The organism is Marivirga sp., from assembly GCF_024636815.1.
Classification (GTDB): domain Bacteria; phylum Bacteroidota; class Bacteroidia; order Cytophagales; family Cyclobacteriaceae; genus Marivirga.
Map to the genome: position 1 here is coordinate 1 of NZ_JAGXGF010000230.1, position 87,072 is coordinate 87,072.

76 protein-coding genes are annotated in these 87,072 nt (G+C 34.2%); 45 read left to right on the forward strand and 31 right to left on the reverse strand.

Annotated features, from left to right (window positions below; genetic code table 11):
* Window positions 1-221: 221 nt before the first annotated feature.
* The 5 genes from paaD to Q0L29_RS16400 form a co-directional block, all read right to left on the reverse strand.
* Window positions 222-707 carry a 1,2-phenylacetyl-CoA epoxidase subunit PaaD gene (gene paaD, locus Q0L29_RS16380; RefSeq protein WP_296623406.1) on the reverse strand — a complete coding sequence of 162 codons (486 nt, stop codon included), beginning with the start codon at window positions 705-707 and terminating at the stop codon, window positions 222-224.
* 50 nt (window positions 708-757) lie between these two features.
* Window positions 758-1,513, reverse strand: coding sequence for a 1,2-phenylacetyl-CoA epoxidase subunit PaaC (paaC, locus tag Q0L29_RS16385; RefSeq protein WP_296623407.1), 756 nt, complete (start codon window positions 1,511-1,513; stop codon window positions 758-760).
* 3 nt (window positions 1,514-1,516) lie between these two features.
* The gene (locus Q0L29_RS16390) at window positions 1,517-2,158 is read right to left on the reverse strand and encodes a phenylacetic acid degradation b (RefSeq protein ID WP_296623409.1); all 642 of its coding nucleotides are present in this window, start codon (window positions 2,156-2,158) and stop codon (window positions 1,517-1,519) included.
* Window positions 2,159-2,247: 89 nt separating this feature from the next.
* Window positions 2,248-3,246 (reverse strand): 1,2-phenylacetyl-CoA epoxidase subunit PaaA, encoded by a 999-nt coding sequence (gene paaA, locus Q0L29_RS16395; protein ID WP_296623411.1) that lies wholly within the window; start codon window positions 3,244-3,246, stop codon window positions 2,248-2,250.
* 84 nt (window positions 3,247-3,330) lie between these two features.
* Window positions 3,331-3,918 carry a TetR/AcrR family transcriptional regulator gene (locus Q0L29_RS16400; RefSeq protein WP_296623413.1) on the reverse strand — a complete coding sequence of 196 codons (588 nt, stop codon included), beginning with the start codon at window positions 3,916-3,918 and terminating at the stop codon, window positions 3,331-3,333.
* A 271-nt stretch (window positions 3,919-4,189) separates the two neighbouring features.
* Between Q0L29_RS16400 and Q0L29_RS16405 the strand changes: the two genes are divergently transcribed.
* Window positions 4,190-6,139 carry a M1 family metallopeptidase gene (locus Q0L29_RS16405; RefSeq protein WP_296623414.1) on the forward strand — a complete coding sequence of 650 codons (1,950 nt, stop codon included), beginning with the start codon at window positions 4,190-4,192 and terminating at the stop codon, window positions 6,137-6,139.
* 52 nt (window positions 6,140-6,191) lie between these two features.
* Here Q0L29_RS16405 and Q0L29_RS16410 read toward each other — a convergent pair whose 3' ends face one another.
* Window positions 6,192-6,761, reverse strand: coding sequence for a hypothetical protein (locus Q0L29_RS16410; protein WP_296623416.1), 570 nt, complete (start codon window positions 6,759-6,761; stop codon window positions 6,192-6,194).
* Window positions 6,762-6,899: 138 nt separating this feature from the next.
* Here Q0L29_RS16410 and Q0L29_RS16415 point away from each other — a divergent pair, with 138 nt between their 5' ends.
* Window positions 6,900-9,737: a pitrilysin family protein gene (locus Q0L29_RS16415; RefSeq protein ID WP_296623419.1), complete on the forward strand. Its 2,838-nt coding sequence runs from the start codon at window positions 6,900-6,902 to the stop codon at window positions 9,735-9,737.
* Between the two features lie 235 nt (window positions 9,738-9,972).
* On the opposite strand, the gene pth is transcribed toward Q0L29_RS16415, so the two are convergent.
* The 4 genes from pth to rluF form a co-directional block, all read right to left on the reverse strand.
* Entirely contained in the window at window positions 9,973-10,533 is a 561-nt protein-coding gene (pth, locus tag Q0L29_RS16420; protein WP_296623420.1) for an aminoacyl-tRNA hydrolase, read from the reverse strand.
* Between the two features lie 60 nt (window positions 10,534-10,593).
* Window positions 10,594-10,899, reverse strand: a complete 306-nt coding sequence (locus Q0L29_RS16425; RefSeq protein ID WP_296623422.1) for a hypothetical protein — start codon at window positions 10,897-10,899, stop codon at window positions 10,594-10,596.
* Between the two features lie 95 nt (window positions 10,900-10,994).
* Entirely contained in the window at window positions 10,995-11,315 is a 321-nt protein-coding gene (locus Q0L29_RS16430) for a hypothetical protein (RefSeq protein ID WP_296623423.1), read from the reverse strand.
* On the reverse strand, window positions 11,305-12,036 hold the full coding sequence (gene rluF, locus Q0L29_RS16435; RefSeq protein ID WP_296623425.1) for a 23S rRNA pseudouridine(2604) synthase RluF: 732 nt from the start codon (window positions 12,034-12,036) through the stop codon (window positions 11,305-11,307). Before rluF ends, Q0L29_RS16430 begins: the two co-directional genes overlap by 11 nt.
* Before the next feature lie 369 nt (window positions 12,037-12,405).
* Between rluF and Q0L29_RS16440 the strand changes: the two genes are divergently transcribed.
* Window positions 12,406-12,939: a hypothetical protein gene (locus Q0L29_RS16440; protein ID WP_296623427.1), complete on the forward strand. Its 534-nt coding sequence runs from the start codon at window positions 12,406-12,408 to the stop codon at window positions 12,937-12,939.
* A gap of 14 nt (window positions 12,940-12,953) precedes the next feature.
* Here Q0L29_RS16440 and Q0L29_RS16445 read toward each other — a convergent pair whose 3' ends face one another.
* The 7 genes from Q0L29_RS16445 to Q0L29_RS16475 all read right to left on the reverse strand — a co-directional run bounded on the left by Q0L29_RS16445 (window position 12,954) and on the right by Q0L29_RS16475 (window position 17,560).
* Window positions 12,954-13,859, reverse strand: a complete 906-nt coding sequence (locus Q0L29_RS16445; protein WP_296623429.1) for a biotin-dependent carboxyltransferase family protein — start codon at window positions 13,857-13,859, stop codon at window positions 12,954-12,956.
* Window positions 13,819-14,493 carry a 5-oxoprolinase subunit PxpB gene (gene pxpB, locus Q0L29_RS16450; RefSeq protein ID WP_296623431.1) on the reverse strand — a complete coding sequence of 225 codons (675 nt, stop codon included), beginning with the start codon at window positions 14,491-14,493 and terminating at the stop codon, window positions 13,819-13,821. Before pxpB ends, Q0L29_RS16445 begins: the two co-directional genes overlap by 41 nt.
* A complete protein-coding gene (locus tag Q0L29_RS16455) occupies window positions 14,490-15,245 on the reverse strand; it encodes a 5-oxoprolinase subunit PxpA (RefSeq protein ID WP_296623433.1) in 756 nt (251 codons plus the stop codon). The genes pxpB and Q0L29_RS16455 overlap by 4 nt, the downstream gene beginning before the upstream one ends.
* Before the next feature lie 8 nt (window positions 15,246-15,253).
* Window positions 15,254-16,465, reverse strand: coding sequence for an Nramp family divalent metal transporter (locus Q0L29_RS16460; RefSeq protein WP_296623435.1), 1,212 nt, complete (start codon window positions 16,463-16,465; stop codon window positions 15,254-15,256).
* Window positions 16,466-16,541: 76 nt separating this feature from the next.
* Window positions 16,542-16,817: a CopG family transcriptional regulator gene (locus Q0L29_RS16465; RefSeq protein ID WP_296623436.1), complete on the reverse strand. Its 276-nt coding sequence runs from the start codon at window positions 16,815-16,817 to the stop codon at window positions 16,542-16,544.
* A complete protein-coding gene (locus tag Q0L29_RS16470) occupies window positions 16,756-17,019 on the reverse strand; it encodes a BrnT family toxin (RefSeq protein ID WP_367275804.1) in 264 nt (87 codons plus the stop codon). Before Q0L29_RS16470 ends, Q0L29_RS16465 begins: the two co-directional genes overlap by 62 nt.
* Window positions 16,988-17,560: a peroxiredoxin-like family protein gene (locus Q0L29_RS16475; protein WP_296623437.1), complete on the reverse strand. Its 573-nt coding sequence runs from the start codon at window positions 17,558-17,560 to the stop codon at window positions 16,988-16,990. Before Q0L29_RS16475 ends, Q0L29_RS16470 begins: the two co-directional genes overlap by 32 nt.
* Before the next feature lie 639 nt (window positions 17,561-18,199).
* Between Q0L29_RS16475 and Q0L29_RS16480 the strand changes: the two genes are divergently transcribed.
* From Q0L29_RS16480 to Q0L29_RS16490, 3 genes are all read left to right on the forward strand, one after another.
* Window positions 18,200-18,589 (forward strand): DUF4136 domain-containing protein, encoded by a 390-nt coding sequence (locus tag Q0L29_RS16480; RefSeq protein ID WP_296623438.1) that lies wholly within the window; start codon window positions 18,200-18,202, stop codon window positions 18,587-18,589.
* Between the two features lie 191 nt (window positions 18,590-18,780).
* Window positions 18,781-19,917 (forward strand): tRNA 2-thiouridine(34) synthase MnmA, encoded by a 1,137-nt coding sequence (gene mnmA / locus Q0L29_RS16485; protein ID WP_296623439.1) that lies wholly within the window; start codon window positions 18,781-18,783, stop codon window positions 19,915-19,917.
* Entirely contained in the window at window positions 19,892-20,566 is a 675-nt protein-coding gene (locus Q0L29_RS16490; RefSeq protein WP_296623440.1) for a hypothetical protein, read from the forward strand. The genes mnmA and Q0L29_RS16490 overlap by 26 nt, the downstream gene beginning before the upstream one ends.
* Before the next feature lie 23 nt (window positions 20,567-20,589).
* Here Q0L29_RS16490 and Q0L29_RS16495 read toward each other — a convergent pair whose 3' ends face one another.
* Entirely contained in the window at window positions 20,590-21,819 is a 1,230-nt protein-coding gene (locus Q0L29_RS16495) for a serpin family protein (protein ID WP_296623441.1), read from the reverse strand.
* A 151-nt stretch (window positions 21,820-21,970) separates the two neighbouring features.
* Here Q0L29_RS16495 and Q0L29_RS16500 point away from each other — a divergent pair, with 151 nt between their 5' ends.
* The 16 genes from Q0L29_RS16500 (at window position 21,971) to Q0L29_RS16575 (ending at window position 38,077) form a co-directional block, all read left to right on the forward strand.
* Window positions 21,971-22,786: a S1-like domain-containing RNA-binding protein gene (locus Q0L29_RS16500; protein ID WP_296623442.1), complete on the forward strand. Its 816-nt coding sequence runs from the start codon at window positions 21,971-21,973 to the stop codon at window positions 22,784-22,786.
* A gap of 14 nt (window positions 22,787-22,800) precedes the next feature.
* Window positions 22,801-23,283 (forward strand): YkgJ family cysteine cluster protein, encoded by a 483-nt coding sequence (locus Q0L29_RS16505; protein WP_296623443.1) that lies wholly within the window; start codon window positions 22,801-22,803, stop codon window positions 23,281-23,283.
* A gap of 147 nt (window positions 23,284-23,430) precedes the next feature.
* On the forward strand, window positions 23,431-24,453 hold the full coding sequence (gene holA, locus Q0L29_RS16510; RefSeq protein ID WP_296623444.1) for a DNA polymerase III subunit delta: 1,023 nt from the start codon (window positions 23,431-23,433) through the stop codon (window positions 24,451-24,453).
* A 183-nt stretch (window positions 24,454-24,636) separates the two neighbouring features.
* The gene (locus tag Q0L29_RS16515) at window positions 24,637-27,705 is read left to right on the forward strand and encodes a tetratricopeptide repeat protein (RefSeq protein WP_296623445.1); all 3,069 of its coding nucleotides are present in this window, start codon (window positions 24,637-24,639) and stop codon (window positions 27,703-27,705) included.
* A 1-nt stretch (window position 27,706) separates the two neighbouring features.
* Window positions 27,707-29,395 carry a hypothetical protein gene (locus tag Q0L29_RS16520; protein WP_296623446.1) on the forward strand — a complete coding sequence of 563 codons (1,689 nt, stop codon included), beginning with the start codon at window positions 27,707-27,709 and terminating at the stop codon, window positions 29,393-29,395.
* A gap of 155 nt (window positions 29,396-29,550) precedes the next feature.
* On the forward strand, window positions 29,551-30,306 hold the full coding sequence (locus Q0L29_RS16525) for a hypothetical protein (protein WP_296623447.1): 756 nt from the start codon (window positions 29,551-29,553) through the stop codon (window positions 30,304-30,306).
* A gap of 10 nt (window positions 30,307-30,316) precedes the next feature.
* Window positions 30,317-30,994 carry a MotA/TolQ/ExbB proton channel family protein gene (locus Q0L29_RS16530; RefSeq protein WP_296623449.1) on the forward strand — a complete coding sequence of 226 codons (678 nt, stop codon included), beginning with the start codon at window positions 30,317-30,319 and terminating at the stop codon, window positions 30,992-30,994.
* A 6-nt stretch (window positions 30,995-31,000) separates the two neighbouring features.
* On the forward strand, window positions 31,001-31,396 hold the full coding sequence (locus Q0L29_RS16535; RefSeq protein WP_296623450.1) for a biopolymer transporter ExbD: 396 nt from the start codon (window positions 31,001-31,003) through the stop codon (window positions 31,394-31,396).
* Window positions 31,389-32,237, forward strand: a complete 849-nt coding sequence (locus Q0L29_RS16540; protein ID WP_296623451.1) for a hypothetical protein — start codon at window positions 31,389-31,391, stop codon at window positions 32,235-32,237. Before Q0L29_RS16535 ends, Q0L29_RS16540 begins: the two co-directional genes overlap by 8 nt.
* Window positions 32,238-32,255: 18 nt before the next feature.
* Window positions 32,256-33,557: a folylpolyglutamate synthase/dihydrofolate synthase family protein gene (locus tag Q0L29_RS16545; protein ID WP_296623452.1), complete on the forward strand. Its 1,302-nt coding sequence runs from the start codon at window positions 32,256-32,258 to the stop codon at window positions 33,555-33,557.
* 3 nt (window positions 33,558-33,560) lie between these two features.
* The gene (gene trmB / locus Q0L29_RS16550; RefSeq protein ID WP_296623453.1) at window positions 33,561-34,226 is read left to right on the forward strand and encodes a tRNA (guanosine(46)-N7)-methyltransferase TrmB; all 666 of its coding nucleotides are present in this window, start codon (window positions 33,561-33,563) and stop codon (window positions 34,224-34,226) included.
* Window positions 34,214-34,876: a phosphatase PAP2 family protein gene (locus tag Q0L29_RS16555; protein WP_296623454.1), complete on the forward strand. Its 663-nt coding sequence runs from the start codon at window positions 34,214-34,216 to the stop codon at window positions 34,874-34,876. The genes trmB and Q0L29_RS16555 overlap by 13 nt, the downstream gene beginning before the upstream one ends.
* A complete protein-coding gene (locus tag Q0L29_RS16560; RefSeq protein WP_296623455.1) occupies window positions 34,873-35,808 on the forward strand; it encodes a succinylglutamate desuccinylase/aspartoacylase family protein in 936 nt (311 codons plus the stop codon). The genes Q0L29_RS16555 and Q0L29_RS16560 overlap by 4 nt, the downstream gene beginning before the upstream one ends.
* A 1-nt stretch (window position 35,809) precedes the next feature.
* The gene (locus Q0L29_RS16565) at window positions 35,810-36,418 is read left to right on the forward strand and encodes a sugar transferase (protein ID WP_296623456.1); all 609 of its coding nucleotides are present in this window, start codon (window positions 35,810-35,812) and stop codon (window positions 36,416-36,418) included.
* Between the two features lie 166 nt (window positions 36,419-36,584).
* On the forward strand, window positions 36,585-37,286 hold the full coding sequence (locus tag Q0L29_RS16570) for a response regulator transcription factor (RefSeq protein ID WP_296623457.1): 702 nt from the start codon (window positions 36,585-36,587) through the stop codon (window positions 37,284-37,286).
* A 71-nt stretch (window positions 37,287-37,357) separates the two neighbouring features.
* Window positions 37,358-38,077 (forward strand): SDR family oxidoreductase, encoded by a 720-nt coding sequence (locus tag Q0L29_RS16575; protein ID WP_296623458.1) that lies wholly within the window; start codon window positions 37,358-37,360, stop codon window positions 38,075-38,077.
* A 77-nt stretch (window positions 38,078-38,154) separates the two neighbouring features.
* Here the strand turns inward: Q0L29_RS16575 and Q0L29_RS16580 are convergent, their stop codons facing one another.
* Window positions 38,155-39,009, reverse strand: coding sequence for a M57 family metalloprotease (locus Q0L29_RS16580; protein WP_296623459.1), 855 nt, complete (start codon window positions 39,007-39,009; stop codon window positions 38,155-38,157).
* Between the two features lie 124 nt (window positions 39,010-39,133).
* On the opposite strand from Q0L29_RS16580, the gene Q0L29_RS16585 reads away from it, so the two are divergent.
* From Q0L29_RS16585 to Q0L29_RS16630, 10 genes are all read left to right on the forward strand, one after another.
* Window positions 39,134-42,049 (forward strand): S8 family peptidase, encoded by a 2,916-nt coding sequence (locus tag Q0L29_RS16585; protein ID WP_296623460.1) that lies wholly within the window; start codon window positions 39,134-39,136, stop codon window positions 42,047-42,049.
* 120 nt (window positions 42,050-42,169) lie between these two features.
* Complete coding sequence (locus Q0L29_RS16590) at window positions 42,170-42,787, forward strand: DUF4159 domain-containing protein (protein ID WP_296623461.1); 618 nt, start codon at window positions 42,170-42,172, stop codon at window positions 42,785-42,787.
* Window positions 42,788-43,204: 417 nt separating this feature from the next.
* Window positions 43,205-44,173: a MoxR family ATPase gene (locus tag Q0L29_RS16595; RefSeq protein WP_296623462.1), complete on the forward strand. Its 969-nt coding sequence runs from the start codon at window positions 43,205-43,207 to the stop codon at window positions 44,171-44,173.
* 33 nt (window positions 44,174-44,206) lie between these two features.
* A complete protein-coding gene (locus Q0L29_RS16600; protein ID WP_296623463.1) occupies window positions 44,207-45,043 on the forward strand; it encodes a DUF58 domain-containing protein in 837 nt (278 codons plus the stop codon).
* Window positions 45,040-46,053, forward strand: a complete 1,014-nt coding sequence (locus Q0L29_RS16605; protein WP_296623464.1) for a BatA domain-containing protein — start codon at window positions 45,040-45,042, stop codon at window positions 46,051-46,053. Before Q0L29_RS16600 ends, Q0L29_RS16605 begins: the two co-directional genes overlap by 4 nt.
* Window positions 46,046-48,223, forward strand: a complete 2,178-nt coding sequence (locus tag Q0L29_RS16610; RefSeq protein ID WP_296623465.1) for a hypothetical protein — start codon at window positions 46,046-46,048, stop codon at window positions 48,221-48,223. The genes Q0L29_RS16605 and Q0L29_RS16610 overlap by 8 nt, the downstream gene beginning before the upstream one ends.
* Window positions 48,216-49,925 (forward strand): hypothetical protein, encoded by a 1,710-nt coding sequence (locus tag Q0L29_RS16615; RefSeq protein WP_296623466.1) that lies wholly within the window; start codon window positions 48,216-48,218, stop codon window positions 49,923-49,925. Before Q0L29_RS16610 ends, Q0L29_RS16615 begins: the two co-directional genes overlap by 8 nt.
* Window position 49,926: 1 nt before the next feature.
* A complete protein-coding gene (locus Q0L29_RS16620; protein ID WP_296623467.1) occupies window positions 49,927-51,396 on the forward strand; it encodes a M20/M25/M40 family metallo-hydrolase in 1,470 nt (489 codons plus the stop codon).
* Window positions 51,393-51,575 carry a hypothetical protein gene (locus Q0L29_RS16625; RefSeq protein WP_296623468.1) on the forward strand — a complete coding sequence of 61 codons (183 nt, stop codon included), beginning with the start codon at window positions 51,393-51,395 and terminating at the stop codon, window positions 51,573-51,575. Before Q0L29_RS16620 ends, Q0L29_RS16625 begins: the two co-directional genes overlap by 4 nt.
* Before the next feature lie 7 nt (window positions 51,576-51,582).
* Window positions 51,583-52,047, forward strand: coding sequence for a DUF2452 domain-containing protein (locus tag Q0L29_RS16630; protein ID WP_296623469.1), 465 nt, complete (start codon window positions 51,583-51,585; stop codon window positions 52,045-52,047).
* Window positions 52,048-52,220: 173 nt separating this feature from the next.
* Here the strand turns inward: Q0L29_RS16630 and Q0L29_RS16635 are convergent, their stop codons facing one another.
* Genes Q0L29_RS16635 through Q0L29_RS16650 form a run of 4 tightly spaced genes read right to left on the reverse strand, consistent with a single transcriptional unit; the run spans window position 52,221 to window position 54,877 of the window.
* Entirely contained in the window at window positions 52,221-52,838 is a 618-nt protein-coding gene (locus Q0L29_RS16635; RefSeq protein ID WP_296623470.1) for a response regulator, read from the reverse strand.
* Window positions 52,831-53,631 carry a sensor histidine kinase gene (locus Q0L29_RS16640; protein WP_296623471.1) on the reverse strand — a complete coding sequence of 267 codons (801 nt, stop codon included), beginning with the start codon at window positions 53,629-53,631 and terminating at the stop codon, window positions 52,831-52,833. The genes Q0L29_RS16635 and Q0L29_RS16640 overlap by 8 nt, the downstream gene beginning before the upstream one ends.
* Window positions 53,610-54,239 carry a hypothetical protein gene (locus Q0L29_RS16645; protein WP_296623473.1) on the reverse strand — a complete coding sequence of 210 codons (630 nt, stop codon included), beginning with the start codon at window positions 54,237-54,239 and terminating at the stop codon, window positions 53,610-53,612. The genes Q0L29_RS16640 and Q0L29_RS16645 overlap by 22 nt, the downstream gene beginning before the upstream one ends.
* A gap of 53 nt (window positions 54,240-54,292) precedes the next feature.
* Complete coding sequence (locus Q0L29_RS16650; protein WP_296623474.1) at window positions 54,293-54,877, reverse strand: hypothetical protein; 585 nt, start codon at window positions 54,875-54,877, stop codon at window positions 54,293-54,295.
* A 485-nt stretch (window positions 54,878-55,362) separates the two neighbouring features.
* Here Q0L29_RS16650 and Q0L29_RS16655 point away from each other — a divergent pair, with 485 nt between their 5' ends.
* The gene (locus tag Q0L29_RS16655; RefSeq protein ID WP_296623475.1) at window positions 55,363-55,959 is read left to right on the forward strand and encodes an aspartate/glutamate racemase family protein; all 597 of its coding nucleotides are present in this window, start codon (window positions 55,363-55,365) and stop codon (window positions 55,957-55,959) included.
* Window positions 55,919-56,038, forward strand: coding sequence for a hypothetical protein (locus Q0L29_RS16660; protein ID WP_367275805.1), 120 nt, complete (start codon window positions 55,919-55,921; stop codon window positions 56,036-56,038). Before Q0L29_RS16655 ends, Q0L29_RS16660 begins: the two co-directional genes overlap by 41 nt.
* A 153-nt stretch (window positions 56,039-56,191) precedes the next feature.
* Here Q0L29_RS16660 and Q0L29_RS16665 read toward each other — a convergent pair whose 3' ends face one another.
* The gene (locus Q0L29_RS16665) at window positions 56,192-56,824 is read right to left on the reverse strand and encodes a phosphoribosylanthranilate isomerase (protein WP_296623478.1); all 633 of its coding nucleotides are present in this window, start codon (window positions 56,822-56,824) and stop codon (window positions 56,192-56,194) included.
* A gap of 295 nt (window positions 56,825-57,119) precedes the next feature.
* On the opposite strand from Q0L29_RS16665, the gene Q0L29_RS16670 reads away from it, so the two are divergent.
* Window positions 57,120-57,827, forward strand: coding sequence for a hypothetical protein (locus tag Q0L29_RS16670; RefSeq protein ID WP_296623479.1), 708 nt, complete (start codon window positions 57,120-57,122; stop codon window positions 57,825-57,827).
* Between the two features lie 78 nt (window positions 57,828-57,905).
* Here Q0L29_RS16670 and Q0L29_RS16675 read toward each other — a convergent pair whose 3' ends face one another.
* On the reverse strand, window positions 57,906-60,359 hold the full coding sequence (locus Q0L29_RS16675) for a zinc-dependent metalloprotease (protein ID WP_296623480.1): 2,454 nt from the start codon (window positions 60,357-60,359) through the stop codon (window positions 57,906-57,908).
* Between the two features lie 178 nt (window positions 60,360-60,537).
* Between Q0L29_RS16675 and Q0L29_RS16680 the strand changes: the two genes are divergently transcribed.
* Complete coding sequence (locus tag Q0L29_RS16680; protein ID WP_296623481.1) at window positions 60,538-61,839, forward strand: HAMP domain-containing sensor histidine kinase; 1,302 nt, start codon at window positions 60,538-60,540, stop codon at window positions 61,837-61,839.
* A gap of 36 nt (window positions 61,840-61,875) precedes the next feature.
* Here Q0L29_RS16680 and Q0L29_RS16685 read toward each other — a convergent pair whose 3' ends face one another.
* Window positions 61,876-62,571: a 16S rRNA (uracil(1498)-N(3))-methyltransferase gene (locus Q0L29_RS16685; RefSeq protein ID WP_296623482.1), complete on the reverse strand. Its 696-nt coding sequence runs from the start codon at window positions 62,569-62,571 to the stop codon at window positions 61,876-61,878.
* 232 nt (window positions 62,572-62,803) lie between these two features.
* Between Q0L29_RS16685 and Q0L29_RS16690 the strand changes: the two genes are divergently transcribed.
* From Q0L29_RS16690 to Q0L29_RS16700, 3 genes are all read left to right on the forward strand, one after another.
* Entirely contained in the window at window positions 62,804-64,090 is a 1,287-nt protein-coding gene (locus Q0L29_RS16690) for a nucleoside transporter C-terminal domain-containing protein (RefSeq protein ID WP_296623484.1), read from the forward strand.
* 49 nt (window positions 64,091-64,139) lie between these two features.
* Window positions 64,140-65,540 carry a S9 family peptidase gene (locus Q0L29_RS16695; RefSeq protein ID WP_296623485.1) on the forward strand — a complete coding sequence of 467 codons (1,401 nt, stop codon included), beginning with the start codon at window positions 64,140-64,142 and terminating at the stop codon, window positions 65,538-65,540.
* A gap of 121 nt (window positions 65,541-65,661) precedes the next feature.
* A complete protein-coding gene (locus tag Q0L29_RS16700; RefSeq protein WP_296623487.1) occupies window positions 65,662-66,663 on the forward strand; it encodes an NADP-dependent oxidoreductase in 1,002 nt (333 codons plus the stop codon).
* Window positions 66,664-66,707: 44 nt separating this feature from the next.
* Here Q0L29_RS16700 and Q0L29_RS16705 read toward each other — a convergent pair whose 3' ends face one another.
* Together Q0L29_RS16705 and pckA are read right to left on the reverse strand one after the other, a co-directional pair.
* A complete protein-coding gene (locus Q0L29_RS16705) occupies window positions 66,708-67,367 on the reverse strand; it encodes a peptidoglycan DD-metalloendopeptidase family protein (protein WP_296623489.1) in 660 nt (219 codons plus the stop codon).
* 79 nt (window positions 67,368-67,446) lie between these two features.
* Window positions 67,447-69,069: a phosphoenolpyruvate carboxykinase (ATP) gene (gene pckA, locus Q0L29_RS16710; protein WP_296623490.1), complete on the reverse strand. Its 1,623-nt coding sequence runs from the start codon at window positions 69,067-69,069 to the stop codon at window positions 67,447-67,449.
* A gap of 223 nt (window positions 69,070-69,292) precedes the next feature.
* Here pckA and Q0L29_RS16715 point away from each other — a divergent pair, with 223 nt between their 5' ends.
* The 4 genes from Q0L29_RS16715 (at window position 69,293) to Q0L29_RS16730 (ending at window position 72,370) form a co-directional block, all read left to right on the forward strand.
* Window positions 69,293-70,795 (forward strand): peptide MFS transporter, encoded by a 1,503-nt coding sequence (locus Q0L29_RS16715; protein WP_296623493.1) that lies wholly within the window; start codon window positions 69,293-69,295, stop codon window positions 70,793-70,795.
* A gap of 100 nt (window positions 70,796-70,895) precedes the next feature.
* Window positions 70,896-71,438 carry a SiaB family protein kinase gene (locus Q0L29_RS16720; RefSeq protein ID WP_296623495.1) on the forward strand — a complete coding sequence of 181 codons (543 nt, stop codon included), beginning with the start codon at window positions 70,896-70,898 and terminating at the stop codon, window positions 71,436-71,438.
* Window positions 71,439-71,449: 11 nt separating this feature from the next.
* Window positions 71,450-71,830 (forward strand): DUF1987 domain-containing protein, encoded by a 381-nt coding sequence (locus Q0L29_RS16725; protein ID WP_296623497.1) that lies wholly within the window; start codon window positions 71,450-71,452, stop codon window positions 71,828-71,830.
* A 6-nt stretch (window positions 71,831-71,836) separates the two neighbouring features.
* On the forward strand, window positions 71,837-72,370 hold the full coding sequence (locus Q0L29_RS16730) for a hypothetical protein (RefSeq protein WP_296623499.1): 534 nt from the start codon (window positions 71,837-71,839) through the stop codon (window positions 72,368-72,370).
* Here the strand turns inward: Q0L29_RS16730 and Q0L29_RS16735 are convergent.
* The gene (locus Q0L29_RS16735) at window positions 72,367-73,401 is read right to left on the reverse strand and encodes a type IX secretion system membrane protein PorP/SprF (RefSeq protein ID WP_296623500.1); all 1,035 of its coding nucleotides are present in this window, start codon (window positions 73,399-73,401) and stop codon (window positions 72,367-72,369) included. The two genes, Q0L29_RS16730 and Q0L29_RS16735, sit on opposite strands and share 4 nt — an antisense overlap.
* A 50-nt stretch (window positions 73,402-73,451) precedes the next feature.
* Complete coding sequence (locus tag Q0L29_RS16740) at window positions 73,452-80,276, reverse strand: PKD domain-containing protein (protein WP_296623502.1); 6,825 nt, start codon at window positions 80,274-80,276, stop codon at window positions 73,452-73,454.
* Between the two features lie 451 nt (window positions 80,277-80,727).
* Here Q0L29_RS16740 and Q0L29_RS16745 point away from each other — a divergent pair, with 451 nt between their 5' ends.
* Window positions 80,728-81,222: a hypothetical protein gene (locus Q0L29_RS16745; RefSeq protein ID WP_296623504.1), complete on the forward strand. Its 495-nt coding sequence runs from the start codon at window positions 80,728-80,730 to the stop codon at window positions 81,220-81,222.
* A gap of 157 nt (window positions 81,223-81,379) precedes the next feature.
* Here the strand turns inward: Q0L29_RS16745 and hrpB are convergent, their stop codons facing one another.
* A complete protein-coding gene (hrpB, locus tag Q0L29_RS16750; protein ID WP_296623506.1) occupies window positions 81,380-83,503 on the reverse strand; it encodes an ATP-dependent helicase HrpB in 2,124 nt (707 codons plus the stop codon).
* A 204-nt stretch (window positions 83,504-83,707) separates the two neighbouring features.
* Here hrpB and Q0L29_RS16755 point away from each other — a divergent pair, with 204 nt between their 5' ends.
* Window positions 83,708-86,563 carry a pitrilysin family protein gene (locus Q0L29_RS16755; protein WP_296623508.1) on the forward strand — a complete coding sequence of 952 codons (2,856 nt, stop codon included), beginning with the start codon at window positions 83,708-83,710 and terminating at the stop codon, window positions 86,561-86,563.
* Window positions 86,564-87,072 lie beyond the last annotated feature (509 nt).

An 87,072-nucleotide genomic window follows, 5' to 3' on the forward strand; every position in this document is an offset into this window, starting at 1 on the left:
GCACAAAACAGCGCACAAACCTAAGCCACCCTTGACAAACTTAAAATTTTATCATAGGACAACTACGCCTAAAAAAGGCAAAAAAAGAAAATAAATTACCTTTTGTCTGGTTTTTCAACATAGAAACTCAGGTTAATAATAGTTTCCAGTGTTCATGAAAAAACCTGTCAGATTACATTTTCTAGACAGGTTTTTGTTTTTACTGAAGATATAAATCGAAATTAAATAGGCTTAAAACTCTCAAATGCTTCACCGCAGCTATTACAGTGGTGTAACGACCTACAAAGCGTGGGGCCAAAAGGAGATTTTAATGTAGTGTTAGTACTATCGCAATTGGGGCATTCAGCATGCTCGATGATATCCAAGTCTTCAATTACATTATTATGCACTGGGGGAGGAGCAAGTCCAAATTTCTTTAAGGCTCTTTTGCCTTCATCGGATATCAAATCTGAACTCCAGGTGGTTTTTAAGTTTAAATTGACGGTATGGTTATCAATACCATTCTTATTGAGCACATCTACTACATCCTGCTTCATATAATCCATAGCAGGACAGCCAATGAAAGTAGGCGTCATATTGACAGTCACATGATCATTTTCGATCTCTATTCCTGTTATCACGCCTAAATCTACCAACGATATAACAGGGATTTCAGGATCTTTCACCTCTTTCAACAACTCTAATATTTTATCCTCAGTTAATGTCATTTCTAAAAATGGTTTATAATTAAATTGCAGCTTATCAATTCTAAAATTGATTACCAATCAGCTGAAGGATCTACTCTGAATACTTCACTCATCTCTTCTACCAATGGTTGAAGATGTTCGGTATGCTTTCCATCTCTTCCACCATAAACAGGTTTAATAGTGTTCCAATCAGGTAATTTAAGACCAGCTTGTTCCAGAACTATGGCGATATTTTCTTTCCATTGCTCTTCTATAGCTTTTTCCCCCGGATAAACTCCAGCATCTATAATTTCCTTTTCGAATTTAGAAGGTTCAAACACGCCTAAAGCATAAGGTAAAGCTTCATCTAAACTTTTTTGCAATCTGTCATGTGCTTCTTCATTTGCTGTAGCCAATTGTTTGATCCATGTATTAGCATGCATTACATGATATTTGATTTCACCTTTTAGTTTCCTGGCTACTTGGGCCAATTCTTCAATCGGGCAATCTGCCAACATGCTAAATCTGATGTAATCCGCGTGGTCGAATAAGAAATGGCGAATTAAGCTGAAATCATATTCACCGATTGGTAACTCAACAAACTGACTGTTGTGAAACTGATCAGCATTTCTTGTAAATGCAACCGTATCAGGGTCTTGCTCTCCCAATTCATGGAGTAGATTATAGAAAGCCAAACTCTGACCTACTTTATCCTGTGCCATGGAAGAGAACGCAATATCTTCTTCCAATAAAGGTCCAACGCCAGTCCATTCAGAATTTCTATGACCTAAGATCAATAAATCATCTGCTATTTTATATAATAAATCTTTTAATGCTTCTTCAGTCATGACTTATGCTTTTTGTTCTGCTTTAAATTTCTTGATTTTGTCTGTTGCCTTGTAATCCATGGCATCGCGATATCTCTTGTCTGGAAGAGTCTCCCAAATATCTGCAAAATCCTCACCTTCAATTTTCATAAAATCTTCAGATTTTGCTACCCAAATATTTAATACTGATTTTTCTTCCTGGAATTGATTTTTTGCTTTAAAAAGAGCTTCTTCAAAGCAGCTGGCTTCTAAATTACCAACATGTGCATGTTGCTTACCTCTTTTTCTCAAATGGAAAATCTCATATTTCTCAGAATTGCCTTTTTCAGCTCCTTCCATTATTTCCTCATGGATGAAATCATAAATATCTTCATCATTTTCAGTGATAGGCGATACCTTAACATTATTCGTATTCACTACCCAAACTCCAGAACAGCTCATACCTCTTCGGCTGAATTGCTCTTTAGCAAATAAAAAAGCCATATCAATAGTTGGAGCATGCACTATTCCTTCATGCTGATAAGGTTTATTTTCCGTGGGCTGAACAAATACCTCAAAAGTCACAAATTGATCTTTATTTTCCTTAGAAGGAAAGGTAGTTCCAAATTCAGCAGGTATATTTAATCTATTGATCCTCGGATCTAATGAGTTTAAAAAATCAGACATTGTTAATTAATAATTAGTAATTAAAGATTAATAATCAGGAATTGATGGATTATATGGTAATTAGTAATTAACCAATTCCTAATTCGTAATTAAGCTAAAGGTGCTACGTATTCTTCACCTTTTGTTTTAGCAGTTAAAGCTCTTCTAACCCAAGCGCCTCTTTCTTCTGCGGTTCTTCTTACTGCTAAACGCTCTTTATTACAAGGACCGTCACCATTAATCACTCTTTTGAATTCTTCCCAATCTGGTTCAGTAAATTCCCATTCACCTGTTTCAGAATTCTTTTTCAAGTTTTCATCAGGAATAGTTAAGCCTAATTCCCAGATTTTTGGTACATACATATCTAAGAACTGTTGACGGCATTCGTCATTAGTTGCCATTTTCACTTTCCACTTAGTTAAAATCTGAGTATGGGTTGACATTTTATCAGAAGGTCCAAAGAAGTGCATCATTGGTGGCCACCATCTGTCAACAGCTTCTTGCATCATTTCTCTTTGCTTTGGAGTTCCCGTAGCTAAATGAATAACACAATGGTGTCCATATTTTAGGTGAAATGATTCTTCGGCACAAATTCTATCTAATGCACGGCAATAGGGGCCATAGCTACCTCTAGCATTTGCTAATTGGTTTACGATTGCACCAGCATCCACTAGCCATGAAATAAAGCATGAATCTGCCCATGTGAAAGTAGGGTAGTTGAAGATGTTGGAATATTTAGATTTTCCTGTAATCAAATCTTCAATCATTTGCTCGCGGCTTTTTCCTAATGTTTCGGCAGCACCATATAATAACTGTGCATGTCCTACTTCATCTTGAACTTTTGCCATTAAGGCTAATTTTCTTTTGAAGCCAGGAGCTCTGGTGATCCAGGTTCCTTCCGGCAAAGCACCAATGATTTCAGAATGACCATGTTGTTCAATCATTCTGATTAATTGTTTCCTGTAAAGTTTAGGCATCCAATCATTAGGTTCAATTTTCTCACCTCTTTCGATTCGAGCTTCAAATTCAGCTAATTTCTGTGGATCCTCATCTTTTAGTAATTCATTGTTTACTGATGATGATTCAAATACTTGTCCGCCTCCGTACATAATTTTTATTTTTATATTTTATATAAATTCTATAATTAAATTACACAACTCATTATCATTGTGTTTTTGCCTAATAGGCTTTATTTAAGATCTAATTTTCAAGCCGTTAATGAAAACATCTGTTACATTTTCAGCTATTTCCTCGGGAGTTAATTTTCCTTCAGGTTTATACCATGAAGGCATCCAATTGATGGAAGAAAGTAATGCTAAAACAGTAAATTTCGCATCCATTTTTTTAAAAGTCCCTTCTTTATGACCATCTATTAATATCTGTATGAATTTGTTTTCGTAATTGTTGCGCATCGCTAAAAAATCTTTCAGATATGAGTCGCTTAAATGTCTCCATTCTGAAAAGAATACTGCACTGGCAGCGCTATCTTTTGTCAAAACCTGAACATGTGAAATAACTGCCTTTTTTAATTTTTCATCTGCGCTTAATTTTTCCAACTCAATTTTCTCTAATGATTGAAAAAAATCATTTGCCATTTGAAAACAAATAGTTTGTAATATTTCCTCTTTTGACTTAATATGAGAATATAAACTAGCAGCTTCAATACCAATATAGCCTGCTAAATCACGCATACTTGTTGCAGCATAGCCTTGTTGTTGAAAAAGTTGAGTAGCTTTATCAATTATCTGCTGTTTTCTATTTAACTTGGTCTTAGTTATCATTCCTCAAATATAATAAACAAACGTTCGTTAGGGAAATATAGTTCAAAGATTTTTTTTGATTTATATAAAGTTTTATCCATTTAGATTCCCTATAAATTCTTTGCTTGTAATAGTAAAAGCCTGCGTCATTGTGATAAATATAAACAATATTATAATATTAGGTAAACTTCAAAGCAGCACAATACTAACCCACTTATCAAACAAATCTGTGCATAGCAATAAAATTATATTAATTTCGTGTTTTAGTGAATTTAAACCATAAATGAAATATATGAGAGTATTGAAACTATTGGTTTTAATGTTTTTAGGTGTAATGACTAGCCTATTTGCGCAAAACCCAGAGGAAAATAACCAGGATTTATTTAAATTCTTTGGTGATCGAGAGGGAAATGAATACAGAGCGGCATCCGGTAAACCCGGTCACAATTATTGGCAAAATAGTGCTGATTATAAAATTGATGTCACACTAGATGAGGAAAATGAAATGATTAATGGGAGCATCACCATTGATTATACCAACAACAGTCCACAGAAATTGGAATTTGTTTGGTTGCATTTAGAACAGAATCGATTTACTGAAACCTCAAGAGGAACTCTAACCACTCCAATACAGGGGAACCGATATACTGGCGATATGGATGGAGGTTATACTATCAGCAATTTAAAAGCTGTGAGCGGAAGAAGAGGTAATCCCTCAAGCGAGCATATCATTAATGATACTAGAATGCAAGTTTTCTTTGATGAACCAATTGAAGCAAATGGAGGTACGGCTAGTATCAGCATGAATTTCGAATATAAAATTCCGGTTAAAGGAATGGACAGAATGGGACAGTTGAAAGTGGATGATGGAACTATATTTGCCATGGCTCAGTGGTATCCGAGAATGGTAGTTTTTGATGATATCAGAGGATGGAATACTTTGCCATATTTAGGTGCAGGAGAGTTTTATTTGGAATATGGTGATTTTGAATATAATGTGACTGTACCTTATAACCATATCGTGGTTGGTTCAGGGGAATTATTAAATCCCAAAGATGTATTGACGTCTGAACAACAAAATAGAATGGCTAAAGCAGCCAAAAGTGATACAACAGTTCATATAATTACAGCTGATGAAGTGGGAGATCCTTCCATAACAAGACCAAAGCAATCAGGTAATTTAACATGGAAATTTAAGATTGAGAATGCCAGAGATGTAGCCTGGGGGTCATCACCTGCTTTTATCTGGGATGCGGCTAAAATAGATTTGCCAAGTGGTAAAAAAGCTATGGCTCAATCTGCTTATCCAAAAGAAAGTGATGGAGAAGATGGATACGGACGTTCCACTGAATATTCTAAGGCTTCAATAGAGCATTATTCTAAAAAGTGGTATGAATACCCTTATCCTAATGCAGTAAATGTAGCGGCAGACATAGGAGGAATGGAATACCCTGGCCTTAATTTCTGTGGGTATCAATCTAAAAATAAATCATTATGGGGCGTAACGGATCACGAATTTGGCCATAACTGGTTCCCAATGATAGTAGGAAGTAATGAGAGGTTATATGCCTGGATGGATGAAGGATTCAATACTTTCATCAACTTTTATTCTTCTGAAGAATTTAATGATGGTGAATTTGCTGATGATTTAGATGAAACCAGAAGTTATGTAGGCTGGTTAACTAGCGAGAGCAGAGAAAAAATAGCTACTTATCCTGATGTTGCTAATACCAGAAACTTAGGTATGATTGCCTATATGAAGCCTGCAATGGGGCTTTTGATGTTGAGAGAATACATTATAGGTCAGGAAAGATTTGATAATGCTTTTAAGGCTTACATTAACAGATGGGCTTATAAACATCCAACTCCGGGTGACTTTTTTAATACCATGGAAAATGTAGCAGGAGAAAACCTATCATGGTTCTGGAGAACCTGGTTCTATGGAAATGGAAATATTGACATCGCGTTAGATGGAGTTTATCCATATCAAGGAAGCTATTTGTTGGTATTAGCTAATAAAGGAGAAGTTCCAATGCCTGTAAAAATGAAAGTTACCTATGCTGATGGAAGCAATGAAATGGTTGAACTTCCAGTTGAAATCTGGCAAAGAGGCAATTCTTGGAATCATTTATTAACTACAGGAAGTAAAGAAGTAGTGAAAATAGAAATTGATCCTAATAAAATAACTCCAGATATCAATGGAAGTAATGATGTTTGGCCAATTCAATATTATGAGGATTAATTATTGATTAAAAATACAGTTTACATAAAAAGCTCTCCATATGGAGGGCTTTTTATTTTTCTATAATGGGAACAAATGGTGGTTCGTTCATATTACAAAGCTCAACTTGTTCAATGGATAAATAATACTTATTGAGTTTATTTTTATAACGTTGACCAACTAATTCATGGTTTAACACCCATTCTTTTGTTGCAATAATTTCATCTCTAAAACCTCTTTTAATTGCAATATAATCTGCTTCATGTTCTGCTTTAATTTTAAAGGAATTAGAAAACACATACTGTAATCCATATCTTACCATTCCTAAATTTGAATAGGAAAGATAGTCTACTAAATGACCTAATTCGTGGGCAAACCAGCCAGTCATCACCTTTTGAGGAACATCTTCGACTTTAAGACTATTACTACTGCTAACGTAAACCCCTAGCATTATTCTATATCTTTTTACTCCACTAAAAATATTCTTTAATGAAATAATAGGTTGTGCCTGCATAGTGGATGATTTAACTCTTTTTTGATATAGTGTTACAGGGTAATCATGTAATTCTTCATATTCTTTTAAAGCTGTAAGAAAACTATCTTTTATTTTGTCGCTTTTAACTTTTTTGAATTTTACTTTCATAGTAAATACCTAACGACTCAAAAAATTGATTGTTTAATGCTTTTTTTACAAAAAAACTAATACGATAGTTGTCTAAAAGATATTTTTATAATAATTTGTCCTCTTAAAATTAAAAATAAACTTAAAATTATGCTTAAAATGAAAAATTTATTGATTGCTTTAGTACTGTTTGTCTCGGCAAGTTCAGCCTGGGCGCAGTCTTCAGAAATTGAAAAAGCCTTACAAAAACCAATTCCATTAGATCCTAATGTGAAAGTAGGGCAATTAGAAAATGGTTTAACCTACTATATCCGCCAGAATGAAAAGCCGGAAGATAAAGTAGAATTCCGCTTAGTAATTAATGCAGGTTCTATGCAGGAAAATGATCAGCAATTGGGGTTGGCTCATTTTACTGAACACATGGCTTTTAATGGGACCGAGAATTTCAAGAAAAATGAATTAGTGGATTATTTACAGTCAGCCGGGGTTAAATTCGGTGCTGATTTGAATGCTTACACTAGCTTTGATGAAACTGTTTATATCTTACCAATTCCTACAGATGATGAGGAAGTATTAGATAAAGGCTTGACAGTATTGGAGGATTGGGCTAATGGTTTATTGATGACTGAGGAAGAAATCGATAAAGAAAGAGGCGTAGTTTTAGAAGAGTGGAGATTAGGTCAGGGAGCTGGTCAAAGGATGAGAGATGAGTATTTCCCTATTCTTTTCAAAGATTCACGCTATGCTGAAAGATTGCCAATCGGTAAAAAGGTAATCTTAGAGAATTTCGAATATGAAACGCTTCGTTCTTTTTACAATCAATGGTATAGGCCAAATTTGATGGCTGTTATTGCAGTGGGAGATATAGACCCTGCTGAAATGGAAAAAGAAATTAAAGAGCGATTTGGAGATTTGGAAAATCCGAAAGATCCTAAAGAAAAAGAACTTTACGAGGTTCCTGATCACGAGGAAACTTATGTGAGTATAGTAACTGATAAGGAGGCTAATTTTAATCAAATTCAACTTTACTATAAACACGATAATGAAGTAATGAAAGATTTATCGGATATGAGAAGGGATTTGGTTTATAGCATGTACAATGGAATGCTAGGTCAAAGATTAAATGAATTAAGGCAATCTGCTAATCCACCATTTTTATTTGCAAGTACTAACTTTTCACAGATGGTGCGAAATAAAAGTGCTTATTCCTCATTTGCTATTGTGGGTGAAAATGGATTTGAAAGAGGTGTAAAAGTATTAGCAGAGGAAAATAAAAGAATTAAAGAACATGGTTTTACTTCTTCTGAATTAGAGCGCTACAAGAAAACATTTTTAAATAATGCTGAAAAGAGTGTAAAGGAACTGGATAAAACAGAATCAAGCAGATTTGCAAGTGCATACATTCAACATTTTTTAAGTGAAAACCCTATTCCAGGTGCGGAATTCGAATTTGAATTTTATCAAAACTTAATTAACACTATCACTCTGCCAGAGATTAATATGTTAGCCGGAAAATGGGTTACAGATGAAAACCTTGTTGTGGTTTTAACTGGTGCAGAAAATGAAGGTGTAGAAATGCCATCTGAAGATGATATTTTGGCTATTTTAGAAGATGTAAAGAGTTCTGATATTGAGCCTTATAAAGAGGAGGAAGTAGCTGAAAATTTTATGACAAATGCTCCTAAAGCTGGAAATGTGACTAATTCAACAAAGCATGAAGAGCTAGGTGTAACTGAGCTTGAATTAAGCAATGGGGTTAGAGTAGTATTGAAACCTACTGATTTTAAAAATGATGAAGTAAAAATGAGAGCCTATAGTTTTGGTGGTCATAGCCAATATGAAATGGAAGATTATCATTCTGCTTCTAATGCTACTTCTTTAATTTCCGAAGCCGGAGTTTCTGATTTCTCCAATACAGACATTCAAAAGATGCTTTCTGGTAAAACTGTTAGGGTAAACCCATATATTGGATCACTATCGGAGGGTTTTAATGGTCAAGCTAGCCCTCAGGATTTAGAAGAATTATTTCAATTAACTTATCTTTATTTTACAGCTCCAAGAATGGATGAAGAAGCTTTTGGTTCTTATGTAAGTAAGAATAAAATGCTTTATGGTAATTTGATGTCAAATCCTCAGTTCTATTATAGTGATAAAGTAAGCATGATTTTAGCACAGGATAATCCTAGAGGTGGAGGGTTTCCTAAAGCAGAAGATTTAGATAAGATAGATTTCCAGAGAGCTTATGATATCTATAATGAAAGATTTGCCGATGCAAGTGATTTCACCTTTGTATTTGTGGGCAATTTTGATGTAGAAGGTATAACTCCAATGTTGGAAACCTATTTGGGTAGTTTGCCAACAGTAGAAAGAAAAGATAATTGGGTAGACTTAGGTATCCGACCTCCAAAAGGTGTGGTGAAGGAAGAAATCATCAAAGGAACGGATCAAAAAAGTTATGCTACTATTTTATATCATGGTGAGACAGAGTATGATAAGCAAAAAAGCTATCACTTGAAATCGCTGGGTGAACTAGTGACCAACGAATTAATTGATATTCTTAGAGAGGAAAAGAGTGGAGTTTATGGAGTTGGTGCTTCTGGAAGTATGCAAAGATTACCGGAAAGCCGATATTCGTTTAGAATTGCTTTCCCTTGTGGGCCTGAAAATGTAGATGATTTAGTAGAGACCACTCATGAAATCTTAGCGGATATTAAAGAGAATGGCGTGAAGGAAGAGGATTTAGCTAAAGTGAAAGAAGCTCAATTGAAAAACCTGAAAGAGAATTTAAAGAAAAATGATTATTGGTTGAACAGGCTTTATAGTTTCTATTACTACGATGATGATTTAAGTAATTTCATAGTAACGGAAGATAAAATTCAATCATTATCTACTGAGGATTTAAAAGCTGCAGCAAATGAATTTTTAAATGAAGACCAATTTGTAGAAGCCATTTTACTTCCTGAAGAGGAATATGCTAAAGAGGAATCTGCAGAGTAAAATATTATTAAGTTCATTTCATGAAAGGCTGTCTCATATTTAGGTTTGGGGCAGCCTTTTTTGTTGATAAATGTTATTTGGGCCTCTTCCGCTAGCGTCTCGCTAGTGGAAAATACTCCCGCCTCTGGCGTTTTTCAGCTGTTTCTTCCTAAAGGTTCTATATTATTTAAGCCTACATTCCGTGCTAGGCACAAGTAAAAATCACCAGCGAGACGCTGGCGATATAACTATTTTATTAATCATTAAACTCACTCATTGTTCTACTGACCCCAATGGTGGAAAAGCCTAAAACCATATCACAGGCTTTATCCATTATAAAAGGCAATTCATCAAATTCTTGTTGAGTGAAAGGGCTTAATACATAATCCACTTGCTGACCTTTATGGAAGTTATCTCCAATGCCAAATTTCAATCGAGCATAATTTTGTCCACCAGTCATATCTTCAATGTTTTTCAGTCCATTATGACCTGCAGCTGATCCTTTTGCTCTTAATCTTAATTTACCAAATGGAAGAGCAATATCATCCGTAATAACTAAGATATTTTCCTTAGGAATTTTTAGCTCCTGCATCCAGTAGTTTACAGCCTTACCAGAAAGGTTCATATAAGTGGTAGGTTTTATCAAATGGATTTGTCTGCCCTTATATTTAAACTCGGTTTTCATGGCTAATTTCAAAGTCTCAAACTCCACTTTTTGCTGGTCAGCCAGTCTATCCAATGTTAAAAAACCGATATTATGCCTTGTGATTTCATATTCGGCTCCAATATTTCCTAAACCTGCAATTAGGTATTTCATAATCTTGTTTTATTTTTCAAAACGCAAAAATAAATGATTTTTATGGGAGTGCCGAGAAATTTACTCATTCAAATATTCCAATAAAATCTTATTAATAGGAGAGGGCTGAGTTAAAGTCATCATATGTGATCCTCCTTCAATGATATGAGTGGCTTCTACATTTCTAATGGGGATGGTACGGTCTTTTGTTCCGTGGATATGAATAATGTTTTCCTGCGCGATTTTCCTTTCCCAATCAATAATCATGGTTACAGTGCGCTTCATGTACACAGGATCCTTACTAGATAACATACTTTTAAAAGTAGCTTTGTTAGTATTTCTGTCAGGCTCCACTATGGGTTGTAATAACTTAGCACCAGCCAGCATCAATATTGGAGGTACATTTTTATATAAAGGGATAGCTTTTTGAAATTTATATCTAAATGGAAGTTCTGACCGAGATTTAGCACTGGAAATGATAATTACTTTTCTGGATTTAAAAACTCATGGAGTTCTGATATAATCATACCGCCTAATGAAACACCAATAAATATGTACTGCTGACTAGTATCAATTTGCTTGGATATTCTTTTCGCATATGCTGACAATGAACTTCCATTGTCCGGTATTGGATATTCTATATGGACTATTCTATAGTCAATTTTGAATTTTAAGCTGTCAAATAATCGCTCATCAGAACCTTGACCAGGGAATAAATAGATAATAGGCGTCTCCTGAGCAAATGCAATAGTACTATAACAAATGATAACTATTGAAATTAATATGGATCCCTTAATTGTCATGGGTTTTATCGGACTGGCTTACCAGGTTTTGGATTTCATTTAGTTCATTAGGGGTTAGGGGTCTCCATTTTCCTTTTTCTACATCTAACTTGATATTCATAATCCTGATTCTTTTTAAACCCGCCACTTTATAATCAAAATATTCACACATTCTTCTGATTTGGCGGTTTAAGCCCTGTGTTAAAATTATTTTAAAAGTACTTTTACCTAATTGCTCAACAAAGCATTTTTTTGTTACGGTATCCAAAATAGGAACTCCATCACCCATTTTCTGAATAAAATCACCTTTGATAGGTTTATTTAAATGAACGATATACTCCTTTTCGTGATTATTTCTTGCTCTTAAAATTTTATTAACGATATCCCCGTCATTAGTGAGTAGAATTAGTCCTTCACTGTATTTATCCAGTCTACCTATAGGAAAAATTCTCTCAGGATAATTGATAAAATCTATAATATTATCCTTTTCTCTTCGCGTATCAGTTGTGCATACAATTCCTCTTGGCTTATTGAATGCTAAATAAACAAAATCCGATTTTGGCTCTGCAATCAATTTTCCCTTAACGCGTACTTCATCATCTGGCCCTACTTTGGTACCCATTTCAGGAACTTTTCCATTAATGGTAACTGCTCCTTCTTCTATTAACTTATCTGCTGCTCTTCTGGAGCAATAGCCAGCTTCACTTAAGAACTTATTGATTCTTTTTAATTGTGTATCCAAAATTTATTTGTTAGCAACCAGGATTAACCAATTGAATGATTTGTCCATACTTTTATAAAACAAGCCAAAATTAAACATCTCAAACTAGATTAATTGCATAAAGCATCAAAAATGTATGAATACTATACTAATATGAATTAGGGCTTCATCAAATCAAAATCTTTATATTAACATAGCTGTTTTGTTGACGAGTTGAATTGAACCTAATTAGATTTCATGGCTTCAACTGTCCATTATTTACGGAATAAGACTTATAGAGAAGAAAGTAGCATGAATTTTATGAAGTGGAAAAAGCCTAAATTTTTAATGTTAGAAGTTTATTGAAGCTGATTAAGATTAAATAATGTATATTTCCATATCAAAAAACCTATGTGGAATATTAAATATATACTTACCAGCATTTTGGCTGTAATCTTTAGCTTTGTAGTACATGAATTCTCACATTGGATATGTGGCGAATTCTTAGGTTATGAGATGAAAATGACCTTAAATACGGTTTATCCAGCACTAAAAGCATATGATACTCAGGCAGATTATATGCTGATTTCAGCAGTTGGCCCCATCATCACTTTAATTCAGACAGTTGTTTTCTTTTTACTCATTAACAACAGTAAAAATCTTTATTTATTTCCCTTCTTATTCACTTCTTTCTATTTACAATTATTGTCTGGAGTGATGAATTTTTCTAAACCAAATGACCTCGGTAGAATCAGCTCGTATTTTGATTTAGGATTATTTACTATTCCAATTCTTGTGATAATTCTCCATACTTTTTTATTGTATAGAGCGATTAATCTCAATCAGATAAGGAAAAAAATGATTTGGATTACAGTGTTTTATGTAATTCTATTTTCTTCTATCTGGATTTTAGGCAATCAATTTTTTAAGATCATTTTAATATAATCTAATGTGTCTTATTATTCTAAACTAAACCAAATCTCATCACCGGGCTTCAACTGAGCCAACTGGTCTAAATCCTCATTAATTATATTAGCTATTCTTGGATACCCACCTGTAGTTTGCGCATCTTTCAATAAAATTATAGGTTGGCCGCTCCCAGTTATTTGAATTGTTCCGGGGATAATCCCTGACGAAATCATCTCTGTGCTTTCCTGTTTTGAAGTTAAATCTGTAGTTAATCTATAGCCCATTCTGTTGGCATCTTGAGAGATTTTATGACCTTGACCGAAAAATTTGGCAATAGCTTCCCTAGAAATATTTTCAAATTCAGGACCAGGGGTTACTCTTAATCTAACCATTTGGGATAGAATGGTTGTATGCTTATTCTCATCCCAACTTCCGGTTTTATTTAAAAATGAAGAGTGAATTTTTAGTTTTGTACCCTTTTGAATAATGCTATCAGGTGTAGCATCCGCTGCTTGCAATAACGGACTTACACTTCCTTTCCATTTTTTAGCCTTCCATTCACCCGCGATTGCTAAATAGGCTCTACAGCCGGATTTTAGTTTCCCAAATTTTAAAACAGAGCCACTTTTGATATAAACAGCAGTATTGTTTTCAATTAATTCATCATCGCAAAAAAGCTCAAATAGAGCACCTGAGATGGCTATTAATGCATCCCAATCGAATAGAATTTCTGGTCCTGTCATGGTTATTTCCAATACAGGTACATCTTCTTCATTACCGACTAACTGATTAGCCATTTTAGCAGAAGTGCTATCTAAGGTGCCTCCAACGGGAACTCCCAGGTGTTGCAAACCAGCTCGTCCATTATCTTGTAAGGTGGTCTGAAGTCCTGGCTTTAAAAATGTTAAAGTCAATTCATTTGCCATTTTTCTGTAGAGTTTTAAAAGTTTGGGCACTTATAGATTTGAATTTTATTTTATCTCCCAGTTTAATAAGGAATGCATTTTCCTTAGCTGCATCAAATATTTTCAGGGGTGTTTGCCCGATAAGTTGCCATCCTCCTGGTGCATCAGTTGGGTAGATGCCTGTTTGCTTTCCGGCTATTCCAACGCTTCCCGCCTTAACTTGCTTTCTGGGAGTTGCTTTTCTTTTACATTCCAACCCCTCGGGTAATTCTCCTAAATACGGAAACCCTGGAAGAAAACCCATCATATAAACATCATAAGTTTTAGAAGTATGTAGGGATATTATTTCCTCAGAACTGAGGTTTATTTCTTTTGCAAGTGATGCTAAATCAGGGGCAAATTCCAGCTCATAACAAACAGGGATTTCAATGATTTTAGAATCTGATTTAATTTCATCAGGCTTGATATTCAGCTTTTCAATTTTAGATTTTAATTTTTTAAAATTAGTCGTTACGGGGTCAAAAACCACCATAACAGAACAATAGGCGGGTATTTGATAGCTTACTTCTTCAAATTCGCTAATTGAATTGAAATAGCCTTTTACCAGATTATGAATTTTAGCATCTATTTTCTGCTCAAAATTAATGAGCAAAGCATTATTCCCATAAGGCAGTATATTGATCATAGTTGAATGCATTTAACTGTAATAGGCTGGTCCAATTGGTGGGTCGCTTTTAAAATATCTTCTGCTAATGGATTGTCCCCATGAATACATAAACTGTCCACTTCCATTGTGATTCGTTTTCCGCTTGCCGTTTGCACTTCTCCTTTTTGTGCTATTGAAATGAATTGATTTATGCTTTCTTCAACTGATTCTAAAACAGATCCTTTTTCTTTTCTTGGCATTAGACTTCCATCATCTTGATAACGCCTGTCCAAAAACCCTTCTCTTATAAACCTGAATCCGCATTGTTGGGTGATTTCCTGAAAAGGACTTCCAGCCAGACCAAGAATAGCTAAATCAGGATCAATTTCTTTAACTGCTGATAGAAAAGTATTCGCTTCTTTTTCACCAAATGCAATGGAATTGTAAAGTGCACCATGTGCTTTTATGTATTTGAGTTCACCTCCGAGACTTTTTACCATGCCTATTAAGGCGGAGATTTGATATTTAACAGAGGCTTTTAATTCTTCATGGGAGAGCACAATTTTTCTTCTGCCAAATCCTGCTAAATCAGGATAGGAGGGATGAGCTCCAATTTGAACATTGTGTTGAAGTGCTTTTTTTATGGTGTTTTCAATATGTAATGGATCTCCACCATGAAAACCGCAAGCAATATTACAGGAACTGATGTATGGGAATATCGCATCATCATTGCCCATTATAAATTGACCGAAACTTTCTCCTAAATCGCAATTAATATCTATTGAACTCATCTTTTAGATTATATTATTCCTAAAGCAGTGAATATGCTTTTTAAGCCTAATAGTAAAGTTACAATAATTACCACAACGCCAATTATATTAATGAGTTTTGAATTTGCATGATTTCCCATAAGTTCTTTATCATTCACAATCCATAAAAGATAGACCGCTAAAATGGGTAATAGCAGTCCATTGGCAACTTGTGCAAAAAGGATTAGTGCTGTTGGTCGAAAACCCAGCGAAGCAACAATAATTCCAGTTAACAGCACAAAAGCCCAAACCATTTTGAACTTTATATTTTTCAAACCACCTTTCCAATCCAATATTTCCGAGGTCGCAAAAGCTGCGGCCAAAGGAGCAGTTATGCTGGACGAAAAGCCAGCGGCTAAAAATCCAAATGCAATAAAATGAGTTGACCAATCGCCTAAAATGGGTTTTAGTTGCTCTCCCAAGGCCCCGATACCATCTATTTCCTGAGGATTTCCCTCAAAAGCAACAGCAGCAGTTATCATTATAGCCATGGTAATTAATCCCCCTAAACTTACTGATAAAATAGTATCCAGTCTTGAGAGTTTTAGTGAATCACCAGTTTTCCATTTCGTTTTACTAGCCGAAGCATGAAGGAATAAATTATAAGGGACTACCGTGGTTCCAATTAATCCAACTACCATTAAACCTGCCTTTTCAGGGATAACTGGTATAAAAAGTCCTTTTAAGATTTCAACTATTGAAGGATGTAAAAGTATGGCTGCAAAAATAAAAACCACCCCCATTACACTTACCAATAATACCAGAAAGCGTTCGATGTATTTGTATTTGCCAAGATATAATAAAATAAAAGCAGTGATTCCAATAAAGATGAGCAATAAATTAATACCAAATACTTCCGGAAAATTTTCAAAACCTAATACGGCCCCTGCCAGATTCCCTGATTCATAAGCAGCATTCCCGATGACTATTGCGCTAATAACCAGGCCAAAACTTAAGTACTTTAAAAATTTATTAGTGGATTTTTTACGAATTGCTTCTCCTAAGCCCATTTTCGCCTGAGTTCCTAAACGAGCAGTCATTTCTTGCAAAATTATGGTTGCGAAAATGGAGAAAAGCATGGCCCAAAGTAGGGTGTATCCATATCCTGCTCCAGCCATACTAGCTGTAGTCACGGTACCCGGTCCGATAAAAGCCGCAGCCACTATCATTCCCGGACCCAATTGCTTTAATTTTTTAAGCATTCACTTTTTTCCAAAAGTTAAGGAAATTATTGGAAATGGATATTGCTATATGGATAACTTGATAACCTACTAAATTTTATAAAGATTTCTCTTTAAGCTTTTCAGAAATGAAAACTTTGATAACGCTTTGTCTAGTGACTCCTAATCTTTTAGAAACCTTATCAAGTTCTAATACCATCCATTCAGGAAAATCAATACTTACTCTTTTAGGCTTATTTGCGGGTTTTATTACATTTTCTAAATCTAAAAATTCAGAAATATCCTCTCCATTATCAAACTTTGAGTCAAATTCAGATGCTTTTATAGATGTCTTTTTCAATTTTTCTGACTGAAATAATTCTAATATTATCATTTCTTATAGTGAAAATTGCAGACCAAAAAACGTTATTAATTTTCCCTATTAGTAAATATCGACTTTCATCAATGTTTTTTGCAGTAATAATTACCCTCGAAGAATCATTCCATAATTTTTTAGCCTCATTAAAATCAATTCCATGTTTTGATTTATTTGAATTACTTTTTTCAGGAGGCTTCATCAAAAATACTACTATCATCAGCAAATTTTTCAATAAGATCTAAATCCAATCTATCAGTTAATGATTTTGAATAATGTAGTTTCTTTAGCCTTAGTCCTTTATCAACCAAAAATTCAGCCGGAATTGTATTTAAAGATTCTTGAGCTTCAGGCATATTCATTGGAACTCCTTTGAACTTTGCTTTAATAGCTGTTTGAATAAAGCTGGTAATATGGCTTTTTGTAGATATAGATTTGGATTCCTCTAAACCATACTTACCATAAATTTCTTTTTCAGGGTCAGATATCAATGGGATAGGAGATACCTCTTTATGGAATGAACTTCTCAATAATACGCTTTCTTTAGATTCAAAAAAGAAAATCATTTCCAACCCTTTAGCTTTCAGTTTTTCGTGCACTTTTGTTAACGCATGTACCCTAAGATTACAAAATGGGCAACCTGCATGTCTAAAAAAGCCAATTAACAATTTTTTGTCTTTATAATCCTCAAGATTGATTTGTCTTCCAAAAATATCTTTTAAATCGAATAAGGGCGCTAGAGCCGAACGCTGTAAACTCATAAAGTATATTATTTAAATTTTTTCTACACAATAACGGTCTAAATTATAAAAAAGGTTTGATAAAATGATGAAATTGTCATGAATTTGACAATAAGAATTAAGTTTGAATTTTAAATTATGTTTAGATAATTTGGGATATGCTAAGATGAATAAGAGCTACAGTTAATTCTTCCATAGGATTATACTTTGAATCCTAATCTTTCACCAGTAATAAAGGGACTATTGAGAATATACTTACACTCAATAATTGACTAAATTATTTACTTTTTCTGTGGCTTTTCAGGATTAAAGATAAAAATATTCGCAACTAAAATCTTTGTTCATACCTATCATAATTATTGTTCTGTTACGAATATTTCACTGTTTTATCCAAGTCTAAATTAATTCATAAAACTTTGATTATCATCATTTAAAACTTTATTAGCAGTACTTATATATGAACCTTTTAACAAAAAAAACTAGATACCATGAAAAATTTAATAAGGGATTTTAATAGTAACAAATCTTAATGCACAATCGATTTATTCTGAATTAAGAGATGGTCTGATTGATAAAAATTATGAATCTTTTAGTCTTTTAGATCCCACAAAAGAAGCTGACCCAAATACAAAAGAAGCTTTAATAATTAGTGATGAATATATGGCGAGCATAACCGCCTATGCTGTTCCTGTTTTCCCTTCGATGGAAGTTAAAAAACAAGTTGAGCATGCTATAAAGCATGAGTTAATAACTGAAGATTACAAACATATCAAATCTGGAGGAGAGATGCTGGTTTCTTATTTAATTTTTGGTAAAGATGGCCAATTACAGGGCGATTTTACTGAAAATGAATATGGAATAGATAAAGATGTGGATGAAGTTAAGAAAGGCACTCTTTTAATTTCTATAATCGATAAAGAAAGTGGATCTACAGTATGGTCCGGTTTTAGTGATGGTGCTTTTGGCGGAGATGCCCCAATGGATGATAATCAAATCGTTAAAACAGTATCTAATATTCTTGATTGGATGAGAACTGAAGATAATTACTAGTATTAATTATTAACTTATTATGAAAGAGGCTTACCTAACAGTAAGCCTTTTTTTGATGTATAAGTTTTGAAAATCGTAATTGATTCAATAAATCTTCCTTACCTTTGCACTTTATACCAATAAAAGTTGTTGGTAATTAGAAATAAATGTATCACCAAAGCAGGACTGTGAATCCTGTGAAAACGTGAATTATGAGCAAAAAAGGAAGAGTATTAGTAGCCATGAGCGGTGGAATAGACAGCTCATTGGCAGCCGTTCTATTACATGAACAAGGCTACGAAGTCATAGGAATGACCATGAAAACATGGGATTATGCCTCCTCAGGCAGTTCCAAAAAGGAAACAGGCTGTTGCAGCTTGGATTCCATCAATGATGCCCGAAATTTAGCAGTGAATCTGGGCTTTCCACATTACATTTTAGATATCAGGGAAGAATTTGGCGATTATGTGATCGATCATTTTACGGATGAATATTTGGCAGGAAGAACGCCTAATCCATGTGTACTGTGTAATACGCATATTAAATGGGATTCATTATTGCGCAGAGCTGATAAACTAGGTTGTGATTATATTGCTACTGGCCATTATGCTAAAGTGAGAGAAGAGAACGGTAGATATATCATCTCCAGGGGAAAGGATTTGAATAAAGATCAATCTTATGCGCTTTGGGGTGTTTCTCAAGAAAGTTTAAGTCGTACCATTTTACCTTTAGGTGATTTAACAAAACCTGAAATACGTAAAATGGCTGAAGATAAAGGTTTCTATGAATTGGTCAATAAATCTGAATCTTACGAAATCTGCTTTGTACCTGATAATGATTATAGAGGGTTCTTGAAAAGAAGAGTCGAAGGTTTAGAAGAAAAAGTTAAAGGAGGAGAATTCGTTTTGGAAGATGGCACTGTGGTCGGAACTCATGAAGGTTATCCTTTCTATACTGTTGGACAAAGAAAAGGTCTGGGGATTGCTTTGGGCTATCCAGTTTACGTAACTGAAATTCAGAAGGATAAAAACAGAGTAGTTTTAGGTACTTTTGATGAACTTTCCAGAGATGGTATGTATGTCAAAAATTTGGTCATGAGTAAATATACGTCTTTAGAAGACCGATTAGATACTGTAACCAAAGTTCGATATAATGATGATGGCGCTCCAGCTGTAATCGAGCAAGTAGGAGATACTATGAAAGTATTTTTTGGAAATGGTATTCCTGCAATTGCACCAGGTCAAGCGGCAGTCTTCTATGAAGGGGATGATGTAGTTGGCGGTGGCTGGATACATTCATCTTTCAATCAACAAAAATTAAAAAATGAGGCTTTATCTACTTCTGTTTAGTCTCTTAATATTTATCACAGCTTGTGATAATTCATCTGTAGCTCCAAATCAAGAAATTCTGGGGCTACAGTTTTTTCCTATTGATTTTAAAAATATCGATAATTATGTAGTTGAAGAAATCAATTACAATAATGACGGTACCATAGATACCAGTCGCTATTTCCTTCAAGATGAATGGACTGATTCTTTGGCTATTGATAATGGAGTAAAATTAGAAGGTTATCGCTATAGAATTAACCAAAACGATCAAAAGGAAGTAGTCTCAACTATAGTCAAAACGCGCACTTCTAATTTAGCGATATTGAAATTAGGCAATTCAGAAGAAATAAAATTAAGTTTCCCTATTGCAGAAGGTAAAAGCTGGAATGGGCATCCTCAAGAATTTGAGGAAGATGAATTTAGAATTTTCAAAGCCTTTCAATCCTATGAATTAGGAGATTCTACCTTTGAAAACACAGTTCAGGTAATTCAAGAAGATAATCAGGATTCCATTTCTAATTTTGATCAGAGAATTGAGGTTTATGCTGCTAATACTGGCTTAATCTCTAGAGTTTCATCTCAATTAGAATTTTGCCGTGACACAGAATGCCTGGGGCTTCAGGAAATAGAATTTGGAAAAACTGTCAGGATGAAACGGGTTTTTGAGTAAGCAGACATTAAATTTATTATTAGCTAGTTTTTCAAAGGATTCATCACTTTCCCTATAAATATTAAAGTATTTGTAGTGCGCTCACGTATAGCAAATACAAAGGGTCGATTAACATTGAAACTAGGCGGTAAACCACTTGTTAGGGAAATACCTACTGTTGTAACAGCTGCAGCCTCTGTGCCTTCTTCATTTACTTCTACAAAAGTATTTTGCTTGACAAAGGACACATAAATATTGGCATCAGCAATACCAGACAAATCAGCATCAAAAGGGGAAAAGGCGTCAATCATGCCCATGCTCTGCAGTTGGCCATTAAGATATTTCTCATTGGAAAATTTAAATTTAGGCATCAAAACATCAAATTCAGACCACTCATTTTGTTCATCTAAAGATGTAGTAATTTCATTCCAAGCTGATTCATCCAAATTACTTACAAATTCGTTTGTGCTGTCATTAGGAATCATGACTACCATACTGAAATTGGTTCTACCATAAGGCATTTCAATAATGGCTGACCCATTGTGATGAGTTCTTTTTGAACCAATTGCTCCCTTCATCATATCAACCTGAATTTGATTTCCATCTTCCAGAAAAAAGGTGGATGGAGCGGTTTTATTTTTATCAAATTGATAGGTCCAATCGCCTTTAAAATACAATGCATTCATCAAAAACATGACCGCATCACTACTAATTCCTTCTAAAACCTTAGGGATTTTTCCATTCGTATTGTCACTAGCCCATTGATTGATGGTGTTAAGAGCCGCAGGTTCATTGAAATCCAAAGCCTGAACATTGGCCTTAAAGTCTTGAGTTAGGATATCTTTATAGGATTGCTTCACATTAAACTGCTCACGGTAAAAGACAGCATTTGCTAATGACATTTTTACCTGAGGGTCAGCTTCTAATAGCTGTTTGACTAACATCATATAGGTTTCATTGATGTTTTGGATATCCATACCTTCAGGATAAGCAAGTGTGTTTTTGAGTTGATTGTAGGTTTCACCTTCACAGCCATTGAGTAACATAGTGAGGACTGCTGATGCACTGAGAGGTGACAGCATTAGATTGTCATCTGTTCCTTCAGAAACTTTACCAAAAAGTGCTAAACCAAATGAATTGTTACTTTTAATAACTTCTGGTGCCTGAGGACTAAGATTAAAGGTGGTTGGATTGAGGTCTAGGCTAATTTCGTCTTGGGAGCATGATTGCAAAGAAAACCCTATTGCAATTACATAATAAATTAGCTTTTTCATAAAATGATTTTTTTATTTTTCAAATTAACGATTTTTTGTTAAATATATTTTTCAGATCTGATTACACTGACTTAATATTTATTACTAATCAAATGGTAAGCTGTCAACCTTCATACTTCCTTTTTCAAAAAAACAAACTTAACTTGCAGGCATGTTAGCATTAGGAAAATGGAATACCTTAAAAGTAGTCAGAGAATCACCTCAGGGACTATATCTCAGCGATGGGGAAGAAGATGTATTATTACCCAATAAATACGTCCCACAGAATAAGAAAATTGAAGACGAGATAGATGTTTTTATCTATAAAGATTCAGCTCAGCGTCCTATAGCAACTACTCTAAAGCCTTTGGCTGAACTGCATCAAGCGAGATTGTTTGAAGTCATGCAAATAACGGAGGTGGGTGCTTTTGTGGATTGGGGATTAGAAAAAGAGCTTTTAATACCATTTTCAGAGCAAACAGATGAATTAGAGGTAGGCGATTTAATTGTGGCTTATGTCACTTTAGACCCCAAAACCGAAAGAATAGTAGCTTCCATGCATATTGAATCCTTTTTGGAAACGGGTTCAGGAGATTTGAAAGAAGGACAAGAAGTAGATTTGTTGATTTATAGAATCACAGATTTAGGTTATGAGGTAGTCATCAATCAGCAATATAAAGGCTTAGTATACGAAAACACTGTTTTTGATCCACTAGACATCGGAATGGAAGGCAAGGGAAAGATAAAGTCCATTCGAGCTGATGGCAAAATGGATGTGCAGTGGAAAATTGAAAAGGAAGAAAAGCAAAAGGAAATACTAGAGTTACTAAGAGACCATAATGGTTTTATGCCTTATCATGATAAATCGAAACCAGATGAAATTTATGATGTGTTTGGACTAAGCAAAAAGGAATTCAAAAGACAAATCGGGCATCTTTATAAAGAAAAGAAAATCCAGATTAAGGAGGATGGGATTTATTTGGTTTAATTGGTTTCATAATCATGAGCAATGAATTATATCAAATCTGGAAAGAAAACAGCAAGGATTATGTTACTCAAAACAAAGTTTTTTACCAGAAATTGCGCAAGAAGAAAAAGCTGGATGATGAATTTCATGATTTAGACGCAAAGGTTTTCGAGAAAATGGATTGCCTGGATTGTGCGAATTGCTGCAAAACAACTAGCCCAATTTTTCAGCAATCTGATATAGAAAGGGTTTCCAAAGCCTTGAAAATGAAAGTGCCTGAATTTATAGAAACCTATCTTCATTTAGATGAAGACAAAGATTATGTTTTGAATTCAGCGCCTTGTCCGTTTTTAGGCTATGATAATAAATGCATAGTCTATAAAAACAGACCCACAGCCTGCAGAGAATACCCGCATACCAATCGAAAAAGAATGCATCAGATCCTAAAGAAGACTTTTAAGAATGCTGAGGTATGTCCTGCGGTGTATCATATTTTGGAGGAGATGAAAGCCCCTTAATCTCCAAAGGGGAAATTAGGTTAGCATCACCAAAGGAAAGTTGGTATTCTAAAGTTTGATTAAGGAATTCCTAAATCTCGATACTCAATACTAGTTACTTGATACTCCCGCAAGGAAAGTTTATATTCGCACCATTACATTAATTTTATGGCAAAAGCAGCAGAGCAAATACTGGCAGACCTTGAAAAAGGCAATTATGCACCCGTTTATTTCCTACATGGAGAGGAGCCTTATTTTATAGATTTAATCAGTAACTATATAGAAAAGAACGCTTTAGACGAAAGTGAAAAAGGGTTTAACCAGCAAGTTTTATACGGGAAAGATGTAAAGCTTGATCAAGTGGTTTCTGCTTCTCGCTCTTTTCCTATGATGGGACAAAGACAAGTCATTATTGTTAAAGAAGCTCAAAATCTTGGAGAATTTACGGAAAGTGATTTTGACTTTTCAATGTTCGAAAACTATCTAAAAAGTCCACAGCCCTCAACGGTATTGGTTTTTTGCTATAAGCACAAAAAGCTTGATAAGCGTAAGAAAATTGTTAAAACGCTCGAACAGTTTACTATTTTATTGGAATCCAATAAGATATATGAAAATAAGGTGCCCGATTGGATTCAAAATTATGTGAAGTCAAAAGGTCATACCATCAATAGACAAGCATTATTGTTGCTCACAGAATATATTGGAAATAACCTGGAAAGACTTTCCAATGAGATTGATAAAGTTTTAGTGAATTTTTCTGATCCTGTTGAAATCAATGAAGGCTTGGTTCAGGAGTATGTAGGCATCAACAAGGATTTCAATATTTTTGAATTACAGAATGCTATCATTAAAGGTGATGCTTTGCGAGCAAATAGAATCATCAACTATTTTGCTTCAGACCCTAAAAACCATCCAGCTGTGGTGAATATTGCTTTTCTTCATGCTTTTTTCACTAAGGTTTTGCTCATTCATCATTCTCCCGACAAAAGTGAAAGAGGAGTGGCTTCGGCAGCTGGTGTAAATCCATTTTTCGCTAAAGATTATTTGGCTGCTAGCAGAAGATTCAATTTGAATAAAACCATTCAGAATCTAGCCTATATCTTTCAGGCTGATTTAATGTTCAAGGGAGTTACAGCGAATATTACCGAGGCACAATTAATGAAAGAATTGGTATACAAATTGATGCACTGAAAAAATAAATGATTAATTATTCAGTTATTTAGTTGAAATGACGTTAAACAAAATAGAAATTTAAACCTGTCAGGGTTTCTTTTTGATATGGTATCATAATTCAAATATTTGGTAATAGTAGCCAGTTCTAAACCTGACAGGTTTATCAGTTTAAATTAATGTATCAGACTTATCACCATCAGAATGAATAAAAATATTTTAATTTTGGGACTCGTTTTAATGTTTCCCTTTTCTTCATTTAGCCAATACGCTTTTGTTAATACGCAGGCCGATAAAATCTATCAGGATGGAATAGAATTTTTTGAGCAAAAGCAATATACAGCGGCACAAAATAAATTTGAAGATTATTTGACTCATCAGGATAAAAATAGGCTTAAAGAGAATAATGCTAAGTATTATAGTGCGCTTATTTCTATTTACCTGTATCAAGCGAACGGTGAAAAACGCATCAAATCATTTGTAGAATCTAATCCCACACATCCCAAGGCAATTGAAGCTTATTTTGAATTAGGTAATTTCTATTTTAGGGAAAAAAACTATGCTAAGGCTATTCAGTATTATGAAAAAACGAATGCTGAGAAATTAAGAGGAGAGGATAAAACTCATTATCAATTCAAAATTGCTTATGCCTATTTCAGTCGAAGGGCTTTTGATGAAGCCTTGCCTTTTTTTAATCGATTAAAAAGACGTGATAATCAATACCAATCTGCTGCAAATTATTATGCTGGTTATATAAATTTTGAGCAAAAGAACTTTGACGAAGCGCTCCTTGATTTAGAAAGAGCAGCTGAAAATGATGCTTACAAAATCTCAACGGCAAATATGATTGCCAATATTTATTATCAAAGAAATCAATTCCAAAAGTTAATTGATTATGCTGAGGATTTATTGCCTAGATTAAGCAGGTTAGAAGCGCTTAATATCAAATTAATAATTGGAGACGCCTATTTTGAACAAAATAAATTTGAGGAAGCAAACGAATATTTTGAAGAATTTAGAAATGAGAGTAAAAGCAAAATGGATAGGGAGTTGCTCTATCGTATGGGATATGTAGCCTATCAAATGAAGGATTATGAAGAGGCTATCAAGCTTTTTGAAGAAGTAGGCATTGCTAAGGATTCACTTTCACAATTTAATGCTTATTATCTAGGGGAATTATATGTAAAAAAAGAAAATTACCGGTTTGCCACAAATGCTTATGAGCAGGCAAAACTCTTGAATTTTAATGAAGGTATTGCCGAAGAAAGTCATTTTCAACTGGCTAAATTATATTTAAAACAAGGTAATACTGCTAGTGCAGTAAATGAGCTTTCATCTTTTATCCAAAAGTATCCTAATAGTAGTTATCTAACTCAAGCAAATGAATTACTGAGTGAGGCTTATTTAAATTCCAACGCTTACGATCAAGCTATTAAGTTCCTGGAATCTATTGATAATAAATCGTTGAAGTTAAAAGAAGCGTATCAAAAGGTTACGTTCTATCAAGGGGCAGAATATTTCAATCAAGCGAATTATTATCGTGCCATGCAGCTATTCCAGAAATCTGTAGAATATCCTCAGAATAGGGCATTGCTTGGCGAAACTTATTTTTGGATGGGAGAGTCTTTCTCCACTGGAAAAAAATATAAAGAAGCAATTTCTTCTTACGAAAAATCCCTTAGGAATAGTAATAACTCTGATAGCTGGTATGCAAATTTGAATTATGGTTTAGCCCATGCATATTATAATGATAAGCAATTCGAAAAATCTCTTCAATATTTTAAAGAATATTTAAAAAATGGAAAATCTGCTACTTATTATCAAGATGCCGTAATTCGATTGGCAGATTGCTATTATGTGACTAAAAATTACCAATTGGCAATTAATTATTATCAGAAAGCCATTGATGAGAGAAATTCCAATATTGATTATGCCTATTTCCAAAAAGGTGTAATTCATAGTATAAATGGTGAAAATAAGTTAGCTAATCAAAGTTTTGATGAGGTAATTCGAGACTATTCCAATTCCAATTATTATGATAATGCATTATTTCAAAAAGCTCAATTAGCTTTTGAATCAGGTCAATATGAAACTGCAATTGCTGGCTTTTCTAATTTATTGAAAAGCTTACCGCAGAGTCCTTTGCGACCATTTGCATATTCGAAAAGAGCTCTGGCATATTTTAATTTACAGCAGTATGAAAAGACAGAAGAAGATTATACTTTGATTTTGAAGAATTACTTAACGCATTCCACAGCTAATGGAGCTTTAGCTGGATTGCAGGAGTTATATTCTATCATGAATAAAGAAGGTGATTTGGATCAATACCTGATGGCCTATAAAAATGCCAATCCTAATGATGGTGAAGTGACCAAAATTGAATTTGATGCCGCACAGTCATTGTATTTCAATCAAAAATATGATAGAGCAATTTCATCATTCAAAGCGTATATTGAAAACTATCCAGAGCATTCCTTGACAGCAGAAGCTAGGTATTATTTAGCCGATTCTTATTACAGAAATAATCAATTTGATCAAGCTTTAGATTTGTTTTATCAGGTTGTGGAGGATAATAAAACGTCATTCAATAAACGTTCTATTCAAAAAATAGCTGAAATAGAATTAGAGAAAGAAGAGTTCGATAAAGCACGTTTGTATTTCACTAAGCTTTTGGATCAGGCTGAAAACAAGAAGGATAAATATAATGCATACACAGGGCTCTTAGAAATTGCTAAAGCAAAATCGGATTACAGCAAGATGATCTTGTATGCAGATTTAATACTGGAGGAAGCAGCTGTTAATGCTAATGCAATTAACGAGGCTTATCTTAACAAAGGAATGGCGAATTACTATCAAGGTAAATATGATGAAGCAAAAGTGAGTTTTCAAAATGCGGTTAATGCTGCTAAAGATGAATTTGCTGCAGAATCTCAATATATGATCGCTTTAATGCAATATAATTCTCAAAACTATCAAGAGTCTATTAATACTTTATTTGAATTGAATAAGAATTTTGGTTCCTATGCTCAATGGTTAGGTAAATCATTTTTATTGATTGCAGATAACTATTTAGCGATAGGTGAAATCTTCCAAGCCAAAGCTACTTTAAATTCTATAATTGAAAATGCGGATTCAAAAGTATTGAAAGATGAAGCTCAATTGAAGCTTGATATAATAGAACAAGAAGAAGGAGATGCTGAAGTTGAACAGGATAGTTCAGAGAATACTATTGAAATGGAAGAAGTAATTGAAAATGACTCTACAAAAAATTAATATGCTAAGATATATTTTATTCATTGTTTTTTGTTTCCCCCTTGTCGTAATGGGCCAGGATAATTGGAATCAGGAAGGAGATCTTGAGGATTCTCAGGTCATTATAGAGAAAAACCGTAAAATTGATCTGCCGAGAATTAACAGAGATTTTAAAAAAGTGCCTGAAATTAAAAATAATCAATCTGCTATAGATGTAGAATTCAATTCACGACAATTTGTTCCAAATCTCAATAGCTTAGCACCTCGAATTAGGGTTCTTACTATTCAAGACGAGAAACTAGAAAAACTTTATGCCAATCAAGTTAAAATAGGAGGAGGGAATTATGGAGCTTCTTATTTTGAAGGAAATTTTGCCAGTAAAAGAAGTAAGGATAGGAGTTATGGAGTCAATTTATTTCATCAAAGTTTTGCTAACGGACCTATAGACGGAAGAAATTCGGGTTCGGGTTATCAAAGAGTGAATCCTTATGGGAAAATGATTTTTAGCAAAGCCGTTGTAAATGCGGAGGCTTTTTATGAAAGACATAATAATTATCTGTATGGTTATGACACAGCATTGTATTCAGAAGTAGATAGGGATACTTTGCAGCGAACTTTTCATACTTTAGGGGCCAGAATATCATTAGAAGACCAAAATGAAAATAGCCAATATCATTATAATGCTGATATGGATATCTATCAGTTGTTTACCAATATCAACAATTCGGAATTTTCATTTGATTACAACATTGAAAATAGCTTTGAGATAAATAAAGAGTGGACAGCTTATTTTAATTCTGATGGTTACTTAAGCAGTTTGAAATTTGATGTGCTTGATTCTGCCCGAAATCGAAATCTTTTGAGATTTAAACCTGGCGTTAAGTTTTCAATGGAAAATCTTAAAATTGGATTAGGGTTTAATTTTGTCCATGAGAATGATACATTGGTAGGTATGAATAAACTTCATGTTTATCCCGACTTGAATATTACTTATACACCATTTGAAAAGTTAAGTGTTTTTGGAGGATTGAAAGGGGATGTACGAGCTAATAGATATAGAGATTTCCTTATGGAAAATCCTTATTTAGATAATACGGTAGAAGTTAATAATACTTTGATGCCATTTCAGATGTATGGAGGTATAGCGGGCTCAGTAAGTAATTATATAGGGTATGAGTTTGGTTTTAGTATTGCTTCTGTTCGCCATAATTTTGGTTATGAAGCAATCTATAAGGAAAGTCAAGGAGAAATTCGGTTTAGGACTAAATATTTTAATCAAAATAATACTGAAGCTAACGTATATGCTTCATTGTCAACTAATATCAATAAGCTGAGGATCAACCTTAGAGGTGATTATTTTTATTATGATGTGGGAGATACTCAGTTAATGCCTTTTCGTCCTAATTTCCGATTAAAATTTAATTCTGAGTATTGGGTGGTTAATAAATTAAAGATTGGGTTAAATGCGCATTTGCAGGGTAGCATGAATAATGCAAATACATTTGTTCAAGAAAATGCTAATTATTCATTTAATATAGGGGAGTCAATACCGCCTATATATGATTTAGGAATAAAATTAGGATATCAGTTAAGCGATAGGAGTTTGATTTTCTTACATGCTAATAACCTGATAGCCAATAAATACGAGTATTACTTGGGGTATCCTAACCGTGGTTTTCAAATTTTAGCGGGTTTCACATATTCATTTTAATGTTTTTAATATCAATATTTGCCATTATATTTGATTCTTAGAGTCAAAACTAATTAAGATTAGGTATTGATTTTATTGAAAAATAATAGTTTATTTATAAAGTATTATAATTTTTTAATACTTTTAAGCTAGAGTAAACCTTAAATTACCAGAATATGGCCAAAAAGGACAAAAAAGACGAAGAGTATAAAGATGAAAACTTACATAATAAGCCGGAACAGGATGATGAAGATTTCGGTCTACCTGATTTAGATGATGATTCAGATTCCTCAGACGATTTTGATTCTGATCAAGACACTGTTGATGAATCAGAAACTACTGAAACTTCATTTGATACATCAGAAACTACTGAAACCACATCTACTTCAGATGCTGAGGAGGATTTTGAGTATGATCCAGATCCATTTGGAGATGAGGAAGAGGAAGAACCAGTTCCTACTTATACTCCGCCTAAAAAGGAGTCTGCAGCACCAATTATTATTACATTATCGATTATTATTTTAATTGCTGTTGCATTAATTTACTACTTCTTTTTAAGGGAGCCTGAAAAAGAACCAGTTGTTCAAGCTCCTGTGAAGGATACAACTTCTTATGTTGTAGAAAAGCCAGTAGAGCCTGAACCTGAGGTAATTGAGCCGGAAGAACCGACTGAAGGTGTTGTCAATACACTAAACTCAAGAACAGGTCGTTCATATGTTGTTGTGGGTAGTTTCTTTGATGATGATTTAGCTCAAGACTATGCCGAAGATTTAATTAAAAACGGTACTAATGCTTATATTATTCCACCTTTTGGTAAGAGTAAATTCACTAGGGTAGCTATTGAAGAGACTGAAAACTTTGCTACTGCAAGCACAAGAGCTACAGAATTATCAGGGCAATTTAAAGAGCAACCTTGGCCATTGAAATATTGATATTTAAAATATGACACTATTACAAGTTACCACTGTTGCAGATTCTGCAATAGTAAACGCTTCAGACAGTAGCGTTAATTTGTTCGATTTACTTTTAAAAGGGGGATATGTTATGATTCCCCTTTTGTTATTATCAGCAGCCGCAATTGCTATTTTTGTGGAGCGGGTTTTAACAATTAAGAAATCTTCCAAAACTCCAACTGGTTTATTAACCCAAGTGAAATCATTGGTTTCTGAGGGGAAAATTGATCAGGCTAAAATGATGTGCTCTCAAAATGAAACACCTATTGCTAAAATGTTAGAAAAAGGTGTTTCAAGAATTGGAAGTCCATTAAAGAATATTGAGGTCTCAATTGAGAATGTTGGAAAAATTGAAATTTATAGATTGGAAAAGAATTTATCATTGCTAGCTACCATTTCCGGTGCAGCACCTATGATCGGGTTCTTAGGTACCGTTACAGGTATGATTCAAGCTTTTATAGCCATTGCACAGGAAGAAGGTTCTGTCAGCCCTAAATTACTATCAGAAGGGATTTATGAAGCTATGATTACTACTGCAGTTGGTTTATCTGTTGGTATTATTGCTTACTTAGGCTATAATTATTTGGTAACGCAAGTACAGAAGGTAATTCACAAAATGGAATATACCTCGGTTGAGTTTATTGATTTACTTCAAGAATCTAAATAAGGCGCTATGTCAATGAAACCCAGACATAAAGTTGATCCTGCTTTCAGCATGTCATCCATGACAGATATAATATTTCTGTTGTTGATTTTCTTTATGTTAACCTCTTCATTCATTACCCCATCAGGGTTGCCTGTTAATTTACCATCCAGCAAGTCGACTAATATAGTAATGCAAAAAGTGAGCGTTACCATAACAAAAGACATGTTGTATTTCGTTAACGATAAAAGAGTAGCTGTTTCAGATATAGAAACGGCTATCAAAAGAGAATTAAGAAATGCTGACGAAGGTGTTGTGGTTTTACACATTGATAAAAGTGTGGCAACCGAACATTTAGTTAGGGTTGCAGGTATAGCTTCGTCTTTAAAAGCAAAAGTATCGATTGCAGCACAGCCAAATGAGTGATTATGCACATAAGGAAAAGAAAAATCGGATAATTGGAATATCCGTTTCTGTTGGGCTTCATATTTTGTTGCTCCTGCTATTCCTATGGGTTACCGCCTGGAAAGAACCTTATCCACCTTTACCAGAGTATGGAATTGAGTTGAATATGGGCATCGATAATAGCGGCTCAGGTAATGAGCCTGTTTCTGGTCAGGAAGCTGAAGAAATAGAAGAGACCCCTACAGAAGAAGCTGAGGAATCAGTTGAAGAAGAAATAGAAGAAACTACAGAATCAGACGCAAATGATGTTGTAGAAGAAGTATCGGAACCTGCTGAAGAAGTAGTAGAAGAAGCTGTAAATGAAGAGGATGCACCTGTAAAAGTGGAAGATACCCCTACAGAAAAAGCCAAAGAAACACCAAAACAGGAAAAGAAGGAAGAGAAAAAAGAGGAGCCAAAAGCCAATCCTAATGCGTTATTTCCTGGAGACACTAAAACGCAAGGAGAAACCAATGATAAAAAAGGTGACCAAGGAAACCCTGAGGGCGAAGTTGATGCAGATGCCATGATGGGGCCACAAGGCGGAGGCAACGGCAGTAAATTAGATATGGCTGGCTGGAAATGGGATAGAGTTCCAGATCCTGATGACCCATCAAACCAAAGCGGGAAAATTGTGTTTGAGATAAGAGTAGATAATAATGGAGAGGTAATAAGTGTAAGGACACTGACCACTACAGTTTCAGCAGATGTAGCAAAAATATATCAAGATGAAGTGGCTAAATTAACTTTTAGTAAAACATCATCTGGTAAAATAGTCGCACAATACAAAGGAACCATCACATTTTTGATTCGCTCGAATTAATCTTAGAACTCATATAAAATGACATATCAGGAAGCGGAAGCTTTTTTATTTGAACAATTACCTATGTTTCAAAGGGTGGGTGGTCCGGCCTATAAAAAGGACCTCCAAAATACCATTGCTTTATTAAAGTCATTAGGCAATCCACATTTAAAGGGGAAATTCATTCATGTTGCCGGGACAAATGGAAAGGGGAGTACTGCTTCTTTTTTAGCATCTATATTAAAAGAATCTGGTTATAAAACCGGACTTTACACTTCTCCTCATCTCAAAAGTTTCACAGAGAGAATGAGAATAAATGGAGAAGCTATCTCACAAACTGAGGTGATAAAATATGTGGAGAAATTCAAGCCCATCATTGAAGAATTAAGACCATCTTTTTTTGAACTGACTACTGCTATGGTTTTTGATTATTTTGCTAAAGAAGAAGTAGATATTGCCGTGATAGAAGTAGGCATGGGAGGCAGACTCGATTGCACCAATGTCATCCAACCAGAGGTCTCTATTATCACACAAATCGGATTGGATCATCAGCAATTTTTAGGTAATACGCTGGAAGAAATCACTAAAGAGAAAGCTGGTATTATTAAAGAAAATACATCTATAATATCTTCTTTAGTAGAAAATGAACTTATGTTAATTATTAAAGATATAGCAAATACCAAAAATGCTCCGTTTTTTGATAGTAATGAGAAGTTTAAGATTTCTGTAAAAGAAGAATCCATTCCAAACTGGAAAATGACTGCTGAGAATCTAAATAGTTCTGAGATTTTAGATTTTGAATCAGGCCTTTCAGCCAGCTATCAAATTCAAAATTTAAAAAGCGTTTTTACTGCCTTACAAATTTTAAAAGAAAAAGGATACTCCATTACGAACAATCATATAAAAGATGGATTAAAAAAAGTGATTGATAATTCTGGAATTAAAGGAAGATGGCAGCGCATACCGAATGAAAAATCTCAAGCAAAAATCATTGCTGATACTGGGCATAATATTGCTGCTTTTGAACATATCGTGAAAATGTTGGAGAATGAATCTTTTGAGCAATTACATTTCGTCTTTGCCACTGTAAATGATAAAAAATTGGAAGGTGTTTTAGAATTACTCCCCAAGAACGCGCAATATTACTTTACCCAAGCCAATATTCCACGTGCCTTAGATGCTAATGAACTAAAAGATATAGCTGATCAATATGGATTAAAGGGTGATTCATTTCCAACTGTGGCCCAAGCTTTCAAAATGGCTCAAAAAAATGCTTCTGATAAGGACTTAATATTTATAGGAGGTTCTACCTTTGCAGTAGCTGAAATTCCCAGTTTGTAAAATATGAGTAGACAAAAGTTAAAGAGATTTGAGGATTTGCAAAATCGTCATAATGTGATTGAGTATGATGATAAAAGATTTCCAAGTATAAAGTCAAACTGGGGAAAGGATGTTTTTGGTAATTCAAATCCAATAAACTTAGAATTAGCTTGTGGTAGGGGAGAATACTCAATTGGTTTGGCAAAAGAATTTCCCAATGAAAACTTTGTGGGTATAGACATAAAGGGCGAACGTTTATGGCAGGGAAGTTCTAAAGCAATAGAGGAAGGACTAGAGAATGTGGCTTTTGCACGAAATTTCATCTTGGATTTAGAGCAAATGTTCGCTGAAGGAGAGGTAAATGATATTTGGATTATTCATCCTGACCCAAGACCAAGAGACCGCGATGAAAAAAGAAGGCTTACTTTTCATCGCTTTTTAGAAATTTATAAAAGAATTCAAGGAGGTACAGGTAGGGTTTATTTTAAAACTGATAATACTCAATTATTTGAATGGACCTTGAGTGAAGTTTTGCCTGCAAGAGATGATATTAAAGATTTGCATTTTACAGATGATTTGCATAATTCTGTATATTTAAAGGAGCATTATGGAATTTCTACCCGATATGAAAGAAAATTTTCAAAAGTCGGGGAAACCATTAAATATTTAAGATTTGAATGGAAAGCTTAAAAGATAAATTACAAAGCCCTGCATTTTTAATGTATGTGCTCTATTTTTTGACGGCCTTAATATTGGTACTGTTTTTAGATAAAGGCACCTTCTTGTTTTGGTTAAATCAAAGACACAATCCTTTTGGAGATGTATTTTTTAGCTATGTAACCTTTTTGGGAGAATGGCATATTTTCGTAATTGCCGGTATTATTTTATTACTGTACAGACTTTATTATGCTATTCTACTTACTTTAACAGGTATTATTCATTTTTTTATCGTACAATTTTTAAAAATAGTAGTTTTTGAGGCTTCACGGCCAGCATTAAAGTTTAAAGAGTCCTTAACTTCATTTAATTTGATTGAAGGAGTAGACCTTCATACCTATTACAGTATGCCAAGCGGACATACAGCTTCAGCTTTTGCTTTAGCCACTATTTTGATATTATTAACTAAAAATAAATTATTGCAGGTCATTTATATGCTTTTAGCTATTTTAGTAGCTGTTTCCAGGGTTTATTTATTTCAACATTTCATGGTTGATACATTGGTCGGTTCGATTGTTGGCATTTTAGTGTCTGGAACAATATGGTGGTATTTATCTTTTAAAAACCCATCCATTCTTTATAATACAAATCCTTTACATAAAGGTCTAATTTTCAACAGATGATTATTAACGGAATTGAAATAGCTCCTGGTGAAGAGAAAGTGGTAGATGTAAATATCGCCCGACTTCCTTCCCACACTACAATAGATGTATCCATTACTATTGCCAGATCCACCGAACCGGGACCAGTATTATTATTGATGGGTGGATTACACGGTGATGAAATTAATGGGTCAGAAATTGTCAGGAGGATGATTGAGAAAAATGACCATATTCCTAATATCGGAACAGTAATATGTATTCCTATCATCAATGTATACGGCTTTATTTATTTTTCTAGATATGTGCCAGATGGGAAAGATGTAAACAGATCATTCCCGGGTAATAAAAATGGTTCTTTGGCTTCTCGGATGGCGAATTTCCTAACTAAAGAAATTTTACCCCTAATTGATTATGGTATAGATTTTCATACGGGCGGGGCTGATAGAACAAATTATCCTCAAGTGAGGTGTATGATGAAGGATGCTAAAAACGTGGAACTAGCGGAAGCATTTCACGCACCTTTTACTTTAGATTCAAAATTTCGCCCAAATTCATTACGCCAAACAGCAAATAAATTCGGTAAAAACATATTAGTGTATGAAGGTGGTGAATCTTCCCGTTTTGATGAATTTGCTATTAGAGAAGGTATAAAAGGAGCCAGAAGATTGATGAAGCATTTAGGAATGCGAAATGAAGCTGAAAGAGCCGACTATGAAAATTTGGTCATCAAAAATTCTTCTTGGGTCAGAGCTAGAAGGTCTGGAGTTTTCCTTTCAGCTGTTAAAAGTGGGGAGAAAATTAAGAAAAATCAGTTATTGGGACATATTAATGATCCTTTTGGAGGATTTAAAAACAAAGTTACTTCTACCGTAAATGGTTATGTAATAGGACTCAATCACAATCCGATAGTTCATGAAGGAGATGCTTTAATGCATTTAGGAGTCATCAAATAGTATGTATAGAAAATTAATCAAGCCTTTTTTTGATAAACTTACTGCTTTGATTGCATTGATAATTGCTAGTCCCATATTTATCATTGTGGCACTTCTTTTAGCATTTTTTCAAAATGGAAAGGTCTTTTTCACTCAGAAGCGGCCTGGCTTGAAGGAAGAAATATTTTTGCTTATTAAATTCAAAACCATGCGGGATGACAAAGATGTAAATGGAGAGCTTTTTGCTGATGAAGAACGACTAACCTGGATTGGGAAAATTGTGAGGAAAACGAGTATGGATGAAATTCCTCAACTTTTGAATATAATCAAAGGGGACATGTCTTTTATTGGCCCACGCCCATTATTGGTTGAATATTTGCCGCTTTATAGCAAAGAGCAAAGTAAGAGGCATTTGGTAACCCCAGGCATTACAGGTTGGGCTCAGATAAATGGAAGAAATACTATAAGCTGGCAGAAGAAATTTGAATATGATGTTTGGTATGTCCAAAATCAATCATTTTTATTAGACTTGAAAATAGTTTTTATGACCATCTTCAAAGTTTTCAAGGCGGAAGGTATTAGCGGGGAAGGGATGGCTACAATGGAAAAGTTTAAGGGTAATAAAAATTAAAAATATTACCGTTTTACCTCAATATTAATTATTCACAAGATTTTCATATCCAATATTAAGCTTACTTTACCATCAAGTTATTTTCATTTTAATATCAATTTTCAATAGTAAAAATCATTTTAATTTGTGTTTTCTTAGAAGAGTAAATCAATGAGGTATCTAAGAAATGCAACAAAGCAGAACAGCTATAATAGCTGATGATGATAAAGAAACATTAAGAGATTTGGTTAAAATATTGGAATCTGAAAATTTCAATGTGGCTTTAGCATTAGATACTCAACATGCTATACAGCTAATTAATAGACATCACCCTCTATTAATCATTTCAGAAATTGGCAATCAAAATTATGATGGAATCAGCCTTTTTAAATATCTCAAAAATGAAGTTATTCTAAAGGATCTTGATCCTAAGATTATAGCTTTGACTTCTAATAAAGAGGAGCAAAATGAAATCTTAAGTTATGAGTCGGGTATAGATTTCTTTTTAAGAAAACCACTTCGCAAAAATGCCTTTAAAAAGCGTTTGTCAAAGTTTTTTGGGGAGGAAGAAAGTATTTTTCATCTAAAACCTTTAGATGAATATGAGATCAGAGATTTATATTTTGATATTAAAAAGCATTTGCTCTTTAAATTACCTTCAAAAGAATTGATGCAAATTCAATCAAAATCATTTGAAATATTGCTATTTCTCGCTCGATTTCCTAATCAAGTCTTTTCACGTGAGCAAATTATGCAAGCCATATGGGGGAACTCCTTTAAGGTGACTTTAAGGTCAGTTGACATCCATATCTTAAAAATCCGCCAGCTACTAGGAGAGGACTACATCAAAACTATTAAAGGTGTTGGTTACCTTTTTAAGGAAAAATAGTAGATTTTAAATACTCATTTTGTAACCAATCATAATTGAATCAGTTGTTTTAATGTAAACAAAAATTAATTATGCAAAAATTAGAAAATAAAACAGCACTTATAACTGGAGGAAGTAAAGGAATAGGATACGGAATAGCAGAAGCATTATTAGCGAAAGGCATTAATGTTGCCATCACAAGTAGAAGTCAAGAATCTGCTGATAAAGCAGCTGAGTCTCTTGCTAAAAATGCCAAAGGAGAAGTTTTAGGACTTCAGGCTGATGTTCGTTCATATGAAAACCAAGAAACTTGTGTGAATGCCGTTTTAGATAAATGGGGAAAATTAGACATTGTGATTGCAAACGCTGGATTAGGTCATTTTGCTCCAATTGACGAGATGGAAATTGATAAGTGGAATGAAGTGATTGACACTAATTTAACCGGAGTTTTCTATACTATTAAATCAAGTGTAGAAGCATTGAAGAAGAATGGTGGTTATTTCTTTACCATTTCCAGTTTGGCTGGGACTAATTTCTTTCCTTCAGGATCAGCTTACAATGCTAGTAAATTTGGATTAACTGGTTTCACACAAGCTGTAATGTTAGATTTAAGACAGCATGGGATTAATATTTCCACAATTATGCCCGGTTCTGTCGCTACTCACTTCAATGATCACGAGCCAAATGAAAATGATTATTGGAAAATTCAAAAAGAAGACCTTGGTAAAATGGTAGTTGATTTATTGGAAATGAATCCAAGAACATTGCCAAGTAAAATTGAAGTAAGACCAAGCAGACCACCTCAGAAATAGTATTTAAATATATTAGGCAAGAAAAGAAGGTCAGTATTAGCTGACCTTCTTTATTATTGTAAACCTTAATTTAAATATTAATAAAGGTATTCTAAAGCTACTCTATCATAATATCCGAATTCCCCATCTTCACTAGCGCTAAAACAAGCTAGCATTAAAGAGTTTGGATCTATATCTGTTGGAGTGCCAGGTATATGAATTGCTCCAACGCCAGCTGTTCCTTCACTTCCACCAGAACCGCATGAGTATGAGCGGTTAAACCAATCAGTATGGCGTAATCCAATAGAATGTCCCATCTCATGTCCAATCACATGTTCTACAACATTTGTGTCGTAATTGCTTGTACCTGATTGAATCTTGATAAATTTGTTAGGATCTCCTCCACTTGGGAAACCAGCGCTTCCACCGCCTGATCCACTTACTCTATAAACTACCATATCATAAGAATTGTAGTTTGTTCCATAAGTAAGAGTAAAGGTTAAGCCAGTATTTAGGGCATTGTAATTATCAACTGCCCAGCTTAATCCTGTTCTCATTTTTGAATCTAAACCATTGGAGTTATTACCAGTATAACCAATAACATTAATCGTACGGTTTTGGCTAACAAGGTTTGTTGTGCGGTACTGCTCAGCAAACTTTCCTGTATGGAAAAGTTCACTATTAGACATTTCATCTAATTGCTTTTCAGTAATTGAAATGTCACCTTCTACGATTAAATGGAATCCCTGATCACCTGTTAAAGGATTAGAGTATTCCTCACGATAAACATCGCTTGGATCAAAGCCTAGATCTTTTAGTTGGTCTTTGATCTCTTCAGACACTACACTGTTGTCAATTTGAGCTCCCATTTCATCATCTTGGCAAGAGCTCATCATTACTGTTACGGCCATGAATGTCATTACATACATGACACCTTTTCTTAAATTTGTCATAAACTTTATAAAATTTTAGTTAGGTTTGCAACATATATTTTTTATTTTGAAAAGAAAAAATATTACATTAAATATTTATTATGATATTGAAATATTAATAATTATTATTAGTAATATTAAGAATATGTTTACTAAAAGTAGCCAAAACCCATTGACTTTAAGTACTATCAGAAGATTGGCAGGAAGTCGGCCAAAATTGGTCATCTTATTATTGTTATATTTATATATAAGTATTGTAAATAAAGGCGTTTCTCAAACTTATAACAAAAACCCTAAATACCTGTATGCAGGTTCAAAAATTGAATCTTTAAATAGTTTAAAACAAGGTAAATTTTATCTTCTAAAGAACGATTCATCTTTTAATTTCTTAGGTGAAACAGAAAAAGCCTTAAAAATTGTTAAAAGACTTTTAGATAGTTCTTGTATTGTGTTTTTTGAGGCTTCTGATTTATATGATATTGAACTGAACTCTAAGTATCTTGCTCTTTATGAAATTGAAAATGGATGGAAGATTTCTAAAAATATAACCTTAAGTGATAATGATTATTTAAATGGGGATTATTGGGTAGAAGTTATTGATGATAAAGAGTGGGGTAGATTTGAAAATAGTGAGGCAAGAATAAGTACAATTTCCAGACATAGAGATTTTGTTAAAATTAAGGTTAAGGATGTCAAACTAAGTCTATTATTAGATAAAGCTTTTATAACTTACATTGAGAAAGTGTCAGAGCCTCCTAATAGTGAGGCTAGAGTTCTTGATCTTAATTTGCATCCAAATAAAATCAATACAATCCAGGCGTATTATCCGGAACTTAATGGGGCAAGTGAACTGGTAAGTATAAAAGAACAATTTTATAATATAAATGATATAGATTTATCTGGAAGATATATATTCTCTGATAGGGAAAGTGAATTTTCTGATTCCCATCCATTAGAGATGGCCACAATTATTGCAGGCAATGGCAATACTTTTTTGACTGGTCTTGGAGTAGCTCCTAATGTTTTACATACTTCAAGTTCCAATAATGAAGTTACACCTGATCCTAAAGAATATTTTACTTCCAATAGCATTCAGACACAAAATCATTCTTACGGAACTGAGATTGAATCTTTTTATGGTGTAGCGGCTTCCTTATATGATCAACAAATTTACGAAAACCCTCAAATTGTACATGTTTTTTCAATCGGAAATTCGGGATTGGAAGCTTCTAATCATGGTATCTATGAAGGCTTAACAGGTTTTTCAAATCTCACTGGAAATTTTAAACAAGCTAAGAATGTTTTGACAATTGGTGCGGTGGATACTAGCATGACTACTATTCAGCTCAATAGCAATGGCCCTGCTTTCGATGGAAGAATAAAACCGGAATTAGTGGCTTACAGTATGACTGGAACATCAAATTCTGCAGCGCTTATTAGTGGAGTTTCCGTTTTATTACAGCAATCCTATAGAAATATATATAACTCAAATATATCGGCATCTTTAGTAAAAGCTTTATTGATTAATAGTGCGGATGATATAGGTGAATTAGGTCCTGAACATAAAACAGGTTTTGGGAGCTTAAATGCCTACCAAGCCGTACAGTCTTTAGAAAAAGGTCAGTTTATTGAAGATCAAATAATTAATAATCAGAAAAGTTTTATAATTAAAATCCCTGATAATGCAGTGAATTTCAAAGCTACCTTAGTTTGGACTGATCCTCCAGCTGAACCTAATGATGAAATTGCTTTAGTTCATGATTTAAACCTACAAGCTCAAAACGAAAGCGGACAAACATACCTTCCTTGGATTTTATCTACAGAGCCAAATATTGATGCTCTGAACACTACTGCAACTAAAGGTATAGATCATTTGAATAATATTGAACAGCTTCATATTGATGTTGTTAATTCTGATTCTATTGAAATAATTATTAATACAGAAATTCCTTTAGATATTAAGCAGGCTTTTTCTATTGTATATGGATGGGAAATAGAAAATGATTTTAGCTGGACCAGTCCTACGTTTAAAGATAATATCCCTTATAATGGAGAAACAACCTCTCACCTAAGATGGGAAAGTAGTTATTCAAAAGAAAAAGCTGGTAAATTATATTTTAAGTTGATTGCTGAGCAAAACTGGGAGCTAATTGAGGAAGAAATCTTGTTGTCAGATGAGAATTTTAGATGGGATTCAGAGATTGTGAATGATTTTGCTCAGTTGAAAATGGAAATTGATAACCAAACCTATATTAGTGATACTTTTTCTATTTCTGAGCCTCTTCGCCTAAATGTTGGCTTTAATTGTAATGATTCACTATCGTTTTATTGGAAATCAATTCCGGATAGTGATTATTACTCACTATTTCATTTAATAGATAATGAAATGAAAGTCTTTGCCAATACTCAGGATACTAGTCTTACTATCAATAAATCAGAATTAAGTAGTTCTTTTTTAAAGGTTCAAGCTTTCAAAAAAGGTAAAGCTCTGATTCAGGGTGGAGCTATAGATTATAATTTACAAAGTTCTAATTGTTTTTTGGAGTCCTATTTTGTTGAATCCATTCAAGGAGAAGGGATTTACCATTATCTAAAATTATCCTCTCTAACAGGAGTGGAGAAAATTCATTTAGAAAAGAAGAATGAGCAAGAAAACTTTTGGGAAATACTGGCTGAATTTAACTCAAATTCTTTTGAGGTTGAATATCTGGAGAATGAACCAGATAATGGGTTTAATTCATCCAGAGCAGTTATCTACTTTATTAATGGGGAAAGTGTAATCAGTGAAATTCAGTCTGCGTATTATGTAAAATCTTCTAATTTCATAGTATACCCAAATCCACTTTTTAGAGAGGAAGATTTGAAGGTCTTTGCAAAGGAAACCGCTCCTGAGGCAATTATTACTTTTTACAATTTACAAGGTCAGGTATTATTTTCCACTTCCATTCCTAATGATAGGAACTTTCTGGATTTAGATTTTTTAAGCCCGGGAATCTATTTTTATAAAATTACAGATAAGGATCAACCGCTTGCAAGTGGAAAATTTTTGATGCAATATTAAAGCAAAAATTTTTCTCAACTCCATTTTGTTTTCAGATTCCAATAGATGTCTTTTCAGACCATTTATATAATTCCGGAAAATTTCATTGTACTCATTAGCATTTTGCCGTAAACTCGTGAAATGAATAAATTTTTCTTTACTCGCTTGCAATATGAATCAGGAGATTGGAATGTAGACCAAAGGATGCCAAGCAATCTTCTGAATTCAATTATTGAATATACCAATATTCCTGTGGATACTCAGGAAAGAGTGGTTGCTCTAAGTAGCGAAGAAATATTTGAATGTCCCTTTTGTTATTTAAGTGGACATAAATTAGTACAGTTTACACAAGCAGAAAAAGACAATTTCATTAAATATATAGATAATGGAGGTTTTATCTTTGTAGATGATTGCAATCATGATATAGACGGGCTTTTTGCCAAATCATTTGAAAGTCAGATGGCGGAAATATACGGAGAGGATGGATTAAAGAAAATCCCGGATGACCATCCTATCTATTTTAGTTTTTTTGAATTTCCAGACGGACCACCTACCACTTCACAGGAATTGAATGGTTGGGGAGATGATATTGTTCATGATTATTTGAAAGCCATTGAGAAAGATGGGAAAATAAGAGTTTTGTACAGCAATAAAGATTATGGCTGCGAATGGGATTACGATTTTCGAAACAAACGCTGGCTAGCAGAAGATAATACTAAGTTTGGAGTGAATATAGTGATGTATGCGATATTCGGGTGATGAAGTGTTGATGATATATTGTAGAAACATATTTAAATAAAGTAGATATAAATAGTTAGAAGTTAGAAGCTCGGAGTGGGAAGTAAGGATGTGGGGTGAAGGGAAATGTGATGTCGGAAGCTTAGGTCAGACCGGAAATAGCAAATAAGAAAGTAAAGTTGAATAAATAGTTGGTAGTCAGAAGTCTGTAATGATTCTTATAAGTCCTGTAAGGACGAACTTAAGGTAATTCTGTAAAGAGCAGAAACGCTAAGCCCTGTAAGGGCGGCCTTATTGTGGGAGATGAATAGTTGGATGACAGAGGCTGGGAGTCAGAAGTAATAATCTAGATACTAGCTACTTTCTACTCGATACTTAATAGAATAAGGTGATCTGAAGTCTTTAATCTTAAATCTTGATTCTTGAATCTTTAAAAAAATGGAAGATATACAAAATACAGTAACAAAGTTTAAAGAAGCCCGAAAGGAGCTATCTAAAGCTATCATTGGTCAGGAGAATGTAGTGAGTGAGGTTTTCATGGCTTTGCTAGCGGATGGGCATATATTGCTGGAAGGTGTTCCTGGTTTAGGGAAAACCCTTTTGGTTCGTTCTTTAGCTAAAGTTCTGCAATTGGATTTTCATAGAGTTCAGTTTACTCCTGACTTAATGCCTTCTGACATCATTGGAATGGAAGTATTAGAAGAAGATCGCAGTACAGGAAAACGGTTTTTTCAATTCAATAAAGGCCCGGTTTTCACCAATATTTTGTTAGCAGATGAAATCAACAGAACACCACCCAAAACGCAGTCTGCTTTATTGGAAGCTATGCAAGAGCGAGAAGTAACTTATGCAGGTAAAACCTATGTGTTGCCTGAGCCATTCTTTCTTTTAGCCACTCAAAATCCATTGGAGCAGTCAGGAACTTATCCTTTACCTGAAGCTCAACTAGACCGTTTTTTATTCTATACTGTAGTGCAATATCCTGCTGAGCAAGAAGAAGTTGATATACTTCAACTCACCACTGGAAATCAAAAGAATCAGCTTAATCCTACTTTAACAGCAGAAGAAATTTTAAAAGCCAGAAGCTGGGTAAGAGATATTCATATTGATAAGGATTTATTGGTGAATGTTAGTCAGCTGGTGCGCTCTACTCGTCCGCAAAACTCAGAAATAGATTTAGTAAAGCAATATGTCGATTGGGGTGCAGGTCCACGTGCGGGACAATCCATAGTATTGGCTTCTAAAGCCCATGCTTTCCTGGATGGCAGATTGGCCGTTATCCCAGAGGATATTAAAGCAGTAGCTTTGGCAGTGCTACGCCATCGTGTGGTATTGAATTTTGTAGCTAAAACCAAAAAATTTACGGTTGAAGACTTGATTCCAGAGTTATTAAAAACCATTAAATAGGGCTTATTGAAATCCATAAATCAAATATTTCAAATGCCTGACTTTGAGGCGCTCAAAGCACTTCAATTGTACATTAAACATCATATTGAAGGCGTGATGATTGGTATGCATCAAAGTCCGAAAACGGGATTTGGAATTGAATTTAAGGAATATAGAAATTATGTACCGGGAGATTCGCTCAAGCAACTGGACTGGAAATATTTTGCGCGGACCGATCATTATATGATTAAGGAAGCGGAAATGGAAAAGCAGCATGATTTCATTTTCGTTTTGGATAAAAGCTTGTCCATGAATTTTGAAATGGCTGGTGCTAGTAAATTTAATTGGTCAAGGACTTTAATCGCCTCTCTAGCTTACTTAACGAATAATCAGCAGGATAAATATTACATTTTTAATCAGGACAATCCTCCTTCGGATTTTGAAACTTTTCTTTATCGATTAATCCAACTCAAGCCTGAAGAAGAAACAAACCTCAATGATTTAAATCCAAGTCAGAAAATTAAAAATAAAAGTACGGTGTTCATTTTTACAGATGGATATTCTGATGAAGCTGAATTTCAAAATCTGCTTAAAAATTGGGCAGTAGCATCAGAAGAAGTAATGCTGATTCATTTGCTTTTTAATAATGAAGAACAGCTTGATTTCAAAGGACAATATTTCACTTTTAAAGATTTGGAAGGGCAGGGAAGTGTTCAAGTGAATACACAAGAAGGCTTACAGGAATATCAGAATAAAATCCAAAACTGGAAAAACGGAATTCAAACGACTTGTGCAAAAAATGGAATAGCTTACTGGCAATTGAATGGACAAGATTCTATCCAGAAATCCATTTTTGAGCTGTTGAGTCACTTTAACCAATCATGGGCATGAGTTCGTTTAATCCCATAGCACTCTGGGGTTTAACCGCTTTGGCGATTCCTATTCTCATTCATTTGTGGAGTAAGAATAAAACCAAAGAAATTGAATTTGGTAGTATCAGATTTTTAAGGGAAAGCAGCACTTTACAGTCCAGAAAAATCACGCTTTCAGATATTCCATTATTATTAGTTCGTTTGATGATTTTGATATTCGTAGTTGCACTTTTGGCAAAATGGGTCAATTATCAGGAAGTGGAAAAACAAAAAGCTGTACTGGTGGGAGATGGTTTTAAAGTGCCTGAAGCTTATGTAAATGATGAAATCTCCGTGTTTTCCACTTCGGAGTTTAGAAATACTTCTAATGATTGGTATTTATTGGAAAAGTTTTCCCAACAAAGACCTGAAATTGATTCACTAATTTATATCAATGATTTCCAGAATACTGATTTTGTAGGAGCTATTCCCAAATTGAATTTTCATTTGGAGCTAATTACTCCATCAGAAATCCAGAGTTCCCCAGAAAAATTAAGCCTGGATACTTTACTTATCCATTTTGATGAGCTTTCCCAATTTGTTAAAGAAAAGTATGATAAGGTATTGAGAGCAAACTATTTATATTCTGGCAAAAAGATAAATTTTAGTCTGTCAAATAAAAAGGATGCACAGTTGGTTTTTACTACTTCACAGCAGAAGCTACAAACCAATCAAATTGTACGGAGTGACACTCTATCAAGCGATTATCTTATCTACAAGAAGCATAATGATAACTTATTGTACTTAAATGAAAATTGGCTACAAAATCCTTTGAATGAAGATATGTTTGTATCCATAGTAACCGAATTCATAGCTCAAATAATAGAACCTAATTATCAATATTCTTCATTTAAGGCAATTTACACTAGAAAGTTAGAAGCTCATGAAGAAGTAAAGAAAGCCATAACTTTTAATGAGGAGTTTTTATTGCTGATTGTCTTATTCATCATGTTGGAGAGGTACTTAAGCTATAGAAAGAAGCATGCATAAGGACTTTCAAAAATATTGGCTGAAGATCAAAAGGCGATTTAATCTCTTGCTTGCTGCATCAATTGTGATTCCAGTTGTTGCTGGAATCTTATTGCTAATGACCATTTCCAATATTTCGCATTTGGCTGTTCCTTTTGCATTTTGGGTAGTTTACATCACCTCAATTGTTTCCTTGTTACTGCTTTGGAATTCAAGATTCCTGTGGAGCAATCAAAAGCTTATTCATTTTTTACATCAAAAATATCCTGAATTAGAATATAGTTTGTCTGTTTTTTTCAAGTCAGACTTAAATTCTATGGAAAAACTGCAGCAAAAAAAGATAATTCAACAATTGCCACCTATTCAAAGAATTACTTTTCCATTTTCTTTAAGGAATGGATTTATCTTACTGGTTCTTAGTGGTTTGTTCTATTCTTCTTCATTTGTTTATCAAATGGATTTACCCACACAAAATCAGATTATACCATTTCAAAAAGAGGCGGAGGTTTTGATTGATAGTACTACTAAGAAACCAATTCTAAACTTTGATTATCAACTTTGGGTTTATCCTCCGAACTATACACGCCTCCAAAATTTCCAATGGCAGAAAAACAGAAAGATCGCAGAGGGAAGTAGGTTGGTTTTTACAAATCAGGGAAACATAGATATTGATTTATTATGGCAGAATCAGTATGAATTCAATTTAAGGGAAAAGCAATCAAAATCATTTATCTTAAATCAGTCTTCTATTTTTCAGATTGAATATGAGCAAAATGATAGCCTCATTTCATTAAATCCCGAAATTTTGGAAATGAAAAGAGATGAAACTCCAATGCTTTCTACCAATTTGAAGGAAAACCGATATGAAATCAATTGGGAGGATTTGAATAGGAATTTCAAGCTGGATTTAACAATTGAAGACGATTATGGAGTTGTATCAACTGACATTATCATGACTCTAAGTAGAGGGGATGGTGAGTCGGTTAGGTTCCGAGAGATGAAGCAGGCCATTTCAGGCATTTCTAATAAGCTTAAGAGGCAGAAAAAGAACATCAACTTACCATTGGATACTTTTTTATTAGAACCCGGTGATGAGCTTTATTTTTACTTTTCTGCCAAAGACAATAAAAAGCCAAAAGGTAATACCGGCAGAACAGATGTTTATTTTCTTTCCATAGCGGATACGGTGGAATCAGAACCGGTAGCTTATGAAGGCTTTGCATTAACCAATGAAGCAGAATATTTTAAAAGCCAGCGACAAATCATTATCGATACAGAGAAATTGCTAAAAGATCAAAGTAAAATCAGCCAAACTGATATTGAGCAAAGAAGTAATTCTATAGGAGCTGATCAAAAATTGCTTAGACTACGATATGGTGTGTTCTTAGGTGAAGAATATGAAACCACAGGCGGATTAGGAGAAGTGGATCACTCAGGACATGACCATGGAGTAATTAAAGGAGAAGGGAATGAGCAGGAAGATCATGATCATGATTCGCATGAAGAACAGGGGACGGAAAGTAAATTTTCCAACCCAATCTACAACGAAACGCCTGAACTTGAAGCTTATGTGCATGCACATGATGAATCAGAATTATCTACATTCCTGGATGCTAATGTGAAAGCCAAATTAAAAGAAGCTTTGACGAATATGTGGGAAGCGGAACTCTATCTAAGAACTTATAAGCCAAAAGAAGCTCTTCCTTTTGAGTACAAGGCACTTAAATTGATAAAGGAAGTAAAGAGGGCTTCTAGGATTTATGTGGAAAGAATGGGTTTTGAACCACCACCAATTGATGAAGAGAAAAAGCGAATGACAGGTGATTTGGATAAAATTGATGCACAAGCGACTGAAGACGATCTTGAGGAGAAGTCATTTGAGGTAAAACTGGCTGAAAGTTATTCTCAGCTTAAATCGGCTTATCAAATGGAGCATATGAAAAGAGCAGGGATTATTCTTGATAGTTTTACGGATGATTTAGTCTCAAAAATAACTTCAGAACCAGTACGCTATGGAAGTCTGTTAGCTGCAATTAAGCAATTTCATAATAGGCAATCAAAAGATGAATTAAGGAATGTGCTAATCATCATGGAAGATATGCTAGAAATAGCTGAATTAGAAAATACACATGAAGGGAAAAGCATTCATAGCGCTTTACATAACACTTATTACGATTTACTGAATGACTGATTTGATGGGAAATATCGGTTGGGAAAATACTATTGAAGTATGGCATTTGGCGGTGCTTTTCATTGTTTTTATTTTGGGTTTCTTATGGGAAATAAAAAAACAAAAACCTCGAAAAGTATGGAGGGTTATTGCTTTACTGTTGACCTTTATTTCATTATATATCATTTATTTATCGCCTTACACTTTAATTAAAAAACCACAGTATTCAGTATTACTCATTAGTCAGAATATATCTGAAAATAGAATTGATTCTTTAAGTAATGAATATAATTTACCCCTCCTCCATCAGCAATCAAATTCAAAGTTTAAGGAAGTGGGTAAAGATCCGATAACAACTATATCGCAACTCCATTATCAAATTGATACGGCATTTGTTTACGGTTATTTCCCACAATTAAATCCAGTAAATTATCAGTTTCGAAGTGATATTGAAATCCAAAAAGGGATTCAAATTGACTATCCTAAATCGATTGCATTGGGAGATAGTTTAAGTATTCGTATACAGAATCGCGAGAAGAGAGAAGTTAATATCTCAGCAATTATCGGTAATGATAGTATTTCAAAATCTATTTCAGGAAATGGTCAAAGTCATATTTCAATTCTACCAAAGTCATCAGGCTATATTTTATCAGAAATTAGTACGGAAAATGAGAATTATCACTTTGCAGTTAAGGTGGAAGAATCTGAACAATATGTCATTCAAATCCTTTCTGCTGTTCCTGATTTCGAATGGAAATTCTTAGGTGATTTTCTTAAATCTAAAGAGCATTCAGTTTATCAGAAAACCCAAATCTCCAAAGGCAAATTCAAATCTTCATTTTTCAATTGGCATGATTCATTGCAATTCGATAGGGGAGTTGCAAAGAAATTGAAATTACTTTTTGCCGATACAAAAGCATGGGAAGATCTAGCACCGAATATTAGAAATCGATTTTTGAAAACCCTAAAGCAAAATAGAGGGAGTTTAATTTTTAGAACTAACCCAAACAGCCAAATTCAGCTTGATTTAGACAAGTCTAAACCTACTAATATTTTTAGTACAAGTGATAATTTACTTGAATTAAATAATTATAACTATTTACAATTCAATAATCTATATCAATTAGATGAAGTGGCTAAAAATGCTGTTTTTAGAAAAGTTACTCCCGAAGTGATCTATGGTATAATTAATTTTCAAAATAGTTTCCAACTCAAATTATCAGGAAAAGATAAGGAATATGAACGGATTTGGTCTCCAGTTTTTAATCAATTACTAAGGAAACCTTCGGAGTTTTTTAATGATAAAACGAAATGGGCAGTGCAGTATCAGCCTTTCTTTTTCAGACTTTGGTCTGGTGAAGAGCTAGATGAAATCTCCATTTTTAATCTTCAAAATGATACCATCAAATTGAAATTTTTGCCTGATAAAATTTTTCCCGAAAGACAACATTTTATGTTTTATCCAAAGACAGTGGGGTGGCATTTTGTAAATTTGAAAAGTCAGAAAGAACCGATTCCATTTTATGTTCATTCGGAAGCTCAAGGAATTCAATCAGAATTCTTAAGTAATTACAATTATGATTACCTAAATTATCTTAATTTTGAAGTTTCAAATATTCAGGCGGAAGAAGATAAGTATAATCAAGAATTTGTAACATTATGGTTCTTTTTGTTGTTTCTGCTGAGTATAGGATATTTATGGATTGAAGATAAAATTACCTGAAATGAAGCTAAACTTTTTGATGCTATGCATTGTACTTTTTACCACACCAGCTTTAGCTCAATATAATAGTGAATACCAGAATTTACCTGAATCTGTTTCCATAAATCAATCCATTGATTTACTTTCTGCTTATATACAAAGAGAAAGTGTTTCAGGTAGTGAGAAAGAAGCCGCTATTTTCATTGAGGATTACATTTTAACTACTGATTTACACTTAAAAGTTTTTTCTGATTTTTCAGATAATTATAATCTGGCTGCTTCACTTTACCCTTTAAGCAGTGGTAAGCCCAATATTGTTTTACAAAGCCATATAGATGTCGTTCCTGTAGAAGATTTAGATGATTGGGAACATGATCCTTATAGTGGTCATTTTGATGGTGAATACATTCATGGAAGAGGTGCCCTGGATGCAAAAGGATTAGGCATCATGCAATTGAAAGCGTTAGAAGGTTTTAAACAGGATTATGATACCGCTGATTTACCTTTTAATGTAACAGTGCTTTTCCTTTCTGGTGAAGAAACTGGCGGAAAAAATGGTGCAAGGTATCTTATGGAAAATTTTGAAGAAGAATTAAATGCTGACGTAGTTCTGGGAGAAGGTGGTGCAGGCTATCAGAATGTTCTTAAAAATAAACCTGATAAAGTAGTATTTGGCGTTTCTATTGCTGAAAAGCAAAGCTTGTGGTTACAATTGAAAATCAATAGCAATTCAGCTGGGCATGGTGCCGCTCCTTCAAAGGACTATGCTAACATGCAATTAATTAATAGCTTGAATAAGCTGACCAACCGAAGGGTATTATTGCTTTTTAATAGAAGTACGAGAAGGATGTTTAGGAGCCTGGGAAGGGCAGAAGGAGGAGTTAGAGGGTTTTTTATACGAAATATTAATTGGTCTATTTTAGCACCTTTTGTGCGAAAACAAATTGAAAGAGAGTCTTTTTTATCTTCTCTATTGACTAATACCGTTACAGTCACCAATATTTATAATCCGCCAGGCCCCCCTAATCAAATCAGTAATTCTGCCACAGCAGTATTGGATTGTCGATTGGTACCAGGTACTTCTTCTAAAAGTTTTATTCGCTACATTGAAAGAAAATTAGACAATGATAACGTCAAAGTTTCGGTTATCTCAGAAAGTCCGGAAGCCCAGCCATCGCGCTTAAATAAGTACTACAAAGCATTGGAAGATGCCATAGCCACAAGTTATCCGGATGCGGAAACTATTCCATTTTTATTTCCAGCTACTAGTGATAATAGTCTTTTTAGGTCTTATGATATTCCATCTTATGGATTGATTCCTGCAGTGGTGACTGAACGAGATATTAATAGCATTCATAGTAATAATGAAAGGATTAGCTTGGATGTATTAAAATCTGGGATTGTTATTTATTATAACTTTATAAAAGAATTGCAGTTAAAAGAACCGTTTTCCTTATTTGGAAATAATGATGAAGAATCTGAATCAAAATGAAAAAGTCTAGAGTATTTCTACTTATCGCAGTTCTATTTATGCTGATTGTTTTTTATGTGGTTTATGATATGTCCACTAAAACCAAATTCCGGAAATTTGGTGATGAAACTGAAAAAAATAAATCCGTTAAAGATAGTGTTAAGCATAAGGATCCAATGGAAATAGAAATCCGAAGATAAATGGCATATGAGCGAAGCAGGTAAGAAAATAGATATAGACAAAATAGATTTAGAGAAAATGAAGGAGGGCACTACCGATAAGCCCGGAACCATTGCATTCCCTCATCATTCTGGTAGTGCTATCATTAAGCCCACCGACAGAGGCAAAATTAAAGGTCATGCCGTTTCTGCTATGCATGAGCAAACAGACAGGCAGATGACGCAACTTTATGAGCAAATGCAACTGTTGGCCAAGCAAGCTAATGACTTAAAAAGCAGAGTTGAAATTTCAGAACGCATCTACTTAGCTAAAATCAATTTTGAGCCCCTTATTAATCATACCTATCATATGTATGAAGGCGCTGATGGGAAAGATATTTTATCCTTAATAGGACCCGGTGAATGGGGCAGAAGCCAGATTAATATGAAGTATTTGGCAACTGTGAAGTTACTTGCTGATCATACTTGGGAGGTTATTGAGAAGGCCCCCTAACCCCCAAAGGGGGAACATAGCCCAGAACTGGCTTGGCATTTTAATTTGATATGGTTTCTTTCAAAAACTTAACTAAAGTTTTGAAAAATGAATGATGGAATTGGAATTTACTTCTTATTCTATTCCGTGCGTTCTTCCCCCTTTGGGGGAAAAAGAAAGGGGGCTGGGGCTGTTTAAATCAACTTATTGTCATGCGCAAACTGAATCAATTGCGTAGTATTATTAACCCCTGTCTTATTCAATATATTCTTTCTATGCGTGCTGACGGTATGCTTGGAAATAAAAAGCTGCTCTGCTATTTCATTTGTGCCTAACCCTTTTGCTAATAATTTAATCACTTCAATTTCTCGGTCGCCTAATTTATAGGCCGCAATTTCCTCATTTGGATTCGCGAAATCCTGAATTTTATCATAATAAAACTTTCCACTTTGAACCCTTAAAATAGCCTCATAGAGCTCTTTACCGGAATTATTTTTCAACAGACAACCATCAATTCCGATTTTTATGATTTCATCTATAAAAGATTTCTGTGCATACATGGTGAGCATGATAATCTTAATATTGGGATAATCTTTTTTAAGGATTTTTGCACAACTGATTCCATCCATTTCCGGCATATTGATATCCATAACGGCCACATCCACTTCATTTTCTTTCACATATTCGATCACCGCTTTTCCATTAGGGAATTGTCCAATAATTTCAAGTTCTTCATGACTATTCAAAACTTCTGTTAGTCCATCTAAAATAATTTGATGGTCATCTGCCAATATGATTTTTATTTTATTCATTTAAAGGGATTTCAATTATAACCGCTAAGCCTTTATTGGGAGCCGTATCCAATGTGATTTTCCCGTTTAGCTTGCTGACTCTGTTTTCAATGTTTTGGATACCAATGCCTTTTTTCAATTGCTCATCCTGCATGTCAAACCCTAGCCCGTCATCTTCATAAATAACATTAATATATTCATTTTTAAGTTCAAAAACCTCCAAGCGGATATTTTTAGCTTGTGCATGCTTTAAGGTATTATTCACTAACTCCTGCACTATTCGATAAAGCTCTGTATTGACTTCATTGGATAAACTACCGCTTAATTGGATTTCAAAATGGGTTTGCAAATTGGTCAATTCCTCAAGGGTGGAAGCCAGATCCATCAGTGAAGCTTGCAACCCAAAATGCTTTAAAAGACCAGAATCCAAGCTGTGGGAAATTTTCCGTGTTTCATCAGCAGCTTTTTGAATGAGGTTATCCAATTTTTTGAGCCTCTTGAGTTGAGCTGGCTCTAAATCCTCTTTAGGAAACGAATCAAGCGAAAGATTAGCGGTGACCAGCAAACTTCCTAAGTTATCATGCAATTCCTTGGAAACTCTTTTGCGTTCCTGTTCTTGGCCTTCCAATAATGCATAAGCATTCTTTAATTCCTGTTGATTGAGCAAATCTTCAATTTCTTGATAGGCTACTTTACGTTTTAATAGTTTCCTTTGATAGAAAAAGACAAAGAGGATAATTCCCACTGCTAAGGCAAGCATACCAGAGGCTCCAACAGCTAAAGTTAATATCACTATCTCTTTTGAACCATCCATATGCCTGTGGCAAAGATTAAATTTTTCATGATATTTCCGATATTATGCACCTGCCATAAAGTGTAATCAAACACCTCTATAAGAATTTCGGTAGCTAGTAAAAATGGAAAAAACGCTAAGGAAAAATAAATTAAAATACCCACATTGTACCAAAATTGCGGAGCCTCAGTTTTGAATATATCAGCCTCTAACGTATAAATCTGATAAAAATAATACAAAGAAAGTATAATGAATATTAAACATCTAATGGTTAGGGAAAAAGTAAATAAATCATAAACTGGATTTTTAAAAAATAATTCTAAAACAAAAGTTATTAGAAAAAAGAGGAGCATTATTAAAACAAGAATGCCCCTCTTTTTTAAAAGTTCATAGAAAAAGTAAAGAAACAATAGAGTTTCTATCAAAATATAAATAAGAATGTAAATATAATTTCTTCCTTCGATTAAGTATTTTAAAGTGATATCAGTAGTGAAAGAAAGAACAACTATTGCTATTATAATTTGGTCAATTATTAAAAAATGACTTCTTCTTCTAATGAATAGAATCACTATTAAAATTAAAGGTGAATAATTAGATAAGTATCTTAATGTGTCTATAAAAATTTCCATTATTATTTTATAATATATAGGAAGATAATTTGAATAGCTGATTTAATTTTTCACTACTCACAATCAGTTGGACAAGGGTTTGATACATTAAGAATAGGGTCTTCGTCCACTAAATCTTTTTTCAAGTCAGGATTTCCTAAATCAGGAAAGTCTTTATTTTCTTTGGTTACTGCTATCATAAATACATCAAAATATTTTTTACCCTTCGCTTTAGAGATAGTTCTATAAACTCTCACACCAGTTAAATCCAAAGTATCTTGAGCCTTATTTATTTTATCAATTCTATGAATTAATTCCCTCATTTTTTGAAGTCCAAAAATATAACCGTAAGAATTATGGATGCGGGGATTTCCTGGGTTTTTGCTACGGTAATCTCTTATACTATCTAATTTTGCTTTTGCAATATCAAAAGAGATAAACTCGCCCAAATCTGGATCAACCCCGTTTGCAAGTTGGTCTGCGAAATAATTTGATAATTCCTTATCTAAGTGAGACTTACTGTAATCATCAGTTTTCACTTCTTTTGGTACTTCTTCCACTATTGGCTTGTCAATATCATTTTCAACTGTTGAAAAATGATAGATAACCATTGCAATTAATGCTAGAAATAATACAAGTGTACTTATTTTGTAGTTCATGTCCAATTGTTTTTTTGCTTCAATATAAATTTTTATTGCAAATTATTCTCATTTGAGTCAGTTTGCAATACCCGATATAAGGTATTCTATTGCCCCCTGACTCAGTTCCCTAGCCCCCAAAGGAGGGATAGAATGCTATTAAGTTAAGCTTTGAAGACATATATTTCACTTCATCCCTAAAAAAAAACTTAGTTTTCAACACAGAATCTTTATGGTGGAAATTTGCTAGCGTCTCCGGCTGGTGGAAACTACTACCATCTCGGGCGGGTTTTAGCTATAGAATGCCAATTTTTGCTAAAGGGAAAGGCTGGACTTTATTCTGTGCCAGAGGCATAAAGTATACATCAATAGTCTAGAATTGTCACACTTGAAACGCGTGCGCCAAAAAGTGTCTCTTAGTAACCTTAGTTACCTCTGTTTACTTCTATCATTCGTATATTGAATTAAATCAAAATGAAGAAGGAAAATGAAGACTTTAAGACTAATTGGAGGCACTTCTTGGCATGCAACTGTGGAATATTATAGCCAAATCAATCAATCAGAAAGTGAGTGAAGTAATTGGTAAACAGGCCAATCCTGAATTGATTATCTATAGTATTAATATTGAATTGATGCGAGAACAAAATAAAGAAAAGATTCTGACTAAATATCTTGAAATCAGTAAAAAGTTACAAGAAGCCGGAGCAGAAGGTATTGTTATTTGTGCTAATACGCCTCATATGGTTTATGATTATGTTCAGCCCAAGATTGATATTCCCATTTTACATTTTGGTATTGCTACTGGCAGATCGGCACAAAATGAAGGTCTAAAAACATTGGGTTTATTAGGAAATAAACCCACAATGACTGGAAAGTTTATTCCTTCAGTTTTGGAAAATGATTTTGGAATGAAAGTCATCATTCCGGAAGGAGAAGATTTAGATCAATCTCATCATTATGTATCCAAAGAACTTACACAAGGAACGTTCTCAGATGAAGCCAAAGCATTTTACCTTAAAGCACATAAAGGAATTGAAAAGGAGAGGAGCAGATGGAATTATTTTGGGATGTACAGAATTGCCTTTACTCTTAAAAGATGTTGAAGCAGATTTGCCTATGCTGGCAACTACTGATTTACATATTGAAATGGCAGTTAATTTTATTTTGGATAGAACTTCTTAATTAATCTATTTTATTCATTGGTAGCACGAGCTTCTAGTTCGTGCTAATTTTACACATTGATGCTTGCTGACAAACTTCCATCTTTTACCCCTCCACAGTTTCTTCAATCTCTCCTGTTGGTGCACGCGTTTTCGCGTGTGTCCCTACCAAGCTTCATTCTTCTACAGTATCATCAATCTCCAACGTCTCCAAAATATCAGCCAGTTCATCAAAATCTTTATACCCAGGGCGGATTTCTTCTCCTCCTTTGAGGGAAATCCCTTTGATTTCGGTATTTTCTACCAAATTCATAACATTTTTATCATCTATATTAAAGCCTAAAATAACTGGATAATCTTTAGCTAATTCTAAAACTTGCTTGACTACATTTTCTTTATAATGATTTCCGTTGCCTGATTCAAATAAGAAAAATTCAACCTCATCGGTCACCTTTTGCATAGTTTCTTTTACTTTCTCGGCATCAGTAACTTTGTCCATGTCGAATCTCAAAACCCTTTTGAAATCCGGAAAAAGTGGAATAATGGCAGGATTATCAGTTTGTAGATAATGGATTTCATAATCTTTGATGGATTCTTTAATGGCATCTTCTGAAGCATTGTCGTATTCCCCAACGAAATCCACTCCTGAAAGCCAACCAGTGAGTTCCATAAAGTTTTCAGGACTTACGTAGGTAGAATTACCCTTTTTTAGATCAAAACCCATTAGGTTTACAGTCATTCCCGCACAATAGCGAGCATCACTAAGATTACTAACTTCAGATATTTTAACGAATGTTTTTAATGCCATTTTGTAGAATTTGATGCAAATAAAAGGAAAATTTGGCTTGCTTGAAAGAGAATGGAGGTAAGCTTTTTCAAAGTTTAAAACTTGGAAAGGATATAGGTTTGAAATTCTGATTTGACAAAGTCATTTTATGAGAATGAATTTGAAAAATGAATCTAAGCTATGATTAAAAATAAAGAAAATGATATTTATATAAATATTATTATGCCTTAAGGCTAACGTATAAATATATTAAGATATAGTTTTTATTTATTTATTATTATTTATATTGCATTATAATAATAAAACTATAAATACTATGAAAAAATTAATATCATTACTAGGAACAGTTTTAATATTTGTTTTAACTGCAACTTTTACCTTATCTGCTCAACAATTTTTAACCCCAGTCTCGACAATCACAGGGGATGCAAAAGTAGTAACTAAAAGTGGAGATGTAATTGAAGGGGATATTAGAACAGCTTTTTTTGGTGGAAAGGGCTTGAAAAGTTTCCGTATAAAAGATGCTGAAACTGGAGATATAACTAGATTTAAAGCAGAGGATGTCGAATCAGTAAGAATTAAAATGGACGGTTGGGGTAAATTTTCAACCGTAATGGAACAAACTTCTAGTCTACAAAAAATGGCAACGGCTGATTTTAATGAGTCTGTAGATAGAGAATATATTTATTACCATACTGTTCTATGGCCAGGCAAAAAGAATAAATACATGCTTTCTCAATTGCTTAATGCAGGTTTTGATAGCAAAATTAAAGTTTATGACTATCCAGCAAAGAAAACGGCTTCAGCAGGAATAGGTGGGATTACAGTCGTTGGTGGAAATGCTAAAAAATATGTGGTGGCTATTGATGGTGAAACACACATGGTAGAAAAGGGAAAATATAAAAAGAGGGATTTTGATTTGTTATTTTCTGATTGTGAAAAGTTAAATAGTTTAGATAAAGGCGATAAAGATTGGAGCGATATGGCTGCACATGTATTTATTTATGATACTGAATGTAAATAAGATTGTTAAAATAAAAATGGCTGTCTCTTTTATAGAAACAGCCATTTTTTTATTGTTTATTAGAACTAGGTATGAAAATTAATTTTGCGTTATTTTATCAATCCTAGCCAATAAATCATTCCAGTGAATTCTGCTCATTTTATCAGAAGTTCTATATCTTCTACTTTTGATGTCTGTGTTTAACTGTACCAATTCTGCTCTCATAAGTGGAATAACATCAGAAATGATCACATCACTATTTCTTTTCTCTTCTGCTTCTAGTTCCGTAATTTGATTAGAAGCTAATTCTACAAAAGCTCTTTGAAGGTTTCTTCTGTAAGCATCCACGGCCTGTCCCTTGTAAAGCTCGGAGAAAATTCCAGTTCTGATATCTTCGAGCATATCTAAAACAGTATAAGCATCTGAACCATTTAAGCTTTCGTTTTCTACCATTCTCAAAATTCTATCCTCATCTAAAAGGCTACTCAAGGCCCTCACTTGTAGTGATTTTACACGTTCAATAGCTCCGTCATCCTCTATTCTTTGAAGAATCTCCTTGTTTAATAACCATTTATGATTGGTGAATGCATGATCATTAAGGAAAGCCACCGCACCACTTTGAATTGCAGCTGGCACATGTTCATAAACCACTCCTTCTTGGTCAGAAGTTTTACGGGTTTCATATATTCCGCCCACATTGGCCGTTACGTGGCGAATATAACCACTCCACATATAACCTAATTCTCTGTAAACTTCTGCTAATTCATTATATCCTTGACCATCTTCAGCAGTCCATTCTACTAAATTTGGAACAACCTTTTTCAAATTAGCCAAACCATATTCACTGGCTTTAACATGGTCAGCTCCTAAACTTTCTCGGTTGGCTCTTGGGTCTGCTACACCATATCCGTTACCAAATTCATACCATGGATTCCCCGCTTTATCTAATATCCATTTATCTAAAACAGGCTTTTCATCTTCTTTACTATTAGCTTCCGGAATAAATCTATAGCCCCAGTTAATAGCATATTTATCATAAGGTCCCATCATTCGGATGTAGCGAACGCCTTCATCTTCAGGCTGAGCAACATAATTTACTCTCGCATAATCCATAATGGATGGCGTTAAACCATATTCCTGAGTAAAACTCGCAGATCTAAGAGAATCCGTAGGATAGGCTGAACTTGCTTTCATGTTGTGAGGCAATCCTAAAGCATGACCCACTTCATGAGCAATCACCATGCGCATCATTTCGCCTATTTCTTCTTCTGGAGTTTCTAATGTTCTAGCTGATTCTTTCTGTGCTCCAGCTTCTATCATATATCTATTTCGATAAGATCTCAAATGGTTATGATACCAAATAATATCACTTTCAATAATTTCACCTGTTCGAGGATCAGAAACTGAAGGACCTACCGCATTTCTAGTAGTAGTAGCCACATATCTTACCACTGAATATCGAACATCCTCAGGACTGAATTCCGGATCTTCTTCTATTGTAGGCGGATCTTTTGCAATAATGGCATTTTTAAATCCAGCCTCTTCAAAAGCCATATTCCAATCTTCAATTCCTTGTTTGAAATAAGGTCTCCATTTTTCCGGTGTGGCAGGATCCAAATAATATACTATTGGTTTTACAGGCTCAACCAATTCGCCTCTTTTATAAGCTTCAATATCTTTAGGTACTAATCTCCATCTTCTGATCAATTCATAATCATCTGATTTTAACTTATCTGAGTTGTAATCATATTTCTGTATTGAAAACCATCCCACTCTGTCATCAGCTAACCTAGGTTGCATTTTGTCTTCGGGCAATAAAATCATGGATTGATTCAATAACATACTTATGGTTCCGGCTTGATCTCTGCTCGGAGGGTCTCCAGCATCGTAAGTCATTAAATGTTGAACTTCAACGTTTTCTGGAAATGATTTTGCAGACGCAATATAGGATCTGCTTTTATCTAATCGTTTCACTTTATAGGCCTTCCTTAATCTGTCAGGCATTGCATTAATAGCACTAACTTCATCAGTAAATAAACTGCTTACATCTACCAAATAGGCAGTGGAGTCAGGATTAATAGCCTCGATTTTACTACTATATAAGATCGGAAAGAAATTATTGGCTTCAACCGATTTATAGATAGGTGAATCCTCATCACTTTCATTTTGAAAACTGATGACTTTCAAATCTATATTTTTATCTCTTTTATACCATCTGACTACCTGCTCATTTACCTTTGAACCGGCATTGATATAACCTCCCCCAAAATTATCAGGCAACTTGACTATTCTACTCACGAGGAGTAAATCTTTTTCTAACTTATCAAATGGGATTTCATAATATAATTTTCCATCTAACTCATGAGTGGTAAATAAACCAACATCAGATTTTACATCTCCTTTGATGATTTCTTTATAGTCTTTTAAATCACCTTTCGGTTTTTCTGTTTTATTTTTCTCTTCTTGTTTTTTCTTTTTCCCAAACAGCTGTGCAGTAGCATCAGTTTGAATAAAGAAAATACATAGTGTAATCGTAAATATTAATTTCTTCATAGGTATATTATTTTTTAGACTCTGTAAATGTATTTTATGTGAGTGAGAAAATGAAATGCTTTTATTTAACTGGTAAATGAGAGCGTTTCATCTAATAGCGTGATTGAATTATAGATTTTATTTATAAGAATTAATTTTATTTTTATATTTTAAAATTTAATACTCAAAAATATAATCAGTGTTTAGATTTTTTAATCTTAATAAGTGGTCAAGCATAGAGAAAAGCTTAGAACAAAAGCCTAATATTTTACTATCCCAATTCTCTATCATTGCCATTTTAGCAGCTATAATTCAAGTGGTAACGGATTTACTTAATTTAAACTTTATAGCAGTAGCACTAGATTTTGTCGTCTTAATTATTTTTGTTTCTACTTTTTTATTAAATGAACATAATCGTCATTTATTAGCAAAATTTATTTTTATAGTATTAGGGACTGGTTTTATATTCCTGTATGCATCAGTGATTCCAAAATCCGTTGGTTCTTATTTGATTTTTTTCCCTATCGTCACTGTCATTTTTCTTATTTTCGGTAATGAGGAAAGGCAGTATAAATATTATTCAGTGGCATATGTCTTAACTCTTTTATTTATTCTCGAACTCACTTCTTATCAACCATTTGGAGAATTTAATATAACAGATGGTAAATCAGAGCCCAGCTCTTTTTATGTAAATATGTTAATTTCTGTTTTTGGGATAGTGTTTTCTATGTACAACATTGATGTTATCAATAAACAAATAGATCAAGTACGTTTAGAAACATTAAAGGAATTAGAACAAAAAAATGAAGAGTTGGAATTAGCGAATGATGAATTAGATCATTTTGTTTATAGCGCTTCACATGATTTAAAAGCTCCCTTATCCTCTATTTTAGGTCTTATAAATATTGCAAAGTATGAGTTAAAAGATGATAAGGTTTTGGATTATTTTGTTCGTATTGAAAATAGAGTTGAACGTTTAACGCTTTTCATTAAAGAAGTGATTGAAATATCAAGGAACACCAGAACTGACATCAAAAGAGAGCCTGTTAAAATAGGGGAATTGTTAGATGAAATAATTGAAAATAACAATTATATAGAGGGGATGGAAAAAATTGAATTTAATAAGTATATCAATTTTGATTCGCCATTTTATACTGATAAAGCCCGCATAGAAGTGATATTAAATAATTTAATATCCAATGCAATTAAATATTCAGATCCGAATAAAGAGCATTCTAAAATTGATATTACTGTAGATAACACAAAATACGAATATCAAATTACGATTGCAGATAATGGTATAGGAATCCCTAAAGATCAGCAAGAAAAAGTTTTTGATATGTTTTATAGAGGGGCACAAAGTAAAGAAGGTTCTGGTCTGGGACTTTACATTGTGAAGAAGATGTTAGTGAAATTGAGAGGAGAATTTGACTTACATTCTAAAGAAGGGGAGGGCACTGAAATAAAATTAAAATTTCCTGTTTATAAAGGATCTATTTAAAATTGAAAAATCCACTTAAATTTTTCATAACTTAAATTATTCCATTGCCAAATTCATCAAATGAACTGCTGCTAGAGCTGCTGTTTCAGTTCTTAATCGGCTATTACCAAGACTGACTTTCTCAAACCCCTTGCCAGCAGCCATATCAACTTCCTCAGGTGTGAAGTCCCCTTCTGGACCAATCAAAATCAGGGTGTTTTGCTCCTCACTTAATTCATTTCTCATGTGCACCTTATTTTCAAAATCTACATATGCAATAAGTTTTATTTCGGCACTAGTACTATCTAAAACTTTGTTGAATGGAACAATCTCATTTAAGATTGGTTTTTTGGCTTTTAAAGATTGTTTCAAAGCACTAATGACTTTTTTCTCCAGGCGATCTATTTTTATGATTTTACGTTCTGAATGAAAGCTCTGAAAAAAGCTAATCTCATCTATACCCATTTCGGTTGCCTTTTCTATTAACCATTCCATTCTATCCATATTTTTGGTAGGAGCAATGGCTAAATGTCGGTGGAATGAAGGCTTAGCTTCTTTTGTAGTTTCTGTTACTTCAAATTCACATTTTTTAGGATTAGCATTTGTTATTTTTGCTTTATAAAAAGTCCCTTTTCCATCAATTATATTGATTTCATCACCGACTTGCCTTCTCATAACTTTGATGCAATGTTTGGATTCGGCTTGGTCTAAAAACTTGATTTCAGGAAGTTGATCTTGATAAAATAAATGCATATGCAAATCTAGTTATTTTTGTATCAGGAGTAAATATCAATAATCTATTTGATAATAGGTCAATTGAATATGCTTTGAGATTTTTTAATTAGATACATTCCTTTAATTTTGTCGTTGCTTAATGCGGATTCTTAAATTTAATAATACTGAGGATTTGTTGGTTGTTTCTGGTTATCAGTCACTTATTCAATTTTCGGTGTATTAGCTTAATAGGCTATATTTAAAACATTCTATGGATTATCTCAGAGGTCTTATTGGATTAGTGGTTTTGGTGAGCTTTGCCTGGCTATTTTCAGTGAATAAAAAGAAAATCGATTGGCGATTAGTCGGTACCGGTTTGTTATTACAAGTAATATTCGGTCTACTGATTACTCAGGTTGAATTTGTAGAATTGATTTTCAAAAAGGTATCTGAAGCTTTTGTAGTCTTTTTGAGTTTTTCTGGTGATGGTGCTCGATTCTTATTTGGTGATTTAGCCGGGGATTCATACGGATTTATTTTTGCTTTCCAAGTATTGCCTACTGTCATTTTCTTCTCTACGGTAACTGCTGGATTGTATTATTTAGGAGTACTACAAAAATTAGTTTATGGTATTGCTTGGATCATGTCCAGAACTATGAGATTGTCAGGGGCAGAAAGTTTATCTGCAGCCGGAAATATATTCCTGGGGCAGACTGAAGCACCATTATTAGTTCGACCTTTTGTTCCAAATATGACTCGCTCAGAGCTCATGTGTTTAATGACCGGTGGAATGGCTACTATTGCAGGAGGTGTTTTAGCAGGTTATGTAGCATTTTTAGGAGGGGATGACCCAGCTGAAAAAGCTCGCTTTGCTTCTTATTTGTTAAGTGCCTCCATTATGAATGCTCCAGCTGCTATTGTGATATCAAAGATACTAATCCCTGAAACTAACCCTGATGCTATTGATGATACCTTGCATGTCAGCCAAGATAAACTTGGAGTAAATTTGATAGATGCATTATCAAATGGTGCTGCAGAAGGATTGAAATTGGCTTTGAATATTGGTGGTATGTTGTTGGCTTTTATAGCTGTAATAGCTGCAATAAATTATTTCCTGGGGAATTTAATAGGAGAGTGGACAGGACTTAATGCATTTGTTGCAAGTTCAACTAACGGCACCTTTGATAGCTTTAGTTTAGAATATATTTTAGGTCAAGCATTCCGACTTTTTGCATTTGCAATGGGAGTGGAGTGGAATGATACGCTAGCTGTAGGAAGTCTATTAGGGCAAAAAACAGCCATCAATGAATTTGTAGCCTATCTAGGATTGGCAGAAATGAAAGCAGCTAATATCCTTAGTGAAAAATCCATCATTATTGCAACCTATGCACTTTGTGGTTTCTCCAATTTCAGTTCCATAGCCATTCAAGTAGGTGGAATAGGAGGTATGGCACCCAATCAACAAGGAAACCTTTCTAAATTAGGTATGCGTGCGCTCTTAGCTGCTACTTTAGCATGTATGATGACCGCTACAATTGCTGGGGCTTTGGTTGAATAATAGTAATTATTTCCATTTAGTTTTTTATATTGTTAGAAAAAAAGCAATCATGAAAAAACTATCAACTACTTTATTCTTAATCTTTTTATGCTTCTCACTTTTTTCTCAGAGTATAGAAGGGAAATGGCAAGGTTTACTTAAAGTTCAGGGAACTGAGTTAACTATTGTATTCAACATCTCAAAACAAGGAGATTCTTTAATTGCGACTATGGATAGTCCGGATCAAGGGGCTTTTGGTTTAGCTATTCAAGAGGTTTCCTTTCAGGATAAGCAGTTAAGTTTAGCAATGAATATGCCTCCAATTCAGTATGAAGGCACTCTTAATTCTGATGGAGAAATAGATGGGGTTTTTATACAAGCGGGGTATGAATTTCCTTTATTTCTTACACAAAATGAGGTTAAGAAATCAAACAAAAAGAAACCGCAGGATCCTGTGGAGCCTTTTCCCTACCTAAGTGAAGATATTATTTTTAATAATGAAGCTGAAGGAATAAAACTTGCAGGAACTTTAACAATGCCTTCCGAAGGTGAAAACTTCCCTGCTGTAGTTTTGATTAGTGGCAGTGGTCCGCAAGATCGAAACGAGGCTTTATTAGGCCATAAACCTTTTTTAGTACTGTCTGATTACTTGACTAGGCAAGGAATAGCTGTATTACGATATGATGATAGAGGTACAGCTGAATCGGAAGGTGATTTCAGTACTGCTACTTCAGCTGATTTTAAAACGGATGTAGCTTCAGCAGTTGATTATTTAAAGACTCGTAAAGGAATTGACCCTGATAATATTGGATTGATTGGTCATAGCGAAGGAGGTATAGTAGCACCAATGGTGGCAGTAGAATCGGATGATGTGGCATTCATTGTTTTAATGGCGGGTACAGGGATTAGAGGAAATGAGTTGTTATTGCGCCAAAGCGAATTAATTGGCAAGGCTTCAGGAATGAGCGATACTCAATTAAAGAAAGCAAGAGAATTCAATAAAGGAGCTTATGATATTGTAGTGAATACTGTTAATGAAAACAATATCAGAGAAGATTTAAAAAAATACTTGGAGGAATCAGTCGCTAAGAACCCAGAATTGGCAACAGCAAATGGATTGAAGGAGGAAGTTTTTGTGAATCAAATTTCAGGACAATTATCTAGTCCATGGATGATATATTTTCTGAGGCACGATCCCTCTGTTGTTCTACAAAAAGTGGATTGCCCTGTATTGGCGATAGTTGGTGAAAAAGACTTGCAAGTTCCTGCTAGGGTTAATTTAGAAGCTATTGAGGATGCATTGAAAGCAGGCGGAAACACACAATATACCATTAAGGAATTGGCGGGACTAAACCATCTTTTCCAGGAAGCTGAAACAGGTTCACCGAGTGAATATGCCCAAATAGAACAAACTATTGCACCGGCAGCATTAGAATTGATGGCTAATTGGATATTGATGCAAGTTAAATAAGTAAAATAAAATTCTTGATCTAATCATTCTATAATATATATTCAACAATTAAAGCCGTTTAGCTCAACCTTTTCACTCAGTTCCGTTTCTTCTGCTTAGTTGATAAGTAAAGAGAGAAGAGATGAAGGCATTACAGATAATGGGCTATGGAGATATAGCAAAGAACGTTGAATTTAATGAGGTTGAAACACCACGATTTTCTGAAAACCAAGTATTAATTGAAATTCATGCTGCGAGTATAAACCCAATAGATTTTAAAATAATCGAGGGGGCAATGAAAAGCATTGAGAAATTGTCTTTTCCGGCTCCAGTTGGATTTGATTTGGCTGGGAAAGTAGTCGATAAAGGAGATATGGTCACTGATTTTAATCTTGGTGATGAAGTTTTTGCTAGAGTACCAACAGATGCACCTGGGACTTTTGCTGAAATGATCGCAGTTGATCATCAGGCAGTTTGTCAAAAACCATCAAATCTATCTTACATAGAGGCTGCAAGTATTCCATTAGTTGGATTGACCACAGTTCAATCTTTTCAAAAGGCACAGCTTAAATCAGGCGATAAAGTATTGATTCACGCAGGTTCTGGTGGAGTTGGTTCTTTTGCTATTCAATATGCTAAGACTAAGGGAGCATATGTATATACCACTACAAGTTCAAAAAATGTTGAATGGGTGAAAGATTTGGGTGCTGACCGAGTAATTGATTATAAAGAGGAAGATTATCTCGAGATCATAGAGGAAGTTGATATAGTATATGATACACTTGGTGGCGATTATACCAAAGATGCATTTAAAATCCTTAAAGACGGTGGTAGTGTTGTGAGCATTGCTGGTGATCCCGATAATGAAACAGCTAAAGATTTAGGTTTAAATGGATTGATTCGATTCTTACTTAAGCTGAAACGATTTAAATTAGACAAACTAGTTAAGGAAAAGGATGCTTATTATAAATTCGTAATGATGCATGCGGATGGAGCACAGCTAGATGAAATTAAAGAACTTATTGAAAATAATTACATAAGAGCTATTATAGATAGAGAATATCCATTTACAGAAGTGGCAAAAGCTTTAGAATATGTCAAAAAAGGGCATACTGAAGGGAAAGTAGTTTTGAATATGAAATAATATCTAACTCCTGGTTGAAGACTGGGAGTTTTTATTCTTGCTTTTTAAGCATCTTCAATTAGAAAAATGTTAGGGTCAGGACATAATTTTTTAAAATGTTCTAACTCTGAAGGTGCACAAACACCTGGAAAATCACCATTTTTATCCTGTATATCTGAAATGAGTTGGAAATGAAGGTGAGGTGGCCAATCGCCATTTTCGGGAAATGGACCTAATTCACAGAATTTTTCTCCTTTTTTAAGGATATCACCTTTTTCTAAATTACTCAAACTTTTTAAACTGAGATGTCCATATAGAGTATAAATGATTTTACCATTTAGTTCATGTTCGAGAATAATAGTTGGACCGTAATCTCCAAAATTATTGTTATATGCGAAACTATGTACTTTGGCATCCAATGGTGAATAAAGTGGATGAAATGCTTCACACCAAACATCAACACCCAAGTGCATACAGCGAGATTCGCCTTGCTGAAAATGAGTACTTCTTTGATAAATCATACGGTTTTCTAGATATCCGCCATGACCATATTGCTTTTCTTTTTGTTTTAAAAAACCAAAAACATAATCATTAAATATAGGAGTAGATTGAAGATCAAGCTTTAGCAAATCATTGTTTTGATTAGAGAAATCCAACAACAGACTGTTTTGCTGATTTAGCCATTCACCCATCACAGGAAAAAGGAAGTTTTGGTCTATTTTCATTTATTATTTTTTGTAAAACAAAACTGCCGTGAGCAATAACTCCCACGGCAGCACAATTTAACTTAACTGAAAAATAAAATTAGAATTTAGATAAATTCTGTTTTGGAGCTCCTGCCATAATCTCTTCATTGGCAAAATCTTCAAATTTTTTGAAGTTCTCATTGAATTCATTAGCGAGTTTATTCGCCATTTCATAATAACCTTTGTCATTTTTCCATGTTTCTCTCGGGCTTAATACCTCAGAAGGAACATCAGGACAGGTAGCAGGAATAGCACATCCAAAAATTGAGTGGTTTCTATAACCTACTTCATCCAATCCTCCATTAAGAGCTGCAGTAATCATCGCTCTGGTATATTTCAATTTCATTCTTGAGCCTACTCCATAAGGCCCACCAGACCAGCCTGTGTTTACTAACCAAACAGTTACTTTTTGCTCATCCATTTTCTTCCCTAACATTTCTGCATATTGCGTTGGGTGTAATGGAAGAAAAGGAGCTCCAAAACAAGCACTGAATACTGTTTGAGGTTCTGTGACACCTGCTTCTGTTCCTGCGACTTTAGCAGTGTAACCCGAAATGAAGTGATACATTGCCTGTCCTTTAGAAAGTTTTGATATTGGAGGTAAAACTCCATATGCATCACAAGTCAAAAAGAAAATATTTTTTGGAACGCCACCTATAGAAGGAGATACAGCATTATCAATATGATGAATAGGGTAGGCAGTTCTGGTATTTTGCGTTACTTCTGTGTTTTCATAATCAACCGTTCTAGTGCCTGGAATAAAGCGAGTATTTTCTACTATAGCTCCAAATTTAATGGCCTTAAAAATTTGCGGTTCTTTTTCTTCAGTTAAATCAATGGTTTTAGCATAACAGCCTCCCTCAAAGTTGAATACCCCATTTTCCGTCCAGCCATGTTCATCATCACCAATCAAACCTCTATTTTCATCAGCAGATAAAGTAGTTTTACCGGTTCCTGACAAACCAAAGAAAATAGCCGTATCTCCATCTGCTTTTTCACTCATATTAGCTGAGCAATGCATGGATAGTACTTTGTGGTCAGTTGGTAAAGTATAATTCAAGACAGAGAATATGCCTTTTTTCATTTCTCCAGCATAACCAGTACCACCAATTAAAATAATATTTTTTGTGAAATTAACAATGGCGAAATTTTTCTGGCGAGTTCCATCTTTTTCAGGGTCAGCTTCAAATTCCGGAATATTGATAATAGTGAAGGTCGGTTCAAAAGTTTCTAATTTATATTTTTCGGGTCTTAGAAACATATTGTAGCAAAACAAATTATGCCATGCTTGAGTATTTACTACTCTTAAATTTAATCGGTAAGTTTTATCAGCACCGGCATAAGCGTCTCTTACATAAACTTTTTTGTTCTCAAGAAATTTGAGCATTTTTTCATGAAGGGCATCGAATTTATCCGGGTCAAATGGAATATTTATATCTCCCCACCAAACGGTATCTTTTGTTCTATCATCTTTAACGATGAATTTATCTTTTGGAGAACGGCCTGTAAACTTTCCTGTGTCACACATTAAGGCACCAGTATCTGTAAGTACCCCTTCTTCGTTTGCCAATGCATGTTCTGTTAATTCTGCTGGGCTAAGGTTCCAATAAGCTTCAGCTACATTTTTTAATCCCAGGCTTTCTAAACCAGATTTAGCGGATTTTAATCCAAATTCCTTCATATTTTTATTATTTTGCTAGGTAATACATGGTTCTGTTGGCAAAGTTAAAGAATTTACCTTGCCTAAAAAGTAATTTTTTAATCATTTACAAATGTCACCATAGTGTACTAAATACACTTTCTATCGAAAAATAAGCCGATTTTTACTTCTGATTTGTTTTAATGAAATACCCGTATTAGATTTAGCATTTCAATTTTTAAAATATTGTTAACTTATAGATAATATGAATTCCGAAAAAACTTTTTTTGGTCACCCGAGAGGATTGGCAACCTTGTTTTTCACAGAATTTTGGGAACGCTTTAGTTATTATGGTATGCGAGCCCTTTTGGTTCTCTTCATGGTGGCTTCCATTGAAACAGGTGGCTTAGGACTAGATGATAAGTCAGCTACAGCAATTTATGGTCTTTATACTATGTTTGTTTACCTTTTAGCACTTCCTGGTGGTTGGTTAGCAGATAGATTTTTTGGATTACAAAAGGCTGTTTTGTACGGTGGAATTATCATAGCATGCGGTCATTTTGCAATGGCAATTCCAACTCAAGAGTTTTTCTTTATAGGGTTAATTTTAATTGTTATTGGAACAGGTTTATTAAAACCTAATATAAGTAGTATAGTAGGAGGACTTTATAAAGATAATGAACCAGCCAGGAGAGATGCTGGTTTTTCTCTCTTTTATATGGGGATTAATTTAGGAGGCTTTATTGCTCCATTGATTACTGGTTATTTAGGGGAAAGTGTAAACTGGCATTATGGTTTTGCAGCGGCAGGTTTTGGAATGTTGTTGGGTGTAATTCAGTATAGAGCATCCTCAAAATATTTAGGTAATATAGGTGCACAACCCGAAGGATACGACCCTGCAAATGAAAAACAAATTGCATTTAGAAAAAAAGTCAAGTTGGGAATATTTGCATTTTTAGGTGCACTAATCATTTTAGTTTTATTGACCACCTTAGGATATATTGACATTAATGTGGTAAGTGTTGCTAACATAGCTTCATATGTTGTGGCTTCTACTTTAGTTTTGTTTTTTGTAAGCATTTATTTGTTTGGAGGGTTAAATAAGGATGAAAAGAAAAAAATAGGGGCAATTGCTATTTTATTAGTTTTTTCAGCTATTTTTTGGTCAGGTTTCGAGCAAGCAGGCTCTTCTTTAAATCTATTTGCTGAAAGATATACTGACCGTATGATTGGGGGATGGCAAATGCCAGCTTCCTATTTACAAAGCGTTAATCCACTTTTCATTATAGTATTGTCTCCCGTTTTTGGATGGCTTTGGATACAATTAGCTAAAAGGAATCTTAATCCAAGCATTCCGTTGAAATTTGCTTTTGGACTTATTTTCCTAGGTTTAGGGTTTGCCACTATGATTATTGCAGCCTATTTGTTGCTTTCTGCGGATACTGTTTTGCCAACCTGGTTATTAATCACTTATTTCTTGCATACTACAGGTGAATTATTCTTAAGCCCAGTTGGCTTAAGTGCTGTGACAAAACTAGCTCCAAAGCGATTGGTAGGTCAAATGATGGGAGCATGGTTCATGTCTGTAGCATTTGGTAACCTGATTGCAGGATTAGTTGCAGGTCAATTTGATGAAAAAGCCATAGCAAAAGATCCAAGTTTATTACCTGATATATTCCAATTCATTACTATCTTTATTGTTGGAGCAGGGATATTAGCTTTAATTTTCACCCCATTGATTAGAAAATTGACAGGTAATGTACATTAATTTAATTTCAACCAATTCATTTAATTATTATATTCTTTCAAAAAATAATTGTAATTTGACATTTAAAGAATTTTAATTCATTGTTTCCCATTTGGAGAAAATGTTAGATACCTTACATAAGTTTAAGAACCTTAAAGAAAGCGAAAAATTATTGCTTGGTTATCAGGGTGTTATAACTGATAGTTTGACCAATAACCTTTTAGCCATAGCTGAAAACAAATTAGCTATGGTTGAATATAATTCGCGCATAAAAAAGAAGGTGTTTAATATTTTGGTAGAGGTTTTACAAAATATTTATCATAATCAAGAGGAGATAAAAGATTCTGAGAAAGATCTTCAAGAAATAATGGTTATGGTTGTAAAAAAATCTACTTCCTATGAGATCATTTCTGGAAATTATTTGAAACAAAAGGACACAACTCACCTTAAAAAGCGCATTGAGGAAATAAACGAATTTTCCAATGAAGAGCTTAGAGCTAGATATAGAAGTAAATTGGACGAAGGTGTATTTACTGATACTGGAAGAGCCGGACTAGGAATAATGGATATGGTAAGAAAATCAGGTCAACCCTTGGAATTCGGATTTAAAACCGTCAATAAAGATTACGCTTATTTCAGTTTGCAAGTGAATGTTAAACATTAAAAGTAAATAATATGGATGCTTATTACTTAGAGGCTACACCTAAGACACCAAAGCTTGATTTTAATCCGGATGCCGAAACATTTTTAATATCCGGAAGGTCAATTCCAGAGAATTCTATCGAGTTTTATAAGCCTTTGCTCGATTGGTTGGATAAATATGTTCAGAATCCGCTGGAATCTACTACTTTTGAGATTAAATTGGAATACTTTAACACCAGCTCTTCAAAATGTCTAGTAGAGATATTCCGAAAGCTTGAGAAAGTCAATGCAGACGGTAAGTCTATTACTATCGATTGGTATTATGAAGAAGAAGATGAGGACATGGAAGAATCTGGTGAAGATTTCAAGCAAATCATCAAAGTGCCATTTAAAATGATAGAGATTAAAGAATAAGAGAATATGGCAAAGAACTTTACCCAATTAGATGTATTTCAGGCTGAGATTGACTTTTTAAATGAAATTCGAGTTTTAGCAGAGGATGATAATATCTCAACGGAAAAGGTAAAGGAGAACTATAAATTATTATGCGATAAATATGACCGTTTGATAGGAGAAGCTAAGCTGCTAACTTCAGTAAGTGACCGTTTACATTCAAAACTTAATGAAGCGAATGAAAAGCTTAAAAACCAATCAGACGAAATAAATAAAATTAATGATGATTTAAAAGTTAATAATCAACTTTTACAAGATACTATAGATCAGTTAGTGAAAGCTAAAGTAGGTAGAAAAGCATCTTCAATAGTACTTTTAATTGCCATAGTTTTATTCATAATTTCTGAAGGATTTCTCGAACCATTTGTAGAGACAAGAGTAGGAAATGAACAAATAGGTTTTATCTTCAAACTTGGTATTGCGGTATTATTAAAGCCTATTGATGTTTTAGTAGAAAGATATATGATGCGAAAAGCGCTAAAACAAAGAAATAATTCTTAAAAAGTAGGGCAAGGAATAAATTCTTTTTTTCGTTTCTTCCTAAGCTCAGCCTCAAAGTCAAATATTATTGATATTTCATGAGCACCACCTGCCGCCCCTCCAAACTCTGAGATTGTAAAATCATAACTGTATCCAACTTGAAAATCCGGATACATCAGGCCAAATTTAAAAACAAGCGCATCTCTGTCATATAAACCTTCATTAGGATCAGTTTTTTTAAATGGAACTCCTCTATACCATAGGCCTGCTGAAATAGGGTCATAGTGCCAATTTATTCCAATATCCAATTGATCATTTATACCTTGGCGTTTATATACAAAGGATGGAGCAATACTTGAAACATTATCCATTTTTTTCAGCCCTCTGTAAAGTGGAATTTTAATTCCCCCATGAATGCTGATCTTCATGTTTAAAGGATTAGAATCTCCAATTAATGACATTTCAGGCTCCGTAATATGATGTAATGCAAAACCAGCCCAAAGTGATTTACTGTAAAGCAACATTCCTCCAGAGAAATCAAAAAACTGAATATTTTGAATATTTGCCAGTTCCGAATCAAAAGAAACTCCTCTATTATCTAAAAGTTGGTCTCCTAAAGTAAGCCCGTTTTGATTTAAGCCTGTAAAATTATAGGCAAATTGTATGCCCGTACTCAATACTAATTTGTTGCCTAATGGGACTCTGTAGGAATATAAAAAACTGGCATTTGTATTCCCTAAATTACCCGAACCGGCTACATCTCTTGTGAGCATTAACCCGAATCCACTACTTAAATAATCCAGGTTATAATCATAAGCTAGTGCATTTGTCACAAAAGCTTTAGGTAAATTTGGCCATTGTATTCTAGAGTTAAGCGTAACTCTATGCATTTTTCCTAAACCTGTGAAGGCAGGGTTTAGATACAGGGGTGATTCATGATACTGAGAAAATTGAAAGTCCTGTGCTTTGCTTTCATTTACATAAAATGAAAGGCAGCTTAGCAAGCATACAATAAGTAATTTATCTAAGCTATTTATTTTATTCCTATCCATTCATTTTCTTGTTCAAAGCTTAAAAATATTGACCAAATGGCTAACAAAATTTACCTGATGAGTGTAATGTCGCCCAGTTTTGTTTCTCTACGTCCATTTTCATATACCAATTCTAATCGATATACATAAACTCCTTGTGGCATAAGTACTCCATTATAATACCCATCCCAACCAATGTTCTTATCATTGGATTCAAATAACAATTCTCCCCATCTGTTATATATTTTCATATTAAATTGAGAGACACCCTCTACTTTCGGTAAGAAAAAATCATTCTGAAGAGGGTTTGAACTTGCAGTTCCCGGCCCTGCTCTGCTAGGTGTAAATGCATTTGGAACGTCTGATTTTCCACCTAATAACACTTGAACCTGAGAACTTAAACTTATGGAATCAGTACATCCTGTTTCTGTATTAATGGCGATCAAAGTGATATCATAAATGCCACTATCAGGATAAGCGTGAATTGGCTCAAATTCAAAAGATTCATTTCCATCTCCAAATTTCCAAATATATTCATCTGCCCCTTCACTAAGGTTAACAAATCGAACCTCTTCTCCAGTAAAAACTTGCCGATATTCGTCCGGAATAGTAAATGATGCCTGTGGGGTAGCAAATACTGTTATAAATTCCTCTTTCAGCATTTCAGTTCTTTGTCCCGTGATATTGCTGGCGGATAATGTTACAGTATAGGTTCCCGGATTTCGATAAACATGAGTAGGGTTCTCCACTGCTGAAACTCTCTGCCCATCCCCAAATTCCCATTGATATGTAGATGGATCTGCGAATTGGGTTAAGTTTTCAAATTCAACAACCAATGGTAAACAACCTTCTTTAGGTGTGGCATCAAAATCGACTATAGGAGGAATTGCGCCAATGCTAACATTAATTTGATACGTGTCCATGCATTGGCCATTGGTAGCTGTCATTCTTATTACAAAATCGCCATATGTTCCATAATCATGTGGGGAAGGGTCTACTTCATTCGATATAGTGCCGTCACCGAAATCCCATTCATATTCCCATTCATTTTTATTAGTAGTATTGTTTGTTATAGTGACGATGCTTTCCGGTAATACCATTGTTTCAGGGGAAGCTTCAAAACTTGCTTCAAGCTGAGGATAAACATCTTTTAATACAGTTCCACTCACAGTACCAGTGCAACTTTCCGGTGAATTGCTGTCCACTACAGAAATTAAGGAGTAGGTGGTTGTAGTTGTTGGGAATACAGGTTCAAAATGCCTGTTAAATGAGGTTGTGAATGTAAAGTTTTGATTTCCATCTGTATAAGTTATGGTCCATGGGCCAACTCCACTTTGGTCAAAAATTAAGTCTGTCACTTCTCCATTACAAGTAACATCGTTTCCGGAAATTTCAGAAGTAGGTAAATTATTGACATTAATACTTACAGGCGCTCCTAAACTATTACCAGAGCATCCTCTATTGTCTATTAATTGAATAACCCTATAAACCGTAGACATTTCAGGAGATAAGGTAACGGATTGTCCATTTTGAAGATTATTATATTCTAGTGTATCCTGGTTGGCAGTCATCATCACATCAAAAGGACCATCACCTGTAAAATTGAATGATATTGGACTGCTATCTCCTAAGCATATTGTATTGTTTCCTGCAATTTCCACTTGTGGTCTATCATAAGAAGTTACAATAGCTGTCCCTGAAATATCTCCAGTACAATTTGGGGTATTTGAATCACGTACATCAACCAGAGTATAGTTGGTTGTACCAGTATTAGGAAAAACTTCGAAATTATGCACATAAGTGTCATTTTCAGGGTCGTGACCAGCTGGTGGTGTTATATTTGGAATGGTAAATGCGTTGTTCCCATCAGTATAACGAATTGTCCAAGGAGCATATCCCGTTAATTCTATTCCTAATTCAACACTTTCATTTGCACATACATCATCAATATTTCCAAATATGTTGGCAGTTGGTTTCGGATTAATACTTACCGTTACGGTGCCCTCAACAGTACCGCTACAAACCGGAGTGTTGCTGTCTGTAACCGATACTAATTCATAAGTTGTATTTTCCGTTGGGCTAACTTCTAATTGATAAACAGGGGAACTGATATTTTCTATTATATAATTGGAGGTTTGATCTGTGTAAACCACTTCCCAAGGACCAATACCAGTTAAATTAATAAATATATTAGCATTTCCATCTTCGCATATAATAGCATCACCAGAGATGCTTGCGGTTGGTGCAAAATTAACATTAACAAATGCATTTCCACTGACGCTTGCAGCATTACAATTAGGATACTGCCTGTCAATCACATCTAATACAAAATAATTTCGAGATTGGGTAGGGGTTATGGTTTCAATATGGCCATCATTAATATTTTCCAAGGTATCGTTTTCAATACCATCACTATAAACTACATCGAAGCCTTGGGATCCTTCACCCTGCAAATCAAATATCAGACTGGTTTCATCGCCCGGACATATTGTATTTGGACCATTTAGGCTTAGGGTAACTGAAGGACCCGTAAGCACAGTGACTGATAAAACACTAGGTTCTCCTAAACAACCATTATCATTTACTTCAGTTACTTTAACATCTCCTGAAAAAGAACTGAAATTAATTTTAATTTGATTTCCATTGGTATTTATATCACTAATAAATGCCCCAGATGGTAATTGCCAATTGTAAGTTGAGCCCATTGTATGAGGAATACTGTAGACTACTTCTTGTTGAAAGCTGCATACTTCATCAGGACCTGTGATATTTGGTGTTGAAAATGCGGGAAATACAGTGATTTCCTTAACATCAGCTGTGTCACGACAACCTCCTTGACCTTGAACAATATATAGTATTTCCCAAATTTCTGTAGAGGCCGTGTTATTCTCTAAAAGTTCAGTTACTGTCCCATTGGAAGCCACAGTAGATGCAAAGGTATTCCATGCAGTTTCTCCTTGTAGTCTTTTAAAATATTCATGTCCATCATTAATGTTAGTTCCTAAGGAAGAACTAGTGAAAGTAACATTGAGTGGATCACAACCTTGATCAGTACTTGCATTAAATTGTGCTTGTAACCGTGGATATAGGTCAATAATTTCAGAGGCACTTATGCTACAATTGTCAGGAGTTTGAGCTGTTAAAGTAATAGTATAGGTGTCATTACCAAAAAAACTTGCACGATTACTATATTCATGATGTACAGCGGTATCTTGATCTGTTATAAGACTAGATCCATCTCCCCAATTCCAAGTGAACTCAGTTCCTGTAGGAACATTAATAGAGGTAAAATCAAATGTAAAATTATAATCTTGCTGGCAAGCAGGGTTTGTAGAAGTAACTTCAAAATCAATTTCAGGCTCCTGATAAACCCTAACTATTACGGTGGAATCTTTTGAACATCCAGCAAAAGTTTCGCCTATTATAGTTACTTCATAATCAATAAAGGGAGCTTCTGTATTTTCCAAGGCAGGAATTGAGAAGTTATTGTATCCGTTTGGATCAGATGGGCCTTTAACAATCGGCCCGGTATTAAAAACTAAATCACCATTTGGTTTTTTTACTTCCAAAGAAAGATTAAAATTTCTACCTGAAGGTAAAGTACTTGATTCGTCAATAATTGTAACATCCAAAGGTCCGCAACCCTGGGTAATATTTGTTCTAAAGCCTATCTCTGGCGTTTCTCCAACTGTGAGGCTTATAGACGGATCAGAGGCTACATCACAAGTGCTTGGCAATAATGCATTCAATCTTATTTCATAATTTGCTGAATCTGTAAATTCATATTCAAATATATCTGCTGGATTTTCTGCACTAAAATCCTCATTTCCAGTTAAGGTATTTCCATCAATAATAGTAGTGGAACCATCGTCTAAGTTTGATATAACTAATTCCCATTTAGTATCGGCTGGAACGGGATCAGTAGTTCTATTTACAAATCCAAAAGTGGTAGGAGCACAGAATTCATTCCCAATGGTATCCAGTTCTATATCAATATCCTCTTTTGGTAAAATTATATCATTAAAAGGATCTGATAAATCACTTTGGCAATTAAAAGGGTTTTCTGTTTGTAATCTTACTTCAACATTTACATCCGGGTCACCAATATCTGGTCGAGCATAACTCACCCAAAAATCAACCCCATCGTTTTGAGTTTTAATTGTATCAGCAATAGGCTGAACTTGCCAATCATAAACCAATAAGCCAGGTTGAACGGCTTCAAAATAATAGGTGACTGAATCACAGGTTACTAACGTGTCAATGGGCATAAACTCTGAAGTGGGTTTTGGAAGAACTCTAACAGTTCGTTGAGAATTGTTTATGCAAACCCCATCTACATAAGGTTGTAAAATTACTGTATAATTTATTGCTGCTATACTTGGGTAATTATTGAAAAATTCAAAAGTGAATTTATCATAATCTGGGTTTCCAAATTCAGTTGTGTCTCCACCTAATAGGGTAGAGCCATCAAAAACTTCCCAAACCAAAGAATCTCCAGGATCCAACAGATTATTGGTTGGATTGTCAATTTGAAAATAAAATTCTGTAGGAGAACAGTAATCAATTAAAGGATCGTAAGCATTCGTATAAGTTGATTCATCAAAAACGTTAAATCCGGAACCATCTCCAGGTAAGACTGTCACTACGATAGGAGTACTTAAGATATCGCACCCATTATCTCCATTCGCGACTAATTGAATGGTGTAAGTTGCATTTGAGCCTGTATTGTTAAAGAAAATGTTTGGTGAAACTGATTCATTTGCCTCACCCGGAGCCCCAATAGAACGATAAACGGTATTTCCTAGGCTATCAATTTGTAATTGATAATCAACCGGATTTACAGAGATATCATTCATTGATTCATCAGTGATATTTGTAAAAGTTAAAAGTGTTCCTGGGCAAATTGGATCTCCATTATATATATCTCCAGCTAATTTTCCTTCGTAGTCATTAGTGTAAGAAGCTTCAAGGTCTGAATTGGGATTATATAGAACATTTATTGTTTCAGTGTTTATGACACTTTCACAGCCATTAGTTGAATTTACCCTAAGTGCTACATCATAAGTACCAGCAACACCTAAATTATAATCAAATGTATTGTTGTTATTTCTTGTTAAATCGACATTAAATGTAACCCCATCATAATCAAAATCCCATTCATAGGTATTAATATCATCTCCATTAATAACAATGGGAATATTTGAGTTACCGGGATCAAACTCAGTATCATTTCCTTCGCAAATTTCATTTGCTGTGAAATCAGCAATTGGTTGATCATAGATTGTAAATGTATAATCATCAAAAGTTGAACAAGCCGTAACATTATCTTCTGAAATCAATCTGGCACGATAAATACCTGGTTTAGTTAAGTTTAATGTTATACTATTATTAGTTGAAGAAAATGTGCTGTCGGGGTTTGCAGGAATAGAACCCACTGTGGTTCTCCTTCGAAATAATTGCCATTCTAAACTAAAACCATTTCCAGAATTATCAACTGTATTTCCTGAGTTCAATTCTAATGTACTGGTTGTGAAATCATTTATACATATTTCCGATGAATTATTAGTACCTAGATTTCCTTCAAAATCATAATCTATTATGGCTGTTGGTGCGGAAGTTATAGTGATTAGCTCATCGATTGTATTGATACATGTACCTGTAGCATCTTGATCTTCAATATAAAGCCTTACTAATTTATCCCCACCAGAAAAACCGTTTGTTGTGGCAGGGGGGATTTGTGCATTTATATTTGCATTGAAATTTCTAGAATAAATTAAGGCCTCAGCATCATTGTTACCGTCAAAAACTTCCCATCTATACTCAAAGTTACCGGTACCTCCTGTGGTAGCTCCATTTTGTCTTAATCTGATTTCATCTCCCGGGCAAAAGTTAGAAGTAATGGTGTTGTTTTGGTTTCGGAATTCTAATGTAGTGGTGGGATCACCGACAATTAAAATCCTCGCAGTTTCCATAATGGCGTCACCATAATTTGGACTAGCGGCATTACCATTGTAAGGATTACAAGTATTCCAATTAACCATTGTTACTTCAAAATAATCGTTTTCTACATTTGAAGGGTTGTCTGCCAAGTTAAAAGGAAAAGTTTCGGATATTGGATTATCGGCTGGGAAAGGAACTTCCTCAACTGGTCCGAAATAGGTTCCGGTCATGGTGTTTATAGTCGTTGTTCCGTTTAACGAACCAGCGCCATCAGTTAGATTGACAACACCGCCATTATTTAAGGTTAGATTTTTTATACCTTGAGCTGCATTATGGTTCGTACCATAAATAAATTGAACATACCGAGGTTGTCTATTAGGATCATCTGGCTCTACATTAATGTTACAGTTAAACGTAGAATTGTCTGCAAATCTAATATTAGTAAAACCATCACCCTCACAAACATTGAACTCGTCAGGATTAATTGCGATAATACCCCCGAAATCATTATCTGCACTCCAACTATTAACCGTTTGAGGCTGGATAGATCCTGCACATATGGTTCCATCTACACTGATAATTGCAAAAGGTTCAAATCTACAAGATTCATTTGTAGGATAGGGGAATGAGCCTACTGCTTGAAAATCTCTGTCTCCATTTGAAACTGTTAAGCCACCATTTGCTACAGTAAAAGATGTAGTACTATTTCCAGGATCATCCCATTCAATAACAATTTCAATATCATTAATATTTTGTGGAATTGAAAATTTATAGGTTATATCAAAACTAGTTACTTCAACGGGTGCACATTGACCGGTGGTTTGGAAATCAATGGTTACATTATTTGTTAACGCAGAACATTGTGAATACCCTTTATTGAAGCTTACTAAATTTAGTAATACAGTAAATAGTATTAAAAATAAATAGGTTATATAGCCTTCTGATTTAAACATCATACAAACATACTTATTTAATTTAGTCCTCAAAAAACATATTTTTATCGAATAATACATCTTATTTATCGAAACGACTAATACGTAAAAGAAGTTTAAGAATGCTTTGTAAGCTTATTTATGTACTTATCTGTTTTTTTTACAAACGTATAGGTTCTTAAACTTACAAGCTACTGCTTGAAAACCTGGTGAAATTTCAGTAGTTAAAATTCTTATATATGAATTTTGATAGATTAATCTTTAATATTTTTATCTTACAGAACACAAGCTGTTATAAATAATAAGTTCTAAATCGAAGACTTTACATTTATATATATGTTATTTTCGATTTTTCTAGCCTATGACCAATCTAGAATTAGGTACTTGAGAATTATTAACTATTGTATGATTAGTTTTTTATTAAATCTTGGCACAATTTTTAATTCATGGAGTATTTAAATATTATATTTGCCCAATGAAGAAATTTTTGTTTCCACTTATCATTATTTTATTTCTTTTTTCTTGCCTACCGGATGAGCCTACTTTTGAAGCCTTTAGAAGAGCAGAGGTGCAAAGATTATTGTCCAATCAAGAAGCTAAAAGATGGTTGTTAGAAGAAAGAATCCTTTTTAATGAAGCTGTAAGCTTCGATTCTTGCGAAATCCCCAGACAATTGATTTTTAATTTCACTTCTGCTACCAACGATAAAGATTCGCTATTCTATATAAACCCTGCAGATACATGTGGAAGCATAACTGACACGCTAAAAGGCTTTTGGTTCGTACCTCGCACTCTTACGCCTGAAACAGCAATTGATACAGTAGTTTTTGTTTGGCAAACAACCGATACTGCATATTTTCAAATAGATAATATCAATCCTGTAAGTTTTGAAATTAAAACCATCTTTGAGGAAGATAGTTTATTTGAGAATTTTACCCATTTCCCTCTTAATTCTGATGATGAAGAATAAGCCTAACTTTACAATCTTGTCTCAAGATTGCAAATAATTTTTTTGCGGACGGTTTATACGTCTAATCGCTAAAAGGTCATTTCTAATATTATCGGTCAGACCAAAGAAATCTTTGTGCTTTTGTCTGGAAATCGGACGGTAATTTTAAAAATCAAGCCTAAATTAAATTTTGAAGAATAGCTTTAAGGGATATATTCTGAAGACTCCTAAAGATATCTTCTTCATTTTCTATAGCTTCAGGTAGCCATTTTTCTGCAGTAATTCCCAGAAAAGCTAAATTAATCTCTGCATATTCTACATCACCTTTCTGGTTTTTTAATTGCTCTAGATAGTTGAAAAATTTATCATCAGCTTTTAATATTTCTTCATAGTGGAGCTGAATTGCTTTAATAATGGCTTTCCTTTTTTCTTGTGGATTAGGTTCATCATCTAATTCCTCTCTTTTTAATGTGATGTTCCCTATACTTAAATCATTACTGACTATAAATTCATCATCTTCAAAATCCCATTGAACATTCCTCCTGTTTTTGACTAAGGGCATGAGATCTTTAGGATTTAAAGGTGCAGCTAAAAATATTTTACCCATTCCACTGCGTGCATCCATATTAGCAACGGTCAGCCAGCTTTCATTTGCCAATTCATCTTTATGACCTATAGCGGCTATGCTTCCATTAGATAATTGAAATTGTGCATTATTCCCTCTTTTTGCTGATGCTATTCTATCAGGATAGGCCATCGCCAATAAAAATCCTATAGCATAAGGGTCCACTTCCTTATTTTCTTCCTCTATTTTAAAAAGTGCTCGGTAGGATTGAGCAATTTTCTCAATTTTCTTAAAATTTCTCCCTAATCTTTTTTCATTTCTTAAGGTTCGTAATAATTGAATCCTTTCACTTATATCTGCGCCAGCTTTTTTATATAATGGATCTTTTTCTTCCAGAATAGAAGCCAAATCAATGGCTAAGGATAGGTTTTCGGTAGATTTCACCAGCATGTGAGCCAAGCGCGGATGGCAGGGCAATTGGTGCATTTGCTTACCTATTTCAGTAATAGTTTTGTTTTCGTTTATTGCTTCAAGATCAATTAGCAAATTTTCGGCATAAATCAGCTTATCTAATGGGGGAGGTGTCAGCCAAAATAATCTCTTACTTTCCTCAATATTTCTTGCGGCCAAATCAAGTTTTAGGTTTGCCAAATCAGCATGTAGAATTTCAGCTAATCGGTGACTTGGTTTTATCTTTTGATCAGCTTCTGTCCACATTCTATAACATTTTCCCGCTGCTAATCTGCCTGCTCTTCCTGCTCTTTGAGTAGCTTCATCTTGTGAAATGGATTGAGTTTTTAAACTATTTAAAGCGGTGTTGGGATCGAAAATGGAATTCTTTTTCAAACCGGTATCGATCACTACTTTTATGCCTTCAATCGTTAAACTGGTTTCTGCTATGGATGTAGCCAAAACAATTTTTCTTTTCCCTTGTGGGTGGGGTTGTATAGCCGCCCATTGTTTATGCCAAGCCAGTTGACCATAAAGTGGGTAAATTTCTGCTTTCACTTTTGATTTTCTCAGTAAATCCTGAATGGCTAAAATTTCACCTTGACCAGGTAAAAAGACCAAAATATCACCTTCATCCTCCTTTAAAGATTTCTTTACTTGCTCTGCTGTCAATTCAGCTAGTAATCTTTGATCTACATTTCCAGCATAAACAATATCAACTGGAAATTGCCTTCCTTTGCTTGCTACAACCTTGGCATTTAGTGCCTTTGACAACAGTTCCTGGTTTAAAGTTGCAGACATAATCAATAATTTCAGATCAGGTCTTGAGTTTTGTTGTGTGAAACGGGCTAAAGCCAATGCCACATCTGCGTGTATACTGCGTTCATGAAACTCATCAAAAATAATAATGGCCACATCCTTTAAATCCGGATCACTATCCATCATTTTATTTAAAATGCCTTCTGTGACCACTTCAATGATGGTTTCATTAGATATTCTAGTTTCAAATCGAATTCTATAGCCAACGGTATTTCCGACTTCCTCTCCTAATAATTGAGACATTCTTTGGGCAATGGATTTAGCTGCTAATCGTCTCGGCTCCAGCATGATAATCTTTTGTCCTTTATCCTTTAGAATTTCTAAAAGGGCTAAAGGAATAATGGTACTTTTTCCCGCTCCAGCCTCAGCATTAAGGATCAGGTTTTGTTCGTTTTTTACTTTTTGGATTACTTCTGGTAGGATATCAACTATGGGTAAGTTGATTTTCGTTAAATCTAATGTTGGCATTCCACAAAGTTAATTGACTGGCATGAAATTGTCATGAAGATGCATATTTTAATAATAAAATTTAATTTTTATGAATATGTGATTTGTTTTTTGCTTTCCATTTAATACCATTTAACCGTTTTCTTTTCCGTTGATATAGTATCAATTCGGTTTTTAGTTTAAAAATATCTTAATTAACTACCAAATTAAAACTTAATAGTTAATATGAGAAAATTATCAACTTGGTCATTAATCCTTTTTATTGGTATAATGGCGGCTTGTCAACCAAGCGAAAAGTCGGACGATAAAGCAGAATTGTCCATTGATTATGAAAAATACGTACTTCCAAATGGCTTGGAGGTGGTTCTTCACGAGGATAAATCAGATCCTATTGCAGCAGTTGCCATACAAATGCATGTAGGTTCAAGTCGTGAAAAACCTGGAAGAACTGGTTTTGCTCACTTTTTTGAGCATATGTTGTTCCAAAAATCAGAAAATGTTGAAGAAGGCGCATTCTTTAAAAACATTAATGATTTAGGAGGAACTTTTAACGGTGGTACCTGGACTGACGGTACAGTTTATTATGAAGTTGTTCCTAAGGATGCATTGGAAAGAATTTTATGGATGGAAGCTGATAGAATGGGTTTTTTCATTAATGCGGTAACCAAAAAAGATTTAGAGGACGAAAAACCTGTTGTTCAGAATGAAAAAAGACAAAGAGTGGACAATCAGCCTTACGGTCACAGAAGTTATGTAATTAAAAAAGCTTTATATCCTGAAGGCCACCCATATAACTGGGAAGTAATTGGTGAATTGGAAGATTTACAAGCGGCTACTTTAGGTGATGTAAAGGAATTTTATAATAACTGGTATGGGCCCAATAATGCTACAATAGTTGTAGCAGGTGATTATGATAAAGAGCAAGTGAAAGCTTGGATAGAAAAATATTTTGGAGAGATAGAATCAAGAGGAAATGATGAGGTAATGTCTCCAAAACCAGTAACATTGGAAGCAACGAAAAAGCTTTATCATGAAGATGATTATGCTAAAGTTCCTGATTTAAGATTAGTATTTCCAACTGTGGAAGAATACCATCCTGATTCATGGGCATTATCTGCTTTAGCTGAGATTTTAAGTCAAGGTAAAAGAGCTGTTTTATACAAAAAGTTAGTGGAAGAAACGGAATATGCTCCAAGCGTATTTGCTTATAACAGTTCAAGTGAGCTAGCTGGTGAATTTAATATTGGAATTCGCGCTAAAGATGGAGTAGACTTAGACTCAGTATATGCAGCAGTTCAAGAAGCATTCGCTGAATTTGAAAAGGATGGATTCTCAGAAAAAGACTTGCAAAGAATTAAAGCAAGACAGGAAACCAGCTTTTATAATGGTATCTCAAGTATCTTAGGAAAGGCCTTTCAATTGAGTAACTACAATGAATTTAAGGGTGATCCTGGATATATTACGGAAGACATCAATAATATCTTAGCTGTTGAGAAAGAAGATGTTATGCGTGTTTATAATGAATATATTAAAGATAAACCTGCAGTGATTACTAGTTTTGTACCAAAAGAACAATTGGATTTAATTGTTGAAGGTTCTGAAAAAGCAACTGTTAAAATAGAGGAAGTAAAGCCAATGGATGATGCTTCTATGGCAGATTTAGACAAAGACGCTGAGTATGAAAAAACACCTAGTGAAATTGACAGAAGCAAAGAGCCAGAATTAGGTGACATGCCTTTAATTACGCCTCCAACAATTTATGAAGCTAAATTGGCAAATGGTATGGAGATTTTAGGTATCCAAAATAATGAATTGCCATTAGTGAATTTCAGCATCAGATTAAAAGGTGGTGGATTATTAGATGATCCTAACAAATCAGGTGTTGCAAATTTATTTACTGATATCATGCAGGAAGGAACTAAAAACAAAACTCCTGAAGAATTGGAAGATGCAATTGGTCAGATTGGTGCCAATATTGGAATGTACACTGGAAATGAGGAAATCGTAATTTATGGTAATTGCTTAGCTCGTTATTTTAATGAGACAGTAGCCATAATTGAAGAAATGATGTTAGAGCCTCGTTGGGATATGGAAGAATTTGATAGATTGCAAAAGGCTCAAATTAATAATATCAAGCAAAGAAATGCTAATCCTAATGCAATTGCAGGAACTGTAGCTAACAAAATCACTTACGGTGAAGATCACATTTTTGCAAAGCCATTGAGTGGTACTGTAGAATCAGTGGAATCTATCATGATGGATGATTTGAAAGCCTATTATGAAAAGAATTTCTCACCTAGTGTGGCAAGTATGCAAATTGCTGGAAGCGTAACTCAAGACCAAGTTAAAAAAGCGTTTTCAGGATTAAATGAAAAATGGGAAGCTAAGGAAGTAACATTCCCTGATTATGAAATGAAAGCTGTGGATGAGGAAGGTAAAATCTATTTTGCTAATTTCCCTAATGCTAAACAATCTGTAATCAGAATGCAGAGATTAGCAGTGGAAAGAAGTCATCCTGATTATTATCCATTAACTGTTGCTAATTATGGTTTAGGAGGAAATTCAGGAGGAAAGCTTTTTCAAGTATTAAGAGAAGAAAAAGGTTATACTTATGGAGCTTACTCAAATATTAGTTCTAGTACTCTAAAAGCACCTTTTGCGGCATATTCAAGTGTTAAAACAAACACTACAGCTCAATCAGTTGCTACTTTTAAAGAAGTAATAGAGGATTACAAGCAAAATTATGATTCAGCCGAATTAGAAAAAGCAAGAACTGCATTAATCCGAAAAGAGGCTAGAGAATATGAAACCTTAGGACAAAAACTAAGTGTGTTACAGCAGATATCTTCATATGGTTTACCAAAAGATTTCATTAAGAAAAATCAAGAAAAATTGAAAGGCTATACTGTAGAGGATATGAAGAAAATCATGGATCAATATATCAATGTTGATCAAATGAATTATATCATCGTAGGCGATGCTGAAACTCAACTTGAAGGTGTAAAAGCACTTAACATCAAGCAAGTTGTGAAAGTTGATGAGGATGGTAATCCTGTTGACAACAAAATAGAATCAATGTAAATTGGAAGTTTAAATTGAAACTATAAAGGCTGGGATGATTCATTCCAGCCTTTTTTTGTTGTTTTAAATAATTAAGGATTATAGAATCGCAGCTTATGTGTTCTGTGCGTTCCCGATTAAAATACGGGACAGGCTATCCCTTCGCAGGAAGGAATCTTGTAATATTGAAACAACTTTCAATTATCTTTTAGGTTTAAGAATTTAGCCAAAGGATTCTTTCAGTCTGTTTTATTTCTTGCCTTTCTAAAATTTTAACCAAAGGTTAAAATCAACAGATCCCTTTCTACAAAGGGATGACGGTCTATTCTAACAGATTGCTTAATTGAAATAAAATCAAACTAGATTTAAATTGATGATGTAAGTTTACTTAATAACCTGAGTTCGATTCTTATTTAGGATTCAGAACGTCTATAAATAGTGAGTTTCAACTAAAAATTCTGAAACAATAGCAGGCTATTGCAAGGGGTTTTTAGGAAGAAAATCGCTGTTTATAGGCGGAAAGGGGAAAA

What these genes read in the sequence shown, in the direction of transcription:
- paaD (WP_296623406.1), bottom strand. Translation starts at nt 707, where the DNA reads ATGACATTAACTGAGGATAAAATATTAGAGTTGTTGAAAGAGGTGAAA.
- paaC (WP_296623407.1), bottom strand. Translation starts at nt 1,513, where the DNA reads ATGACTGAAGAAGCATTAAAAGATTTATTATATAAAATAGCAGATGAT.
- Q0L29_RS16390 (WP_296623409.1), bottom strand. Translation starts at nt 2,158, where the DNA reads ATGTCTGATTTTTTAAACTCATTAGATCCGAGGATCAATAGATTAAAT.
- paaA (WP_296623411.1), bottom strand. Translation starts at nt 3,246, where the DNA reads ATGTACGGAGGCGGACAAGTATTTGAATCATCATCAGTAAACAATGAA.
- Q0L29_RS16400 (WP_296623413.1), bottom strand. Translation starts at nt 3,918, where the DNA reads ATGATAACTAAGACCAAGTTAAATAGAAAACAGCAGATAATTGATAAA.
- Q0L29_RS16405 (WP_296623414.1), top strand. Translation starts at nt 4,190, where the DNA reads ATGAGAGTATTGAAACTATTGGTTTTAATGTTTTTAGGTGTAATGACT.
- Q0L29_RS16410 (WP_296623416.1), bottom strand. Translation starts at nt 6,761, where the DNA reads ATGAAAGTAAAATTCAAAAAAGTTAAAAGCGACAAAATAAAAGATAGT.
- Q0L29_RS16415 (WP_296623419.1), top strand. Translation starts at nt 6,900, where the DNA reads ATGAAAAATTTATTGATTGCTTTAGTACTGTTTGTCTCGGCAAGTTCA.
- pth (WP_296623420.1), bottom strand. Translation starts at nt 10,533, where the DNA reads ATGAAATACCTAATTGCAGGTTTAGGAAATATTGGAGCCGAATATGAA.
- Q0L29_RS16425 (WP_296623422.1), bottom strand. Translation starts at nt 10,899, where the DNA reads ATGCTGGCTGGTGCTAAGTTATTACAACCCATAGTGGAGCCTGACAGA.
- Q0L29_RS16430 (WP_296623423.1), bottom strand. Translation starts at nt 11,315, where the DNA reads ATGACAATTAAGGGATCCATATTAATTTCAATAGTTATCATTTGTTAT.
- Q0L29_RS16440 (WP_296623427.1), top strand. Translation starts at nt 12,406, where the DNA reads ATGTGGAATATTAAATATATACTTACCAGCATTTTGGCTGTAATCTTT.
- pxpB (WP_296623431.1), bottom strand. Translation starts at nt 14,493, where the DNA reads ATGATCAATATACTGCCTTATGGGAATAATGCTTTGCTCATTAATTTT.
- Q0L29_RS16455 (WP_296623433.1), bottom strand. Translation starts at nt 15,245, where the DNA reads ATGAGTTCAATAGATATTAATTGCGATTTAGGAGAAAGTTTCGGTCAA.
- Q0L29_RS16460 (WP_296623435.1), bottom strand. Translation starts at nt 16,465, where the DNA reads ATGCTTAAAAAATTAAAGCAATTGGGTCCGGGAATGATAGTGGCTGCG.
- Q0L29_RS16465 (WP_296623436.1), bottom strand. Translation starts at nt 16,817, where the DNA reads ATGATAATATTAGAATTATTTCAGTCAGAAAAATTGAAAAAGACATCT.
- Q0L29_RS16470 (WP_367275804.1), bottom strand. Translation starts at nt 17,019, where the DNA reads ATGATAGTAGTATTTTTGATGAAGCCTCCTGAAAAAAGTAATTCAAAT.
- Q0L29_RS16475 (WP_296623437.1), bottom strand. Translation starts at nt 17,560, where the DNA reads ATGAGTTTACAGCGTTCGGCTCTAGCGCCCTTATTCGATTTAAAAGAT.
- Q0L29_RS16480 (WP_296623438.1), top strand. Translation starts at nt 18,200, where the DNA reads ATGGCGAGCATAACCGCCTATGCTGTTCCTGTTTTCCCTTCGATGGAA.
- mnmA (WP_296623439.1), top strand. Translation starts at nt 18,781, where the DNA reads ATGAGCAAAAAAGGAAGAGTATTAGTAGCCATGAGCGGTGGAATAGAC.
- Q0L29_RS16490 (WP_296623440.1), top strand. Translation starts at nt 19,892, where the DNA reads ATGAGGCTTTATCTACTTCTGTTTAGTCTCTTAATATTTATCACAGCT.
- Q0L29_RS16495 (WP_296623441.1), bottom strand. Translation starts at nt 21,819, where the DNA reads ATGAAAAAGCTAATTTATTATGTAATTGCAATAGGGTTTTCTTTGCAA.
- Q0L29_RS16500 (WP_296623442.1), top strand. Translation starts at nt 21,971, where the DNA reads ATGTTAGCATTAGGAAAATGGAATACCTTAAAAGTAGTCAGAGAATCA.
- Q0L29_RS16505 (WP_296623443.1), top strand. Translation starts at nt 22,801, where the DNA reads ATGAGCAATGAATTATATCAAATCTGGAAAGAAAACAGCAAGGATTAT.
- holA (WP_296623444.1), top strand. Translation starts at nt 23,431, where the DNA reads ATGGCAAAAGCAGCAGAGCAAATACTGGCAGACCTTGAAAAAGGCAAT.
- Q0L29_RS16515 (WP_296623445.1), top strand. Translation starts at nt 24,637, where the DNA reads ATGAATAAAAATATTTTAATTTTGGGACTCGTTTTAATGTTTCCCTTT.
- Q0L29_RS16520 (WP_296623446.1), top strand. Translation starts at nt 27,707, where the DNA reads ATGCTAAGATATATTTTATTCATTGTTTTTTGTTTCCCCCTTGTCGTA.
- Q0L29_RS16525 (WP_296623447.1), top strand. Translation starts at nt 29,551, where the DNA reads ATGGCCAAAAAGGACAAAAAAGACGAAGAGTATAAAGATGAAAACTTA.
- Q0L29_RS16530 (WP_296623449.1), top strand. Translation starts at nt 30,317, where the DNA reads ATGACACTATTACAAGTTACCACTGTTGCAGATTCTGCAATAGTAAAC.
- Q0L29_RS16535 (WP_296623450.1), top strand. Translation starts at nt 31,001, where the DNA reads ATGTCAATGAAACCCAGACATAAAGTTGATCCTGCTTTCAGCATGTCA.
- Q0L29_RS16540 (WP_296623451.1), top strand. Translation starts at nt 31,389, where the DNA reads ATGAGTGATTATGCACATAAGGAAAAGAAAAATCGGATAATTGGAATA.
- Q0L29_RS16545 (WP_296623452.1), top strand. Translation starts at nt 32,256, where the DNA reads ATGACATATCAGGAAGCGGAAGCTTTTTTATTTGAACAATTACCTATG.
- trmB (WP_296623453.1), top strand. Translation starts at nt 33,561, where the DNA reads ATGAGTAGACAAAAGTTAAAGAGATTTGAGGATTTGCAAAATCGTCAT.
- Q0L29_RS16555 (WP_296623454.1), top strand. Translation starts at nt 34,214, where the DNA reads ATGGAAAGCTTAAAAGATAAATTACAAAGCCCTGCATTTTTAATGTAT.
- Q0L29_RS16560 (WP_296623455.1), top strand. Translation starts at nt 34,873, where the DNA reads ATGATTATTAACGGAATTGAAATAGCTCCTGGTGAAGAGAAAGTGGTA.
- Q0L29_RS16565 (WP_296623456.1), top strand. Translation starts at nt 35,810, where the DNA reads ATGTATAGAAAATTAATCAAGCCTTTTTTTGATAAACTTACTGCTTTG.
- Q0L29_RS16570 (WP_296623457.1), top strand. Translation starts at nt 36,585, where the DNA reads ATGCAACAAAGCAGAACAGCTATAATAGCTGATGATGATAAAGAAACA.
- Q0L29_RS16575 (WP_296623458.1), top strand. Translation starts at nt 37,358, where the DNA reads ATGCAAAAATTAGAAAATAAAACAGCACTTATAACTGGAGGAAGTAAA.
- Q0L29_RS16580 (WP_296623459.1), bottom strand. Translation starts at nt 39,009, where the DNA reads ATGACAAATTTAAGAAAAGGTGTCATGTATGTAATGACATTCATGGCC.
- Q0L29_RS16585 (WP_296623460.1), top strand. Translation starts at nt 39,134, where the DNA reads ATGTTTACTAAAAGTAGCCAAAACCCATTGACTTTAAGTACTATCAGA.
- Q0L29_RS16590 (WP_296623461.1), top strand. Translation starts at nt 42,170, where the DNA reads ATGAATAAATTTTTCTTTACTCGCTTGCAATATGAATCAGGAGATTGG.
- Q0L29_RS16595 (WP_296623462.1), top strand. Translation starts at nt 43,205, where the DNA reads ATGGAAGATATACAAAATACAGTAACAAAGTTTAAAGAAGCCCGAAAG.
- Q0L29_RS16600 (WP_296623463.1), top strand. Translation starts at nt 44,207, where the DNA reads ATGCCTGACTTTGAGGCGCTCAAAGCACTTCAATTGTACATTAAACAT.
- Q0L29_RS16605 (WP_296623464.1), top strand. Translation starts at nt 45,040, where the DNA reads ATGAGTTCGTTTAATCCCATAGCACTCTGGGGTTTAACCGCTTTGGCG.
- Q0L29_RS16610 (WP_296623465.1), top strand. Translation starts at nt 46,046, where the DNA reads ATGCATAAGGACTTTCAAAAATATTGGCTGAAGATCAAAAGGCGATTT.
- Q0L29_RS16615 (WP_296623466.1), top strand. Translation starts at nt 48,216, where the DNA reads ATGACTGATTTGATGGGAAATATCGGTTGGGAAAATACTATTGAAGTA.
- Q0L29_RS16620 (WP_296623467.1), top strand. Translation starts at nt 49,927, where the DNA reads ATGAAGCTAAACTTTTTGATGCTATGCATTGTACTTTTTACCACACCA.
- Q0L29_RS16625 (WP_296623468.1), top strand. Translation starts at nt 51,393, where the DNA reads ATGAAAAAGTCTAGAGTATTTCTACTTATCGCAGTTCTATTTATGCTG.
- Q0L29_RS16630 (WP_296623469.1), top strand. Translation starts at nt 51,583, where the DNA reads ATGAGCGAAGCAGGTAAGAAAATAGATATAGACAAAATAGATTTAGAG.
- Q0L29_RS16635 (WP_296623470.1), bottom strand. Translation starts at nt 52,838, where the DNA reads ATGAATAAAATAAAAATCATATTGGCAGATGACCATCAAATTATTTTA.
- Q0L29_RS16640 (WP_296623471.1), bottom strand. Translation starts at nt 53,631, where the DNA reads ATGGATGGTTCAAAAGAGATAGTGATATTAACTTTAGCTGTTGGAGCC.
- Q0L29_RS16645 (WP_296623473.1), bottom strand. Translation starts at nt 54,239, where the DNA reads ATGGAAATTTTTATAGACACATTAAGATACTTATCTAATTATTCACCT.
- Q0L29_RS16650 (WP_296623474.1), bottom strand. Translation starts at nt 54,877, where the DNA reads ATGAACTACAAAATAAGTACACTTGTATTATTTCTAGCATTAATTGCA.
- Q0L29_RS16665 (WP_296623478.1), bottom strand. Translation starts at nt 56,824, where the DNA reads ATGGCATTAAAAACATTCGTTAAAATATCTGAAGTTAGTAATCTTAGT.
- Q0L29_RS16670 (WP_296623479.1), top strand. Translation starts at nt 57,120, where the DNA reads ATGAAAAAATTAATATCATTACTAGGAACAGTTTTAATATTTGTTTTA.
- Q0L29_RS16675 (WP_296623480.1), bottom strand. Translation starts at nt 60,359, where the DNA reads ATGAAGAAATTAATATTTACGATTACACTATGTATTTTCTTTATTCAA.
- Q0L29_RS16685 (WP_296623482.1), bottom strand. Translation starts at nt 62,571, where the DNA reads ATGCATTTATTTTATCAAGATCAACTTCCTGAAATCAAGTTTTTAGAC.
- Q0L29_RS16690 (WP_296623484.1), top strand. Translation starts at nt 62,804, where the DNA reads ATGGATTATCTCAGAGGTCTTATTGGATTAGTGGTTTTGGTGAGCTTT.
- Q0L29_RS16695 (WP_296623485.1), top strand. Translation starts at nt 64,140, where the DNA reads ATGAAAAAACTATCAACTACTTTATTCTTAATCTTTTTATGCTTCTCA.
- Q0L29_RS16700 (WP_296623487.1), top strand. Translation starts at nt 65,662, where the DNA reads ATGAAGGCATTACAGATAATGGGCTATGGAGATATAGCAAAGAACGTT.
- Q0L29_RS16705 (WP_296623489.1), bottom strand. Translation starts at nt 67,367, where the DNA reads ATGAAAATAGACCAAAACTTCCTTTTTCCTGTGATGGGTGAATGGCTA.
- pckA (WP_296623490.1), bottom strand. Translation starts at nt 69,069, where the DNA reads ATGAAGGAATTTGGATTAAAATCCGCTAAATCTGGTTTAGAAAGCCTG.
- Q0L29_RS16715 (WP_296623493.1), top strand. Translation starts at nt 69,293, where the DNA reads ATGAATTCCGAAAAAACTTTTTTTGGTCACCCGAGAGGATTGGCAACC.
- Q0L29_RS16720 (WP_296623495.1), top strand. Translation starts at nt 70,896, where the DNA reads ATGTTAGATACCTTACATAAGTTTAAGAACCTTAAAGAAAGCGAAAAA.
- Q0L29_RS16725 (WP_296623497.1), top strand. Translation starts at nt 71,450, where the DNA reads ATGGATGCTTATTACTTAGAGGCTACACCTAAGACACCAAAGCTTGAT.
- Q0L29_RS16730 (WP_296623499.1), top strand. Translation starts at nt 71,837, where the DNA reads ATGGCAAAGAACTTTACCCAATTAGATGTATTTCAGGCTGAGATTGAC.
- Q0L29_RS16735 (WP_296623500.1), bottom strand. Translation starts at nt 73,401, where the DNA reads ATGGATAGGAATAAAATAAATAGCTTAGATAAATTACTTATTGTATGC.
- Q0L29_RS16740 (WP_296623502.1), bottom strand. Translation starts at nt 80,276, where the DNA reads ATGATGTTTAAATCAGAAGGCTATATAACCTATTTATTTTTAATACTA.
- Q0L29_RS16745 (WP_296623504.1), top strand. Translation starts at nt 80,728, where the DNA reads ATGAAGAAATTTTTGTTTCCACTTATCATTATTTTATTTCTTTTTTCT.
- hrpB (WP_296623506.1), bottom strand. Translation starts at nt 83,503, where the DNA reads ATGCCAACATTAGATTTAACGAAAATCAACTTACCCATAGTTGATATC.
- Q0L29_RS16755 (WP_296623508.1), top strand. Translation starts at nt 83,708, where the DNA reads ATGAGAAAATTATCAACTTGGTCATTAATCCTTTTTATTGGTATAATG.